Source organism: Mesorhizobium sp. M2E.F.Ca.ET.209.01.1.1, assembly GCF_004010375.2.
Classification (GTDB): Bacteria; Pseudomonadota; Alphaproteobacteria; order Rhizobiales; family Rhizobiaceae; genus Mesorhizobium.
On sequence record NZ_SADP02000017.1, the window covers coordinates 1 to 115,343 of the forward strand.

Genomic DNA, 115,343 nt, shown 5'->3' on the forward strand with positions numbered 1-115,343 from the left:
GACCCAGCACTCGCGTAGCTTTCATTCCCACACAAATAGCTGTCGACAACCGAGCGCTTGAAACGCGGACTGTGCTTGGACATGCAAAACCCCCGAAGGTTGTGTCCAACTTTCGGGGGTCAGTTCAGTCTGCCGGGCCTTTCTCTTTTTGATGCCTTCAATCAGGCTCAGTGATCCATGGCCTTGACGATTTCCTCGGTCATCTTCTTGGCGTCGCCGAGCAGCATCATGGTGCCGTCCTTGTAGAACAGCGTGTTGTCGATGCCGGCATAGCCGGAGCCGAGCGAGCGCTTGACGAAGAGGCAGGTGCGCGCCTTGTCGACGTCGAGGATCGGCATGCCGTAGATCGGCGAGGCCTTGTCGTCGCGCGCAGAGGGGTTGGTGACGTCGTTGGCGCCGATGACATAGGCGACATCGGCCTGTGCGAATTCGGAGTTAATGTCCTCCAGTTCGAACACCTCGTCGTAAGGGACGTTCGCCTCCGCCAAAAGGACGTTCATGTGGCCGGGCATGCGGCCGGCGACCGGATGGATGGCGTATTTCACCTCGACGCCGTTGGCCTTGAGCTTGTCGGCCATCTCGCGCAGCGCATGCTGCGCCTGGGCGACGGCCATGCCGTAGCCCGGCACGATGATGACCTTCTGCGCGTTCATCATCAGATAGGCCGCGTCGTCGGCCGAGCCCTGCTTGACGGTGCGCTCGATGCCGTCGTCGCTTGCTGCGGCCGTCTCGCCGCCGAAGCCGCCGAGGATGACCGAGATGAAGCTCCGGTTCATGCCCTTGCACATGATATAGGACAGGATGGCGCCGGACGAGCCGACCAGCGCGCCGGTGATGATCAACGCAAGGTTGCCGAGGGTGAAGCCAAGCGCTGCCGCCGCCCAACCCGAATAGGAGTTCAGCATCGACACCACGACCGGCATGTCGGCGCCGCCGATCGGAATGATCAGGAGCACGCCGAGTACCAGCGAGGCGGCGACGATCAACCAGAAGACGAGCTTCGATTCGGTGCCGACCAGAAGCACGATCAGCACCACCAGGGCGACGCCGAGCGCGATGTTGATCAAGTGGCGGCCGCCGATCATGATCGGCTTGCCGGACATGCGGCCGTCGAGCTTGAGGAAGGCGATGACCGAGCCGGTGAAGGTGATGGCGCCGATGGCCACGCCGAGGCTCATCTCGACCAGCGCCTGGGCGTGGATGTCGCCGGCCGTGCCGATGCCGAAGCTTTCCGGCGCGTAGATGGCGGCGGCGGCCACCATGACAGCGGCGAAGCCGACGAGTGAGTGGAAGGCGGCGACCAGCTGCGGCATCGAGGTCATGGCGATTCGGCGCGCGGTGACGGCGCCGATGCCGCCGCCGATGGCGAGGCCGAGCACGATCAGGCCGAAGCGGCCGGCCGATGGGGTTGCCAGCGCCAGCGTGGTGGCGATGGCGATGCCCATGCCGATCATGCCGTAGAGATTGCCCTGGCGGCTGGTGGTCGGATGCGAGAGCCCGCGCAGCGCCAGGATGAACAGGATGCCGGAGACGAGATAGAGGAAGGAAGCGAGATTGACGGTCACGTCACTTTTCCTTCTTCTTGTACATGGCGAGCATGCGCTGGGTCACCAGGAAGCCGCCGAAGATGTTGACCGAGACCAGCACCAGGGCGACGAAACCGAAGCCCGCGGCGAGGCCGGAAGCGGCAATGCCGACGGCAAGCAGCGCGCCGACGACGATGACCGAGGAGATGGCGTTGGTGACGGCCATCAGCGGCGTGTGCAGCGCCGGCGTCACCGACCACACGACATAATAGCCGACGAAGATCGCCAGCACGAAGATGGCGAAGCGGAAGACGAAGGGATCGATGGCGCCGCCCGAGAGCGCATGCGCGGCGTTGCCGGCAGCCTCGGCGCCGGCAGGCGCGTTGGCGAGATCCTGCACCGCCAGCCGCACGGCGGCGGTCGCCTGGTCGAGCTGGTCCAGGGCTTTCTGCAGCTGTTCCATCACGCGGTCCCTTTAGTCTTAGAGGTGGGCGACTTGGCTGCGGCGGCCCTCTTCTTCGGCGCCGGCTTCGGGTCGGCGGCTTCGGCAACCATGGTCGTCGCCGGAATGGCTGCCGGCTCGGTGCGCGGCTCCTCCGCCGCCTTGGCGAAGTTCGGATGCACGACCTTGCCGCCGTCGGTCAGCATCGTCGCCTTGACCAGCTCGTCGTCGCGCTTGATGGCGAGCTGCTTCGTCGCCTTGTCGACCATCGTCTCGAGGAAGGCGTAGAGGTTCTTGGCGTAGAGCAGCGAGGCGGATGCGGCGACACGACCAGGCACGTTGAGATGGCCGACGATCTTGACGCCGTTTTCGGTCGTCACGACCTTGCCCGGCACCGCGCCCTCGACATTGCCGCCGCGCTCGACCGCGAGGTCGACGATCACCGAACCCGGCCTCATCGAGGCGACCATGGCGGCTGAGACCAGCTTCGGCGCCGGACGTCCCGGGATCAGCGCCGTGGTGATGACGATGTCCTGCTTGGCGATGTGCTCCGCGGTCAGCGCCGCCTGCTTGGCCTGGTATTCCTTCGACATTTCCTTGGCGTAGCCGCCGGCCGTCTCTGCCGCCTTGAACTCCTCGTCCTCGACCGCCAGGAACTTGGCGCCGAGCGACTGCACCTGCTCTTTCACCGCCGGGCGCACGTCGGTGGCGGTGACGACGGCGCCAAGGCGGCGCGCGGTGGCGATCGCCTGCAGGCCGGCGACGCCGACGCCCATGATGAAGGCCTTGGCCGCAGGCACGGTGCCCGCCGCCGTCATCATCATCGGCAGCGCGCGGTCATATTCGGCAGCGGCGTCGATCACCGCCTGGTAGCCGGCGAGGTTGGCCTGCGAGGACAAAACGTCCATGACCTGCGCACGGGTGATGCGCGGCATGAACTCCATGGAGAAAGCGGTGATGCCGGCCTTGGCCATGGCGGCCACCGCGGCATCGTTGCCATAGGGGTCCATGATGGCGATGACGGCGGCGCCGGACTTGTAGCCCTTCAACTCGGCATCGGTCGGCCGGCGCACTTTCAGCACGACGTCGGCCTTCGACGCGTCGGCAGTCTTGCCGATCGCGGCACCCACCGCGGCAAAATCCTGGTCGGGGATGCGGGAGCCGAGGCCGGCGCCCTTCTCGACGATCACGTCGAAGCCGAGACCAGCCAGACGTTTGACCGTTTCCGGCGAGGCCGCGACGCGCGGCTCGCTCGGGTCAAGCTCACGAGGGATGAACACTATTTGTCCCACCGGGCGATCCTTTCGGCTGGAACCTTGATTACGCAAGGCGTCGGCCGGACGTCCGGCGACGTCGAGGCGATGGGCTTGGGAAGTCTACCGCAGAATGAGCGTGCCGATGGCCGTGATCAGGATGAACACGATGAGGCCCGAGAAGAAGCCGCCGACGAAGAAGCCGAAGGCCATGGCGATGAGGATGGCGGCGCAGACCAGCGAGCCGTATTTGGCAAGGCCGAGGAAGGCCTTGTAGGTGCGGTCGTGCTCGGCATAGTCCATCTGCGCGCCTAGCTCGACAGGACCGGCGGGCGTGTGATCAGCCATGAAAGTACCCCTTCGAAAAAGCCTTTGAGGCACATAGCGAAAAGCCGAACCAAGAGCAATGGCGCTATTGCCGCACAGCCCGCGACAACAGCCTCAAATGAAAGTTGAAACCGGTTTCGCTGCGGACAGCGGCCGGCGCCCGGCGAGCCTGTCGGCCGTTCTCAATATGCTTTGACTATTTCGCGTTTTCCCGCGCGACGGGAGGAGATTATCGTTGCCTGCCCGCAGGACCCGACGAGGAACCGCCATGATTTTGCCGACGCAGAGATTTGACTGGAACGGCACCATGATCGCCTGGGGCTCGGTCGGCTCCGGCCCCGCCATCGTGCTCGTCCATGGAACGCCTTTTTCCTCGCATGTCTGGCACCGCGTTGTCCCTGAACTGGCGCGTGACCATACGCTCTACTTTTACGATCTGCCGGGATATGGCCAGTCCGAGAAACGGGAAGGCCAGGACGTCTCGCTGGCCATCCAGAACAGAGCCCTGGCGGCGATGCTGGGGTTCTGGAAGCTGGACCGGCCGAATGTCATCGCCCACGATTTCGGCGGCGCCACAGCCCTGCGCGCGCATCTGATCGACGGCTGCAACTATGAAAGGCTGTTGTTGATCGATCCCGTGGCGGTTCGGCCCTGGGGCTCACCCTTTGTCCAGCATGTCGGGCGTCATGAATCCGCTTTCGCCGGCGTACCGGATTACATTCAGACGGCGATCCTAAAGGCCTATATTGCCGGCGCGGCCGCCAAGCCTTTGTCGGACGCCGACCTGCAGCCCTATATCACGCCATGGACCGGCCCGGTCGGCCAGCCCGCCTTCTATCGGCAGATCGCGCAAATGGACCAGCGTTTCACCGACGAAGTCGAACCGCTCTATCGTGCGTTCCGCTGCCCGGTGGCCTTGCTGTGGGGAGAAGAAGACCGCTGGATCCCGCCGCAGAGCGGCACGAAGCTAGCGACCATGCTGCCGGATTGCAGCTTGACGCTCATTCCAGGCTCCGGGCACCTCATGCAGGAAGACGCACCCGAAGCCATTGTCGCCGCAGCCCTGCGCTTCTTCGCCGGCTGAGCGGTTCATTCAGCTGGCGAGATGCGGGAACAGGCCAAGCAGGCCGACGACGATCAGATAGAGCGCGACGATGTAGTTGAGGAGCCGCGGCATCACCAGGATCAGCACGCCGGCGATCAGCGAAATCAGCGGCGTCAGCGCGAGCGAGTGGATGGTCATCTGGGGATCCTTTCCTTCGACGGGCGCGAACGCCCGTCAGACAAGGCTGCGGAGATAGCGAGGTTCACCGTTTCACGGAAACGATGAACCTCGGTGTTTGACAGAATTTCCGGACGGACAACCGCTCAGACCTTTCCTGGAACTGCTCGAATAACGGCGCAGCCGGCGAAAGGTTCACAACCTGCGTTCAGGCAGCCGCGCGAAAGAACTTCGCCGTCGGCACGATCGACAGAGGCGTCAGCCGGTTGATGGCCGGATTACCGAACATGAGCCGCTGTTCCATCGGCGTCGATCTGAAGAACGGCAACCGGTCGAGTATCCGGTGAAAATTCGCTTCATTGCCGGAAATTTCGAACAATGCGAGCGGAGGAATAACGCCCGGAAACGCCTTGCCCTCGGTCATCTGCTTTGCGCTGAAGAAGCGGGCATAAAAAGCGGAATGCTCCAGCTTGATCGGGATGAACATCGCGGTCTGGCGGAAATAGCAGTAAGCCACCATGCAAATCCTGAGGGTCAGGAAAGGCAGGACTCCCGGCGCCGGGGCGAGGTCCGGGTCGGTTGCGAACCGGGTTCCGTCGATGAAAGTCTCTCCGCGGGCAAGCCGCTCGGCCAATATTTCCGGATAGGCGTCGACGGAGGGCGAGTAGGGATGCTCGCGGGTGATGTAGTGCAGCCGCAATGTGCTTACCAGGTGGCCGTCGAAATAGACGCCGAACCTGTAGGAATTCGGCAGATTGTCCCAGCGGTCCTCGAACATCCCGCCGGCGATCGGACCACACATACCTGAGCGCCGATAGGAGTTGTAGCGGAGCCGATAGATCGCCTCCAGATCTTCGCCCCCGGTGATGAGACGATACTCGACATGGTCCAGTAATTGCATCATCGATTGGTTAAGCGCGGAGTCCATCCTCGCGCCGGCGCCAGCCGAAGCACTCTTCCTCGCAGCATCCATTGTCATTCCTCGAATTCCGCCTGCAACTAAGGCTATTCGAGTTGAAATGGGACACAAGCTGAAAATTCGATATTGCTGATTTACCGCTTGTTAACCTTAACGGCCGGGCCGATTTTCGCAGATTCTCTAAGCAAAAAAGCAAACTCGACGCCGACGGGCCGTCCAAGACCACCTGCCGGCGATCCGCTGGACCATCCTAAGTTCAAGGTCTGAAGACGCCGAGGCGCAGCAAGCTTAGGCTTGCGTGAAGGCGGCGGTGATCCGCGAAATCGCAGCCCGAACGACACCACTCCGAACCGAGAGCAGTGTTGGAGTTTGCCCGAAATCGGTTCAGCTGGCTGTCCTTTTGCCGGCGATATGCAACTCGGCCGCAAATGGCCAAGTGACGCTCGACATCGTCTCGATGCCCGACGCGCTGAGCGCGGCGCCGAAGAGAAAACCCTGCACGAAGTCCGGTTTGACCAGATGGATCAGCGTCTTCAGCTGCTCGAAGGTCTCGACCCCTTCGATGGTTACGGAAAGGCCCAGTGTCCGGGACAGGCCAACAATGCCCTTGAGAAGATCGAGCGACTGCCGGTTCTGGTTTAGATCGACCAGGAACGAGCGGTCGATCTTGATCTTGTCGAGCGGCAACTTGTGCAGATAGCTCAGGCTGGAATAGCCGGTCCCGAAATCGTCAAGCGCAATGCGCACGCCAAGCGCCTTCAAGTCCTCGATCGACTCACGCGTCAGCGACTTGTCGTCGAGCAATGCGGTCTCGGTGACCTCGATCTCGAGCCGGTGCGCCGCCAGGCCCGACTTGGCCAAGGCTTCCCTGACCTTCTGGACGATATCGCGGCTGCGGAAATCCTTGGCCGACAAGTTCACCGACACACTGGTCTGGGCCGGCCATTTGGCGCATTCGGCGCATGCGGCCTCCAGCACGAAGGTGCTGATGTCGGAAACGATGCCCATCTCTTCCGCCAAGGGGATGAAGACGCTGGGCGAGATTGGGCCGAGGTCGGGATGGTCCCAGCGGCAGAGCGCCTCGCAACTGGCGATGCGCATGGTGCTGACGGAGACGATCGGCTGATAGACAACGCGCAAATCCTTGGCCTGCACGGCATTGCGCAAATCCGCCTTCATCAGCTGGCGATTGCGGAAAGCGGCGTCCATGGCCGCCTCGAACAGACGCCAGCTGTTCTTGCCAAGTTCCTTGGCCTTGTAGAGGGCAAGGTCGGCCTTGACGATCATTGCATCAACCTCGGTGTCCTTGACCTTGGACAGCACCGCGCCGCCGCTGGCCTGGATGCGCAAGCCGTGGCCGGCGACGTCCACCTCGCCCTGCAGGTCCGCGAATATCTGATCGAGGAGGGTGCTGAGGTGGCTCTCATCCTCGACACGGTCGAAGAAGACCATGAACTCATCGCCGCCGAAGCGGCTGACCGTGATGCCCGGCCCGGCAATCGCTGCAAGACGCTCGGCCACGGCGTAAATCAACCCGTCGCCGACAGGATGACCGAGCGTGTCGTTGACGCTCTTGAAGTCGTCGAGATCGAGCACCGCCAGACCGCAGAGCCGCTCCTGCTCGCCGGAGGCCATGGCCTCACGGACAAGTTCGTGGAAGTAGGCGCGGTTCGGCAAACCGGTCAGATTGTCGTAGCGCGCCATGAAGCGTATCTTTTCCTCCGCCTCGACGCGCGCCGTCACGTCCTCGAAGGTGACGACGCCCAGTTCCTGGCTCCCTTCACGAGCGGAGAATTCGTAGTGCTGGCCGTTTGCGAGCGAGACCAGTACCTTGCGGTCGCGGCCTTCGCGCAGGGCGCGCGTCAGTTGCGCCTCGATGTAGCGGCAGTCTTTCGGGGCCAGCATGCCGCCGGCGACGCCGCGCATCAGGAGGCCGTGGATCGACCGCCCCAGCAGCGCGCCCGGCGATTTCAATGACATCAAATGTGCTGCCTCGGCGTTGGCGACGACCACCTTTCCGTTCGAGTCGAGCATGACAAGACCGTGCGACATCGTATTCAGCGCCCGGTCGAACCTTTGCGCCAATTCCTTCGCCTGCCGGTGACCGATGACCGCCGAGAACAGAACGTTGCGGACATGATCGGCGCTGCTGATGGTGACGATTGTCGTCGGGACGATCATCAGCCCGAGGACGAAGTCGGGGACGTCCATGCGCAGGACGAGCGCAAGTGCTGGCGGCCCAATGAGGGTAACGGAAAAAATCTGCACCATGCGCCTGGAACCGTAGCTCCGGCCGACAACCGTGAGCAGGGTGGTCAATGCCAACGACACGGACGACAGTTCGGCGAAGGAATCGGGACGCAGGTAGATCGACACGAAACACAATGACCCCAATGCGAGGCCCTGCGCACTGCCTTTGATAATGTAACCTCGTTCCCACGCCTCTGCCTTTTCGACAGTGGGTAAAGTGCCGCCGCTCTTTTGGAAGCTGCGGATGCTGAAGTAGCGCCAGAGGTTGATCGACAACAGAAGGAAGGCGAAGCCAAGATACAGCGTATCCTGCGTCCGCAGGTAGATCATCAATCCGAGGATCCAGTAGCATACGCCGCCGACCACCAGCATGTAGGCGTTGTCGGACAACGCCCGCACAAACTGGATATAAACATCCGCCGGGATGTCTTCGGTCTTTGCTCTGCCCATATCGTTGGCCCAACGCTAAGCCTTGTCATCCCACACCCGCCTTAAGAAAGGCTTAGAACCGCGCTTCATGCCGGTTGCAGAGCGTTGAGACCCGCGGGACAGATCAGGAAATTCAGGGGGTTCCAGGCGCTATCTACGCGCCGGCGCCATCACTCCGCCGCCCGAAGCGATGGCTCCGCGGGGGCTTGATTCAAACGCTCGATCAGCCGCGAGCGCTCGCCTGCCGCTTTCATGGCGCTGGCCTGCCGGACATGGCCGTAGCCGCGGATGAGAGCGGGCACTGAGGCAAGGGCCGTGGCGGCCTCGATCCGTCCCGGCGCCAGCGCGCCGACGATGAGGTCGAGATCGGCCTCATACTCTCTCAACGCTTGCCGCTCCATGCGCCGCTCGGCCGTGTAGCCGAAAAGGTCCAACGCGGTTCCGCGCAGGCCCTTCATCGCCGCCAGCAGCCGAAAGCCCTTCATCATCCACGGGCCGAAGCTCGATTTCCTTGGGCTACCGTCCTTGCCGCGCCGGCCGAGGATCGGCGGCGCGAGATGGAATTCGAGCTTCTCGTAGCTCTGGAACTGCTTGGCGAGGTCGGCGGCGAAAGTGCCGTCGGTGTAGAGTCGCGCCACCTCATACTCATCCTTGATCGCCATCAGCTTGAAGAGATTCCTGGCGACGGCCTCGGTCACCGCGGTCGAGCCGGGCACAGCCTTGGCTTCGGCGGCGCGCAAGGCCGCCACGCGGTCGGCGTAGCGCCTGGCATAGGCGGCGTTCTGGTAGGCGGTGAGGAAGGCGACGCGGCGGGCGATGACCTCATCCAGCGTCTCGGCCGGTTTCGACGCCGGCTTGCCGGTCTGGGCGACCAGGCCACGCACGAAATCGGGCTGGTGCGCGGCGCGGCGGCCCCAACGAAAGGCTGCGACGTTCATGGCGACCGCTTCGCCGTTCAATTCTATCGCCTTTTCAACGGCTTCGGCCGAAAGCGGCAAGCCGCCATGCTGGAAGGCGAAGCCAAGCATGAACATGTTGGCGCCGAGCGAATTGCCGAACAAAGCGGTCGCCGTGCGGGTGGCGTCGAAGAAATGCGCCTTGTCGTCGCCGGCAGCCGCCCGGATCGCCTTCTTCAGCCGCTCGACCGGCAGCGAGAAGTCGGCGGAGCGGGTGAATTCGCCGGGCATGATCTCGGCGGTGTTGGCGAGGAAGATCGTGTGGCCCTCGCGCACCGCGCCCAGCACCTTCTTGGCGCCGGAGACGACGAGGTCGCAACCGAGCACGAGGTCGGCCTTGCCGGCCGAGACGCGGATGGCGTGGATGTCCTCGGGTGTCGGGGCGATGCGGACATGGGTGAAGACCGAGCCGCCCTTCTGGGCAAGGCCCGCCATGTCGATCATGCCGCAGCCCTTGCCCTCGATATGGGCGGCCATGCCGAGCACTGCGCCGATGGTGACGACGCCGGTGCCGCCGACGCCGTCGATGATCGCCGCCCAGCCCTGGTTGCCCATGCGGAATTCAGCCGGCGCCGGCACGCCGTCCAGCGGATCGGCCCTGCCGGCAATGCCTTCGGCCTTCCTGATCTTGCCGCCATGCACGGTGACGAAAGACGGGCAGAAACCGTTGAGGCAGGAAAAATCCTTGTTGCAGCTCGACTGGTCGATCCGGCGCTTGCGTCCGAATTCGGTCTCGACCGGCTGGATCGAGACGCAGTTCGACTGCACGCCGCAATCGCCACAGCCTTCACAGACCAGCTCGTTGATGAAGACGCGCTTGTCCGGATCGGGGAAGGTGCCGCGCTTGCGGCGGCGGCGCTTTTCGGCGGCGCAGGTCTGATCGTAGAGCAGCACCGAAACGCCTTTCACCTCGCGCAATTCGCGCTGGACGAGATCGAGATCGTCGCGGTGGTGGATGGTTATGCCGGCCGGGAAATCGGCCTTGCCGGCATATTTGCCGGGCTCGTCGGTGACGACGGCGATGCGCTCGACGCCCTCGGCGCGCACTTGCCTGGCGATCATGTCGACGGTCAGGCCGCCCTCATGCGGCTGACCGCCGGTCATGGCGACGGCATCGTTGTAGAGGATCTTGTAGGTGATGTTGGCGTCGGAGGACAGGGCGAAGCGGATCGCCAGCACGCCGGAGTGGTTGTAGGTGCCGTCGCCGAGATTCTGGAAGATGTGGTCGCGCTTGGAGAACGGCGCCTGTCCGACCCATTGCGCGCCCTCGCCTCCCATGGCGGTGAAGCCGACGGTGTTCCTGTCCATCCACAGCGCCATGAAATGGCAGCCGATGCCGGCGGCTGCCAGCGAGCCCTCCGGCACCTTGGTCGAGGAATTATGCGGGCAGCCCGAGCAGAAGAAGGGCGTGCGCGAGCCGATATCGAGCGTGTCGGCGAGCATCGCCTGGAACTGGCGCAGCTTCGCCACCCGCGCGGCAATCTCTTCCGACGGGCCGATGGTGCGCAGGATCCGTTCGCCGAGCGCAATCGCGATCTCGTTCGGATCGAGTGCGCCCTTGGCCGGAAACAGCCAGTCGCCGCGTTCGTCCTTCTTGCCGACGATCACCGGCTGCGTGGCGGTGCCGTAGAGGTTCTCGCGCAGCTGCACCTCGATCAGCGAGCGCTTCTCCTCGACGACGACGATGGTGTCGAGGCCGCGCGCGAAATCGGCGATGTGCTGGAAATCCAACGGCCACGGGCAGCCGACCTTGAACAGGCGGATGCCGATGTGGTTCGCCGCCTGTTCGTCGATACCGATATCCTCCAGCGCCTGGCGGACGTCGAGATAGCTCTTGCCGATGGTGATGACGCCGAGCCTGGGATTGCGGCCGCCGGAATAGATGATGCGGTTCAGCCCGTTGGCGTGGATGAAGGCGGAAGCGGCGGCGCGCTTATGTTCATGCAGCCGCTCTTCCTGGCCGAGCATGTCGATCTCGTGGCGGATGTTCAGGCCGCCCGGCGGCATGTCGAATTCGGGAATGACGATGCCCAGACGCTCGATCGAGGCGTCGACCGAAGCCGTCGATTCGATGTTGTCCTTGACGCATTTGATCGCCGCCCAGGTGCCGGCGAAGCGCGACATGGCAAAGCCGTAAAGGCCGTAGTCGATGATCTCCTGCACGCCGGCCGGATTGAGGATCGGCACCATGGTGTCGACGAACAGGAACTCGGTGGCATGCGCGTTGGTCGAGGATTCGGCCATGTGGTCGTCGCCCATCAGGGCAAGCACGCCGCCATGTTTCGAGGAACCGGCAAGATTGGCGTGGCGGAAGACGTCGCCGGACCGGTCGACCCCCGGCCCTTTGCCGTACCAGACCGAGAAGACGCCGTCATGCGTGCCTTCGCCCAGCAATTCGGTCTGCTGCGAACCCCAGCAGGCGGTGGCTGCGAGCTCCTCGTTGAGGCCCGGCTGGAAGACGATGTCGGCTTGCGCAAGCTGCTTCTTCGCCCGCCACAGTTGCATGTCGAGGCCGCCCAAGGGCGAGCCGCGGTAGCCGGAAACGAATCCCGCGGTGTTGAGGCCGGCGCGGCGGTCGCGCTCGCGCTGCATCAGAAGCATGCGCACGACGGCCTGCGCGCCGGACAGGAAGACGCGCTCCTTACCAAGGTCGAACTTGTCGTCGAGCGCGACGTCGTGCAGCGTCATCGGCTATTTCCTCTGCGGAGGCACCTCAAATCAGGCAGCCAACGTCGGAGTGGGACGCCGCAGTCTTTCGTCCCTTGGCGGTGAGGTCAAACAAAATCGCAGAGGCCAGATAACACGCAACAAACGGTCTGGCGAACGGCAGGTGGCGCACGCAAGATCATGCTAACCGCTTTGTGAGGAACAAAAATTTCGTGACAGGGCGGTTCGCCATTTCACTGAAACGGCGAACCGCCCTATCTTTTGGTTTTTGACGCAATTCCGGACGGAAGGCTACGGCGAAGACGCCGAGCCCAACCGCTCCACACTTTTCCTGGAATTGCTTTAACGCTGCGCGTTTCAGGTCGCTTTCGAGCAATCCGGCTTCTGAGCATCGGGCAGCTTGCCGTCAGGGTGGCCGGCAAGGTCCGGGTTGAGCTCGTATTTCGGTCCGATCACCAGTGGTCGGTCCGGCAGCATCGTCTGGTCCTCGGACGAGGTCATTGTGGTGTCGATGCTCTGCAGCAACGTGCCGTTGGAATCCTCGATGCGGATCGAGACGCTGTAGGGCTTGTCCTTGACCACGCAGGTGAGCGGCGGGCTGGTCAGCGTGATATGCGGCAGCTTCGGCCAGATCTTCTGGTTGACGACGAGCGGGTCGCCGCCGGCCGGGTTCTGGAAGCTCACCACCGCAACCTGGCCGTCGACCATCGGCCGCAGCGGCCTCAGCGTGATGACATAGGTGGCGATGGCCAGCCGATAGTTGAACTCGAACAGTTTTCCCGAGATGGCAAAGAGCTGGTCCTTGCCAGTGTCGCGGCAGGCGCCGAGCGCGATTGTGGCGACCAGGGCGGCGGCGACCAGGGCCGAACGCGAAAATTTTCTAAGCATTGGGAACCTCCCTCGCCGCTGTACGGCGGCGGTAATAGCGGTTTGCCTTCTGGCGATTGCCGCAGACAGCCATGTCGCACCACAAACGGCTGGCGTTGCGGCTGCGGTCGACGAACAGCCAGCTGCAGTTGGGACAGATTCTGAGCCTCGCCACGGTTTCGTCGCGCAGCAGCGACAGCGCCGAAACGGCCAAAGCCGCCTCGAAGGCGATCGGCGTTTGCGGGTCGCCGAAAGGCTGGCCCGGCGTTCCGATCTCGGTCGCGCTGCCTGACAGCCCGCTGGCGCAGGCCATCAGGAAATCCGGCAGGTGGCTGGTCGCCACCGCGCCGTTCGATACGGCATGGCGAAACAGCCGGTCGGTCGCTTCGCGGATTGAGATGACGATTGGCTTGATCTCGCCCGGCTCCGGCGCCCGCAGCCGCCGGCCGCCGAGCTCGACGGCGCGAAAGCCGCTTGCCGCCTCGGCGAAACGGGCGATCTCGGCCGGATCGTCAAAGCGGTCGAAGGACTTTTGCGGATCGTTGCGCAGCACCACGGTGTTCGCCGTGTCGAGCGCAAGGATGCCACCGGTGAAACGGTGCGGGGTCCAGGAAACCGTCATAAGGGAAATCTAACCGATAAAACGCATTTGACAAGTTAGATTCCGAATGTAACGCTCCATGCAGGGTCGCGCCATGCGGCCCCCAAGGACGCCGCATGCTCTATTTCTTCCAGCAGGTGCTGAACGGGCTGCATTCGGGCGCGCTCTATGCGCTGCTCGCCTTCGGCTATGTGCTGACCAACGGCATCCTGCACCGCACCAACCTGGCTTACGGCGCGCTGTTCGCCTTCTGCGGCCAGACGATGATCCTGACCGCCGCCTTCGGCTATCAGGCGCTGTGGCTGACGCTGGCTGCCGCGGTGGCGCTCGGCGTGGCCGCGGCCCTGCTCTACGCCGCGCTGATCAGCCACATTCTGTCGCGCAGCGTGTTCGAGAGGCTCGCCGACCGCTCGCCCAACGCCATCGTGGTGACGACGCTCGGCATCCTGATCTTCCTGTCGGAGGCCAGCCGCATCGCCGCCGACACGCACGACCTGTGGCTGCCGCCGATGCTCGCCACTCCCGTCATTTTCGCCGAGGGCGGCGGCTTCAAGGTCACGCTCACCGTCATCCAGCTGCTGGACTGCGCGGGCGTCGTCGCACTGGTGGCGCTGGCGGCCTGGCTATTTTCCCACTCCAGCTTCGGCCGCGCCTGGCGGGCCGTCTCCGACGATCCGAAGGCGGCGGCGATGTGCGGCGTCGACGTCACCGCCGTGTTCCGCCGCGCCGTGCTGTTCGGCGGCTTCTGCGCGGCCCTGGCCGGCGTGCTTGCCGGTCTCTATTACGGCAATGTCAGCTTCGGCACCGGGCTGATCTACGGCCTCAAGATCCTGTTCGTGACGGCGGTCGGCGGCTATCTGTCGCCGCTCAAGGCGGCCCTTGGCGCCGCGGCCTTCGGCATGGCGGAATCGCTGTGGGCCGGCTACTTCCCGCTCGAATGGCGCGACGCCTGGATATACCTGTTCCTCGTCGTCATGCTGGTGCTGATCGGCGCCGGGCGCGACCAGGCCAAGATCGCCTAAAACGCGTCGCGATCTTTCAGATTCGCTCCATGCGCTTTAGGTTTTGGTTTACGCATGTCTTTATCCTGAAACCGGGTCCCACTTTCAGGAGACATGCTTTAAGCATCCCAGACTTTGGTTGCATGACGTGCCGTCAAGCGGCGGCGTTCCGGCATTGTCCGGTGCGCCGATCTGTTAGCCGCAGCTTTGCCATGTTGACCTGCCGGACCACGCACTGCATACCGTTGGGCCAGGCGACGCGACACCGAAGGGGGAATCGGGCGCGCCGCATTGTCAGGGAGGATATGCATGGCAGGGCTTCTCGCTCTTTCCAGGACGATCGACCGCATCAACGAGTTCATCGGCCGCTGGGTGTCATGGCTGATCCTGTTCGCGATCCTCGTGAGCGCCGGCAATGCCGTCATCCGCAAGGTGTTCGACACCTCCTCCAATGCCTGGCTCGAACTGCAGTGGTATCTGTTCGGCGCCGCCTTCATGCTGGCCGCGGCCTACACGCTGAAGCAGAACGACCATATCCGCATCGACATCGTGTACGGCATGTTCTCGCGGCGCGTGCAGCACTGGATCGACCTGCTCGGCCACCTGTTCTTCCTGATGCCTTTCGTCGTGCTGATGGTGATCTATTTCGTGCCCTATGTGTCGCTGTCCTTCCACAGCGGCGAGATGTCGACCAATGCCGGCGGGCTGATCGTCTGGCCGGCCAAGGCCATCCTGCTTGTTGGCTTCTTCCTGCTGGCCCTGCAGGGCGTTTCCGAGATCATCAAGAAGATCGCCATCATGCGCGGCGACATGGACGATCCCAATCCCTTCATATCGGCGCATGAGCAGGCCAGGCTCGAGGCGGAGGCGCTGGCCGAGGAAGCCAAAGCCATCGCGGGCGAGGTCCGCCCATGATCGAGTTCATCGCGCAGAACATGGCGCCGATCATGTTCGCCTCGCTGATCATTTTCCTTTTGATCGGCTACCCCGTCGCCTTCTCGCTCGCCGCCAACGGACTTCTGTTCTTCTTCATCGGCGTGCTGGTCTCGCCCTATTCCGGCGGGTCGATCAACCTCGCCTGGCCGCTGCTGCATGCGCTGCCGGACAATTTCTACGGCACCAGGGTGATGTCCAACGACACGCTGCTGGCGATACCGTTCTTCACCTTCATGGGTATCGTGCTCGAACGATCCGGCATGGCCGAGGATCTCCTCGACACGATCGGCCAGCTGTTCGGGCCGATCCGTGGCGGCCTTGCCTATGCGGTCATCTTCGTCGGCGCGCTGCTTGCCGCAACGACTGGCGTGGTGGCGGCCTCGGTCATCGCCATGGGGCTGATCTCGCTGCCGATCATGCTGCGCTACGGCTATGACCGAAGGCTCGCCTCCGGCGTCATCGCGGCCTCCGGCACGCTTGCCCAGATCATTCCGCCCTCGCTGGTGCTGATCGTGCTTGCCGACCAGCTCGGACGGTCGGTCGGCGACATGTATGCCGGCGCGTTGATCCCGGGTATCGTGCTGACCGGCATCTACATGCTCTACATCCTGATCGTGTCGATCGTCCGGCCAAACTCGATGCCGGCGCTGCCTCTCGAAGCCCGCACGCTCGGCCGCGGCGTGATCTCGCTGATCGTGGCGCTGCTGGTAACCGGCGCGATCTCCTACGGCGCCTATCGCTATCTTGCGCCGACGCAGGGCGACAATGCCGACATACTCGGCTTCGCCGTCGGCGTCATCGTCATCTATGTCGCCGCCATAGTCGACCAGCGGCTGAGGCTCAACCTGATGTCGAAGCTGGCGCAGCAGGTGGTGATCGTGCTGATCCCGCCGCTGGCGCTGATCTTCCTGGTGCTGGGCACAATCTTCCTCGGCATCGCCACGCCGACCGAGGGCGGGGCCATGGGCTCGGTCGGAGCATTGATCATGGCGGCGGCCAAGGGACGGCTGTCGCTCGACGTCGTCAAACAGGCGCTTGCCTCGACGACCAGGCTTTCCTCCTTCGTGCTGTTCATCCTGATCGGCGCGCGCGTCTTCTCGCTCACCTTCTACGGCGTCAACGGCCACATCTGGGTCGAGCATCTCCTGACCTCGCTGCCCGGCGGCGAGACCGGCTTCCTGATCGGCGTCAATATCCTGGTCTTCCTGCTTGCCTTCTTCCTCGATTTCTTCGAGCTCGCCTTCATCATCGTGCCGCTGCTGGCGCCCGCCGCCGACAAGCTCGGCATCGACCTGATCTGGTTCGGCGTGCTGCTGGGCGTCAACATGCAGACCAGCTTCATGCATCCGCCCTTCGGCTTCGCGCTGTTCTACCTGCGCTCGGTCGCGGCCCGCGTGCCTTACCTGGACAGGATCACCGGCAAGCAGATCGCGCCCGTCACCACCGGGCAGATCTATTGGGGTGCGGTGCCGTTCGTCTGCATCCAGGTGATCATGATCGGGCTCACCATCGCCTTCCCGCAAATGGTCATGCGCTACAAGGGAGCGGCGGTGGAGCCCAGCACCATCGACCTCAAGCTGCCCGACATGCCTTCGCTGTCACCGCTCGGCGCGCCGCCCGCGAACAACGGCGCGGCCCCCGCCAATGGCGGCGCGCCGGCGGCGCTAGGCACGCCCGACCTGTCGCAGCCGCCGAGCTTCGGCGACGCGCCGGCCAAGCCGGCGGCACCGGCACCCGACCTCTCGCAGCCGCCCAAATTCAACTAGGACATTTCACTGTTTCACAGAAACGGTGAAATGTCCTAGCTCTTTGTTTTGACGCAATTTCGGACGGAAAACCGCTTCACACTTTTCCTGAATTGCTCGGAGGTGGACCATGAGAGCCGTGCGGCTCGAGGCGCTAGGCAAAATCGCGCTGCGCGAGGTTCCCAAGCCCGTTCCCGGGCCTGAGGACGTTCTCGTGCGCATCGAGGCCTGCGGCGTCTGCGGCACCGACCGGCATCTGTTCCACGGCGAATTCCCTTGCACGCCGCCGGTGACGCTCGGCCACGAGTTTTCCGGCATCGTCGAGGCCGTCGGCGCGGCAGTGTCAGGCATTGCCGTCGGCGACCGCGTCACCGGCGATCCCAATATCGCCTGCGGACGCTGCGCCCACTGCCATGCCGGCCGCGTCAACCTGTGCAGCAATCTCAGCGCCATCGGCATCCACCGCGACGGCGGCTTTGCCGACTATGTGCTGATGCCGCACAGGCAGGCCTTCCGGCTGCCCGCAAACCTCAAGCCGGCGCATGGCGCCTTCTGCGAGCCGCTGGCCTGCTGTCTGCACGGCGTGGACCTTGCCGCGATACGGCCGGGCGCGTCGGTCGTGGTGCTTGGCGGCGGCGTCATCGGCCTGCTGGTCGTGCAGCTGGCAAAGCTCGCGGGTGCGGCGACCATCATCCTGTCGACAAGGCAGGCCTCACGCCGCGCGCTTGCCGAGGAGCTCGGCGCGACCGCGACGATCGATCCCAGCGCCGGCGACCCGATCGCAGCCATCGCCGGGCCGAATGGTCTGGTTCCCGGCGGGGTCGACGTGGTGCTGGAATGCGCCGGCGTGCGCAATACCGTCGAGCAGTCGATGCGGATGGCTCGGGCCGGCGGCACCGTCGTCATCGTCGGCGTCGTGCCGCAAGGCATGAAGGTGGAGATCGAGCCGTTCGATCTCTTGTTTCGCGAATTGAAGGTGCTGGGCTCCTTCCTCAACCCGTTCACACATGGCAGGGCGGCGCAGCTGATCGCCTCCGGCGCGATCGAGGTCGACCGGCTGATCTCGAGAAAGGTCAGCCTGGAGGAGGCGCCCGATGTAATCGCCAATCCGCCGGCTCCGGGCGAGGTCAAGGTGCTCGTGGTGCCGGGTTGAGGTAGAGACGCGGTTCTGCCTTCTCCCCTTGTGGGAGAAGGTGTCGCCGAATGCGACGGATGAGGGGTGTTCCAGCTTGGCGCGGACGGCGATCCGTCCAACACCCCTCATCCGTCTCGGCGCTGCGCGCCGATCCACCGCCCGGGGGCGAGCCACGCGTCTCACCCGTCCTTCGGACCCCACAAGGGGAGAAGGTAAGCCAGCCTACAGCTTGCCGTTGCGCTGCTGCACCATCATGAAGGTGTCGTAGTTGTATTCGGCGACCTGGGCCCAGAGATAGTGCTCCTTGCGGAAGCCCTTGATCGATTCCCAGATCTTCTTGAATGGCGCGTTCGAGGCTTCCATCTCGGCATAGACCTCGTTCGCCTTGTCGAAGCAGGCCGCCATGATCTCCTGGCTGAAGGGCGCCAGCTTGGCGCCGCCGGCCACCAGCCGCTTCACCGCGGCCGGATTGAGGAAGTCGTATTTCTGCAGCATGTTGGCGTCCGCCGCCTGGGCGGCGGTGTGCACCAGCGACTTGTAAGCCGGCGACAGCTCTTCGTACTTGGCCTTATTGAAAAGCAGGTGCACGGTCGGGCCGCCTTCCCACCAGCCGGGATAGTAGTAATAGGGCGCGACCTTGTAGAAGCCGAGCTTCTCGTCGTCATAGGGGCCGACCCATTCGGCGGCGTCGATCGTGCCCTTTTCCAGCGCCGGGTAGATGTCGCCGCCGGCGATCTGCTGCGGCACGACGCCGAGCTTCTGCACGACTTTGCCGGCAAAACCGCCGATGCGCATCTTCAGGCCGGACAGATCGGCGACCGTGTTGATCTGCTTGCGGAACCAGCCGCCCATCTGCACTCCGGTGTTGCCGCCCGGCAGACCGAAAAGCCCCTGCGTGGCCAGGAACTCGTTGAACAGGTCGATGCCGCCGCCATGGTAGTGCCAGGCATTCATGCCGCGCGCATTGAGCGAGAACGGCACGGCCGCGCCCAGCGCCCAGGTAGGATCCTTGCCCCAGTAATAGTATGCCACCGTATGACAGGCTTCGACGGTGCCGGCCGCGGTGGCGTCCGCCGCCTGCAGACCTGGCACCAGTTCGCCAGAGGCGAAAACCTGGACCTGGAAATTGCCGTCGGTCGCTTCCGACAGCATCTTGGAGAAGACCTCGGCGCCGCCATAGATCGTGTCGAGCGATTTCGGGAAGGACGATGCCAGCCGCCAGGTCACCTTCGGATTGGACTGGGCTATCGCCGGCGTGGCAAGTGCGGCGGCCGCTGCCGCAGCACCGACGCCGGACGCACCGGCCTTGCGGATGAATGAACGACGATCCATGCAGTTTCCTCCCTTGCGGATCAGCTGACCGATGCCAGGACATCCTCAGTTCCGGCTCGGTTGTGGAGAACCATACACGGGCAAGAGGTCGAGTCCAGCGCTGCGGCTCAGCTTGACGCCATTCAGGCGCCATCTGCAACTATAGTCTAACGCTCTCTTTCCTGGCCCATGCGAGGCGGCCAAACTTGCCATGGAAAAGCCGCGACGGATCGCTTATTTTATAGGCAGAACAATTCCTTGGCCTGATGGAAACCAAACCCAAAATGCAGCAGCCGCTCGTCGCCGTCTCAACCGACGTCCGCCAGTTCGACAACTACACCTGGCACGCCGCGCCCCAGCAATATCTGGAAGCGGCGGTGGCCGGCGCCGGCGTGTTCCCGCTGCTGGTGCCGTCCTTCGGCGACCGGCTCGACCTCGACGAATTGCTGTCGTCCGTCGACGGCGTCATGCTGACGGGTTCGAAATCCAACGTGCATCCCTCGCTTTATGACGGCGACCCGAGCGAAGCCAACGGTCCCTACGATCCGGCGCGCGATTCCACCACGCTGCCGCTGATCCGCAAGGCGCTTGAGCGCGGCGTGCCGCTGCTTGCCATCTGCCGCGGCATCCAGGAGCTGAATGTGGCGCTGGGCGGCACGCTGGGCACCGAGATCCAGGAGCGCGAAGGCTCGCTCGACCATCGCGCGCCGGTGAGCGACAATCAGGACGAGCGCTTCGCCATCCACCAGACGATCTCGATCAAGCCGGGCAGTTGCCTTGCAGGCGTGTTCGGCGCCGGCGACCTCAAGGTCAACTCGCTGCACCGGCAGGGGATCGACCGGCTCGGCTCGAAACTGCAAATCGAGGCTTTGGCCACCGACGGAACGATCGAAGCGGTTTCCGTCAAGGACGCCCGCGCCTTCGCGGTCGGCGTGCAGTGGCACCCCGAATACTGGGTGAAGTCGGACAGCAATTCCGCCAAGATTTTTCGTGCTTTCGGCGATGCCGTGCGGCTGCATGCGGCGGCCAAGGCAAGCGTGCGCGCCGCGGCGGAATAATCCGCTGCTCCCTGGAGCGGCTTGAGTTCAGTTGCTGCTGTCGTTGTTCAAAGCCAGAAGCGGCGCGGACGGCGCGTAGGATTCGTAGCCGTCGCCATCGGCAACGCCGAAGGTGACGATCGGATCGATGCCGTTCTCGCTGAAGGCGACCGAGCCGTCCGCCTGCTCGCGCCAGAATTTTGCCCGCTCGATGCCGGGCATCAGCTGGCGGCAATCCGTGGCGATCTTGAGCCGCGACAGGCCGTCCGAGACGGCGGCGCCCCGCTGCACGGCGCAGGCAGCCTCGTCGCCATTGGCCGTCAATCGATAGGTGCTGGAGGAGACGGCCTCGACAGCCGTGCTCGGACCCTGGCCGCCAGACAGGACATGCGCGCCCCCGAACAGCGCAACCGACACAACCAACCCGGCAACCAGCTTCACGCCGCTTCTCCACACTCGATCAAGTATGGAAAATGATTTCAAAGCGTTAAGCGGGAGTTAATGGGCCTGCGAAAGCATTAATAAGTGTGGCGAGCCCGGAACGGTTGAACGTCCTATGCTACCGAAAGCCCTTTCAGACCTCCCCTGAGACTGCTCTAGCCGCGCGCCTTGACGTTGATCGTCTCCGGCACGGGCGTCAGCGGCCGGCGCTCGGTGAACCAGGCAACGAGATTGTCGACGCAGAGATCAGCCATGGCGCGGCGGGTGTGGACCGACGCCGAGCCGACATGCGGCAGAAGCGAGGCATTGGCAGCGTCGAGCAGGGCCCGCGGCACGTTCGGTTCGTCGGCAAACACGTCGAGCCCGGCAGCGGCAATTGTGCCGCTCTCGAGGGCGGCGGCCAGTGCCGTCTCGTCCACCGCCGAGCCGCGGCCGATGTTGACGAAGACGCCGTTCGAACCCAGCGCCGACAGGATTTCGGCGTTGATCGCTTTCTGCGTGGAGGCGCCGCCCGGGGCAATGCAAATCAGCGTGTCGACGGCCTCCGCAAGGCCTTTCAACGTGGCATGATATTGGTAAGGCAGGTCTTCGACCTTGCGGCGATTGTGGTAAGCGATCGGCAGTCCGAAGGCTTCAAGGCGGCGGGCGACGGCGCGGCCGATACGGCCCATGCCGAAAATGCCGACGCTGCGGCCGCGCAAGGTAAGCCGGCTCAGGGGATAATTACCCTTCTTCACCCAGTCGCCGTCGCGCAGCCATTTCTCGGCGGCGTAGAGTTCGCGCACGGTGTTGATCAAAAGGCCGATGGCGGTGTCGGCGACCTCCTCGGTCAAGACGTCGGGCGTGTTGGTGACCATGACGCCGCACCTCGCCGCGTGATTGGCGTCGACCGAATCGTAGCCGACGCCGAAACTGGCGATGATCTCAAGGTTGGGCAGCGCGTCGATCATCGCCGCGTTGATGCCCGCATAGGAGGCGATGCCGCGCACGGTGGCGCGCATCTCTTCCGTGACCAGCCCAGGGTCGGCGCGTTCGATGCGCACAAGCTTGAACGCCTTGTCGATGCGGCCGACGGCATGGTCGTTGAAATCGCCCGGCACCAGAATGGCGACCGGCAATTTTCCTTCTGCACTGGTCATGCACGCTCCACCGGCTTGCCGGTCGACTGCCGCACATGCAGTTCCGGCTTGATCAGCTCCTGCGAGGGCCGCACCGCCTGCCCGTTCAGCTTGTCGAGCAAGGCGCTTGCGGCGCGGCGGCCGACCTCGCGCTGGCCATTCCAGACCGTAGTCAGGGCCGGCGTCGCGATCGCCGCCTCCTCGAGATCGTCATAGCCGGTGACCGAGATATCGACGCCGGGCACGAGGCCCGCCCGCGCGATGCCGTTCATCAGCCCGATCGCGACCAGATCGTTCCAGCAGCAGGCAGCCGTGGGCTTGTCCTTCAGCGCCAGAAACTGCCCCGCGGCTTCGAAACCCGCCTGCTTGGTGCGGGGCCCGGGAATGCGCCAGGACGGCTTCACCTCAAGGCCGGCCGCCTCCATGGCGTTGAGGTAGCCCTGGTAACGGTCGCGGCCGGTCGAGGTCTGGTCGGTGCCGCCGACCATGGCGATGCGCTTATGGCCGAGCGAGATCAGATGATTGGTGGCCAGCGCGGTGCCATAGGCATCGTCGCCGCGGAACACCGGCACGTCGGCACCGGCGACGCTGCGCGCGATCAGCACCGCCGGCAGGCCGTTTTCCTCAGCCATGATGATGTCCTCGGCCGGCGTGCCGATGGCCGGCGACATAATGACACCGTCGGCGCCGAGCTGCAGCAGCGTGTCGATGAAGGTGCGCTGCTTTTCGAGCTGGTCATAGTGGTTGGACAGGATGAAGGTCTGGCGGCTGCGGTCGAGCTCGCTTTCGATCGAGCGCAGGATCTCGGCGAAGAACGGGTTCATGATGTCGTGCACGACGACGCCGACGATGCCGGAGCGCGAGGTGCGCAGCGAGGCGGCGCGGCGGTTGTAGATATAGCCGATGGCGCGCGCGTGCTCCTTGATGCGTTCCCGCGTGGCGCCGGCCACCAGCGGGCTGTCGCGCAGCGCCAGCGATACCGTTGCCGTGGAGACGCCGAGCGCATCCGCGATTGTCGAAAGCTTGATCTTCTGTGCCAGTGCCCTTCGCTCCCCAGGGTCCTAGGATCTACATCTTTAAACTGTTTAAATCCGGCCTTATGCCATCGATCGGGAGCAAATCAAAGTTTTTTCGCCAGCGCCTCGGCCTCGGTGTCGAGCGAGGCGGAGTTGCGCACGCGAAGCCGGTGCTCGCGGTGAATGATGTAGAGGCCGCTGGCAACGATGATGGCGGCACCGAGCAACGTCCAGCGATCGGGGAACTGGTGGAAGATCAGCCAGCCGGAAATGATCATCCACACCATCTGCGAATAGGGGAAGGGCGCCAACTGCGTCGTGGTGGCCAGCCGATAGGCCCTGACCAGCAAATAATGGCCGCCGGCACCGAAGACGCCCAGCATCAGCACGACGAACCATTGAAAGCCGCCATGCGGCAGCGCGGGCGAGAAGGCAAGCATCGGAGCCAGCAGCACCGATGGCGCGAGCGCCGAGAACAATATCAGGCTCTCGGATGTTTCGGACGAAGACATGCGCCGCGTCATGATGACATAGAAGCTGTTAGACAGCATCGAGCCCAGCGCAAAGAGATGGCCGATGCCGAACACGCCGACGCCCGGCCGGGTGATGATCAGGACGCCGACAAAGCCGGTGAGAATCGCCAGCCAGCGCCGCCAGCCGGCCCATTCGCCGAGCAGCGGGCCGGCAAGGGCGGTTATGACCATCGGGCCGAAGAAATAGATCGACGTCGTCTCGGCCAGCTGCAGCGTCTTCAGCGCCAGGATGTTGAACATGGTCGAGCCGAAGAGCAGGCAGCCGCGCAATATATGCGCCGGCAGGTTTTTGGCGCGAAAACGCGCCGGCTCGCGCCAGCCGCGCAGGAAGACGCCGACGAGCAAGACGTGGACGGTGAAACGAGCCCAGGCGACGATCAGCACCGAGACGCCGGCCAGCACCAGGTATTGGCTGGAGGTGTCGAGAAAGGTGAAGCAGACATAGACGCAAAGCATCAAAAGCATCGCCGCGGGCGGCGTTGCGCTGTCGTCGTTGGTTTTGGGAATATTCAAGGTCGGGCCGAAGGAAGGATAGACGTCCCCTTCTGCGGCAATCGCCGCTGGCCGGCAAGCCAAAAGCGACTGGCCTAATAAGCGTCCGGTGCAGGCTTAGTCCGGTGCCGCCGGGAGCCGAGAGGCTCAACCCGGTTCAGCCATGCATGCGGGCGCCCTTGGTGATCTTGTCGACGAGCTTCTTCTCGCCACGCAGAGCGATGCCGACGATCTTGGCGTCGTCCGGCGCGAATTCGGCGAAGACAGCGCGATTGGCGGCATCATGGCCGGTCGAAAACATCTCCTCGACATAGGCGGACGCCGTCACGCCGCGCTCCAGCGCCCGGCGATGGATCGTGCTGAGCGCCGCCGCGTCGGCCGACAGGACGATGACCGGCTGGATGGACATCGGGTTGTAGAGGTTGCCGGCGCGGTCGCGATAGGGCTCGCCGATGATCTCGGGGAACTGCGCGACGATGCCGCTGGTGAGGAAGGCGGTGACGTTGAGCTTCTGCCAAACGGGCAGGGCGTCCCTCAGGACAATTGCAATTTTCGTATCGAACACCAAGATTGAGACTCCGGGATGGCCCGTGACGGGCGGAACAGGGCTATGGCGCAGGCTCTAGGCGCAGAGGCGAAGCAAGGTCTTGAACGTTCGTGCGCGGACGCGGCCAGCGGCGATCGCATCGTTTCGGCGCCCGGCGGGCTGGGCCTCGAACGCATCGAGGCGCGTTTCCATGGCAACGCCTTCGAGCCGCACCGGCACGACACCTATGCGATCGGCGTGACACTGCAGGGCGTGCAACGCTTCCATTATCGCGGCGCGCTGCAACACAGCCTGCCCGGCCAGGCGATCGTGCTGCACCCCGACGAATTGCATGACGGCGGCGCCGGGACGGAAGACGGGTTGCGCTACAGGATCCTTTATCTAGAGCCGTCCCTGCTGCTCGACTGCCTCGACGGCGAGCCGCTGCCTTTCGTGCGTGATGCGGTGGTCGACGATCCTCGCTTGCGCGACACGCTGCTGTCGGCGCTGGCGCCGCTGGACGAAGAGCTCGGCGACCTGTTCGTGGCGGATTTCGTCGCGCAGCTGGCGCAGCAGTTGAAACGTCACGCCGGAAAGCCGGCAAAGTTGACTGGCAAGACCGCATGGCGAGCCGCCGCGCTTGCCCGCGACTATCTTGCGGAGAACGCCGAACGGCCGGTGCGCTCGGGTGAGCTCGAGGCTATTACCGGCCTCGACCGCTATCAGTTGTCACGGCATTTTCGCGCGACCTATTCGACCAGCCCGCACCGCTTCCTGTTGATGCGCCGGCTGCAAAGAGCGCGGCGCATGATCGCCGAGGGCGAGCCGCTGGCGGAGATCGCCGCCGGCGCCGGCTTCAGCGACCAGAGCCATTTCAACCGGCATTTCAAGAAGGCGTTCGGCATGACGCCGGGTCGCTGGGCGGCGCTGGTGAGGCGCGACGCGTAGCGTCGTCGCTTAAGGGCGAGGCGTCCGGTGATGGCCTTCAGGCGCGACGCGCAGCGTCGTCGCCCTTTTCAGCTAAAATCCTTGGTCAGTGCGTGAAGCGACGATGCTGCGCATCGCGCTTTCGGAACAATGCCGACGTGGTGCGCGGAGCGATGACGCTGCGCGTCGCGCTTTAGGTGGATTGCGAACGCCGCGCGGTTGAGCGATGACGCTGCGCGTCACGCCTCATCCATCTCCGCGTCGTCGTCCATCAGGACCAGGTCTTCGTTCGACAAATTCGCCTCGATACGGGCGAGCAGCTTGAACAGCGCCTTCTGGTCCTTCTTGTCAAGACCCTTCAGCGCCTGCTTCTCGGTCTTCTTGACCGACTTCTCGATGGCGCGGATGGTTTCGCGTCCGGATTCGGTGAGGAAGATATGCGCCTGGCGGGCATCGGCGTTGGAGGCGCGCTTTTCCAGAAAACCCTGCGCCTGCAGCCGGTTGATGGTCTTGGTGATCGTCGGCGGGCGCACGCCGAGCTTGCCGGCGAGATTGCCAGGGGTCTGGCCGTCCTCGCGGTCGAGCGCCAGCATGATCTGGTCCTGGCCGGCATAGAAGCCATGCGCCAGAAGCCGTGCCGCGAGCGCCGTGCGCGCCAGCCTCGCCGCCGAATGCAGCCGGCTCATTGTCGCTGTCTTGTCCGCCTTGGCCATGGCCATTCCCTCTTCGGCCCAACCGGCGCGGCCAGCATAGAGGCTGTCTGACGGTTGGCAAATGACGATCTGTTAGAAACCGGCTTGCGGAACGCTTTGCCGGCAAGCATTGCGGTGCCCGCGCAGGTGATGCCAGATGTTTATTTCAGTTAGATGACAAACGACTTTTGAGCAGGCAGGATTCATAGCGGAAGCCGGCCAGGGCTATTTGGCGCTGCCATGGCTCCCTCGTTTGGCCGGCCTCGACCGCCGCCAATCCCTCCTCGCCGCCATCCCGCCCGGAGGGTCCGCCTGGCCCATCGGTTTGGCGCGTGCAAAAGCGCGACACCCATCCTATATGAGGCCGACAATCCAGATTTCGAGACCAAGATTTCGAGGCAAGCCATGAGCGATGCACAGACGCAAATCCCCGTAACCGTTCTCACCGGCTATCTCGGCGCGGGCAAGACGACGCTGCTCAACCGCATCCTGTCGGAGAACCACGGCAAGCGCTACGCCGTCATCGTCAACGAGTTCGGCGAGATCGGCATCGACAACGACCTGATCGTGGAATCCGACGAGGAAATCTACGAGATGAACAATGGCTGCGTGTGCTGCACGGTGCGCGGCGACCTGATCCGGGTCGTCGAAGGCCTGATGAAACGGCCCGGCCGCTTCGACGCCATCGTCGTAGAGACGACCGGCCTCGCCGACCCGGTGCCGGTGGCGCAGACCTTCTTCATGGACGACGACGTGCGCACCAAGACCAAGCTCGACGCGGTGGTGGCGCTGGTCGACGCCAAGCACCTGCCGCTGCGCTTGAAGGATTCCAAGGAAGCCGAGGACCAGATCGCCTTCGCCGATGTCGTGGTGCTGAACAAGACCGATCTCGTCACGCCGGAAGAGCTCGAAAAGGTCGAGGCGACGGTCCGCGCCATCAACCCGGCGGCAAAAATCCATCGCACGCAGCGGTCCGGGGTGGCGCTCGACGAAGTGCTCGACCGCGGCGCCTTCGACCTGTCGCGGGCGCTGGAGAACGATCCGCATTTCCTCGAGGCGCATGACCACGATCACGATCATCACGACCACGACCATCACGATCATGATGGGCACGATCATCATCACCATCATGACCATGCTTCCGACATCCATGACGTGACGGTGAAGTCGGTGTCGCTGCGCGGCGGCGAGATGGACCCGAAGAAATTCTTCCCATGGATCGAGAAGGTGACCCAGATGGAAGGGCCGAACATCCTGCGGCTGAAGGGCATCATCGCGCTCAAGGGCGACGAGGACCGCTACGTGCTGCAGGGCGTGCACATGATCCTCGAGGGTGACCACCAGCGCGCCTGGAAGGACGGCGAGAAGCACGAGAGCCGGCTGGTCTTCATCGGCCGCGACCTCGACGCCGAGCGGTTGCGCAAAAGTTTTGAAGCCTGCCAGGCGGCTTGATTTCCTGACCTTCAGGCGCTAGCGCTGCCCGTTCTTCCCTTCTCCCCTTGTGGGAGAAGGTGGCCTCGCGAAGCGAGGTCGGATGAGGGGTGCTCCAGCTTGGCGATGACGGCGATCCGTCCAACACCCCTCATTCGTCTTGGCGCTGCGCGCCAATCCACCTTCTCCCACAAGGGGAGAAGGCAAGGTCGCACCTAGCCGCACCGGCTTCATGCATAGAAGCCCGAATGGACCATTCGTATGCCCACAGTCGCCCCGCTTGATCTCGAAGGCCATTGCGTTGCCGCCGTCTTCCTCAACGACGTGCCGCATTTCGCTCTGGCTGACGGCGTGATCCATCGGTTGGAGAATGGGCAGAAGACGGTGCAGGCCAATGACGGCCTGCTTGCCGCCTTCCGTGACGCGGCCAACGACCGTCTGATCACGGGCGGCGAGGACGGCAAGGTGTTTGCCGTGAAGGCGGGCGGCGAGGTGAGCGAACTGGCGAGCGCCGGCAAAAAGTGGGTCACCAGCGTTGCCGCCGGACCGCAGGGCGCCATCGCCTACGCCTCCGGCAAGACCGCCTTCGTGCGTTTCGCCGACGGCAAGATCAAGGAATTCGCTCATCCGCGCTCGGTGGAAGGGCTTGCCTTCTCGCCCAAAGGCATGCGTTTTGCCGTCGCCCGTTACAATGGCGCGACCCTGCATTTCCCGGCGGCTGAGGGCAAGCCGGTGGAACTCGAATGGGCCGGCGCCCATACCGGCATCACCTTTTCACCGGACGGGGCTTTCCTGATCACCACCATGCAGGAGAACGCGCTGCATGGCTGGAAGCTTGCCGACGGCAAGCACATGCGCATGAGCGGCTATCCCGGCAAGGTGAAGAGCCTGTCCTGGAGCGTGAAGGGTAAATGGCTGGCGAGTTCCGGCGCGCCGGCTGCGATTGTGTGGCCGTTCGCCAGCAAAGACGGACCCATGGGCAAGGCGCCGCTGGAGCTCGGCACGCGCGGCAACACGATGGTGACCTGCGTCGCCTGCCATCCGAGCCAGGACGTGGTGGCCATCGGCTATGAGGACGGCATGGTGATCGCGGCCCGCTTTGCCGATGCCAAGGAAGTGCTGCTGCGCCGCCCCGGCAAGGGTGCCATCACCGCGATGATGTGGGACAAGGAAGAGCGCCGCATCGTGTTCGGAAGCGCTGCCGGCGATTGCGGCGTGATTGACATCACTGCGTAGGCAGTAGGGGATTAGGCAGTAGGGCTTAAGGACGACGACACCTACCTCCTGCCTATGCCATCGCGGTTTGATCATTCCGCGCCGCAGGACACATCGCCCTTGAACTCGACGGGATCGCTGCTCACGCCGGCCGTGCCGTCATAGATCGCGAGGGTGTAGCGCCCGTTATAGGTGCTTTCGTCGCTGGCCTTAGTCAGGATCGTCAGCTCCACCGAGCGGTAGGTGTCCTCGGCTTCGTGCTCGCGATAGACGAGCAGCCGCAATTCCTCGCCGTCGAGCCAATATTGCGCCAAGTTCTGATCCTCGAACACCATCTTGCGCAGGCTGTCGGCGGCGGGACGGCCCTTGATTTCCAGGTCGCCGCGGAAATTGAAGGTCGGCCCGCCGAGGCCACGAGTCACGCCGGCGTCGAGCTGGAAGGCGACCTTGGCGTCATCGACCGAGCACCAAAGGGCGCCGGAGGCGAAACCGCCATTCACTGACGCAAGAAGCACTGCCCCGCAAAGAACTGTCCGCATTTCCCCCTCCTCCATGCCTGCCCGCAATGAGGCCCCGACAGTCGCGCCGGGTCAAGAGCGCTGAGCCAACGCCCACCCCCACCACGGCCAATTGCAGTTTTGCCAAGCCATGGGCAGAGTGCCGCGCGAAACACAGGGGTTTTCATGCAGGCATCGGATTCACGGACTTCCATCGGCGGCATCGACATCGCCCGCATTGCCGAGTTGCGAGAGGCGGAGGCGGCCGCTTTCCGCAAGGCGCGGCCGAACTCCGAGGCGAAACTCGGCAATGGCATCGCCGGCTTCCTGGGCGGCGTGCCAATGCATTGGATGACCGACTGGCCGACGCCATTCCCGATCCTCGTCGACGGCGCGAAGGGCGCCACGATCACCGACATCGACGGCAACAGGCTCGACGATTTCTGCCTGGGCGACACCGGCTCGATGCTCGGCCATTCGCCGCCGGCGGTCGCGCGCGCGATCCGCCGGCAGGCCGCTCGGGGCCTGACCTACATGCTGCCCAGCGAGGACGCGCTGACGATCGGGACGCTCCTGCAACAGCGCTTTGGCCTCCCCTACTGGCAGATCGCCACCACCGCCAGCGACGCCAACCGCTTCGCGCTGCGCGTCGCCCGCGCGGTGACGGGGCGCGAGAAGATCCTGGTCTTCAACGGCTGCTATCACGGCTCGGTCGACGAGACGATGGTGCGGCTGATCGGCGGCAAGCCGGTGAATCGGCCCGGATTGGCCGGCGAATTCCGTGACCTGACGCGCGCAACGAAGATCGTCGAGTTCAACGACGTCCCTGCCTTGGAAGCAGCGCTTGCGGACCGCGACGTCGCCTGCGTCATCACCGAGCCGGTGCTGACCAATTCCTGCATGGTGCTACCGGATCCAGGCTTCCACGACGCGCTGCGGCGCCTGACGCGGGCAGCCGGCACGCTGCTCCTGATCGACGAGACTCACACGATCTCCACCGGTCCCGGCGGCTATACGAAGAAGCACGGGCTGGAACCGGACCTGTTCGTGCTCGGCAAGCCGGTGGCCGGCGGCGTGCCGGCCAGCATCTGGGGCATGAGCGAGGAGGTCGCCACCCACTACGGCGCCTATAACCGCACCAAGGAGCCCGGCTATTCCGGCATGGGCACGACACTGTCGGCCAACCCGCTGCAATTCGCGGCGATGCGCGCGACGCTGGAAGAGGTCATGACGGAGGAGGCTTACTTGCATATGGACCGGCTGGCGCGCCGGCTCGATGCGGGGCTTACCGCCGTCATCCAGCGCAACAAGCTACCCTGGCATGTCGCGCGAGTCGGCGCGCGCGTCGAGTTCATCTGCGCGCCCGGGCCGCTTCACAATGGCGGCGAGGCCGAGAAGGCGCACGCGCCGGAGCTCGAAGCCGCCATCCATGTCGCGCTGGTCAATCGCGGCGTGCTGATCGCGCCGTTCCACAACATGATGCTGATATCGCCGGTGACAACTTCCGCGCAGGTGAGCCGGCTGATCGCCGCCTTCGCCGCGGTTGCGGCCCGGCTTACGGCGTGAGACAAGCGGCCATGGACAATCCGAACGCCGTTACCACGTCTCCTTCCGGCTCGACGCCCGCCGAGGCGAAGGCCTTTCTCGCCGCGCATCCGGAGATCGAGGCGTTCGACATCGTGCTCACCGACGCCAACGGCATCGGCCGCGGCAAGATCGTACGCCGGCACGAGCTGGTGGGCATTTTCGAGAACGGCCGGCATCTGCCGATCTCGATCCTCGGCCTCGACATCACCGGCGAGGACGTCCACGAGACCGGGCTGGTGTGGGACACCGGCGACGGCGACCTCAGGGCATGGCCGATCCCGGGCACGCTGGCGCCGCTCTACGGCACCAATCCGGCGCGCGGCCAGGTGCTGATGTCGATGTACCATCTCGATGGTCAGCCGATGACCTCCGATCCGCGCCTGGTGCTGGCAAGGCAGGTGGAGCTGCTTGCGGCGCGCGGCCTGCATCCGGCCGGCGCCTTCGAGCTGGAATTTTTCCTGCTGTCCAATGACCGCGACGCAGATGGCAAGGTGCAGCCCGCCCGCGCGGTGCTCGACGGCCGCCGTTCGGCGAAGACCGAAGTCTATTCGGTCGACCATCTGCACGGCATGGAACCGCTGTTTTCCGACATCTACGCCGCTGCCAAGGCGCAAGGCATTCCGGCCGAGACCGTCATTTCCGAATACGCGCCCGGCCAGTACGAGCTGACGCTGAACTACCGCAAGGACGTGATGCGCGCGGCTGACGACCTCGTCATGCTGAAGCGGCTTGTGCGGGCGCAGGCGCGCCGACACGGCGTCACCGCCTGTTTCATGGCCAAGCCTATCGAGGCCTATGCCGGTTCGGGCATGCATTTCCACGTCTCGCTGCAGGACGATGCCGGCAAAAACGTCTTCACCGAGGCTGCCGGGGAGAAATGGTCGCCGAAGCTGCTCAACGCGCTTGGCGGGTTGATCCATACCATGGCGGAATCGATGCTGGTGTTTGCGCCGCACGCCAATTCCTGGCGTCGCTTCGTCTCGCAATCCTACGCGCCCGTGGCCCCAACCTGGGGCGTCAACAACCGCTCGGTGGCGCTGCGCGTGCCGGCGGGCGACGCCAGGAACCGCCGCATCGAGCATAGGCCGTCGGGCGTCGACGCCAATCCCTATCTGGTGGCGGCGACGGTGCTGGCCGGCATCGTCAAAGGGCTCGACGAAGGGCTGGAGCCAGGGCCGGAGACCACTGGGAACGGTTACGAGCAGGCGAGCGAAAGGTCGACCATGCCGGCCGACTGGCGCGCCGCGATCGAGGCGGCCAGGGGATCCGATTTCCTGAAATCGGCGCTCGGTCCCGACCTGCACCGGACCTTTGTGGCGATCAAGCAGGCTGAATATCTGTGCGTCGCGCGCACGGTCAGCGAATTGGACTACCACCTTTATCTGCACGAGGTGTAAGGCGGACCGACAAGCGCGCGGCGATCACGTTTTGCCGCGGACAATCAAAAGTTATAGCCAATTGCATTTCTGGAACATATCATGAACAAATGGCTGTGCTTTCCGTCCGCGAGAAACTGGCGATCCTGTCCGATGCCGCCAAATACGATGCTTCCTGCGCCTCCTCAGGGTCGGCAAAACGCGACTCGCTGACATCGGGCGGCATCGGCTCGACGGAGGGTTCCGGCATCTGCCATTCCTACGCGCCGGATGGGCGCTGCATCTCGCTCTTGAAAATCCTGCTCACCAATTTCTGCATCTATGACTGCAGCTATTGCATCAACCGCTCGTCCTCGAATGTGCGGCGCGCCCGCTTCAGCGTCGATGAGGTGGTGAAGCTCGCCATGGATTTCTATCGCCGCAACTATATCGAGGGACTGTTCCTGTCGTCTGGCGTCATCCGCTCGCCCGACGAGACGATGGGCGAGATGGTCGAGGTGGCGCGCAGGCTCAGGATCGAGGAAAAATTTGGCGGCTATATTCATCTGAAAACCATTCCCGAAGCGTCGGCCGAGCTGATCGAGAAGGCCGGCCTCTATGCCGACCGGCTGTCGATCAATGTCGAGCTGCCGACCGATGAGGGCGTGAAGAAACTGGCGCCGGAAAAGAAGCCGGAAACGATCCGGCTCTCGATGGCCAAGCTGCGCCGTAAGATCGAGGAGAAGGCCGACCCGACAATGCAGAGCCGCAGGCGCGAGCGTTTCGCGCCGGGCGGCCAGTCGACGCAGATGATCGTCGGCGCTGACAAGACGTCCGACGACGGCATCCTGCGCGCCAGCGCCCGGCTCTATGGCAGCTATCACCTGCGCCGCGTCTACTACTCCGCGTTCAGCCCGATCCCGGATTCCTCGTCATCGCTGCCGCTGCAGAAGCCGCCGCTGATGCGCGAGCACCGGCTCTACCAAGCGGACTGGCTGATGCGTTTCTACGGTTTCTCGCAGCCGGAAATCCTGGCTGGCAGCAATGACGGGATGCTCGACCTTGCCATCGATCCCAAGCTGGCCTGGGCGCTGCGCAACCGAGGCCGGTTTCCGGTCGACGTCAACCGCGCCGAGCGTGAAGCGCTGCTGCGCGTTCCCGGGCTCGGCACCAGGGTCATCGACCGGATCATCGAGACACGCCGCCACCGCCGGCTGCGGCTGGAGGATGTCGGACGGCTCTGCCATTCGGTCGCCAAGGTGCGGCCCTTCATCGTCGCGGAAGGCTGGTCGCCGGGCGCGCTGACCGACAAGGCCGGCTTGCGCCAGGCGATCACCCGCTCCTGCGAGCAGCTTTCCTTGTTCTGACTATGACAAGAACCCAGCTCAACCTCGCCGCTCATGTCGTCCGGCTCGAAAGCCAGACCGATTTCGCCGGCTGGCGCGATGCCGCGCGCCGGCTGGCGACGAACGATATTCCGCCGGAAGATGGCAGGTCGAGCCGGATCGCGAAGATCGCGCCAGCGATTTGCCGGCTGCGCAAGCCGATGCGCGGCTGGTGGTGCCGCGCGACTTCATCGAGCGCGCCGAGACCGTGATCTGCCATTGCGACCGCGAGCGCTTCGGCTTTCTCTACCGGCTGCTCTGGCGGTTGCGTTCCGAGCCGAGGCTGCTTTCGATCGCGACCGATCCCGACATCCGGCGGCTGGAGACTATGGAGAAGGCGGTGCACCGCGACATCCATAAGATGCGCGCTTTCGTGCGTTTCCGGAAGATCGGCGAGGGCGCGGAGGAGCGCTATGTCGCGTGGTTCGAGCCCGACCATTACATCGTCGAGCGCAACGCCGATTTCTTCGTGCGGCGCTTCACCGCCATGCGCTGGACGATCCTGACCCCGCATGCCTCGGCCGACTGGGACGGCGAGCGACTGGCGATCGGGCCGGGTGCGGCCAAGCGCGACGCGCCGGCGGAAGACGATGCCGAGACGCTGTGGCGGACCTATTTCGAAAACATCTTCAACCCGGCCCGCCTCAAGGTGAAGGCGATGCAGAAGGAGATGCCGAAGAAATATTGGCGGAACCTTCCCGAGGCCTCGCTCATTCCAGATTTGATAGCAGGAGCGGATAAAGCCGCGTCAGACATGATCGCCCGGATGCCAACCAGCCCAGCACCGCACCATGCCAAGGTGAAGGCCAAGCACTGGCCTACGCCGGAGCCGTCCGATGTTGTGGCGCCCGAGGCCGACGATATTCCGGAGCTGCGCGAGGAGGCGAAAGGCTGCCGCCGCTGCCCGCTCTGGCGCGATGCGACGCAGACCGTCTTCGGCGAGGGACCGGAGAATGCCGATGTGATCTTCGTCGGCGAGCAGCCTGGCGACCAGGAGGATCTGGCCGGCAAGCCGTTCGTCGGGCCGGCGGGCAAGGTGTTCGACAGCATCCTGGACGGCGCCGCAATCGATCGCCACAAGGTCTATGTGACCAATGCGGTGAAACACTTCAAATTCGAGCCGCGCGGCAAAAGGCGCATCCATTCCAAGCCCAATGCCGGCGAGATCCAGGCCTGCCGCTGGTGGCTGGACAAGGAGCTTGACCTGATCAAGCCCAACCTCGTGGTGGCACTCGGCGCGACGGCGGCGCAGTCGCTGCTCGGCAAGGCGGTGCCGATCACCAAGATGCGCGGCGACGTGGTCGAGCGCGAGGATGGCTTGCGCGTGTTCCTGACCATCCATCCGTCCTTCATCCTGCGCATCCGGGAGCAGGAGGACAAGGAGGCCGAGCGGGAGCGGTTCTTGCAGGATATGCGGAAGGTCAAACAGCTGATGGCTGCTTAGGCAGTATTGATGTTCAGGTGAAGCTGGCCTGCAAATGGCGGTTTCCTGCGCTTCCGGTGCTCACGGACCATAAGAGTTAATCAAGGCGTGATCGATTTAGGCCGCTTATGGGAACTCGCACACGCGGATGCTGTCGCACGGTCGTGCGACCTTTGACATTAGCCGAAACCTCCATCACTTCGTCATCCACGGGCGGAGCAAGGAGCGAAGCGACGCGCGCAGACCCGAGGATCCATGCCGTGACTTAAACGCGCCGCAACGGGTGCAGAATTCTGCTCCGCTGCATTCCACGCCCGACGTCACGGAATGGATTCCCAGGGTCTTCGCGACGGAGCTTCGCTCCTGCTTCGCCCTGGAATGACGAAGTTGGAGGCCTCGCCTCTAGCGGACCAGAATCGCCCTTAGATCATTCACATTCGTGCCCGTTGGCCCCGGGACGAACAAGTCCCCGACCGCATTGAAAGCCGTCCAGGCATTGTTGCCGGCCAGCATCGCCTTGGCATCGACACCTGCCGCCCGCATGCGGGCCACGGTCGAGCCATCGGCGAAGGCGCCGGCGTTGTTCTCGGAACCGTCGATGCCGTCCGTGTCGGCGGCCAGTGCGTGGATGCCATCGATGCCATCGATCCCGATGGCGAAGGCGAGCAGGAATTCGGAATTGCGGCCGCCCTTGCCCTTGGCCCGCAGCGTCACGGTCGTCTCGCCTCCGGACAGGATCAGCACGGGCTTCTTGAAGGGACGGTTGCGGGTCGCCACTTCGCGCGCGATCGCGGCGTGGACGCCGCCGACCTCGCGGGCCTCGCCTTCGATCGCATCCGACAGGATGACGGCCTCGATGCCTTGCCGCTTCGCTTCGGCGGCGGCGGCTTCGAGCGATACGCCCGCGGAGGCGGTCAGATGCACTTCATTGCCGGCAAAGCGCGGATCGTCGGAACGCGGCGCGTCGGCGGCAGGCGAATTGATATGCGCCATGACCGAGGCCGGAAGCTTCATGCCATAGGCGGCGATCGAGGCCAGAGCATCCGCGCGGCTGCCGGAGTCGGGAACGGTCGGCCCCGAGGCGACCAACGCCGGATTGTCGCCCGGTATGTCGGAAACGACCAGCGACACCACGCGCGCCGGATGCGCGGCTGCGGCAAGCCGTCCGCCCTTGATGGTCGAGACATGCTTGCGGATGGTGTTCATCGCCGCAATCGGCGCGCCGGAGGCAAGCAACGCCTCGTTGACCGCGATCTCGTCGGCAAGCGTCAGGCCGGGAGCGGGAGACGGCAGCAGGGCCGAGCCGCCGCCGGAAATCAGCGCTACCACCAGATCGTCCGAGGTCAGGCCGCGCACCTTCTCGAGCAGCCGGCGCGAGGCTTCCAGGCCGGCTGCGTCCGGCACCGGATGCGCCGCCTCGATGATCTCGATGCGCTCGCATCTGGCGCCATAGCCGTAGCGCGTGACGACAAGGCCGTCGATGGGACCGTCCCACACCTTCTCGAAGGCCGCCGCCATCTGCGCCGAGCCCTTGCCGGCGCCGATGACGATGGTGCGGCCCTTCGGCTTCGCCGGCAAATGATTGCGGATCGTCTTTTCCGGGTCGGCGGCGGCGACGGCGGCGTTGAAGATCGAGGTGAGGAAGCTTTTCGGGTCGGTCATTTTTCTTCCGGCGGCAGCGCGAGCCCGCTCGCATCGATGCCCAGATGCGCGCAGAGCGCGTCGACGACGACGCCATGATCCTCGCGCTCCGGCAAACCGGAAACGGCGATGACGCCGATGACGCCCGCCCCCTTGACGGTGACCGGGAAACCGCCGCCCGCCAGCACATAGTCGGCGATATCCAGTCCCTCGCCGACCTTGAAGGTGCGGTCGGGCCGCTGCTGCTCCAGCACAAGACGGTAGGTGCTTCCCAAATAGCGCTTCACGACATTGATCTTGCGCCGCGCCCAATCGGGATTGGAGGCGTTGGAGCCCGGCATGGCGGCATAGAAGAGCGGCCGGTCGAAGGTCCTGATGTCGACGATGATCGGCAGATCTTCCTTCAGCGCCCGGTCCCGGATGGCGGAGCCGATCTTGAAGGCGACGGCCTCGTCAAAGGCCGGGAAGACCAGCGTGGCTTCCTGTTTCTTGATCAGAGCGATGTCGTCGGCGGTGGCCATGGCGTTTCCCCTGTCAATGTCGACGCACGCTTTGGCCGATGGCTGATGCGGGGTCAAGCGACCGGCGTATTTAATCTATGCGACAATCGCGCTCTTCGCCGGACGACCCGCCACATAAACCTCGCGCACGGCTCGGTCATCGCCCAGCGTCTGCAGCAGGAAGAGTTCCTCGGCAAGCGTTTCCACCGTCTCCATCCTGAGCCGCATGCCCGGCGTCGAACGGGCGTCGAGCACGACGATATCGGCATCGGTGCCTTCCTCCAGCGTGCCGACCTTGTCGGCCAACGACAGCGCCTCGGCATTGCCGCGCGTCAGTTGCCAGAAGGACTGGAACGGGTTCAGCTTCTCGCCGTTCAGCGCGATCACCTTGTAGCCCTCGTCCATGGTGCGCAGCATGGAATAGTTGGTGCCGCCGCCGACATCGGTGGCGGCCGCGATCCGGAGCGGCTTCTCGCGCCGGCGATAGCGCTGATAGTCGAACAGGCCGGATCCGAGGAAGAGATTTGAAGTCGGGCAGAACACCGCGACCGAGCCCGACTGCGACAGCGCGTCGGCCTCGCGGTGGGACAGATGGATGCAGTGGCCGAACAGGCTCTTTTTGCCGAGCAGGCCGTAATGCTCATAGACGTCGGTGTAGTCGCGCGACCAGGGATAGAGCTCCTGGGTGAAGGCGATCTCGGCATGGTTCTCCGACAGATGCGTCTGCATGTGGAGGTCGGGATATTCGCGGCAGAGCGCGCCTGCCATCTCCATCTGCTCAGGCGTCGACGTGATGGCGAAGCGCGGCGTGATGGCGTAGAGCTGACGGCCCTTGCCGTGCCATTCGGCGATCAGCGCCTTGCTGTCGTCGTAGCCGGTCTGGGGCGTGTCGAGCACGCCGTCCGGCGCGTTGCGGTCCATCATCACCTTGCCGGCGATGTTGAGCATGTTGCGTTCATGCGACTCGGCGAAGAAGGCTTCGGCGGAAGATTTGTGTACCGAGCAATAGGCGGCGACCGTGGTCGTGCCCTGGCGCAGCATCTCGTCGAGGAACAGCCTGGCGATGCGGCGGCCGTGCTGCGCGTTCTGGAATTTCGACTCTTCCGGAAATGTGTATTTGTTCAGCCAGTCGAGCAGCTCGGCGCCGTAGGAGGCGATGATCTGCATCTGCGGCACATGAACATGCGCGTCGAGGAAGCCCGGCAGGATGAGATGCGGGCGATGGTCGATCGTCTCGACGTCCGTCGCGGCTTCCTTCAGGACATCGGTATAGGAGCCGGCGGCGACGATCCTGCCATTGTCGATCAGCAGGGCGCCATCCTCCTCGTAGCGCCAGGCGGAATGGTCGTCGACCGTTTCAGGCCAACGCAGGAAGGACAGCGTGCGGCCGCGCAGAAGTTTTGAGGTCATGCTTACTTTCCGGCGCCTTCGAACCAGGCAACCAGAAGGGCCCTTTCCTGGTCGGTGATCTGAGTGACGTTGGCGGGCGGCATGGCATGCGCCCGGCCGGCCTGGATATAAATCTCGCGCGCATGTTCGGCGATGCGCTCGTCGGTGTCGAGCAGCACGCCCTTCGGCGCATGGTAGATGCCTTCGTAGACCGGCTCTTCCGTGTGGCACATGGAGCAGCGGCCAAGCACGGTGTCGCGCACGGCCGGGAAATGGGCCGAGGCGATATAGACGTGCGCGGCGGTGGAGGCGGCCGAGGTCTTCGGCTCGCCGGTCAGTACCTTCGGCACGGTCGACAGCCAGATGATGATCATGAACAGCACGGCCGCGCCCAGCCAGGTCCAGGTCGGGTTGCCTTTGCGCGCGTGCACCGTGTTGAAATAATGCCGGATCAGCACGCCGATGATGAAGACCAGCGAGGCGATGACCCAGTTGAACTGAGTGCCGAAGGCCAACGGGTAGTGGTTCGACAGCATCAGGAACAGGACCGGCAAGGTCAGGTAGTTGTTGTGCAGCGAGCGCTGCTTGGCGATCTTGCCGTATTTTGGATCCGGCTTGCGGCCGGCAATCAGGTCGGCGACGACGATCTTCTGGTTCGGGATGATGACCATGAAGACATTGGCCGACATGATCGTGGCGGTGATGGCGCCGAGATGCAGGAAGGCGGCGCGGCCGGTGAAGAGGTGCGTGAGCCCCCACGCGATGAACACCAGCACGCAATAGAGCACCAGCATCAGCCCGGTATCGCTTTTGCCGAGCGGCGAGCGGCAGAGCAGGTCGTAGACGATCCAGCCGACGCCGATGGTGGCCATCGACAGAAGGATGCCGACCGGCACCGAGATATTGAGCACGTTGGGGTCGATCAGGAAGAGATCGGCACCGGCATAGTAGACTACGCAGAGCATGGCGAAGCCCGACAGCCAGGTGGCGTAGGACTCCCATTTGAACCAGGTGAGGTGTTCCGGCATCTCGGCGGGCGCCACCAGATATTTCTGGATGTGGTAGAAGCCGCCGCCATGCACCTGCCATTCCTCGCCAAACGCGCCGGCGGGCAGGCCGGGACGCTGGCGCAGGCCGAGGTCCAGCGCGACGAAATAGAAGGACGAGCCGATCCAGGCAATGCCGGTGATGACATGCAGCCAGCGGACCGCAAAACTCAGCCAGTCCCAGAAAATCGCGAAATCCATCATTGAGATCGTCCCTGCCGATGAGAGCGACTTTACGGGCTAGCGCGCAAACGAAAAGAGGCGAGGTGCGCGATGACTTTCAAAAAAAAATAAAAAATACTAGGGTGCCCCACGCAGCCGCATGAGAGCCACGCATGGCCTATCTCGACAACATCGCCGTCTTCGTCCGTGTCGTCGAGCTCGGCAATCTGTCGGCGGCGGGGCGCGACATGCGCATTTCTCCCGCCGTCGCGTCCAACCGCATCAAGGAACTGGAGAAGCACCTCGGCGTCCGGCTGTTCAATCGCACGACAAGGCAGTTGATGCCGACCGAGCACGGCACGGTGTTCTACACCGGCGCCAAGCAGGTGCTGGACGCCATCACCGAAGCGGAAGCGGCGGTCGCAGCGCTTTCCGGCCAGCCGCGCGGGACCATTCGGGTCACGGCGCCGCTCGGCCTCGGACGGCGGCTGATTGCCTCGGGGATCCCGGATTTCCACGACAAATATCCCGATATCGAGGTGCGGCTCAGGCTCTCCGACCACAATGTCGATATCATGAAGGAAGGCATCGACGTTGCCTTCCGGCTCGGCATCATCGAGGATTCGAGCCTCAGGATGCGCGGCATCATGGAATGCGAACGCGTGCTGGTGGCGGCGCCGAAATATCTGGAGGCGCGCGGCGAACCGGCCGAGCCGCAGGAACTGGTCGGCAGGAAGCACGACTGCCTGATGCTGCGCTATGCCGGCGCGCGCGAATATGTCTGGACGCTGCAGACGCCGGGCGGCCCGCAGAAATTCGAGGTGCACGGCCCCTACGACACCGATGACGGCGACGTGCTGACCGGCTGGGCGCTGTCGGGGCGCGGCATCATCAACAAGCCGCGCTTCGAGGTGGAACCCTTCATCCGCGACCGCCGGCTGAAGGTGATCCTGCCCCAGACGCCGCCGACGCCGGTGCAATTCGCCGCCGTCTATCCGCACAAAAAGCTGCAGGACCCGAAGGTGCGGCTGCTGCTCGACTTCATGGCCGAGCGCTGCCAGCGGCTGATCAAGGATATCTTGGCCGGGAAGTAATATGCACGGCTTGGGGACTGGCCGAAGCTTCCGTGACGTCGTCATCCACGGGCGGAGCGACGCGAAGCGGCGCGCAGACCCGAGGATCCATTCCGTGACCTTGATCGTACGGTGCAGCGGAGCAGAATTCTGCACCGTGGCGATGTTCAAGCCACGCAGGCGAAGGCTGGCCGGCATGTGACAGCCTCGTGGCCCACTCGATCCCGTTGCCTTGCGCGAAGACGGGCCTAGGTTGGGGGCCAGACCGCCCGATCCTAGAGGCAGCCGAAGGGCCGCACTATGCATCTTGCCATTTCGCTCAACATCGCAGCCACAGGACAAGACGTCCTGGACTTCGGGCAGATCAGTGCTTTCGTGCGTAACCTGGAAGCGGCAGGCGTCGACATGGTCATCATTTCCGACGCTGCAGACGGACCATCAACCAGCCCGTTCGAAGCGACGACGTTGCTGGCTGCGCTGGCGACGGTGACCAACAGGATCGGGCTCGTCGCCGGTGCCTCGACGCTCGCGCATCAGCCCTACAATCTGGCGCGCCGCTTTGCTTCGCTCGACGTCATCAGCCATGGCCGCGTCGGCTGGAACGCGACACTGCGGCAGAACCCGTGCGAGGCGGCGAATTTCAGCCGGCCCGAAGGTTTCTTCGACGAGGATTTTCGCCGTCGCGCTGAAGAATATATCGGGATCGTCCAGGGGTTATGGCGGGGCTGGGACGCGGATGCCTTGCTGTTCGACAAGGCGAGCGGCCGGTTCCACGATCCCGACAGGATGCATTTCCTCGACCATAAGGGCGAGTTCTTCTCGGTCCGTGGGCCACTCAATGTCGCCCGCTCTCCGCAGGACACGCCTGTGCTGCTCATGTCCGGCCTGAACGAAACCGATCGCGATTTTGCGAGCCGTGTCGCCGATGTCATCCTAATCGAGCAACAATCGGTCGAGGCCGCCAATGCTGCGACCGCCGATTTGAGACGCCGGGCGCTTGCCGCCGATCGCAAACCGGAAGGCGTGAAGGTGCTGCTGACGGTCGCCATTGAATCCAAGCCGCCTATCGACAGGCTTCGAAACCTGCTGGGATCGAGCGGCTGTGACGGCTTCAATTTTGTTCTGCCGGCTCATGTCGCGGCACTTCAGAATTTCACCGACCGTGTCTTGCCGGAACTCCAGCCCCGCGACCTCGCCAGCCGGACCCGGCAAGGTACGACGTTGCGCGCACATCTTGGCCTCGGAACAGGAGGCGCAAAATGACCGCGCGCCAGATGAAGCTCGGCCTGTTCCTGTGGGCGACTGGCCATCACATCGCCGCCTGGCGTCACCCGGATGCGCATGTGACGGCCGGTATCGACATCGACCATTACATCGCGCTCTCCCGCACGGCCGAAGCGGCGAAGTTCGATATGGTGTTCTGCGAGGACGCCGCCGGCCTGCGCGAGGCCAACATCAACATTGCCAGCCAGACGTCGCGCTCGATCGGCTTCGAGCCCATCAGCCTGCTTTCGGCGCTGGCCGCGCAGACCGACCGGATCGGCTTGGTTTCGACGGCATCGACCAGCTACAACGAGCCCTATGGCCTGGCGCGGACTTTTGCTTCGCTCGACAATCTCAGCGGCGGGCGGGCCGGCTGGAACCTCGTGACCTCGGCGAGCCCGATCGAAGCAGCGAATTTCGGCGCGACGGGGCTGCGGCCGCATGCCGACCGCTATGCGCGGGCGCGCGAATTCGCCACGGTAATCACCGGGCTCTGGCATCGTAAGCCAACCGGCCATGACGGCGAAAGCTTCTCGGTGCGCGATCCGCTCGACATACCGCCCTCGCCGCAGGGCGCGCCGGTGATGGTGCAAGCGGGAGCATCGGACGACGGCAAAGATCTGGCCGCGCGCACCGCCGATGTCGTGTTCTCGGCGGCGCAGACTTTCGAGGAAGCCAAAACTTTCTATGACGATCTCAAGGGGCGGCTCGCCGCTTACGGACGCCAGCCGGACGATGTGAAGATCATGCCCGGCGTGGCGCCGATCGTGGCGGCAACGAAAGCCGAGGCGCAAGCGAAATACGATGCGCTGCAGGAGTTGATCCCCGACGATGTCGGCGTGGCGCTGCTCTCCAGCTATCTCAGCATTTCCGATCTTGGGCGCTATCCGATCGACGGGCCGCTGCCCGAGCTGCCGGAGAGCGAAGGCATGAAGAGCCGGCAGGCGCTGGTCATCGAGCAGGCGCGCCGCGACGGTCTCTCCATCCGCGAGTTGGCGCGTTACTTTGCCGGCGCGCGCGGCCACTGGCGGATCGTCGGCACGGCCGAGCAAATTGCCGACGAATTGCAGGCACGCTTCGAAGGCGGCGCGGCCGACGGCTTCAACGTCATGCCATCCTGGTTCCCGGGCGAGCTCGACGCCTTCGCGACGCTGGTGGTGCCGGAATTGCGGCGGCGCGGGCTGTTCCGCAAGGACTATGAAGGCCGGACGCTGCGCGATCATCTCGGCCTGAAGCGGCCGATTTAAGCCGCTTCTGCCCGCGCATCCATCAGGCGGGCTGTTCCAGAAACCCTGATCGAGCTGCCCGGCGTCGGTGGAATGTCGGCATGGAGCCGCGAGCGCATGCCCATGTCCTCGCCCTGGATGATGTCGATGGCGCCGCCATGCGGCCAGCCAAGATCGCGCAGATAGCCGGCAAAGGCCGCGGTCGCCGCCCCCGTCGCCGGGTCCTCATAGACACCGCCGGAAGCGAATGGATTGCGCGTGTGGAAGAGACGCGGCGTCTCGGCATAAGCGAGCAGGATGGTGACCAAGCCTTCGCGCCGCATGAAGGACTGGCCCTGCTTCAGGTCATAAGCCATGGCGGCCAAGGCTTCGCGTGACTTCAGCGCCAGCACGAGGTGGTCGGCGCCGCCGTGGATGAGCGCCGGCGGAATGGCCGGATCGAGATCTCCTGGCTGGTAGCCGAACAGCGCCAATGCCTCGCCGGCCAGTTCCGACGAAGCCGGCCGGCTGTGCGTCGGCGGCGACTGCAGCGCGGCGGCGACGTTGGCGCCGTCGCAAAAGCCTTCGACGGTAATGTTCGCCTGGTTGAGGATCAGCGAGAATACCCCGTTGCCGAACCTCCTGACCAGCGCCGCGCCCAGCGCGATGGTGGCGTGGCCGCAGAAGGGCACTTCCGACTCCGGCGAAAAGTAGCGCACGCGCCAGCCGCCGCCTTCGGGTGCCGCGAAGGCGGTTTCCGAGAAGCCCACCTCGGCTGCGACGCGCTGCATCTCGGCCGCGTCCGGCAAGGTCTCGCCGATCACCACGCCGGCCGGATTGCCGCCTCTGTTACCGTCCGAAAAGGCTGCTATGCGTAAAACGTCCATGGCTTTCGCCTCGTATTGGTCAGGCGCGCAGAAAACACGGTTCAACTCGGTTTGGGAAACGAAGAAAGCGACGAGCAGCTGTGAGCGGCAGTCATAGCTGTCAGCTTGGCACTGCCCCGAGGAGCGCAGTCGGGACGTCAGCCGGCCATCGCCTTTTCGAAGACATTTGCGCCGGACGCATGCGAGACCAGCGCCGTCATGATCTCGGCGGCGGCGAGCGCGGCGATCACCGGCGGACGCTTGTCCTTCACCGCATTGCCGCCGATCGGCGAGATAAGGCGGCTGAACTCGGCCTCGTTGCCCTCGGCAGACTTCAGGAACCAGTTCCTGAAGGTCGCCTTCTTCGTCTTCGAGCCGATCATGCCGACATAGGCGGTGTCGTCGCGCTTCAGCGCCTCGGCGGCAATCAGGAAATCCAAAGCATGATCGTGGGTCAGGACGGCGAAGGCCGATCCGGCCGGCGCCTCGCGCACCATGGCTTCGGGCATCGGCGTCAGCCGGGTCTCCACCGTTTCCGGCATGCCTTCCAATGCCTCGGATCGGGTCTCGACGACGACGACATGGATCGGCAGTAGCGCCAGCGACGCGGCCAGCGCCTGGCCGACATGGCCGCCACCGAAGAGATAGACATGCGGACGATGCGCCTCTTCCGATTGAGCGTTGGCGATAAGCTGCTGCTCCAGCGAGCCGTCGACGAGACGGATCAGAACCTCGACGCGCCCGCCGCAGCATTGGCCGATCTCCGGCCCGAGCGGAACGTCGAGCGTGGCGCAAACTTCATCGACCTCGATCCGGGTTTCATCGGCGGGAGATCGCGTACCTCCGCCAAGCATCTGCCGCGCCTTGTCGATCGCCATATATTCGAGCTGGCCGCCGCCGATCGTGCCGAAAATGGCCGATGCCGAGACAAGCATGAAGGCGCCGGCCTCGCGCGGAGTCGAGCCCTTGGTGGCCGTCACCTCGACAAGCGCTATCCGGTCGGCTCGACCGAGGAACGCCTTCAGGCTTTGCACATTCGAGTTCATCGTCTGCATTTCCATCCCGGAAATATAGCGTTTTGCGCCTCGATTTGCACGTTTAGGCCGATTCAGGCCGGCTGCGCGGCGTCCCGCTTCAGCCTTTCGATCGCCATCAGGACACGCTCCGGTGTCGCCGGCGCGTCGAGGCGCGGACAGATCTTGTGGTCCGCGACGCTCGCGACAGCATCGGAGAGCGCATGCAGAACCGACATGCCGAGCGGGAAAGGCGGCTCTCCGACGGCCTTGGAGCGATGCACTGTCGGCTCATTCGCCTCGGACCAGTCGGCCAGCGTGACGTTGAATATCTTCGGCCGATCGGAGGCGAGCGGTATCTTGTAGGTCGACGGCGCATGGGTGCGCAGTCGGCCCTTGTCGTCCCACCACAATTCCTCGGTGGTCAGCCAGCCCATGCCCTGGATGAAGCCGCCCTCGACCTGGCCAAGATCGATGGCGCGGTTCAGCGAGCGGCCGGTCTCGTGCAATATGTCGGTGCGCTCGACGACATATTCGCCGGTCAGCGTGTCGACCGAAACCTCCGAGCAGGACGCACCATAGGCGAAGTAGTAGAAGGGACGGCCCTCGCCCTTGTCGCGATTCCAGTGGATCTTCGGCGTCTTGTAGAAGCCGGCCGCCGAAAGCTGGATGCGGGCCATATAGGCCTGCTTGACCAGATCGCCGAAGGGTATCTCCTGGTTGCCGATGCGGACGCGGTTGGGCAGGAACAGCACCTGGTCGCGCGGGACCTGGTATTTTTCCGAGGCGAAGTTGGCCAGCCGGTCCTTGATCTGGCGGGCAGCGTTCTGCGCCGCCATGCCGTTGAGGTCGGAACCTGAGGATGCCGCGGTGGCCGAGGTGTTCGGCACCTTGCCGGTGGTGGTCGCGGTGATCTTCACCTGGTCGAGGTCGATCTGGAATTCCTCGGCCACGACCTGGGCCACCTTGAGATAGAGGCCCTGCCCCATCTCGGTGCCGCCGTGGTTCAGGTGAACCGAGCCGTCGGTATAGACATGCACCAGCGCGCCGGCCTGGTTGTAGTGCGTGGCGGTGAAGGAGATGCCGAACTTGACCGGCGTAAGCGCCAGCCCGCGCTTGATGAAGCGGCTGTTGGCGTTGAAAGCGCTGATCTCGCGCCGGCGCCGCGCATAGTTCGAGCTCGCCTCCAGCTCGGCCACGATGCGCTGGATGACATTGTCCTCGACCGTCTGGTGATAAGGCGTGACGTTGCGGTCGCTGGTTCCATAGAAATTCTTCTTGCGGATCTCGAGCGGGTCCTTGCCGAGGGCAAAGGCCACCTCGTCGATGACGCGCTCGGCGCCGATCATGCCTTGCGGGCCGCCGAAGCCGCGAAAGGCGGTGTTCGACACCGTGTTGGTGTAGAGCGGCGCCGACTGGGCGTGCACCGCCGGCCAGAAATAGGTGTTGTCGCAGTGGAACAGCGCGCGGTCGGTGACCGGGCCGGAAAGGTCCGACGAAAAGCCGCAGCGGGCAGCGAACATGAAGTCGACACCGAGGATGTTGCCGTCGTCGTCGAAGCCGACCTCGTAGTCGATCAGGAAATCGTGCCGCTTGCCGGTGGCGGTCATGTCGTCGTCGCGGTCGGGCCGGATCTTGACCGCGCGATGATGGCGCTTGGCGGCGATCGCGGCGAGTGCCGCGAACTGGTTGCCCTGCGTTTCCTTGCCGCCGAAGCCGCCGCCCATGCGGCGGATCTCCACCGTGACGGCGTTGCTCGGGATACCCAGCGCATGGCTCACCATATGCTGGACTTCGCTCGGATGCTGGGTCGAGGAATAGATGGTGACGTCGTGGTCCTCGCCGGGCACGGCCATGGCGATATGGCCTTCCAGATAGAAGTGTTCCTGGCCGCCGAGGCGCATCTTGCCCTTGAGCCTGTGGGGCGCCGCCTTGATCGCCGCTGCCGCATCGCCGCGCCTCAGCGTCAAGGGCGGCGTGACAAGCTTGTCCTTGCGCGGGTCGAGCAGCCCGATATCGGTGACGAAGGGCAGTTGCTCGTATTCGATTTTGGCCAGCCCGGTGGCGCGGCGGGCCTGCTCGCGTGTCTCGGCGATGACGCAGAAGATCGGCTGGCCGTAGAACTCGACCTTGCCGTCGGCGAGCACCGGCTCGTCATGGCGGCCGGTGGGTGAAATGTCGTTTTCTCCCGGCACGTCCTTGGCCGTCAGCACGTCGACGACGCCGGGCGCGGCGCGCACCGCCGAGAGGTCCAACTTCGTGATCGTCGCATGGGTTGCGGTCGACAGGCCAAGACAGCCATGCAGCGTGCCGGCCGGCTCAGGCATGTCGTCGATATAGACCGCCGTGCCGCTGACATGCTTGTGCGCTGAATCATGGCGCTGGTCGCTGGCGACACCGCCCGAGATCTTCTGGGCCTTGAGGTTGGGGACGTGCTTGGTCATCAGGCCGCCTCGCTGCGCGAAACCTGGAGCGGCGCTTTCGTTCCCGTCGTCTCGACATAAAAGCGCAGCAGAAGGTTCTTCGCCGCCAGCGCCCGGTATTCGGCGCTTGCCCGCATGTCGGTCAGCGGCGTGAAATCCTTGGCGTATTCGGCCATCGCGGCCTCCACCGTCGCTTCATTCCAGGCCTTGCCGATCAGTGCCTTCTCGGCCGCCGTGGCGCGCTTCGGCGTCGCCGCCATGCCGCCATAGGCGATGCGGATGTCGGCTACGGTGCCATCCTTGGCCAGGGTCAAGTAGAACGCCCCGAGCGTCGCGGTAATGTCCTCGTCACGCCGCTTGGTGACCTTGTAGACGGCAAATTTTTCGCCACTCGCCGGCACCGGAACATGCACCGCCTCGACGAATTCGCCGGGCTGCCGGTCCTGCTTGCCATAGGCGATGAAGAAGGTTTCGAGCGGGATCGTGCGGCGGGCCGTGCCCTTGCGCAAGGTGAGCTGCGCGCCCAGCGCGATCAGCGGCGGCGGCGTGTCGCCGATCGGCGAGCCATTGGCGATGTTGCCGCCGATCGTTCCCATGTTGCGCACCTGCTCGCCGCCGATGCGGTCGACCAGCGGGCCCAGGGCCGGGATGCGTTTCGACAGCGTCTCGAAAGCCTCGGTATAGGTGACGCCGGCGCCGATGGTGATCACTCCATCCTTCTCCGACATCGTGCGCAGGCCGTCGAGACCGCCGATGAAGATCGCCGGCGAGATGTCGCGCATGTGCTTGGTGACCCAAAGGCCGACATCGGTCGAGCCGGCAACGATGGTGGCGCCCGGCTCCTTTTCGAGCACGGCCGCGAAATCATCGACATCGGCCGGCACGACCAGGCGCGCCTTACCGGAGCCTACTTCGACCCTGGCGCCATCGCGCAATGCTTTCAGCCTGGCGGTGATGTCCTTGCGCTCCAGGGCCAGCGGATCCTTGGCCGCCTTGCCGTAGCTCGAAATGGCGTGCGCGGCGCGGATGATCGCCTCATAACCGGTGCAGCGGCAGAGATTGCCCTGCAGCGCCTTTTCGATCGCCGCGTTGGACGGATCGGGCGTCTTCATCCAGAGCGCGTAGAGCGACATGACGAAACCCGGCGTGCAGAATCCGCATTGCGAGCCGTGGAAATCGACCATCGCCTGCTGCACGGGGTGCAGTTTTTCGCCATTGCCGCGCAGATGTTCCACGGTCACGACATGGGTGCCGTCGAGCGAGCCCATGAAGCGGATGCAGGCGTTGACGCTTTCATAGACCAGGCCGTCGCCGGCAAGCTTGCCGACCAGCACCGTGCAGGCGCCGCAATCGCCTTCGGCGCAGCCCTCCTTGGTGCCGCGCAGCGAGCGGTTGAGCCGCAGCCAGTCGAGCAGGATCGCATCGGGCGCGACGTCTTTCAGGGCCACGTCGGCCCCGTTCAGGATGAAGCGTATCTCGTTACGGGTTCCTGCCATGTCTCAACTTCCCCGATAGGTCGAGTAGCCATAAGGCGAAATCAAGAGCGGTACGTGGTAATGCCGTTCTTCCGCCATGCCAAAGCGGATCGGCACGATGTCGAGGAAAGCAGGCTCAGGCAGTTTGGTGCCCTGGCCGCGCAGATAGTCGCCCGCGGCGAAAACCAGCTCATATTCGCCAATGCGGAACTCGGCGCCGGCGAGCAGCGGCGCGTCGCAGCGGCCGTCATCATTGGTGGCGACCGTCTTGAGATGCGTGCGGCTCTGTCCCTCGATGCGGAAAAGCTCGATCGCCAGGCCCTTCGCCGGCCGGCCGGTCGCGGTGTCCAGCACGTGGGTGGTCAGGCGCCCGCCATCGGCTTTCGACGTTTCTGCCACTGGCGGTCTCCCATCCGGTACAGTTTCAAGTCAATTGTGCGCCAATTAAAGGCGATGCATAAGCCCCGGTCGAGCGGAGCGGGGCAAAAAGCACTTTCAAAAATTTTCGGGGGAATGCATGCGCACTCCTTTCGATATCTTCACCTCAACCATCGGGCAGGAGCGACAATGCGTTACGATAGGGACATGCGCGGTTACGGGGCCAATCCGCCGGACCCTAAATGGCCTGGGGGCGCGCATGTCGCGGTGCAGTTCGTCGTCAACTACGAGGAAGGCGGCGAGAACTGCGTGCTGCATGGCGACAAGGCGTCCGAAGCCTTCCTGTCCGAAATCGTCGGCGCGGCGCCTTGGGTCGGCCAGCGCCACTGGAATATGGAATCGATCTATGAATACGGCGCTCGCGCCGGCTTCTGGCGGCTCTACCGGCTGTTCACCGAAGCGCAGGTGCCGGTGACCTGCTACGGCGTCGCCAACGCGCTCGCACGCTCGCCCGATCAGGTCGTCGCCATGCAGGAGGCCGGCTGGGAGATCGCCTCGCACGGCCTGAAATGGATCGATTACCGCGACCATGCGGCCGAGGATGAGAAGCGCGACTTGGAAGAGGCCATCCGGCTGCATTACGAAGTGACCGGCGCGCGGCCGACCGGCTGGTACACCGGCCGCACCTCGGTCAACACGGTACGGCTGGTCGCCGAGGAAGGCGGTTTCGACTATGTCTCCGACACTTATGACGACGAATTGCCCTACTGGTTCGACCGCGACGGGCTGGAGAAGCCGCAGCTCGTCATCCCCTATACGCTCGACGCCAACGACATGCGCTTCGCGACGCCGCAAGGGTTCAATTCGGGCGACCAGTTCTTCGCCTATCTGAAGGACAGCTTCGACACGCTCTATGCCGAGGGTAAGGCAGGCCGGCCGCGCATGATGAATATCGGCCTGCATTGCCGGCTGGTCGGCCGTCCGGGCCGCGTGGCGGCGCTGAAGCGCTTCGTCGACTATGTAAAGTCGCACGACAAGGTGTGGCTGACGCGGCGCATCGACATCGCAAAACACTGGCGCGAGACGCATCCCTACGAGGCGCCGGCGCTGCGTCCCTCGCGGATGGAATTCGAGGAATTCGTGCATGCTTTTGGGGGCGTGTTCGAGCATTCGCCCTGGATCGCCGAGCGCGCCTACGAATTGGAGCTCGGACCGGCGCATGACAGCGCGGGCGGCCTGCACAACGCGCTCTGCCGGGTCTTCCGCGCGGCGACGGAGGCGGAGCGGCTTTCCGTGCTCAACGCCCATCCGGACCTTGCCGGCAAGCTGGCGGCGGCCAAGCGGCTGACGCCGGAGTCGGCCAAGGAGCAGGCCTCCGCCGGGCTCGACGCGCTGACCGATGAGGAGCGCGAGCTGTTCTCGAAACTCAACGCCGCCTATGTCACCACCTTCGGCTTCCCCTTCATCATCGCGGTCAAGGGCAAGACCAAGGACCAGATCCTGGCGGAGTTCGAGGCGCGCATCGGCAACAGCCGCGGCACCGAGTTCGACACCGCATGCCGTCAGGTCGAACGCATCGCATTGCTTCGGCTGAAAGACATGCTCCCGCTCTGATGTTTGTTTTACGCAATTCCGGACGGAAAGTTACGGCGAAGTCGCCGAACCTAACCGCTTCACACTTTTCCTGGAATTGCTCTGAGGCCAGGACCCCATGGATATGATCAAGACTGCCGAGCGAACCTATTATGCGCCGCAGGGCGGCCATCCCGGCCAGAACGAGCTTTTGACTGGACGGGCCGTCTTCACCGAGGCCTATGCGGTCATCCCCAAGGGCGTGATGCAGGACATTGTCACCAGCCCCCTGCCGTTCTGGGACAAGACCAGGGCTTGGATCATCGCAAGGCCGCTTTCGGGCTTCGCCGAGACGTTCTCGCAATATATCGTCGAGGTCCTGCCGGGCGGCGGCAGCGACCGGCCCGAACTCGATGCCGGCGCCGAGGGCGTGCTGTTCGTCGTGGACGGCGAGATCACCGTATCGCTAGCCGGCAAAAAGCATGTGCTTGCCCCCGGCGGCTTCGCCTTCCTGCCGCCTTCCAGCGGCTGGACGGTGCGCAACGAAAGCAGCGCCGCCGTCCGCTTCCACTGGATCCGCAAGGCCTATGAGGCGGTCGACGGCCTCGACGTGCCGGAAGCTTTCTTCTCGAGCGACCAGGACGTTGCGCCGAGCCCGATGCCGGGCACGGAAGGGCGCTGGGCAACGACCCGCTTCGTCGACCCTGCCGACATGCGCCACGACATGCATGTCACCATCGTCACGCTGAAGCCCGGCGCGGTCATCCCGTTCGCCGAGACCCACGTCATGGAGCACGGACTCTATGTGCTGGAAGGCAAGGCGGTCTACCGGCTGAACCAGGACTGGGTCGAGGTCGAGGCCGGCGACTTCATGTGGCTGCGCGCCTTCTGCCCGCAGGCCTGCTATGCCGGCGGCCCGGGCAATTTCCGCTATTTGCTCTACAAGGACGTCAATCGTCACGCGAGGCTTGGCGGCTACCTTGGGGGCGGCTATCTCGGAGGCAAGGCGCGGTGAGCCGCATCGTCGCCAAGCCGCTGACCCGCGAGAACTTCGCGCCGTTCGGCGACGTCATCGATATGGGCGGCGACAACCGCTATCCGATCAATGGCAGCAAGGCGATGCGTTACCATGACCTCGCCACCGCCGAGGCCGTGGGGCCGAATGCGCGGGTGCTGATCTCGATGGTGCGCGGCACGCCCTACGAAATGCCGCTCAAGCTCACCATGGTCGAGCGCCATCCGCTCGGCAGCCAGGCCTTCATCCCGCTGTCGCCGCGACCCTTCCTCGTGATCGTCTGCCACGACACCAAGGACGGGCCGGGCGAGCCGCATGCCTTTCTCGCCGGTCCCGGACAAGGCATCAACTACCGCCGCAACCTGTGGCACGGCGTGCTGACGCCGATCGGCGAGGAACAGGATTTCGTCATCGTCGACCGCGGCGGCGACGGCTCCAATCTCGAAGAATTCTATTTCTCGCATCCGTACGAGATCCACCTTCCCTGAAAGCTTTCCCATGACCGACGTTTCGCTGATCGACCGCCTGCTCGACGTGATCGAGCACGACATCGTGCCGAAGACCGCTGAAGGCGTTGCCCATGGCAACAAGCTGTTCGGCGCCGCGATCCTGCGGAAAAACGACCGCTCGCTGGTGCTGGCGGAAACCAACAATGAGATGGAAAACCCGCTCTGGCATGGCGAGGTGCACTGCCTGAAGCGTTTTTACGAAATGCCGAAAGCCGAGCGCGTCGACACCAAGGACGCGCTGTTCATCGCCACGCATGAGCCCTGCTCGCTCTGCCTGTCGGCGATCACCTGGACCGGCTTCGACAACTTCTACTATCTCTTCAGCCACGAGGATTCGCGCGACAGTTTTGCCATCCCGCACGACCTGAAAATCCTGAAAGAGGTATTCACCCTCGACCCCGGCGGCTACAATGCCGAGAACGCCTACTGGAAGAGTTTTTCGATCCGCCGACTGGTGCGTGAGCTACCCGAGGCCGAGCGCAAGCGGCTGGAAGCAAGGATCGGGCAAATCTCCGTGCGCTATGACGAGCTCTCGAACGCTTACCAGGCAAGCAAGGCGGAGAACGACATTCCGTTGAACTGACGCGGATTGACCAGCCGATTTCGCCGGCTGGCCCACGACGCAGCGGCGCGGGCTTCATCATGTGCCCTCCATGAAAACCGTCACCGAATTCCCCCGCAAAGTCGTCGAAATTCCGGATATGGGCATCGTCATGCCGGATGGCTGCCGGCTGTCGGCGCGCATCTGGATGCCGGAGGATGCGACTGACAATCCCGTGCCCGCGATCCTCGAGCACCTGCCTTACCGCAAGCGCGACGGCACCATTTTTCGCGATCAGCTCACCCATCCCTATTTCGCCGGCCACGGCTACGCCTCGATCCGCGTCGACATGCGCGGCAATGGCGATTCCGAAGGGCTGATGGACGACGAATATTCCGAGCAGGAATTGCAGGACGCCTGCGACGTCATCGCCTGGGCGGCGGCGCAGCCCTGGTGCAACGGCAATGTCGGCATGATGGGGATTTCGTGGGGCGGCTTCAACTGTCTGCAGGTGGCGGCGAAGCAGCCGCCGGCGCTGAAGGCGGTGATCAGCCTGTGCTCGACCGTCGACCGCTATGCCGACGACATCCATTACAAGGGCGGCTGCCTGCTTCTGGAAAATTTCGGCTGGGCCTCGACGATGCTGTCCTATTCGTCACGGCCGCCGGATCCGGCGATTGCCGGCGGCAACCGCTGGCGCGATTTGTGGCTGAGCCGGCTGGAGAACCAGCCCTTCCTGCTGCCGCTCTGGCTCAGCCACCAGCATCGCGACGCCTATTGGAAGCGCGGCTCGATCTGCGAGGATTTTTCGGCGGTCAAAGCGGCGGTGCTGTCGATCGGCGGCTGGCATGACGGCTACCGCAACACCATCTCCAATCTCGTCACCGGCATCCATTCGCCGGTCAAGGGCATCGTCGGCCCCTGGATCCACAAATACCCGCATTACGCCGGACCCAATCCGGCCATCGGCTTCCTGCAGGAGGCGCTGCGCTGGTGGGACCGCTGGCTAAAGGGTACGGCGACCGGCGTCGAGACCGATCCGGACTACCGCGCCTATGTGATGGACAGCGTGCGGCCGGCTCGCTGGCACCCGGAACGGCCGGGCCGCTGGATCGCGGAACAGGAATGGCCGTCGTCAAACATCAGGGTTGAGGCGATCGAGCTCATTTCGTCAGGCGCTAAGCCTTCGGTCGTCGCTTCGCCGCAGACCTGCGGACTGGCCGGCGGCGAGTATTTCCCCTTCACCTTCGGGCCGGAATTGCCGGGCGACCAGCGGCCCGACGACGCGCTGTCGGTTTGTTTCGACCAGCCGGAACTCACCGAGGCGATCGACATTGTCGGCGCGCCGGAGCTCGCTGTCCGGGTTGCGTCCGACCGGCCCCAGGCCAACATCGCGGTGCGGCTCTGCGACGTGCATCCGGACGGCGCCTCGGAGCTGATCTCCTATGGCGTGCTCAATCTGACCCACCGCGACTCGCATGAGTTCCCGCAGGCGCTAATTCCCGGCGAGACCGTTTCGCCGCGCGTCGTGCTCGACCAATGCGCCTACCGGGTGCCGGCCGGCCACAAATTGCGCATTGCCGTTTCGACCGCCTACTGGCCGATGATCTGGCCATCGCCGGAACCGGTGCGGCTTGATCTGGCGCAGGCCACGTTGAAGCTGCCGCTGCGTCCGCTGGCGAGAGGCGATGAGGTTTCGTTCCCAGAGCCGGAAGGCGCAACGCCCTGGGCGACCGAGACCATCCGGCCGGCGAACTCGGAGCGCCATGTCGACCGCGACGAGAAGACCGGCCTGGTCACACTTTCCATAGCCGACGATTTCGGCGAGGTGCGCGATCTCGACCACGGGCTGGTCAATGGCAGCATCGTGCGCGAGACATGGGCGATCCATCCCGACGATCCGCTGTCGGCCACCGGAGCCACGCATTGGACGCAGACATTGTCGCGCAATGAATGGTCGGTGCGGACCGAAACCTTCGCCGACATGCGCTCGGACGCCCAGAATTTCATCGTCAGCGCCAGAATCGAAGCCTATGAGGGCGAAAAGCTGGTTTTCGAACGCGATTTCGAGCAGGCGATTCCTCGCTCCCTGGTTTGAGCCGGGGCAAGATTGGTCCAAATGCGACGTGCGATTTACGCCACTGCATGTCGCATTCGGTCTTGCCTGCTGCTTTCCCTTACGGTCATTATCTCCTCCAATAGCAAGAAACGACCATAAGGTCGGATACCCAGAGTGAGGAACCATAATGTCCAACGAACTCGACTATCTCAGCCGGCGAGTCGCGGCCGGAAAACTTAGCCGTCGCGACTTTCTCGGTCGCGCCGCTGCGCTCGGCGTCACCGCCACTTTCGCCAACTCGCTGCTCTCCAGCGCCGTGCGCGCGGCCGGCCCGGTCAAGGGCGGCACGCTGAAGGCCGGCCTGCAGGGCGGTGAATCCACCAACAGCCTCGATCCGGCGACCTTCCTCAGCCAGGTTCCGTTCGCCTTCGGCAAGTGCTGGGGTGAAACGCTGGTGGAACTCGCGCCGGGTGGCGGCGTCGAATATCTCATCGCCGAGGAGATCGGCTCCTCGGACGACGCCAAAACCTGGACGATGAAGATCCGCAAGGGCGTCCAGTTCCACAATGGCAAGGAAGTGACGCCGGACGACGTCGTGGCGACGCTGAAGCGCCACAGCGACGAAAAATCCAAGTCGGGCGCGCTGGGCGTCCTGAAGAGCATCGACACCATCAAGGCCGATGGCGGCAATGTCGTGGTCACGCTAAAGGACCCGAACGCCGACCTGCCCTATCTGATGGCGGACTATCACCTGATCATCCAGCCGAATGGCGGCATGGACAAGCCGGATGCCGGCATCGGCACCGGCCCGTACAAGGTCACCGTCAACCAGCCTGGCGTGAAGCATGGCGGCGAACGCTTTGACAATTACTGGCAGGCCGACAAATACGGCCATGCCGACCAGGTCGAGATCATCGTCGTCAACGACCCGACGGCGCGCATGGCCGCGCTCCAGGGCGGCCAGGTCAACATGATCAACCGCGTCGAACCGAAGATCGTCGACCTGGTCAAGCGGCTGCCCGGCGTCACCATCCGCGCCGCCTCGGGCCGGGGCTTCTATCCGTTCAACATGTTCTGCGACACCGCGCCCTTCGACAACAACGACCTCAGGATGGCGCTGAAGCTCGCCATGGATCGCGAGGAGATGCTGACCAAGATCCTGCGCGGCTACGGCGAGGTCGGCAACGACATGCCGGTCAACAAGGCCTATCCGCTGTTCGCAGGCGATTTCGAGCAGCGCAAGTTCGATCCGGAAAAAGCCGCCGCGCTCTACAAGAAGTCCGGCCACAGCGGTTCGATCCTGCTGCGCACCTCCGACGTCGCCTTCCCCGGCGCCGTTGACGCCGCCCAGCTCTATCAGCAGAGCTGCGCCAAGGCCGGCATCAAGATCGAGATCAAGCGCGAGCCGGGCGACGGTTACTGGACGGAAGTCTGGAACAAGCAGCCCTTCTCGCTCTCCTACTGGGGCGGCCGTCCGACCCAGGACCAGATGTATTCGACCGCCTATCTCTCGACCGCCGACTGGAACGACACGCGCTTCAAGCGGCCGGATTTCGACAAGATGGTGCTTGCGGCGCGCGGCGAACTCGACGAAGCCAAGCGCAAGAAGATCTACCGCGACATGGGCGAGATCATGCGCGACGAAGGCGGCCTGATCGTGCCGTTCTTCAACCAGTTCGTCGACGCGACCGGCAAGGGCGTCGAAGGCTGGGTCGACAACCCGGCGCAGGAACTGAGCAACGGCCACGCCCTGATCCAGTGCTGGCTGCAGGCGTGACGAAGGATAAGGAAGGGCCGGCGCCAGCCGGCCCTTCCTGGCATTCATGGCCTGCCTGAAAGGCGGGCACCGTCCCTTCTTCACCATTGCAGGTTGCCGATGTCGTCTCCGATCCTGAGATTGGTCGCTCAGCGTATCTTGCTGGGCATTGTTCTTCTGTTCGCCGTTTCGGTGCTGATCTTCGCCGGCACGCAGATCCTGCCGGGCGACGTCGCCCAGGCGATCCTCGGCCAATCGGCAACGCCGGAGGCGCTGGCGAACCTGCGCGAGCAGCTTGGGCTCAACGACCCGGCATGGCTGCGCTACGTGCACTGGCTCTGGGGCATCCTGCACGGCAACTTCGGCACGGCGCAGTCGAGCGGGCTCGACATTGCAAGCTCGATCGGCACCCGGCTGAAGAACACGCTTTTCCTGGCCGCCTGCGCGGCGATCGTCGCGGTACCGCTGGCGGTCATCCTCGGGCTCATTGCGGTGCGCTATCGCAACGGCTTCGTCGACAAGCTGATCTCCGGCCTGGCGCTGGCCTCGACATCGTTCCCGGAATTCTTCATCGGTTATGTGCTGATCTTCGTGTTTGCCGTGCACTGGCAGATCTTCCCGAGCATCTCGACGGTGGATGACTCCACGCCGTTCCTCGAACGGCTGCAGGCCGTGGTTCTGCCCGCCACCGCGCTCACGCTGGTGGTGCTCGCCCACATGATGCGCATGACGCGCGCGGCGATCCTCAACGTCATGCAGTCGGCCTATATCGAGACGGCCGAGCTCAAGGGGCTGAAACCCTTCGATATCATCCGTAAGCATGCTTTCCCGAACGCGATCGCGCCGGTCGTCAACGTCGTCATGCTCAACCTCGCCTATCTGATCGTCGGTGTCGTGGTGGTGGAGGTGATCTTCGTCTATCCGGGGATGGGACAATATCTGGTCGACCATGTCGCCAAACGCGACGTGCCGGTGGTGCAGGCGGTCGGGCTGATCTTCGCCGCGGTCTACATCTCGCTCAACATCGTCGCCGATATCGCCGCCATCGTGGCCAATCCGCGGCTGAGGCATCCGAAATGACGGGGGCATCCGAAATGACGGGTCGGATGCGGAACGACCAGAGGGGGAACTGAAGCGAATGGCGCTACGACAAATTCCGTTCACCGCCTGGATCGGGCTGATCCTGACCGGCTTCTTTGCGTTCTGCGCCATCTTCGCGCCCTGGGTCGCGCCACATGGCAATGGCGAGATCGTCGGCGACGTGTGGGAGCCGATGTCGGCGGCGCACTGGCTGGGCACTGACAATCTCGGCCGCGATCTCATCTCGCGCATGATCTATGGCGCGCGCATCACCATGGAGATCGCGGTGGCGGCGACGGCGCTGTCCTTCTCGCTGGGCTCGATCCTCGGTTTCTCGGCCGCGGTGTTCGGCGGCTGGTTCGACACGCTGATGTCGCGCTTCGTCGACCTTCTGATGTCGATCCCGACGCTGATCTTCGGCCTCGTCGTGCTCTCGGTGCTGCCGACGAATGCGCTGACGCTGATCCTGGTCATGGGCATCCTCGATTCCACCCGCGTCTACCGCCTGTCGCGCGCGGTCGCCGTCGACATCAACGTCATGGACTTCGTCGAGGCGGCCAAGCTGCGCGGCGAAGGCAAGGCCTGGATCATCTTCCGCGAAATCCTGCCCAATGCGCTGTCGCCGCTGGTGGCAGAGCTTGGCGTGCGCTTCATCTTCGCGGTACTCTTCCTGTCGGCGCTCTCCTTCCTCGGCCTCGGCGTGCAGCCGCCGGATTCGGACTGGGGCGGCATGGTCAAGGAAAACAAGGATGGCATCGTCTTCGGTATTCCCGCGGCGCTGATCCCGGCGGCGGCGATCGCTGTGCTGGCAATCTCGGTCAACCTCGTCGCCGACTGGGTGCTCAACCGCACGACGAGCCTGAAGGGAGGGCGCGGCTGATGGCCGACACCAAGGCAAATTCAGGCAAGCTCCTCGATATCCGCAATCTGCGCATCGAGGCGACCGTCTACCCGCCGGGCGAATCGCCGAAGACGATCACGCTGGTCCACGACGTTTCGCTGACGCTCGAAAAGGGCAAGGTGCTCGGCCTGATCGGCGAATCCGGCGCCGGCAAATCGACCATCGGCCTGTCGTCCATGGCCTATGGCCGCGGCGGCGTGCGCATCACCGGAGGCGAGGTGATCCTCAACGGCCGCGACATCCTGAAAGCCGGCCCCAAGGGCGTGCGGGCGCTGCGCGGGCGCGAGGTGTGCTATGTCGCGCAATCGGCGGCAGCCGCCTTCAACCCGGCGCACAAGCTGATCGACCAGGTGGTCGAAGCCGCCATGCTGCACGGCACCGCGACGCGCGCCGAGGCTGAGAAGCGAGCCGTTGCGCTGTTCAAGAAGCTCAGCCTGCCCAATCCCGAAACGATCGGCGAGCGCTACCCGCACCAGGTCTCCGGCGGCCAGCTGCAGCGCGTGATGACGGCGATGGCGCTATGCTCGGAGCCGGACCTCATCGTCTTCGACGAGCCGACCACGGCGCTCGACGTGACGACGCAGATCGACGTGCTTGCGGCGATCAAGGACGCCATCCGCGACACGCATGTGGCGGCCCTCTACATCACGCATGACCTTGCCGTCGTCGCCCAGGTGTCGGACGAGATCATGGTGCTGCGCCACGGCCGGCTGGTCGAATGGGGCGGCACGCGCCAGATCATCAAGGAGCCGCGCCAGGAATACACCAACGCGCTGGTTTCGGTGCATGAGATCGAGCACCAGGAACAGCAGCCGGGCACGACACCGTTCCTGTCGGTGAAGAATGTGACCGCCGCCTATGCCGGCGGCCATGTGAAGGTTCTGAAGAACGTCTCGGTCGACATTTTTCCCGGCCAGACGCTGGCCGTCGTCGGCGAGAGCGGTTCCGGCAAGTCGACGCTGGCCCGCGCCATCACGGGCCTTCTGCCGCCCGAACAGGGCACCGTCACTTTCGACGGCAGGCCGCTCGCCAACAGGCTGGCCGACCGCCCGAAGGAGGATCTGCGCCAGCTGCAGATGATCTACCAGATGGCCGATGTGGCGATGAACCCGCGCCAGACGGTGGGCACCATCATCGGCCGGCCGCTGGAGTTCTATTTCGGCATGAAGGGGCGCGAGCGCGACAAGCGAGTCGCCGAACTGCTCGACGAGATCGAGATGGGCAAGGGTTTCGTCGACCGCTATCCGGCCGAGCTGTCCGGCGGCCAGAAGCAGCGCGTCTGCATCGCCCGCTCGCTCGCCGCCAAGCCGAAGCTGATCATCTGCGACGAGGTGACCTCGGCGCTCGACCCGCTGGTCGCCAACGGCATTCTCAAGCTCCTGCTCAACCTGCAGCAGGTGGAGAAGGTCGCATATCTCTTCATCACCCATGACCTGGCGACGGTGAAGTCGATCGCCGATTCGATCGCTGTGATGTATCGCGGCGAGGTGGTGCGTTACGGCCCCAAGAGCAAGGTGCTGACGCCGCCTTTCGACGCCTATACAGACCTGCTGCTCTCCTCCGTGCCGGAGATGGAAATCGGCTGGCTGGAGAAGGCGATCAAGGGCCGGCGCATGGAGAGCGCCGGGAATTAAAGCGCGTCACGCTGGACGACATGGGTTGAGCTGGCGTCCTATTCTGCGCTTCTGAGGCTTGGCCTGACCGGCCAGGCCTCGATAAAGATCCCTACCGCAAAATCGCATGGAGCCCGCCCCGTGGCGCTCAAATCCAAACTGCTGCTCATCATCCTCGACGGCGTGCCCTACCGGAACTGGCGCCGGCTGATGGGCAATCTGGAGGGCTGGGCGCAGTCGGGCGAGGCGCAGGTGTGGAAGATGCGTTCGGTGCTGCCGTCGACCTCGGCCTGCTGCTACGCCTCGATCCACACCGGAGTGACGCCGCAGGTGCATGGCATTCTTTCCAACGAGAACCGCTTTCGCGTCACGCAGCCGGATATCTTCTCGGAGGTCAGCAAGGCCGGCGGCAAGACGGGCGCGGTGACCCATTCCTTTTGGTCGGAATTCTTCCGCTCGTATCCGTTCGACCTTGTCGAGGACATGGAGTTCGACGATCCAAGCGGCCCGATCACGCATGGCCGCTTCCACACCATGACCGGCTACAATCTCAAGAACCAGATGACGCCGAGTGACGTCGACCTGTTCGCGACGCTGACCATGCTAGTGAAGCGCCACGGCATCGACTACGGCATCCTGCACACCTGCACGCTGGATTCGATGGGGCATCGCTTCGGCCATGACTGCATCCAGATGGACCATGCCTGCTACGCGATGGACGGCATGTTGGCCGCCTTCCTGCCGCAATGGCGTCAAGCCGGCTATGAAGTGATCGTGACGGCCGACCACGGCCAGACGGATCGCGGCCACCACGGCGGCCATGACGACGAGATGCAGGATTTCGCGCTCTATTATTTCGGGCCTGCGAAAGGCCCCGAGGCCGATACGCTGCTCGACCAGCTGCAGCTCGCGCCGACAGTGCTGAGCCGGCTTGGGGTGGAAATACCCGAGACGATGAAGGCGAAGGTGTTTTTGGTTTAGTTCCCCCTTCCCCCTTGTGGCGAAGGTGTCGCCGAAGGCGACGGATAGGGGATGCTCCAGGGAATGCCAGCGTCTCACTCCCGCTGGAACACCCCTCATCCGTCTCGGCGCTGCGCGCCGATCCACCTTCCCCCACAAGGGGGGAAGGAAAAGCGCCCCTACTGGCAACGCTCCCGTTCTTCAGTTAGCCTCCGAAAATCCTTGGCGGAGGGTGAACCTTTTTGGACCGATCAGCGACAGAGCTTCGAGGAGCCAGGCGGCTCGACCGGCCATGAACGCGGCGACGGAAACCGATCGCGCGCTTGTAGACCGGGTCGCGAAGGGCGACCGGGCCGCCGTTCGGCTCCTGTTCATGCGTCACCACGCGCGGATCTACCGCTTCGTGGCGCGCCAGACGGGATCGGAAATGATGGCCGACGATATCGCAAACGAGGTTTTTCTGGAGCTGTGGAAACAGGCGCCCGGCTTCGAGGGCCGCTCTGAGGTTTCCACCTGGCTGCTCGGCATCGCCCGCTTCAAGGCGTTGTCCATGCTGCGCAAGAAGAAGGAAGACTGGATCGACGACGATGACGCGGCGCAGGTTCCCGACAGTGCCGACACGCCGGAAGTCGTCACCATGAAGGAAGACAAGGCGGCCGCCTTGCGCCGCTTCGTCGATGCCCTGCCGGAAGAACATCGCACGGTGATCGACCTTGCCTATTACCATGGCCAGTCGGTGACCGAGATCGGCGAGGTGCTCGATATTCCGGTGGCGACCGTCAAGACCAGGATGTTCTACGCCCGCAAGAAACTCGGCGAAGCCCTCAAGGCCGCCGGTTACGACAGGGGGTGGCCATGAGCGCCGCTGAAAAGATGTCGCGCCGCGACGAGATGGAAACGCTGCTGCCGTTCTACCTGAACGGCTCGCTGGAAGGCGCCGAGCTGGAGGCCGTCGAGGAATGGCTGGCCACCGATCCGGCGGCGATGGCAGCACTTGGCGAAGCGGAGGCCGAGTTCTCCGGCACCGCCGCCGCCAACGAGGCGATCCGCCCGCCAGCCGATGCGCTCTCCCGCTTCGCCAGGGCGCTCGACGCCGAGGCCGGCCCGGTGCGCGCGCCCGCCGGCCAATCCTGGCTGACGAAAATCTTCGGCCGCGTCACGGCGATGCCCGCCAGCGTCGCCTGGGCGGCCGCCGCTGTTCTGCTGGCGCTTGTCCTGGTGCAGTCCTTCGAACGGCCGGGCGGCAAGGGCAACGACTTCGAGGTGGCCGGCGCTCAGGACGATCTGGCGAAGCTGCCTTTCGCGCTGGTCAAGTTCAAGCCGGATGCCAAGATGGCCGATATCGCCGCCTTCCTCGGCCAGAACGGACTGAAGATCGCCGGCGGCCCGACCGCCGACGGCGTGTTCCACCTGACGATCCCGGCCAGCACGGCGGCCGATTACGACAGGCTCGTCGGCCTTGTTGCCGCCCAGCCTTTCGCGGATACTGTGATCCAGGGAAGGAACCCGGTCGATGGCGGCTAAGGCGGTCATTCTGCATGCGGCGCTCCTTGCGGCGGCGGCTTTTGTCGCCGCGCCTGCGTTTGCGCAGACCAATGATCCCAATCTGACGCAGAAGCAGGTGGACTGCTTGAACCGCACGACAACGGCAGGCAGCGACTGCGATAAGGACGGCGGTGCCAAGAATGGCGAAGGAACGCCAGGCACTGCGGGTGGCGCGGTGTTCCTGCCGGCGCTGATCGTCGATCTGTTCCCGAACCCGCCGGCGAGTGCAGCCCCGCAAGTGCCCGCGCCATCCGGTGGAACATCGTCCTCGAACGGTTCCGCCAACACGCCACCGCCCGCACCGACGCCGAGCGGGCCGGTCACGGTGCCGCAAGGGCTCAACCTGGCTGAACCGCCGCGCGCCATTACCGGCGAATTCGTGCCCGACGAAGTGCTGGTGACGGTCGACGGCGATGCCGGCGTGGTGCAGCAGATCGCCAATTCCTTCGGCTTGCAAGTGCGCTCCCAGCGCCAGTCGCGGCTGCTTGGCTCGACGCTGGTGCGCTTCGGCATCACCGACGGGCGGCCTGTCGGCGTGGTGCTGGCGCAGCTCGCCGCCGATGGCCGCACGCAGCGGCGCGAGCCGAACCATATCTATTCGCTGCAGCAGGCGGCCGGCATCGTGAACTATGCCTTCGACCGGATCGCGCTCGATTCAAAACAGGCGAGCGGCGAGAATGTGCGCGTCGCCGTCATCGACACCGGCATCGACGATACCAATCCCGCGCTGAAGGGCGTCATCGCCGAACAATATGACGCCATGCCCAACGTGCCGATCGAGAAGCGCGACCACGGCACCTCTGTCGACGGGCTGATCGCCGGTGTCGGTCCGCTGGAAGGCATGGCGCCGGGCGCGAAAATCTATCACGCGCGGGCCTTCGAAGGCGGCAAGTCGACCATGGACGTCATCCTGTCGGCGCTGGACTGGGCGGCCGAACAGAATGTGCGCATCATCAATATGAGCTTCGTCGGTCCGAAGAACGACCTGCTCGGCATCGCCTGCCGCAATGCACGCGCCGAGGGCATGGTGCTGGTGGCAGCCGCCGGCAATAACGGCCCGAAGGCGCCCTACGGCTACCCGGCCGCCTTCGACGGCGTGATCGCCGTGACGGCGACCGACGCCAAGGACGGGCTGATGCCGCAGGCCAATCGCGGCGCTTACGTGTTCATCTCGGCGCCTGGCGTAGAGATGGTGGCGCCGAGCGGCGCCGGGTCGGACGTGGTGACCGGCACATCCTTTGCGGCTGCAATCGTGTCCGGCGCCATCGCCAATCTGATCCACGCCACGCCGGAACGCTCGGCCGACGACATCGAGAAAGCGCTGGCGGCAACGGCCAAGGATCTCGGGCCAAAAGGGAGGGACAATGACTTCGGCTATGGATTGATCGACACGAAGGCGGCGGGAGCGGCGAGGGAATGAGCTCGTCAATAAATTGGCTGCCGGGTTACCGACACCTCGCTTATGCTGATGCGGCGGCCTGCTCGACGCCAGTTGCTTGGGCTTTGTGAGCAAGGCCGAGCGTCTCCCGAACGGCCCGAAGCACCTCGTCCGCCAGCGCCGGATCTGTTTTTGCGACGGCGCGAGATGCTGCGATAGCGCCAATCTCGGCAGCTACGGCAGCAACGGCGAGACGGCGTTTCTCAAATGCGGGAATCGCCGGCTCAAGCGAACGCTGAAGCGTCGCTGCCATTTCCTCAAATGCACGCGTAAAGCTGGCGCTGACGGCGCCGTCCTGCCGCCCAACTTCACTTGCGGAAGCGGCCATCGGACAAGCGGTTTCGACTCTGTCGCGCATATTCGTTGAAAGATATCCATCGAGGTATTCCTCGAAGGTGGGACAGCCATCACCGGCCCAAGCCCGGGTATCAGCCATGTTTCCCGCGAAGCCGTGGGAAAACGCAGCCGCCGCCAGCTCATCCTTCGAGGAGAAATGCGCGTAAAGCGCCCCGTGCGTCAGTCCGGCCTCCTTGGCGACTTCCGCCACACCGACGCCGTCTATGCCCCGTTTACGGAACAGCCTGCTCGCCGCCTGCAACAGAGCGTGCCGGTTCTCCGCAGCTTTTTCCTTCGAAACACGCATTTCCAGGTTCCAATCCAACTGTCACGAACTTTTTAGTTGCGATCGCCATCAAAGTCAAATAGATGCCGGACATCGCTTTTTGATTGCGATCGCAACCAATGGAGAAACAGGCATGCGTTACAAACTTTTCGGGAAGCACACGGGACTTCGGGTCTCTGAACTCGTGCTCGGAACCGGTAGCTTCGGGACGGGCTGGGGACATGGCGCTGAGCCCGAGGAGGCCCGTCGCATCTTCGACGCCTATGCGGATGCCGGCGGCAACTTCATCGATACGGCCAACGGCTATCAGTTCGGTCAATCCGAGGAAATCCTGGGCGATCTGCTGGCCCGGCGGCGCGACGATTTCGTGTTGGCGACCAAGTTCACCATGCGGACGGACCCCGCAGCCGGTATTCTCGTCACGGGCAATAGCCGCAAGGCCATGGTCTCATCGGTCGAGGCGAGCCTCAAGCGGCTCAAGACCGATCGCATCGATCTCTATTGGGCTCACATGTCGGACGGAGTCACGCCGGTCGAAGAAGTCGTGCGCGGCTTTGACGATCTCGTCCGGGCCGGCAAGATCCTTTATGCGGGCCTTTCCGACTTTCCCGCCTGGCGGGCGGCGAGGGCCGTCACCATTGCGGAATTGCGCGGAGCCGCCCCTATTGCAGGCCTTCAGGTGGAGCACAGCCTCGTCGAGCGAACGACCGAACTGGAACTCCTGCCTGCCGGGCAAGCGCTCGGCCTCGGCATCGTGGCCTGGTCGCCGCTTGGCGGCGGCATGTTGACCGGGAAGTACCGCAAAGGCGAGAAAGGCCGCGCGGAGGGTTTCGGCGGCAGGGTATTCCAAGCCGAAGATTCCGCGCAGCGCACTGCCATTCTCGACACCCTGATCGCGGTTGCGAAGGACGCCGGAGTCACGCCCAGTGAAATCGCCATCGCCTGGGTTGCGGCCAAGGGCTCGCTCCCGATCATTGGACCACGCACGCTGGCTCAGCTCGAAAACAACCTGGCTGCGGCAAAAGTAACGTTGTCGCCGGAGCAAATTGCACGCCTTGATGAGGTGAGCGCGACGCAACCGATCTTCCCCTATACCGTGCTCGATGATCCCGAGACCAGGCAGGGCTTCACGGGTGGCAAGGCCGACCGCTTCGACGTGCCGGCCGAAGCTGTCGCCTGAGGTATCCGCCTGCCCCTGCGCGCCGGCCTGGAATACCAGGCCGGCGCCCCGGCCACTGACCCTCGCACCACCAGTTGCACGCTGCCAGGCGCCTGGCGACGCGGGGCGCGCCGGGGAGCCGAAGCGCGACGTGGACAGCGGCACCTAGAATTCTCCGGCCTGCTTGATACAAGGCGGCGGAGGTTGCCAAGGATTGATCCTTGGCCACAGCGCTTACAGGGCCGGACCCAACCGGACAGGGCTGCCATCGTAGAAGCGCTGCAGCCGAAAGCGGCTGAGGTCGTGGCCGGTGTTGTTTCCCTGGATCATGTCGGAAACGACGCGGCCCATGCCGGGCCCGATGCCGAAGCCGTGGCCGCTCATTCCGGTCGCGACGAAAAGACCGGCGATCGCCTGGACCCGATCCACGACGGGGACGACGTCGGGCATGGCGTCGATCATGCCGCCCCAGCCGACCTTCAAGCAGGCTTTCTCGAACTGGGGAAACAGCTGTTTGAAATTGCGTTCGATCGCACGCAGCCGGGCCGGTTCGGGGGCTGGGTTGAGCACCCGCATTCTCTCGAAAGGAGTCTCTGAATCCGGCGCCCAATCGCGCGGCGTCGACCAGCCATCCGGGTAGCCTGACGGAGCGTACGGAAAATAACGCGCTCCGAGCGGATCGTTCCTGAGGGCGGGAATGTATTTGGTGGCGTGCCGGAATGCGTCGGGCCCCAGGTAGAGCAAGTGGCTGCCGCCTCCGGCGAGCGTGTATCCGCCATCCTGCCTGCGCCTGAAGGCGATGTGATCGTCGGCGGCCGCGCCCGCATAGATCTCAGGCAGAGGCTCCGTCGCGGCCACGGTGACGCGGACGCTGAGCTGGGGGATGGACACGCCGTGCCGCGCCAGGAACAGGGAGGACCAGGCGCCGCCCGCGACCAGCACCGTGGAGGTCTCGATATATCCCGCCTCGGTCCACACGCCCTTGATCCTGCCGGCCGCGATGTCGAGGGTTCGCGCCGCGCAGTTCTCCACGATCCTGGCGCCTTTTCGCGCGGCGAGCCTGGCCAGCGCAGGAACTGCCAACCAGGGTTCCGCGCGCATGTCGGAGGGCGTCGTCATCGCGCCCTTGAACCTGCGCGACATGCCGGTGATGAGTTTCGCGGTTTCGTCCACATCCAGGAGACGCGTGTCGAGGTCATGAGCCGCGGCGATCTTCATGAACGCTTCGAAGTCGGCCATGTCCTTGTCGGCGTTCGCCAGATAAGTCACGCCAGTTTGGGTGAGTCCGATGTCCTCGCCGCTTTCCTCGGCCAGCTGCCGCCACAGGCGGATAGCCTCGATGACGATCGGCAGTTCGTCCGCGTCCCGTCCCTGCTTTCTGATCCAGCCCCAGTTTCGCGAGGACTGCTCGGCGGCGACGCGGCCTTTTTCCAGCAGCGTCACCGGGATGTTTCGGGAGGCGAGGAACAGGGCCGTCGTTACGCCGATGACACCGCCACCGACGATCACCACCTCCGACGTCTTCGGCGGCGGGCCTGGATGTTGGATCGGATCCGCTTCGGTAAACGGGAATGCGTGCAAAAGGCGCACCTGAAGGACTGGCTGACGACTCTGACTTACCCGTTGCCACCTTCCAAAATCAGGAGCAGACGCAGGCAGACCGTTGTCCCACGGGAGTAAATGCAGCCCATGAAGGAGGCGGCAGGTGAAGCCATTGGATCCTGCCCCCTATACCGGCGCCCTTGCTACCGTTGGAAGCCCAGCTTCACCAGCGGCCGTAGTTGGCTCTATGCACCCTTCACGATCCTCGGCTTGGTCGGCCGGCGGGATTGAACCGCACCCTCGAGAACCAAGGCCAACCGCTTCTCGTCTTCGATGGCGCGATCGACCGCCTCAATTTGCTCTTGAAGCGCCTTCAGTTGCGCGCCGTAGCTGGAGCCATCGCTGTCCCCGATCTGAAAGCCACTTGCCCGCATCGCGTCGCGAGTGTGGTGCACATTTCGGACGCCTTCGCGTCGAGTCGCGACCAGGATTTCCCTGAACTCTTCAAGACGTTCAACGTGAGTGCGGGTCATTGGGTTCTCCTATTCGTCGTCATCGTTGCCGGCGGCGCTTTGAACGGCCAACTTTTGGCGCAGAAGGGCTAGAGACTACAGGAGATACTCTCGACAAAGCATGAGTGCGGAAGCTCAAATTTGAACGTCTTGCAATAAGGTGGGGCCTGGCAGGCGGAAATTGGCTTAGTCTGCGATCGATCCATCGCGCGCTCGTCTTTTCAGCTGAGCGCGCCACGGTCCGGCTGGTGAATCTGACCCTAGACCGGGGCCCCTGCCACCGATCCCCGCACCACCAGATCGACCGGCCAGACCTCGCCGCGCGCTCCCTCCTCCAGCCCGGAAATCCGCGCCGCAAGGCGCTCGGCGACGCGGGCGCCGGCAAGGCGGATCGAGGAGCGCGTGGTCGACAGCGGCACCGGGAAATTCTCCGGCCGCAGCCAGGGGAAGACGTCGTCATGGGCGACCAGCGACAGGTCGCCGGGGATGGTGAGGCCAAGATCGCGCACGGCGCGCACCACGCCCAGCGCCATGATCAGGCTGGAGCAGGCGATCGCCGTCGGCGGGTCGCTGTCCTCGAGCAGGCGGCGGGCGGCTCGATAGCCGTTTTCCTCGGTCATAGTCAGCGAGCAGACATGGCGCTCACCAAGCATCAGCCCGCTCGCGGCAAGCGCCCGGCGCATGCCGCGCTCGCGGTGGATGGCGAAGGTCTCGCGGTCATTGCCGTTGATCAGCGCCAGGCGCTTGTGGCCGAGTTGGACGAGCAGCCGCCCCGCCTCGTGGAAGGCGCCCTCATTGTCAATGTCGAGATAGGGATAATCGAAATCGAAGCCTTCGCTGCGGCCGTGGACGATGAAGGGGATGCCCAATTTGTTGACCAGCGCCAGCCGCTTGTCCGCCGGCCTCGGCGCGGAGAGGTAGACGGCATCCACCTGCCGGTTGGCGACGATGCGGCGGTAGGTGGTCTCCTCATCGTCGGCATCGGCGGGCGACAGCACGAGATCAAGCTCGTGCGAGCGGGCGTAATCGCCGAGGCCGGAGAGGAATTCGACAAAATGCGGATCGATGTCGACGGATGCACCCGTCGGCAGCACATAGCCGATCATGCCCGACTTGCCGGTGGCGAGGCGGCGTGCGGATGGGTTCGGCCGGTAGCCGTGGCGCTTGGCGGCGTCCATCACCCGGCGCCGGGTTTCTTCACTGACCTCGGGGTAGCCGTTCAGCGCCCGGCTGACCGTGGTCTGCGAAAGCGACAGCATGTGCGACAGTTGCTTGAGGTTCATCGGAGGCCTCCGGTCCCAAAGCGCTTTCAATTTCAATCGATCCGATGATGACTGGCGCAATCGCCAGACGACATGACCTTAGAGCTGCATCGACCGTGTTTGAAGCCAAAATTGCTGCTGCAGCGCCAAAAAAGCTTGCTGCACTGCACTTTCTTAGAGCATTCGGTGCTTTTTAAATCGATTAGCAACATGAGCCTCTTGACTTCAAGGTGATTCAATGGCGAGATCAAGTTAGCCAAAGCGCTTTGGAACACTCTTCGAAAGGTTGCGGTTGCCTTCTCGCTGAGTCACAGTTCCGTGGGCGTCGGCGGACGAAATGGAGGTTTCGTCCGAACTGTCTCAACACTGGGAGGACTGCGATGAAGAAAATGCTTCTCTTGGGTGCGGCGTTCGCTGCGCTCACCCTTGGCCTGCCGGCACATGCCGAACTGAAGTTCAAGCCGGGCGAGGATTCGAAATTTCACTGGGCGAATTACGACGACCTCAAGAAGGTCGACCTCAAGGGCGAAACACTGACGATCTTCGGGCCGTGGCGCGGCGAGGATGAGACGCTTGTGCGTTCGGTCCTCGACTATTTCCAGGAAGCCACCGGCGCGGAGGTCAAATATTCCTCGTCCGAGAACTATGAGCAGCAGATCGTCATCGACACCCAGGCCGGCAGCCCGCCCAACATCGCCGTCCTGCCGCAGCCTGGCCTGATCCAGGACCTCGCTTCCAAAGGCGTGCTGACCCCGCTCGGCGACGACGTCGCCGCCTGGATCAAGGAAAACTACGCCGCCGGCGATTCCTGGGCCAAGCTCGGCACCTATACGGGCAAGGACGGCAAGTCCGGCTTCTACGCCTTCCCCTATAAGATCGACGTGAAAGGCCTGGTCTGGTACTCGCCGGATAATTTCGAGGAGGCCGGTTACAAGGTTCCGAAGACGCAGGAGGAACTTGCCGACCTCGAGAAGAAGATCGTCGCCGATGGCGGCAAGCCGTGGTGCATCGGACTGGGTTCGGGCGGCGCTACCGGCTGGCCGGCGACCGACTGGGTCGAGGACATCATGCTGCGCACGCAGCCGCCGGAGGTCTACGACAAGTGGACGAAGAACGAGATCCCGTTCACCGACCCGGCCGTGGTCAACGCCATCGACATCTTCGGCAAGATAGCAACCGACGACAAGATGGTGGACGGCGGCGCCAAGGCGGTCGCGGCGACCGACTTCCGCGACAGTCCGAAGGGCCTCTTCACCGTGCCGCCCAAATGCTACATGCACCATCAGGCGTCGTTCATCCCGTCCTTCTTCCCGGAAAACGTGAAGCTCGGCCAGGATGCGGACTTCTTCCCCTATCCGCCCTACGCCTCCAAGCCGGAACTGGGCACGCCGCTGGAAGTCGCCGGAACGCTGGTGATGATCACCAAGGACTCCAAGGCCTCGCGCGAGTTCATCAAGTTCCTGCAGATGCCGCTCGCGCATGAATTGTGGATGGCGCAGAAGAGCTTCGTTACCCCGTTCAAGGCGGCCAACAAGGACGCCTATGGCAGCGACGCGCTGAAGAAGCAGGGCGAGATCCTGGTCGGGGCCACGACGGTGCGGTTCGACGGCTCCGACCTGATGCCCGGCAAGGTCGGCGCGGGCTCGTTCTGGACCGGCATGATCGACCTGGTCGGCGGCAAGTCCGCCCAGGACGTCGCCGCCGACATCCAGAAAAGCTGGGATGCAATCAAGTAGCCATCCGGCAAACAGGCCGCCGCGCGCGGCGGCCATTTGTTGTTACGCAATTCCGGGCGGAAAGCCGTTACACACTTTTCCTGGAATTGCTCTGACATCCTCCTCATCCTCCACCCGGATCCGGGCTACGGCCCGGATCCGACCGGCAGCGCACGCCGGAAGCCTTCGCATCTCGGTTGTTCCGAATAACTCATGAAGTCGGTGCATGCGGCCGCCAGCATTGCCTGGTCGGTCATGCGCAGGGAGAGGGACCCATGGCGGCTCAGATTTTCTCGGCCATTTTCGTCATCATCATCGGCGTCGGCGGCTGTGTCGCCTATTTCTGGGGCGCCAACAAACTGCTCGATCTGGTCTTCCCGTCACGCGGCGTCTCAGGCAGCGCCGCTGTCGACAATCTGCGCCGTCAGGGCCTGGTGCGGCCCTGGCTGTTCGTTGGCCCGGCGATGATCATCCTCACCATCTATCTGATCTACCCGGTCATCGAGACGCTGCGGCTCTCCTTCCTCGATCGCGGCGGCGAGAATTTCGTCGGCCTCGCCAATTACCAGTGGGCGTTCGGCGACCATGATTTCCGCAACTCGATCTTCAACAACATCCTGTGGCTGGCAGTGGTGCCTGCGGCCTGCACCTTTCTCGGCCTGATCATCGCCGTGCTCACCGACAAGATCTGGTGGGGCACGATCGCCAAGAGCCTGATCTTCCTGCCGCTGGCGATCTCCTTCGTCGGCGCCAGCGTGATCTGGAAATTCATCTACGAGTATCGCGGCGAGGGCCAGGTGCAGATCGGCCTGCTCAACGCCATCATCCAGTATTTCGGCGGCCAGCCGCAGGTGTGGATATCGCTGCCGTTCTGGAACAATTTCTTCCTGATGATCATCCTGATCTGGATCCAGACAGGTTTTGCGATGGTCATCCTGTCGTCGGCGCTGCGCGGCATCCCGGAAGAGACCCTGGAAGCGGCGGTCATCGACGGCGCCAATCCGTTCCAGATCTTCTGGAAGATCATGGTGCCGCAAATCTGGGGCACCATCGCGGTGGTGTGGACCACCATCACCATCCTGGTGCTGAAAGTGTTCGACATCGTGCTGACCATGACCAACGGCCAATGGAACAGCCAGGTGCTGGCCAATCTGATGTTCGACTGGATGTTCCGCGGCGGCGGCGATTTCGGCCGCGGCGCTACGATTGCCATCATCATCATGATCGCGGTCATACCGATCATGATCTGGAACATCCGCCAGGCCAACAAAGAGACGGGAGGGCATTGAGATGGCCGCGTCCACCGGAAAGTCCTTCGCCAGCCGCTTCGGCGTTCATATCGCCGTGCTGGTCTTCGTGGTCATCTGGACCATCCCGACACTCGGCATCCTCGTCTCGTCGCTGCGCGACAAGGACCAGATCATCGCGTCGGGCTGGTGGAATTCCTTCGCCAGTTCCAGCCAGACCGAGGCCGGACGGCTGCCGGCCGCCTCGGCGCAGACGCAGAAGGACGGCAAATATGTCATCGAGGGCAATGTCTTCGGCGACGGCGCCAAGCGCGACATCAGCGCCTTTGGTGTCAAGGCGGCGGCGCCGACGCAGTACAAGGCCGGCACGGCGGCCGATCTCGGCGACGGCGTCACCTTGCAGGTGAATGAGGATGGCAGCTTCGTGCTCGCCTCGCCGAAGCCATTCGAAGGCGACCGCGGCCAGCGCGTCTATTACGCCTCCTCGGCGCCGCCGAAATTCACCACCGAGAACTACGATGCGGTGCTGTTTTCCGAAGGCATCGGCCGCTCCTTCATGAACTCGCTGACGGTGACCATTCCCTCGACGGTGATCCCGATCCTGATCGCAGCCTTCGCGGCCTATGCGCTTGCCTGGATGCGGTTTCCGGGCCGTGCGCTTCTGATCGCCGTGATCATCGGCCTGCTGGTCGTGCCGCTGCAGATGTCGCTGATCCCGCTGCTCAAGCTCTACAACGGCGTCGGCACCTTCTTCGGCGTGCCGTCCAAGACCTATCTCGGCATCTGGCTGGCGCATACCGGCTTCGGCCTGCCCTTCGCCATCTACCTGCTCAGGAGCTACATCGCCGGCCTGCCGCGCGAGATCATGGAATCGGCGCGCATCGACGGCGCCAGCGATTTCGAGATCTTCGTCAAGATCGTGCTGCCGCTGTCGTTCCCGGTGCTTGCCTCCTTCGCCATCTTCCAGTTCCTGTGGGTATGGAACGATCTTCTGGTGGCGATGGTTTTCCTCGGCACGGCGCCCGATCAGATCGTGCTGACGGCCAAGCTCAACGCGCTGCTCGGCTCACGCGGCGGCAATTGGGAGATCCTTACGACTTCGGCATTCATCACCATCATCGTGCCGCTGATCGTGTTCTTCTCGCTGCAGCGCTATTTCGTCCGCGGGCTGCTTGCCGGCTCGGTGAAAGGAGGTTGAAGACATGCAATCGGCTTTGAAGGCGACTTCGAGACCAGACCCCGCCCCAGACCCTGCCATCGACCGCGACTGGTGGCGGGGCGCGGTGATCTACCAGATCTATCCGCGCTCCTACCAGGACTCCAACGACGACGGCATCGGCGACCTGAAAGGCATCGTGCAGCGCTTGCCCTACATCGCTTCGCTCGGCGTCGACGCCATCTGGATCTCGCCCTTCTTCAAATCGCCGATGAAAGATTTCGGCTATGACGTCTCCGATTACTGTGACGTCGACCCGATGTTCGGCACGCTCGCCGATTTCGACGCGCTGGTGACGGAGGCGCACCGGCTGGGGCTCAAGGTGATGATCGACGAGGTGCTGTCGCACACCGCCGACATCCACCCCTGGTTCAAGGAAAGCCGATCCAGCCGCAACAATCCGAAGGCCGACTGGTATGTGTGGGCGGACGCCAAGCCCGACGGCACGCCGCCCAACAACTGGCTGTCGATCTTCGGCGGTTCGGCCTGGCAGTGGGACACCAGCCGCCAGCAATATTACATGCACAATTTCCTGGCCGAGCAGCCCGATCTCAACTTCCACAATGCTGAAGTTCAGGACGCGCTGCTCGACATCACCCGCTTCTGGCTGGAGCGCGGCGTCGACGGCTTCCGGCTGGATACGATCAATTTCTATTTCCACAGCCAGGGGCTGGAGGACAATCCGCCACTGCCGCCGGAACAGCGCAACGACCAGACCGCGCCCGCGGTCAACCCGTACAACTACCAAGACCATATCTACGACAAGAGCCGGCCGGAAAACCTCGGCTTCCTCGAGCGCTTCCGCGCGCTTCTCGACGAATATCCGGCGCAGGCCGCCGTCGGCGAGGTCGGCGACTCCCAGCGCGGCCTTGAAGTGGTCGCCGCCTACACCGCCGACGGCAAGCGCGTGCATATGTGCTATTCCTTCGACTTCCTGGCGCCGGAGAAGATCAGCGCGGCGAAAGTGCGCGCGGTGCTGGAGGCGTTCGGCACGGTGGCCAGCGACGGCTGGTCGTGCTGGGCCTTCTCCAACCACGACGTGATGCGGGTCGCCTCGCGCTGGGCCGCCAACGAGGCGGACCCGACCGCCTATCTCAAGGTGATCTCGGCGCTGCTGATGTCGTTGCGCGGGTCGGTCTGCATCTATCAGGGCGAAGAGCTCGGCCTTGGCGAGGCCGAGCTGAAATTCGAGGACCTGCAGGATCCCTACGGCATCCGCTTCTGGCCGGAGTTCAAGGGCCGTGACGGCTGCCGCACGCCGATGGTGTGGGAAGCGGCCGCCAAGAATGGCGGCTTCTCGGCGGCGAAACCCTGGCTGCCGGTGCCGGGAAGGCACCTGTCGCAGGCCGTCAACGTGCAACAGGGCGACGCCAGCTCGCTGCTCGAGCACTACCGCCGCTTCCTCGCCTTCCGTCGCCAGCACCCGGCGCTGGCCAAGGGCGAGATCGACTTTATCGCAAGCGACGGCGATACCGTCGCCTTCACGCGCCGCGAGGGCAGTGAGCGGATCGTCTGCGCCTTCAACCTCGGCAGCAAATCCGCCGAAATCGATCTCGGCCAAGGCGCGCTGCAGCCCTTGCCCGGACATGGCTTTTCGGGACAGACTGGCAGCGGGCCGGTCCGCCTCGGCGGATACGGCGCCTGGTTCGGGCGCATCGACTGAACTTCTAAGACAGCAATCAACGGGAGGAGACAAACATGGCCGATGTCACGCTGAACCAGGTGAAGAAGTCATACGGCAACCTCAACATTCTCCACGGCATCGACCTCGACATCAAATCGGGAGAGTTCATCGTCTTCGTCGGGCCATCGGGCTGCGGCAAATCCACCTTGCTGCGGTCGATCGCGGGGCTCGAGGAGATCACCGGGGGCGAGTTGAAGATCGATGGCGAGGTGGTGAACGACGTGCCGCCGTCGAAGCGCGGCATCGCCATGGTGTTCCAGTCCTATGCGCTCTATCCGCACATGACGGTCTACGACAACATGGCCTTCTCTATGAAGATCGGCAAGGAAAGCAAGGCGGAGATCGACAAGCGGGTGCGGCAGGCGGCGGAAATCCTGCAGCTGACCAAATATCTCGACCGCCTGCCCAAGGCGATGTCGGGCGGCCAGCGCCAGCGCGTCGCCATCGGCCGCGCCATCGTGCGCAACCCGAAAGTGTTCCTGTTCGACGAGCCGCTTTCGAACCTTGACGCAGCGCTGCGCGTCGCCACCCGCATCGAGATCGCCAAGCTGAAGGAATCGATGCCGAACACCACGATGATCTACGTCACCCACGACCAGGTCGAGGCGATGACGCTGGCGGACCGCATCGTGGTGTTGAAGGAAGGAGTTGTCGAGCAGGTCGGCACGCCGATGGAGCTCTACAAGCGGCCCGGCAATCTGTTCGTCGCCCAGTTCATCGGCTCGCCGGCGATGAACATATTGCCGGCGAAGATCGAGAAAGCCGGCAACCCGACCGTGGTCAGCCATGTCGGCGACCGCAAGGCGACGGTGCCGATCGCGACGCCTGCCTCGGCGAATGGCGCCGCGGTCAGCTTCGGCGTGCGGCCGGAGGATCTCTTGATCGCCACCGGTTCCGATTACCTCTTCGAGGGCAAGGTCGACTATATCGAGCAGCTCGGCGAGGTTCAGCTCGTCTATATCGATATCGGCCGCGCCGACCTGCCGCTGGTCGCCAAGCTGCCGGGCAATGTCGAGGTCAAGCGCGGAGAGACACTGCGGCTCAACGCCAGCGCCGGCGATCTGCATATCTTCGACGCCGACGGCCATTCCTTCACGCTGCATCGCGAAGAAGCGAAGGCGGCCTGAGCGGACAGAGCCGCCACGGCAAAGAAAAAAGCGGCGGGCCTTGGCCCGCCGCTCCTGTTTTAAATCACGGTCGGCTGTTAACGATTGCCGAAGTGATCGCGGTCGCTGCCCTGCGGCGCCGACTTCTGCGCGTCGCCCGAGTTCAGCAGCTTGTAGACCGGCGAACCGGTGCCGATCGACGAGGTGCGGGTCGTATCCACGGCCGGAGCCGGCTGGTTGACGCCGCTGTTGTTGTAGTTGTCGCTGCCCGCAAAAGCGGCCGTGGAAACGGCCACGAGAGCCGCGGTGGCAAGAACGATCTTTTTCATCTTAGGGACTCCTGAATTTCTTGATCCGACCGAGACGACGGGCAAGCCGGTCGCCGGTTCGACGTCGGCTGTTAGTTGTTACCGAAAAGGTTGCGGTCGGCGCCCGTGGTGACAGGCTTCTGTTCAGCCGGTTCGGACTTGCGGACCGAGGCCGTGTAAGAAGAGTCGACGGTGGCCGCCGGCTGATTGGCAGCCTGCGAGTTGTAATTATCGCTACCGGCAAAGGCGCTGCCCGAAATGGCCAGAAGGGCGGCGGCAGTGAGAACAATCTTTTTCATTTTTGCTACTCCAGTATTTTTATTCCGTCCGTCTAGCGGCGTGTCTTGGGAATGAAATCGCGTCGTTCGGACAGCGCTCATTTGGGTAAGCCGATCGCCGGATTCCAATCACGAAGTTTTTTCGTCTGGACCATGAATCCGCATCTTGAAGTTTTTGATAAGCATGCCTATGACCACATTTTTACTCAGTTTTATCAATGGTTTATGCGATCTATGCAGTTGGCTCACCAAGTGTGTCGGAGCGCCAACGTTCACAGCGCTCTGCACGCACCGTCAACAGAAACGAACCGTTCGGTTCGATTTTAGAATCTGCTAATAGTCACTTTTTGATACTGTTAACCATCCAAGGCCTCCCGAACCTCGTCCCCGGAAGCGGGGGCAAGGCGAAAAAGACGGGAACCGGCACCGTGAATACGGCGTCCATTGTCGCGCCGCATGGATGCGATGTCGTTTTCATGCCGACGGGAAACCGGCTGTCGTGGTTAGATCAGGCCATCTCAGGTGCCGCTTCGTCGCGACGACGCGGAGAATTGGGAAGCCGGTCGAAATCCGGCGCTGCCCCCGCAACGGTGGTGGAGTGAAGTCGCAACGGGAGACCACTGGGCCATGGGCCTGGGAAGGTGTTGCGACTGCCCGCGAGGGCAACTCCAAAGCCCGGAAACCAGCCCGAGACATTTGGAACTCGACTGATCGCGGTGGGCGGTCAAGAGGCGGACGGCGCGCGCCCGGCCCTGCCGGTGGCGGTCGTTCTTCTCCATCACCACCAGTTCAGTCCTTGATGCGAGGACAGGACATGGATGCGCGTAACGACATGCTGAGGCTCCTGCAGAGCCGTAAGCCGGGCTACTCGCTTGAGCAGCCCTTCTATACCGATCCCGATTATTTCAAGCTCGACATGGAGCTGATCTGGTATCGTGACTGGTTGTTCATCGGCCATGATTGCGAGCTGCCGAAACCAGGCAGCTACATCACCGTCCAGGTCGGCGACTATCCGGTGGTGCTGGTCCGCGACCAGAAGGGAAGGATCAACGCTTTCCACAACTCCTGCCGGCATCGCGGCAGCCGCGTGTGCAACACGGACAAGGGCACCGCCGCCAAGCTGGTCTGTCCTTACCATCAGTGGACTTACGAGCTCGACGGGCGGTTGCTGTTTGCGCGCCAGATGGCGGAAGGGTTCGACAAAGGCCAGTTCGGCCTGAAGCCCGTGGCCTGCGAAAGCGTCGGCGGCTACATCTTCATCTGCCTGGCAAAGGAGCCTGCCGACTTCGCGCCCATGCGCGCCATGATCGAACCCTATCTCCTGCCGCACCGGCTGAGCGAGGCGAAGGTCGCGTTCGAATCGACGATCGTCGAGAAGGGCAACTGGAAGCTCGTCTGGGAAAACAACCGCGAATGCTATCATTGCGCCGGCAACCATCCGGAACTGTGCAAGACTTTTCCGGAAGCGCCGACGGTGACAGGCGTGCAAGGCGCCGACAGCGATCCGGAAATGCTTGCGCACTGGGCGAAATGCGAGGCGGCGGGTCTGCCGAGCCGGTTCCGGATCGATCCGGCCGGGCAATACCGCGCAACGCGCGCGCCGCTGCTGCGCGACGCCGTCAGCTACACGATGAGCGGCAAGCGCGCCGTGACGAAAAACCTGTCCGCCGGCGTCGCCACCGACCGTATCGGCACGTTGATGCATTACCACTACCCGACCACGTGGAACCATATCCTCATCGACCACGCCGTCACCTTCCGTGTGCTGCCTATCAGCGCCACCGAGACCGCGGTGACGACGAAATGGCTGGTCCACAAGGACGCGGTGGAAGGCGTCGACTACGATCTGGCAGAGCTCACCCATGTCTGGACCGAGACCAACGATCAGGACCGCCGCATCGTCGAGGAAAACGCGCTCGGCATCCTGTCGCCGGCCTACGAGCCTGGTCCCTATTCCGAGCTGCATGAGGGCGGCGTCATCCAGTTCGTCGAGTGGTACGCCTCCTTCATCGGTCCGCGCCTTGCCGAAGGCGGTCGCCCGGCGCTGCGCAGCGTCGCCTGAAGGCCGAGGAGGTGAATGCGATGACGGATCTCGGCCTCTATCGCCATCTCGACGAGATGGCGCCGTGGAACGACAGGCTGCAGGTGCTGGAAGTGATCGGCGTCAGCGACGAGGCGCCGCAGGTGAAGACGTTCACCTTCCGCTCCGACAATCAGACCTGGTTCCGCTACAAGCCGGGGCAGTTCGTGACGCTGGAATTGCCGACGGCCGACGGACCGCTAATGCGCACCTACACGTTGTCGTCCTCGCCGTCGCGGCCGTTCTCGATCGCAGTGACGGTGAAAGCGCAAGCCGGAAGCGTCGGCACGCGCTGGATGTTCGACAATCTGAAGCCCGGCGTCCATGTGAAGGCCTACGGGCCGGCCGGCGATTTCTCGCTGCACAGCCATCCGGCGGCCAAATATCTGTTCATTTCGGCCGGATCCGGCGTCACACCGATGATGTCGATGCTGCGCTGGCTGAACGACTGCGCGCCCTGGACCGATGTCGGGTTCGTCAACTGCGCGCGCCGGCCGGAAGAGATCATCTTCCGCAAGGAGCTCGAACTGCTCGGCAGCCGCATGCCCGGCCTGTCACTCGGCTTCATGATCGAGGAGCGGTCGAGTCGCGAGGGCTGGTTCGGTCATATGGGCCGCATCGACGCGATCCGGCTGCCGCTTCTGGCACCTGATTTCCGCGAACGGGAAATCTTCTGCTGCGGGCCCGACCCTTTCATGCGTGCCGTGCGACAGATGCTGGAGGCCGCCGGCTTCGACATGAGCCGCTACCATCAGGAGAGCTTCGCGGCGCCGGCCGTGGAAGCAGTCCCGGCGCCGTTCGCGATGCCGGCCGGCGAGGACGCCCAGCCGCCCGCCGAAGCGGTGACGCCGGTCCGCTTTTCGCTTTCAAACGTCGATGCGGAATGCGTCGCCGGACAGACCGTGCTGCAGACGGCGCGCTCTTCAGGCGTCAGGATCCCGGCGGCCTGCGAGTTCGGTCTCTGCGGAACCTGCAAGGTGAAAAAGGTCTCGGGCGACGTCTCGATGAGCCACAATGGCGGCATTCTCGATCACGAGATCGATGACGGCTATATCCTGGCCTGCTGTTCGAGGCCGCTGTCGGCACTGGACATCGAGGCCTGAAGGCTTACCGGTCGAGGCGAGGACCGTTGCGGGATCATCCTCGCCGGGATCATGCTTCTAAACGCCGTAGCGCTCGGTGCGGATGATTTCCGCCGGAACGCCGGCGCCGATCAAGGCGTCGGCGGCGGCCGAGACGAACGCGTTCGAGCCGCAGACATAGGCGAGCCTCGGCGCCTTGGGCAGGCGCTCGACGGCCTGCGCCATCATGCGGGCGTCGACGCGCCGGGAATAGTCGGAGGGGCGCCTCGCCGGCTCACGGGTCAGCGTCAGCACCAGGTTGAATCCGTCAAGCCGGTCGTCCAAGCCGATCAGTTCGTCGCGAAAGATGACCTCGTCCCAGATCCGCGCCGAAAACACCAGCGCGACCGGCACCGCCTTGTTGCGCAGTGTGCGATGGCGCACCATCGCCATCAGCGGCACGACACCGGAGCCGCCGCCGACCAGAAGGATCGGCCCGCCGTCGCTCTCCTCCCAGATGAAATGGCCGCCAAGCGGGCCGCGCAGCTCGATCTCGTCGCCGACGGCGGCCACGTCGTGGAAGAAAGGCGAGACCTCGCCATCGTCGAGCCGCTCGATCGCCAACTCGACGCCGCCGCCTGCTTCCGGCGCCGAGGCGATGGAATAGGAGCGGCGCGCCTGATAGCCGTCCGGCGCCGTCAGCCTGATGTCGACATGCTGGCCCGCCAGATGGGCGAAAGGCCGCGACGGCTGGAACCAGAAGCTGGTGACGCGCGGCGTGCGTTTTTCGATGCGGGTGATGGTGGCTGCCTGCCAGGGCGACTGCGGCGACGGCTCGGCACTCATGGATTGCCCCTCACGGGTCGAGCTCATGGATCGCTCGAATAGCGCTGCTCGCGCCACGGGTCGCCATACATGTGATAGCCGCGCAGCTCCCAGAAGCCTGGTTCGTCGCGCTCGGTGAACTGCAGCCCGTTCACCCATTTGGCCGATTTCCAGAAATAGAGATGCGGCACCAATAGCCGCGCCGGCCCGCCATGATCCGGCGTGATCGGCTTGCCTTCATAGAGCAGCGCCACCATCGCCTTGCCGGTGACGAGGTCCTTGGTCGGGACATTGGTGGAATAGCCGTCAAAGGACAGCGCCAGCGTGTAGGCAGTCGGCGGCTCGATACCGGCATCGGCGAGGATGTCGTCGACCATCACGCCTTGCCACGGCGTGTTGAACTTGGTCCAGGCCGTCACGCAGTGGATATCGCGCGTCATCTTGCTTTGCGGCAGGGCGTTGAACTCGGCCCAGTTCCATTTCTTGATTGGCTTGGGTCCCTGCTTGAGGGTGAAGGACCAGTCCTCGGTGCGCACGCGCGGCGTCGGCCCTGCCGAAAGCACGGGAAAGCCCTGCTCCAGATACTGGCCGGGCGGAATGCGCGCGTCAGTGTCGGAAGGAGGACGCCGTCCGGAAAAGAAGCCGCGCGTGACCATCGAGACATTCCTCGTGCCGGATTGATCGACCGCAGCGAGTGTTCTCGAATACGCCTCGGGGGGCAACAGAAATATTGAGGCAGGGCCCGCCGGAGATGCCGGCAGGCCCTGTCGAAGCGCTTCTCAGCCGGCGGCGAAGGGCACGGCGACGAAGATCTGCGCGTCGCCGCGATCCACCAGCAACAGCACCGACTTCTTGCCCGACCTGGCCGCCTCGGCGATCGCCTGGTTCGCCTGTCTGGCGTTCTTTACGGGTGTCTGGTCGACGCCGACGATGACATCCCCCGGCTGGAGGCCCGCTGCCGAAGCCGCCTTATCCGGATTGACGCGCTCGATCACGGCACCGTGCTGGTTCTCGGCAAGGTTGAGTTCTTGCCGGATATCGGGAGTGATATCGGTAAGCCCGAGACCGAGCGACGGCACGCCTTGGCCCGCTGACGGCTTGCCGCTCTCGCCATTCGAGGCGGTCTGCACCTCGTCGGTGTTGCGACCCACGTCTGCGGAGACCTGAACCGCTTTGCCCTTACGCCAGACGTCGACTGTTTCCTTGCTGCCGGGCGGGACATCCGCCACGGCGCGCGACAGGTCCTTCGGATCCTTGATCTCCTGGCCGCCAAAGCCGGTGATCACATCCCCGACTTCAATGCCCGCCTTGGCCGCAGGCGAGCCCGGAGTGACCGACGAGACCAAGGCTCCCGCAGGGTGGTCGAGGCCAATGGCGCCGGCAACATCCGGCGTGACCGGCTGGATCTGAACGCCGAGATAGCCATACTCGATGTCGCCGCCCTTCATCAGCTTGGCGACGACCTTCTGGGCCTGATCCGACGGGATAGCGAAGCCGACGCCGACGCTGCCGCCGTTGGGCGAATAGATGGCGGTGTTGATGCCAACCACGTCGCCGTGGATGTCGACCAACGGCCCGCCCGAATTGCCGTGGTTGATCGGCGCGTCGATCTGAATGAAATCGTCGAACGGCCCGCTGTGCAGGTCGCGGCCGCGCGCCGAGACGATGCCGGCGGTCACGGTAGTGCCGATGCCGAACGGGTTGCCGATCGCCAGCACCTGGTCGCCGGTCATCAGCTTGCTGGAATCGCCCCACTTGACGGTGGGCAACGGCTTGTCTGCCTTGATCTTGAGTACAGCCAGGTCATGCTTCGCGTCGTGGCCAACCAGCTTTGCCGGCAGCTCCGTGCCGTCATCGAGCGTCACCTTGATCGAGGTGGCACCGTCAATGACGTGGTTGTTGGTTACGATTGTCCCATCGGCGCTGACGATGAAGCCGGAGCCCAGAGCTTCGCTGCGTGGTGCTCGCTGCGGCGGCGTCTTGGGCATCGGGATGCCCTGGTCGCCAAAGAATTGCCGGAAATAATCGTCGAAAGGCGAGTTGCCGTCGAAAGGCGAACCCTCGCTCATGGCGTCCGCTTGGCCCTTCATCATTGTCGTGATTGTTACGACTGCCGGCTTCGTGGTGGCGACAACGGGAGCGAAGGAGCCATTAGGCGCGGTGACGCCGGCGACCGGAGTTTGGGTGGTCGCGACGGCGTTACTCAATCCGGCGTTGTTTGCGCTCTCGGCAAAGGAGCCAATAACAGGAGAAATGATCAGCGCAGCGCCCAACAGGGCCGCGACGCGATGTCTGCGAAGAATGCTTGATGGTGACATGGTCGTTTCTGTCCGGGCGAGAGGTTGATCCAGCGCCGCAGGCGCTTCTGGAAGAGCGCCCGTCAACGTGTCGGCGACCGGGAATGCCTGCCTCGCCGCACATGGCAGCCGGCCGGATCGACGATGGACATTTAGGAAGCGGAACGGCCTGAATCAGGGCCTTTGGATGACCTTACAAAGATTTAATTCAGAGACCGCTTACGAACCGCTCGCGCCGGCGCAGGTAGGACGAAGCCATTGCGCGCATGCGGGCGGCATCGAAGCTTGGCCCGTGACCGCCCAGGCCGATGCGGATCGACAGATCGAGCAGGCGCTGCATGGTGCGGCAATAGGCCGTGCGGTCGGAATCCGGCAGGTCGTCGATAAGCATGCCGTCATAGATGGCGTCGCCGGCAAAGAAGAGGCCGTCGGCCTCGTCGAAGAGCCCGATGGAGTCCGGCGAATGCCCCGGCAGATGCAGCACGCGGAATTTCCGGTCGCCGAGATCGACTTCGTCGCCCTCATCGAGCATGCGGGTCAGCGGCGCGGAAGGAATGCGATAGTCAGCCGCCTTCCAATCCGGCGCCGGCAGTTTCGAGACGGCGCCGTCGAGATTGTGGAACATGTAGGCGTAGGTGACGGCATCATCCATGCCGTCGAACTCAGCCGCGCTCATCTTAGGCCCCATGCGCAGCGGGAATTCGTGCAGCGAGCCGACATGGTCGAGATGGATGTGCGTGGCGACGACGATGAGCGGCTTGCCGGCCGGCGTGTCGATCTGAGGCGCCAGCGGGCGGATGCCCATGCCGGTGTCGACCAGAAGGTCCGCGTCGCGGCCCTTCAAATGCCAGATGTTGGCGCGCACGAAATCATGCACGAAGGGCTCGGTCAGCATCGTCGTAGCGGCATCGACTTTCGCCTTGCCGAACCAGTCGCCGACCTCGAGCTCGGGCATCGAGCCGCCGGCCATCAGACGAACGGCTTCCCCACCTTGTATTTTTCCGGCACAAGCCGCTTCAGATAGGCCATGCCGGCTTCCGAAAGCTGGTTGGCGTCCGGCTGCATGAAATCGTCTGGCATATGGCGGGTCTTGCCGGCCACCGCCTTCAGCGGCACTTTCTTCAACACTGTCTTCGACCCGTCATACTGGATCGCCACCGAACCGCCACCTTCGCCGGCGACGGCGACCGCGAAGGCGCCGGCATCGAAGGCCTCCTTGGCGTCGACGGCGCTGATGGCGCCGACATAGCCGCGCGGCATGTAACCCAGTGCGTCGACCCGGGCACGCTTCCCCGGCAGGCCTTCTGCCAATGCACGCTCAAGTGCTGCCGGCAGGTCGCTGCCCGACAGCTTGACGTTGCCGTGCTGGTCGCGCTCGAGCTTCTCCGGCGGCACCAGGCTTTCGACCAGCGCCTTGCCGTCGGCGGTGCTGACGCCCTCCGAGACGGCGACAATGCAGCGCTTGTGGCGATCCAGCTTTTCGCGCACTTCATCGATGAAGCGCTTCGCCGAGAAGGCGCGTTCCGGCACATAGACCAGATGCGGGCCGCTGTCGGGATCGAGCTGCCAGGCGGCGGCTGCGGCGGTGAGGAAGCCGGCATGCCGGCCCATGACGATGCCGACATAGATGCCGGGCAAGGCGCGGAAATCGAGGTCGACGGAGAGGAAGGCGCCGGCGACGAACTCGGCCGCCGAGATGAAGCCCGGCGTATGGTCGTTCTCCTCGAGGTCGTTGTCGATGGTCTTGGGCGCATGGACGAAGGCGATCGAGCCGCCGGCGGCATCGGTCAGGATCTGCTGCGTGCCCGAGGTGTCGTTGCCGCCGATATAGATGAAGGCGTCGGCGCCGGCCTTTTTCAGGCCGTTAAGGATGACTTCGCAATAGGCGGCGTCCGGCTTGTCGCGCGTCGAGCCGAGGGCTGCGCTCGGCGTGCCGGCAATCAGCCGCAGCCGGTCCTCGGGGATGGCGGAGAGATCGACATAATTGCCGTCGCGGATGCCACGCACGCCATGGATCGAGCCCAGCACCTTGGCGCCCGGATGGCGCTTGCGGATTTCCAGCGTGGCGCCGACGACCGTCTGGTTGATGACGGCGGTGGGGCCGCCGCCCTGCGCGATGACGAAGGTTCCAGCCATGCTCGTTCTCTCCCGAAGCGAAGGTTTTCAGGGCACCTTCGCCTGTCTTGCGGCATCGCGCAACGGAAGAGTGGGCTTGACGGAACGATCAGACTACGACGACCGGGTTCTTCTTGGAGACGCGGCTGTAGAGGTCGATGATGTCCTGGTTGATCAGGCGCACGCAGCCCGAGGACATCGCCTGGCCGATGCTCCACCATTCGGGCGAACCGTGGATGCGGTAGCCGGTGTCCTTGCCGTTCTGGTAGATGTAGAGCGCCCGGGCGCCGAGCGGATTGGTGAGGCCGCCGGGCTGGCCGCCCTGCCATTTCACCAGTTCAGGCTTGCGCTGGATCATTTCCGGCGGCGGCGTCCAGACCGGCCATTCGCGGCCATACTGGATGTTGGCGCGGCCCGACCAGCGGAAGCCGTCCTTGCCGATGCCGACGCCATAGCGGATGGCGTCGCCGCCCGGCTGCACCAGATAGAGCATACGTTCCTGCAGGTGGACGACGATGGTCCCGGGCGCCTCGCCGGTCTTGTCGACGACGATCTGGCGGCGGAACTGCGGTTTGACCTTCTGCCACGGCACCGCCGGCACCTCGAAACCGCCATCGGTGAGCGAGGCGTACATCACATCTGGCCCGGTGATGTTCTTGTCGACGCTGATCGCCGGACGCATGGGCGGCACGGAACCGGTGACGGTGTTGTCAAGCTGCATTTGCGGCAGGTCGAGCGTGTCCGTGGTGCTGCAGCCGGCGAGGCCGAGCACCGCCATGGCGCCGGCACCCGAAAGCACGGCGCGGCGGGAAAACTGAATTTCGGTATCGATTGCGGCGCCGTTGGAAGGCGGCGTCAGACTTTGCGGCAACTCGCGCATACACCAAACCCTACGCTGCCGGCGGGAAGCACGGTCCGGCCGGATAAGGGCATTTTCGCCAGTCATGGTTGAAAAAGGGTGAAAGCGCGGACGTCCGGCTTAACCCTAACGGATCGTTGCGGCGGCCAACGAGCCCGGGGCACAGGCGCCGAAGATTTTTCCAACGGCCTCTTTACATTCTCGCGGACCCCAGGATTTATCCTGTTCTTTGCGCTCAAGGAGCAGGGAAATGTCCTTCGAAAACTGGGCTGCCTTCGCCGCCGCCTCTTCCATCCTTCTCGTCATTCCGGGCCCGACGATCCTGCTGGTCGTCTCCTATGCGCTGGGCCAGGGTTGGCGCACCGCGCTGCCGATGGCGGTGGGCGTCGCGCTGGGCGACTTCACCGCCATGACGCTGTCGATGCTCGGCATCGGCGCGCTGCTCGCGGCTTCGGCCACCGTGTTCACCGTGCTCAAGGTGATCGGCGCCGGCTACCTGATCTATCTTGGCATAAAACTGTTCCGCGCCGGCGGCGCGCTGAAGGCGGAGCCGCGTACCGACGCGGTATCGGCGGCACGGATGATGGCTCATGCATGGCTGGTGACGGCGCTGAACCCCAAGAGCATCACCTTCTTCGTCGCCTTCCTGCCGCAGTTCCTCGACCGGCATGCCGACTTCTGGACGCAGATGCTGATCTTCGAGACGACCTTCCTGACCTTGGCCTTCGCCAACGCGTTCGGCTACGCGCTGGTCGCGTCGAGGGCGCGCGCCATCGTGCGCAACCCGAAGGCGATCCGCATCTTCAATCGCACCGGCGGCACGCTGCTGGTCGGCGCCGGCATCGCCACGGTGGCGATGCGCTCGGGGAATTGAGGCGGCGTACAGCCCGGCAGGCCGGAGGCACTATCGACCACGGGTTGGCGGCTTGGATGGCGATGCTTTAGGATCGAGCTCCAAACAGCAAATTCGCGATCGTCGAAGGACACCCTATGGCGCTGAAGGATGCATTCGGCCTGACTTACTCGGGCGCGACCGAAGCCGGGTTTTCATCCTACGCCCGCGCCGTGCATGAGCTGCAATGCTTCATCGGCGATCCGGTCGGATCCGCCGATCGCGCGATCGCCGAGGATCCCGGCTTCGTCATGGCGCATGTGTTCAAGGGCTACCTCTTCGGCCTCGCCACCGAGCGCGAGGCAACGCTCGTGGCCAGGGCATGCCACGAGGCGGCCTTGCCGCTCGCCGCCACGGCGCGCGAGCGGGCGCATGTCGCGGCCCTCGGCCATCTTGCCTGGGGGCGCTGGCATGAGGCCTCCCGCATCCTCGAGGATGTCGCCATCGACCATCCGCTCGATCTCGTGGCGCTGTTGACCGGGCATCAGATTGATTTCTTCACCGGCAATGCCCGCATGCTGCGCGACCGCATCGGCCGCGCCCTACCGACCTGGCGAAGCGACATGCCCGGCTATCATGCGGTCCTCGGCATGCAGGCTTTCGGGCTCGAGGAGATGGGCGATTATGCCCGCGCCGAACGGCTTGGCCGCACGGCTGTCGAGATCGAGCCGCGCGACGGCTGGGCGCAGCACGCCGTCGCCCATGTCATGGAGATGCAGAGCCGGCAAAAAGACGGCATTGCCTGGATGCGCGCCAATCCCGACGCCTGGACCAGGGAAAGCTTCCTCAAGGTGCACAATTGGTGGCATCTGGCGCTGTTCCACTACGACCTCGGCGAGGTCGCCGAGGTGCTGGCGCTCTATGACGGCCCGATCTATGGCGAGGCATCGACGATGGCGCTCAACATGGTCGATGCCTCGGCAATCCTGTGGCGGCTGCGCCTCGGCGGCGTCGATGTCGGCGGCCGCTGGACGGCTCTGGCCGACAACTGGCACAAGGCCGGCGGCGGCAACTATGCCTTCAACGACGCGCATGCGATGATGGCCTTTGTCGGCGCCGGGCTGGAGGCGCCGGCGAAGACGCTGCTCGAAGCGCAGCGTGAGGCGATGCGCGGAAGTGACGACAACGCCGCCTTCACGCGCGATGTCGGCCATCCGCTGACGCTTGCGATCAAGGCCTTCGGCGAGGGCCGCTATGACGAGGCCGTGCGGTTGATCCGGCCGATCCGCTCGATCGCGCACCGCTTCGGCGGCTCCCATGCGCAACGCGACGTGATCGACCTGACGCTGATCGAAGCCTCATTGCGCGCCGGCGATACGGCACTGGCGCGGGCGTTGACCGCCGAACGGCAGCTGGCGCGGCCGGACAGCCCGTTGTCGGCGCTGTTCTCGCGGCGCGCTTCCGATTTGTCTGAGAATTGACCCGCAGCGGATCTTGTCCTAAGAACTGGCCAAGCCAGATTTTTTCGAGATCCGAAAAAATTAATGGCATTGGGAGGAAATCATGTATCTCGGCCTCGACCTGGGCACTTCGGGCGTCAAGGCGCTGCTGATCGATGATGGTCAGAAGGTCATCGGTTCCGGCCATGGTTCGCTAGAGGTCTCGCGGCCGCATCCGGGCTGGTCGGAGCAGGACCCCGCGCATTGGATCGAGGCTTGCGAGACGGCGATTTCCGAGCTCAAGGCCTCACACCCGAAGGAGCTCGCAGCGGTCGAGGGCATCGGCCTTTCCGGCCAGATGCATGGCGCCACCCTGCTCGATGCCTCGGACAATGTGCTGCGTCCCTGCATCCTGTGGAATGACACCCGCAGCCATGTCGAGGCGGCGGCGCTCGATGCCGATCCGCGCTTCCGCAAGCTCACAGGCAACATCGTTTTCCCTGGCTTCACCGCGCCGAAGCTTGCCTGGGTGAAGAACAACGAGCCGGCAATCTTTGCCAGGGTAGCCAAGGTGCTGTTGCCCAAGGATTATCTGCGGCTCTGGCTGACCGGCGAGCATATTTCGGAAATGTCGGATTCGGCCGGTACTTCCTGGCTTGATGTCGGCAAGCGGCGCTGGGCGCCCGAATTGCTCGCGGCGACATCGCTCGACGAGAAGCATATGCCGTCGCTGGTCGAAGGCACGGCCAAGGCCGGCGCCTTGCGCGGCGAGCTCGCCTCGAAATGGGGCGTCGCGGACGGGATTCCGGTTGCCGGCGGCGCCGGCGACAATGCGGCTTCGGCCTGCGGCATGGGCACGGTCGGCGCCGGACATGCTTTCGTGTCGCTCGGCACGTCAGGCGTGCTGTTTGCCGCCAACGCCTCCTATCTGCCGAACCCGGAAAGCGCGGTGCACACCTTCTGCCATGCGCTGCCCAACACCTGGCACCAGATGGGCGTCATCCTGTCGGCCACCGATTCGCTCAACTGGCTTTCGGAGATCACTGGAAAGGGCGCCGGCGACCTCACCCGCGAGCTCGGCGATGCGCTCAAGGCGCCGACGGGCGTCACCTTCCTGCCCTATCTGTCGGGAGAGCGGACGCCGCATAATGATTCCGCAATTCGCGGCTCCTTCACCGGTCTCGGGCACGAATCCAGCCGGGCTGTTCTGACTCAGGCCGTACTCGAAGGCGTCGCCTTCGCCTTCCGCGACAGTCTCGAAGCGTTGAAGACGGCCGGCACGACGCTGACAAGGGTCACCGCGATCGGCGGCGGCTCGCGTTCGCGCTATTGGCTGAAGGCGATCGCCACCGCGCTGCAGGTGCCGGTCGATATTCCCGCCGACGGCGATTTCGGCGCGGCGTTTGGTGCGGCAAGGCTGGGGTTGATCGCCGCGACGGGAGCTGATCCGCTGGCGGTGTGCACGGCGCCGGCGACGGATGCGACGATCGAGCCGGATATCGGCTTGGGCGGCGCCTTCGCAGACGCTTATCAGCGCTATCGCGAACTTTATCCGGCGATAAGGGCTGTAACTGCGTGAGCAGGCGCGAGGCCCCCCTCTCTGCCCTGCCGGGCATCTCCCCCTCAAGGGGGGAGATTGGCAGTTCGGGCGCTGGCTCTTTTCTTTCGGCGTTGGTGGTTAGCGAAGGTCCGCGTGACGATCAGTCTCCCCGCTTGAGGGGGGTGAGGAGTGGTCCGCGCAGCGGACGGAAAGCCAATTGCTTGGCTTTCCGAACGACGAACGCCCGGAGCGATAGCGAAGGGCCGGAGCCGGCAGGCCAGAGAGGGGGGCCTCGCGCCCAACCTAACAGCAGAATCTCACTGCGCCGGCACCTTATCCAGAAATCCCGTAACGCTCTTCAGGCGGCCGTTCTCGATGACGCCGATATCGGTGCCCTCGATGACGGACTCCGCGCCTTCCGGCCCAAGGTTCCACGAGAAGCGGATTTTGTCGGCGAAACCGTCCGGCTCACCCTTCAGCGAGAAGCGGAAGCCGGCGAAGCGCTGCTGCACGCCGCCGATCAATGCCGCGACGCCGTCATGGCCGTCGCCCTGCATGACCGGGTCGCGATAGCTGACGTCCGGGGTGAAGGCCGCTTCGAGCAGCGCCTTGCGGCGGGTCGCATCGCTCTCGTTCCAGGCACTGATGTAGTTGCGGGCGATCGTGTTGAGGTCGGTCATGGTGATGCTCCTTCGTTGGACCGTTTCGACGTGACTTTTTTGGCGCCCCACAGAAGCGAAACCAATTACGCCTGAGGTAATCGGGCGAATGCACCCGGAGAGGAAGGAAACCATGAGCAGCGGATTTTTCGGCGACATCAAGAAGATCAAATATGAGGGACCGGATTCGACCAATCCGCTGGCCTATCGGTTTTACAATCCGGACGAGGTGGTTGCCGGAAAGCGGCTGGAAGACCATCTGCGCTTCGCCGTCGCCTATTGGCATTCCTTCGCCTGGCCGGGCGGCGACCCGTTCGGCGGCCAGACCTTCGACCGGCCCTGGTTCGCCAAGCCGGGCGGCATCGACACGATGGAACTGGCCAAGCTCAAGGCCGATGTCGCCTTCGAGATGTTCTCGCTGCTGGGAGTGCCCTATTTCTGCTTCCACGACGCAGATGTTCGACCCGAAGGCAAGGATTTCTCCGAGAGTGCGGCGCGCCTCGACGAGATCACCGACTATTTCGCCGACAAAATGAAAAAGACAGGGGTCAAGCTGCTCTGGGGCACGGCGAACCTGTTCTCGCATCGCCGCTTCATGTCGGGCGCCGCCACCAATCCGGACCCGGATGTGTTTGCCTATGCGGCGGCGACGGTGAAGAAATGCATTGACGTCACCAAGAAGCTGAAGGGCGAGAACTACGTGCTGTGGGGCGGGCGCGAGGGCTATGAGACCCTGCTCAACACCGACCTCGCCCGCGAGCAGGAGCAGGCCGGCCGCTTCCTCAACCTCGTCGTCGATTACAAGCACAAGATCGGCTTCAAGGGCACGATCCTGATCGAGCCGAAGCCGCAGGAGCCGACCAAGCATCAGTACGATTACGATGTCGCGACCGTCTACGGCTTCCTCAAGCGCTTCGGGCTGGAGAAGGAGGTCAAGCTCAACATCGAGCAGGGCCACGCGATCCTGGCCGGCCATTCCTTCGAGCACGAGCTGGCTCTGGCCAATGCGCTGGGCGTCTTCGGTTCGATCGACATGAACCGCAACGACTACCAGTCCGGCTGGGATACCGACCAGTTCCCCAACAATGTGCCGGAAATGGCGTTGGCCTATTACCAGGTGCTGCAGGGTGGCGGCTTCAAGACCGGCGGAACCAATTTCGACGCCAAGCTCCGGCGCCAGTCGCTCGACCCGGACGACCTTCTGATCGGCCATATCGGCGGCATGGATGCCTGCGCGCGCGGCCTGAAGGCGGCGGCGAAGATGATCGAGGACAAGGCGCTGTCGGCCCCGCTCGCCGAACGCTATGCTGGCTGGAACACAGCCGAAGGCAAGGCGATGCTTTCGGGCAAGCGCACGCTGGAGGAAATCGCCGAACGCGTGGTGAAGAAGAAGATCGAGCCGCAGCCGCGCTCCGGCCGGCAGGAACTGCTCGAAAACATCGTCAACCGCTACGTCTGAAATCCGATCGGTGCACGAAATCTGCCGCGAGCGGCCAACAAGCCGCCGCGGCATTTTCTTATCGAGAGCGCAAAAGCGCGCCGGGAATCGCGTTGCCGCGATTTGCAAGCGGCTGACAAAACTTTGCCCCGCGCTGCCCTTCAATGACCTCGTTCTTGCCTTCAAACAGCCGTCACGGATTTCGTATAAACATGGCTTCAGTGGCGGGAAGGAACGAAGGAGGCGAAACACATGCAGCACGAGCACGAAATCGACGCCCTGCTCTCGCCCAGCGAAGCCGCATCGATCATCGACCGGCTGATGGCGCTGCCGCATTCGAAGGACGGCGGCCGCCAGGCAAATGAATGGGATCGCGCGGTCGCAGCGCGGTTGGAAACGGCGCTGGCCAAGAGCATGCGCTCACGCATTGACGGCGAAGGCCGCGACGCGGCCTGATTCTCTCGTAAATTCTTCCGCAGTTTGACGAACGGAGACTGTTTCTCCATCCTGCATCGATGATACGCGCGGTGCTGCTCGATCTTCTGGGTGTCGTCTACGATGGCGACACCCCGACAACCGGTGCCGCCGACTCCATTCAGCGTCTGCGCAACGCCGGCCTGCCGCTCCGCTTCGTCAGCAACACGACTCGCTCGCCCCGCGACAAGATCATTGCGCAGCTTGCGGCCATGGGCATTAACGTTGCGGACGAAGAGTTGCTGACGCCGGCGCGCGCCGCGGTCGAATGGCTGCGCAATCACGACCGCCAGCCGCATCTGCTCGTCCATCCCGACCTCGAAGCCGAGTTTTCCGGCCTGCAGGGCGGGAACAGGCGTGCTGTCGTCGTCGGCGATGCCGGCGAGGGCTTCAACTATGCGAACCTGAACCGGGCATTCCGCGAACTGCTTGCCGGCGCCGATTTTGTGGCGCTTGCCGTCAATCGTACGTTCAAGGATGCCGACGGCCAGCTCAGTCTCGATACCGGCGCCTTCGTCACGGCGCTCGAATTCGCGAGCGGTCGAAGCCCCGTGGTGGTGGGCAAGCCCTCGCCCGATTTTTTCCTGTCTGCGCTTGCCGGTTTGAACTGCCCTGCAGATGACGCTGTCATGGTCGGCGACGATGCGGAAAGCGACGTCGCAGGCGCGCTTCGCGTCGGGCTCGGCGAGGCGTTGCTCGTGCGGACCGGCAAATACCGTCCGGGCGATGAAACCCGCTTCGACCCGGCACCGACGGCGCTGGTCGACGATCTCGCGGCGGCAGCTGAGTGGATACTCAACCGCGCCGCAGCCTGACCGGCGCTTCGCCGAAAGCCCTGGAAAACGCCCTGGAAAATGCCGCCGCCGAGGAAAAGCCCGTCCGCCCGGCAATGTCGGCCATGGCAATGCGCGTGTCGACCACCAGGCGGCGGGCGGCGCTGAGGCGCAGCCTCAGATAATAAGCGCCCGGCGTCTCGCCGATCGATTTGCGGAAGATGCTTTCCAGCGTCCGCGCCGTGACGCCGGCGCGTTTGGCCACGGCGTCGATGGTGAGCGGCTGGTCGACATGCGCTTCCATCAGCCGGATCGCCTGGGCGAGCCGCGGGTCGTAGCCGTCGAGCCGGCCGAGCGAGACCAACGGCTGCGCGTCGGTCGCGGCGCGCGCCTGATCATAGATGAAGACGCTGGCGACATCGAGCGCCGCGGCCATGCCGAGCCTGGTGCGGACCAGATGCAGCATCAGGTCGAAGGTCGGCGAGGCGCCGCCGGAGGTGAAGACCGGCCCGTCGATGACATAGCGGTCCGGCCGCACGTCGACGCCCGGGAAGGCGGCGGAGAAATCCTCCATATCCTCCCAGTGCGTGGTGGCGCTGCGGCCTTCGAGCAGGCCGGCGCGCGCCACCAGCCAGGTGCCAGCCTCGACGCCGCCGCAGGCGCGGGCCGCGCGCGCGGCGCGGCGCAGACCGGCGAGCAGCGCCGAGGTGGCATAATTCTGCGTGCCGAAGCCGGCGACGACGACCAGCATGTCGGTCGGCTCGGCGGCGTCAAAGCGGCCGCTGACCGCAACCGGCAGGCCGCAGGTGGTGACCGGCGCCTCGCCGGTGACCGAGACCAGCTTGAAATCGAACAAGGTCTCGCCGGAGATGCGGTTGGCGGCGCGCAACGGGTCGACAGCCGAAGCGACGCACATGATCGACGAGCCCGAGAACACGAGGAACGTTACCTTGAGGGTTTCGCGCTCGGGACGAAAGATGGTCGGCTTTTCGCTTTTGATCATGAGTGCTTCGTAAAACGCAAAACAGTTTCCGGCAAGTCGGTCATTCTGTGTCCATCCCGTGCACCGCCCAACAGGCTTCCGCTCTTGGCGGCATGCATGGCCGATCGACCCTGGGAGGATAGACGATGCCGCTTGCGATGAACCGTGAGGTTTTCATTACCTGTGCCGTGACCGGCTCCGGCGGCACGCAGGACCGCTCTCCGCATGTGCCGCGCTCGCCCAAGCAGATCGCCGATTCGGCGATCGACGCGGCCAAGGCGGGCGCCGCGATCGTCCACTGCCATGTGCGCGACCCCGAGACAGGCAAACCCAGGCGCGACGTGCATCTCTACCGCGAAGTGACCGAGCGCATCCGCGAGGCCAATGTCGACGTGGTGCTCAACCTCACCGCCGGCATGGGCGGCGACATGGTGTTCGGCTCGCCGGAAGCGCCGCTGCCGCTCAACGAGAAGGGCACCGACATGGGCGGCGCCACCAACCGCATGGAGCATGTGCGCCAGTGCCTGCCGGAGATCTGCACGCTGGATTGCGGCACGATGAACTTCGCCGAGGCCGACTATGTCATGACCAACACGCCCGGCATGCTGCGCGCCATGGGCGGCATGATGACGGCGCTGGGCGTGAAGCCCGAGATCGAGGCCTTCGACACCGGACATCTGTGGTTCGCCAAGCAGCTGGTCGAGGAAAAGGTCCTCAACGCCGACGCGCTGGTGCAGCTCTGCATGGGCGTGCCGTGGGGCGCGCCGGACGACCTCAACACCTTCATGGCGATGGTCAACAACGTGCCCTCGACCTGGAACTGGTCGGCCTTCTCGATCGGCCGCAATCAGATGGCCTATGCCGCGGCAGCGGTGCTTGCCGGCGGCAATGTCCGCGTCGGCCTGGAAGACAATCTCTGGCTCGACAAGGGCGTGCTGGCCACCAACGCGCAGCTGGTCGAGCGCGCCGCCAGCATCGTCACCAATCTCGGCGCCCGTATCCTCGGGCCTGAGGAAGTGCGCAAGAAGCTCAATCTCACCAAACGGGCACCTTTAGCTGCCGCAGCTTGAGCGGGAGCTGAAAATGGCCACCGTCAAATTCACAGCGATGAAGGACGGCGACAGGGAAGACTACGAATTCCTGACCGCCCACGAGATCGACTATGCCGCCAAGACCGGCGACCGGCTGCTCGATGCGCTGGTGCAGCTCGACGAGGGACTTTCCGGCTACAAGATCACCCGGCTCGGCCATTCGCTGCAGGCGGCGACGCGCGCCTGGCAGGACGGCGCCGATCCGGACTGGATCGTCTCGGCGCTACTGCACGACATCGGCGACATCTACGCGCTCTACAACCACGACGAATATGCGGCTGCGATCCTAAAACCGTTCGTGCGCGAGCAATGCACCTGGGTGGTGGAAAAGCACGGCGATTTCCAGCGCCTCTACTACGCGCATCACCTGGGCGGCAATCGCCACGCACGTGACCGCTTCGCCGGGCATGCCTATTTCGACGATTGCGACCAGTTCTGCGAGCGCTGGGACCAGTCGAGCTTCGACCCCGACTACGAGACGCTGCCGGTCGAGTTCTTCCGGCCCTTCGTGCTCGAAGTGTTTGCCCGCAAGGCCTACGACCCGGCGGTGATCCGCGCCGGCGAGCGCGTCGCCCTCACCAACCCCGATACAGCCAAGACAAGAACCGGAGCCTGACCATGAGCATCATCAACAAGGCAGCCGCCATCGGTGGCGGTGTCATCGGCGCCGGCTGGGTGGCGCGGCTTCTGCTCAACGGCATCGACGTGTCGATCTTCGATCCGGATCCGGAAGCGTCGCGCAAGGTCGGCGAAGTGATGAAGGGCGCGCGCCGCGCCTATAAGCAGATGCTGCCCGGCGGCCTGCCCAAGGAAGGCAAGCTCACCTTCGCCAAGACCATCGCCGAAGCGGTCGCCGATGCCGACTTCATCCAGGAAAGCGTGCCGGAGCGCCTCGACCTCAAGCACAAGGTGCTGGCCGAGATCGACGCGCATGCGCCGGCCAATGCCATCGTCGGCTCCTCAACGTCCGGCATCAAGCCCACCGACATGCAGGTGGCGATGAAGAAGCACCCGGAGCGGCTGGTCGTCGGCCATCCGTTCAACCCGGTCTATCTTCTGCCGCTGGTCGAGATCGTCGGCGGCCAGCAGACTTTCCCGGAAGCCATCGAGGTCGCCAAGGAGATCTATGCCTCGATCGGCATGAAGCCGGTGGTGGTACGCAAGGAGATCGAGGCCTTTGTCGGCGACCGACTGCTCGAGGCCGCCTGGCGCGAGGCGCTGTGGCTGGTCAAGGACGGCATCTGCACCGTCGAGGAACTCGACGACATCATGCGCTATTCCTTCGGCCTGCGCTGGGCGCAGATGGGCATGTTCCAGGTCTACCGCGTCGCCGGCGGTGAGGCGGGCATGCGCCACTTCATGGCCCAGTTCGGACCCTGCCTGAAATGGCCCTGGACCAAGCTGATGGACGTGCCGGAATTCAACGACGAGCTGGTCGACCTGATCGCCACGCAGTCGGACGAGCAGGCGCACGGGCTTTCGATCCGCGAGCTGGAGAAAATCCGCGACGACAATCTGGTCGCGATCATGGAAGCGCTGTCGAGGCAGAACAAGGGCAAGGGCTGGGGCGCCGGCGCGCTGCACAAGGATTATACCAGGCAGCTCGCCAAGCTGGCGGCGAAGAAGGCTTCCGCCAAGGTTACGGCTAAAGCAGAAGCGGCCAAGCCGGTGAAGAAGGCCGCGAAGCCGGCAAAGGCTGCGAAACCGGCCAAGGCGGTGAAGGTCGAGAAGCCGAAGAAGAAGAGCGGCAAGAAGAAGGGCTGAGGCGATGCATTTCGGTCTTTCGGAAGAGCAGAAACTCATCGTCGAGACGACGCGGGCCTTCGTCGAGAATGAGCTTTACCCGCATGAGCGCGAGGTGGAACGCACCGGCGAGCTGCGCCGCGAGCTGATCGACGAGCTTAAAGCCAAGGCAATCGCGGCCGGGCTCTACGCCGCCAACATGCCGGCCGATGTCGGCGGCGCCGGGCTCGATACGGTGAGCTGGCTGCTCTACGAGAAGGAGCTTGGCCGCGCCAATTACGCGCTGCACTGGACCTGCGTGGCGCGTCCGTCCAACATCCTGCTCGCCGGCACGCCGGAGCAGCGCGAGAAATATCTCTTCCCCTGCATCCGCGGCGAGAAGTGGGACTGCCTGGCGATGACCGAGCCGGGCGCCGGCTCTGACCTGCGCGGCATGAAGGCGACCGCCGTTCAGGACGGCTCGGACTGGGTGCTCAATGGCACTAAGCATTTCATCTCACACGCAGACATCGCCGACTTCGCGATCGTGTTCATGGCCTCGGGCCAGGAGGATTCGCCGCGCGGCAAGCGCAAGAAGATCACCGCCTTCTTCGTCGACAAGGGCACCAAGGGTTTCACGGTGCGCGACGGCTACCGCAATGTCTCACATCGCGGCTACACCAATTCGATCCTGGAATTCGACGACTGCCGGCTGCCGGCTTCCCAGGTGCTCGGCGAAGTGCACAAGGGTTTTGACGTCGCGAACTCCTGGCTCGGCGCCACGCGGCTGCAGGTCGGAGCAACCTGTCTCGGCCGTGCCGAGCGGGCCCTCGGCCACGCCATAGAATATGCCGCGCAGCGCCAGCAGTTCGGCCAACAGATCGGCAAGTTCCAGGGCGTTTCCTTCAAGCTCGCCGACATGGCGACGGAGCTGAAGGCCGCCGATTTGATGGTGTTCGAAGCCGGCTGGAAGTACGATCAGGGCACGGTCACCGACCAGGACATGGCGATGGCCAAGCTGAAGGCCACCGAAATGCTCGCCTTCGTCGCCGACGAAGCCATCCAGGTCCATGGCGGCATGGGGCTGATGGACGACCTGCCGCTGGAGCGCATCTGGCGCGACGCGCGCGTCGAGCGCATCTGGGAAGGCACGTCGGAGATTCAGCGACATATTATTTCGCGGGCGCTGCTGCGTCCGTTCGGAGCTTAGAGCATGATGGTCCAAAGCCGGGATCCGGCTTTGGACGGGATCATGCTCAAACGAAAAGATGACCATGCATAAACTTGAACGTCTCCTGCGCCCGAAATCGATCGCCGTGTTCGGCGGGGCGCAGGCCGCCGCCGTCGTGGCGCAATCGATCAAGATGGGCTTTGCCGGCGAAATCTGGCCGGTGCATCCGACCAAGGACGAGGTCGCCGGCCGCAAGGCGTACCGCTCCGTCGCCGACCTGCCTGGAGCGCCGGACGCCGCCTTTGTCGGCGTCAACCGGCATCTCACCATCGAGGTGATCAAGGCGCTGGCCGAGCGCGGCGCCGGCGGCGCCGTCTGCTTCGCGGCGGGCTTCCTCGAGACCGAGGCCTATGACGAGGACGGCGAGCGGCTGCAAGCGGAGCTCGTCGCCGCCGCGGGCCAGATGCCGATCATCGGGCCGAACTGCTACGGCCTGATCAACTATGCCGACGGCGCGCTGTTGTGGCCCGACCAGCATGGCGGCATCCGGCTGCCGGAGGGCGGCAAGGGTGTCGCCATCATCACCCAATCGTCCAACATCGCCATCAACATGACGATGCAAAAGCGCGGCCTGCCGATCGCCTTCCTGATGACAGCGGGCAACCAGGCGCAGACGGGGCTCTCCGAAATGGCGCTCGGCCTGATCGAGGACGAGCGCGTCACCTCGCTCGGCATGCATATCGAAGCCTTCGACTCGGTAGCCGGCTTCGAGAGGCTGGCGGCACGGGCGCGCGAATTGAAGAAGCCGATCATCGCCATGAAGGTCGGCCGCTCCGAACAGGCAAGGCAGGCGACGGTGTCGCACACCGCCTCGCTCGCCGGCTCCGACGCCGCCTCCGGCGCTTTCCTGAAGCGGCTCGGCATTGCACGCGTCGATTCCATCCCCGCCTTCATCGAGGCGCTGAAGCTCTTGCACATCACCGGTCCGCTGCCGGGCTATAAGCTGTCCTCGATGAGCTGCTCGGGCGGCGAAGCCTCCGTGATGGCTGACAGCGCCGAGGGTCGCTGGGTGCATTTTCCGGCCCTGACGGCCGAACACCGCGCCCATGTGAAATCGACACTCGGACCGCTGGTCGCGGTCGCCAACCCGCTCGACTACCACACCTTCATCTGGAACAACGAGCCGGCGATGACGGCCACCTTCACCGCCATGGTGTCGGGCGGTTTCGACCTCAACATGCTGGTGCTCGACTTCCCGCGCCCGGACCGTTGCTCGGACATCGACTGGTGGACGACGCTGCGCGCCTTCGAGGCCGCATTGAAGACCAACAAGGCGCAGGGCGCGATCGTCTCCTCGCTGCCGGAAAACCTGCCGGAGGAATACACCGCCGGCCTGATGGCGCGCGGCATGGTGCCTTTGTTCGGCATCTCGGAAGCCATGGACGCCGCCCAGGCCGCCGCCTTCATCGGCTGGGCCTGGCACGAGCCGCAGGCGCAGCCAGTGGACACCACGGCGGCAGGAGCATCCGAAGCCAAGCGCGTGACGCCGGACGAGGCCGATGCCAAGGAAAGGCTGATCAAGGCCGGACTGCCGGTGCCGAAAGGCGAGCGCGCCTCGAATGCGGTCGAGGCGGTGATCTCCTCCATGACGCTCGGCTTCCCGGTCGCTCTCAAGGCGCTTGGCGTGACGCACAAGTCGGAAGTCGGCGCTGTCAGGCTGAACCTCAAGGATGCCGAATCCGTCAGCGCCGCCGCGCATGATCTTCTGCCGCTCGGCACGGGTCTCTATGCCGAGCGCATGGTGCGCGACGGCGTCGCCGAGCTGATCGTCGGCTTCACCCGCGACCCGATGTTCGGCGTGGTGATGACGCTCGGCACCGGCGGCGTGCTGGTGGAGCTGCTGCGCGACAGCGTGACGCTCATGCTGCCGGCGACGCGCGACGATATCGAGGCGGCGCTGCGTGGGCTGAGGCTCTATCCTCTCCTGGAAGGCTATCGCGGCCGGCCGAAGGCCGACGTCAACGCCGCCATCGACGCCATCGCCGGCATTGCCGACTTCGTCCAAAAGAACGAAGGCGAGATCGAGGAACTCGACATCAACCCGCTGATCGTCTGCGCCGAAGGCAAGGGCGCATGGATCGCGGACGCCCTGCTGGTGCTTGGAGAAAAGAAGAATGGCTGACGTCATCACCACCCGCCGCGAAGGTGCGATCCTCGAAGTCACGCTCGACCGGCCGAAGGCCAACGCCATCGACCTCAAGACATCGCGGCTGATGGGGGAGACCTTCAAGGCGTTCCGCGACGATCCGGAGCTGCGCGTCGCCATCGTCAAAACGGCGGGCGACAAGTTCTTCAGCGCCGGCTGGGACCTGAAGGCCGCCGCCGCAGGCGATGCGGTCGACGGCGACTATGGCGTCGGCGGCTTCGCCGGCCTGCAGGAACTGCGCGACCTCAACAAGCCGGTGATCGCCTGCGTCAACGGCATGGCGGTGGGCGGCGGCTTCGAACTGGCGCTGTCCTGCGACCTCATCTACGCCTCGGACCATTCCTCCTTCGCGCTGCCGGAGATCCGCGCCGGGACGTTGGCCGACGCCGCGACGATCAAGCTGCCAAAGCGCATTCCCTACCATATCGCCATGGACCTCCTGTTCACCGGCCGCTGGATGGATGTCGCCGAAGCGCATCGCTGGGGCCTGGTCAACGAGGTGCTGCCCAAGGAGAGGCTCGAGGAGCGCGTCTGGGAGATCGCAAGGCTTTTGGCCAGCGGTCCGCCGCTGGTCTTCGCCTCGATCAAGGAGACGGCGCGGGTGGCCGAGGCGCTGACCTTCCAGGACGCCATGAACAAGGTGACAAGGAGGCAGCTGCCGACGGTCGATATCCTCTACGGGTCGGAAGACAATATGGAAGGCTTCCGGGCGTTCGCGGAAAAGCGTGATCCGGTGTGGAAGGGCAAGTGATTCTACGGAGATGACGGCGCCAAGCCCCCCTCTCTGCCCTGCCGGGCATCTCCCCCTCAAGGGGGGAGATTGGCAGTTTCGGGCCCAGCGCTCCTCTTGCGACGCAGAAGATTGGCGAAAGCCTTCGCGACATCCGATCTCCCCCCTTGAGGGGGAGATGTCCGGCAGGACAGAGAGGGGGGCCTGGGCGTCATCATCTGAAGTTGGTCGTCTCACATGACCGACTACAAAACCCTCATCGATGCCGAGACCTGGGCCTTCATCGAGAAGACCAACTCCTACTACCCGCCGGATACGATCGACTACACGATCACCCAGCAGCGCGCGATCTACGACCGGATGTGCCGCGAGTTCTTTGCCGGCTATCCGCAAGGCGTGACGGCGGAGACGACTGTCGTTGCCGCACCAACCAACAGTATTTCGATCCGCATCTACCGCAACGCCGTTCCGAACGGAGCCGCGATGGTGCTCTACCTGCATGGCGGCGGCTTCATCCTTGGCGGGCTGGACAGCCATGACGATGTCTGCGCCGAGCTGTGCGCCCGCACCGGCTTCGAGGTGGTGTCGCTCGACTACCGGCTGGCGCCGGAGCATCTGCACCCGGCGGCCTTCGACGACGCCATGGACGCCTTCGAATGGGCCGCCAAAACCTATGACTGCTCGGTCCTGCTCTGCGGCGACAGCGCCGGCGGCAATCTTTGCGCGGCCGTCGCCCACGCCACGCGCGGCCATGACAAGAAGCCGGCCGGCCAAGTGCTGATCTATCCCGGCCTCGGCGGCGACCATTCGAAGGGCTCCTACGTCACGCATGCCGAGGCGCCGATGCTGACCGTGCGCGACCTCGACTTCTACAAGCATGTCCGCACCGGCGGCGTCGACATGACCGGCGACATCACCCTCTACCCGCTCGCCGACGCCGATTTCGCGAACCTGCCTCCGACGGTGCTGATCAGCGCCCAATGCGATCCGCTGTCGTCCGACGGCGAAGCCTATCGCGACCGCATCGTCGCGGCCGGCGGACGCGCCTTCTGGTTCGAGGAGCCCGGCCTTGTGCACGGTTATCTCCGAGCCAGGCACATGGTGGGCCGGGCGCGAACCAGCTTCACTCGCATCGTCGAGGCGGTTTCGGCGCTCGGCCACGGCGACTGGATCTGGTGACACCACAGGGCGTTTTCCGCTCCGCTATCCTCCGATGAACCTTTCCCCGCCGGCCCGCGACTGATGGTCCAGGCGCCGCGATGGCGCGGCCCGGAAAGGAAAGCCGCCATGACCAGAAACCCAGGGACTTCGCGGTCTCCGGGAACAACGGGAGTCCAGCGCGATCACCGCCTTCGGGATGGGGCTGACGCGCTGGGCTTCCGGCTGATTCCGTTGACCCTGCGGAAGAGCCGTCGTATCGTCGCAAGGAGGAAGGCAGACAATTCGATCGGGGAAGAACGTGCTGCAACGCCGCGCCTTGCCCTGGTTGGCGCGGCAAGAATGGACGTTTCTCCCAGCGGCTTCGGGGGGAGTTCAATGTCTGGCGTTCGCGGCTCGTTCCTGCGTTCTCACGGCGGCCGTTTGCGCCGCGCAATCGCGACAAGCAGCGGAATTCTTGGCCTGGCGCTGTCCGCCGGCCTGTGCATCGGCGGCGCGGCGCAGGCACAGGAAACCCAGATCATCTATCCCGGCTCGATGGCGGTCACCGGCTTTCCGGGAACCATCATTCCCGATTTCGATCAGGGTCTGCCGCCCGGCGTCGACCCGGTCGACGAGACCTTCATCGATACGTCCCGCGCATCCTTGCGCATTTTCGACGTTACGCATCTCGGCGGGCCGGCCTCCGGCCAGCTTGTCTTCACGCCGCCGCCCTTCGAAGTGACGGCTGGGCAGATCGGCGAGGTGTTCGGCCTCACCTATGACGACGGCGTGCGCGACGGCGTGCCGTCGGGCGTACCCAACCTCTATGCGGCCGCGACCTCGCTGCATGGCATCGAGATCGTCACGCCAGACGCCGACAATGACGGCAGGCCGGAACGGCAGCGCCGCGGCGCCGCCGGCGCGGTCTTCATGGACGGCCAGTTCGGCACCGAGAATGGCGGCGGCCCGGGCACGATCTGGAAGATCGATGGCATCACGGGTGCTGTCTCGAAATTCGCCGACATCGACACCAACAGCGGGCCGGGCATCGGCAACCTCGCCTTCGATCCGGCCCATCGCGAGTTCTTCGCTTCGGATCTCGACACGGGGCTCATTCACCGCGTCGATATCGAGGGCAATCTGATCGACAGCTTCGACCATGGCGTTGCCGGACGCCCGGCGCATGGGCTCAGCCCCGTCGCCGACGACGGCGCCGTGATGGACATCCAGGCTGCCGCTTTCGATAGCGAAGACCCCGAAACGTGGGGCTACACGCAGGATGCGCGCCGCGTCTGGGCAGTCGCCTATCATGGCGGCCGGCTCTACTATTCCGTCGGCGAGAAGGCCGAAATCTGGTCGGTCGGCATTGCGAGCGACGGCAGCTTTGCCGGCGATCCGCGTTGGGAGCTCACGGTCAAGGCGGAGCAGGACTATGCCGTCACCGACATCGCCTTCGACAACAAGGGCTTCATGTATCTCGCCCAGCGCGGTCCGGTCGAGAACCGCTACGATTACAGCCGCTTCGCCTCCTCCGGCAAAGGCGAGCTGATCCGCTACTGGCGCGAGGACCCGGACGATCCGGCGACGGAATCGGCCTGGGTCGAGGTTCCACAGGAATATGCGGTCGGCTTCCCAGAAGGTAACCGCCAGTCGGCGGGCGGCGTCGACCTGCAATATCGCTACGATGCCGAGGGCAATCTCGACACGTCCGTCTGCACCGACACCGTCGTCAACACCGGCGACAAATTGCGCGACAATCCGGAGCTCGCCGAGCGGCTTGCCGCCGGCGGACCGCTTGCCGTGCATGGCGTGCAGTTGACGCCGAGCGCGCTGGTCAAGCCGGCCAACGTGCCGCCTTTCGGCTCCTGGTTCGTCGACTTCGACGGCTATTTCGAGGACCCGGACGTGCAAGGCCATGTCGGCGACGTCAGGGTCTGGCGCCCCTGCGAGGGCCGCGCCGGTTACTACGAGGAAATCCCCGGCGGCTATCTGCCTCCGTTCTATCCGCCCGACTTCCCGCCGCCCGGCAACCTGCCGCCCTGCGTCGATGTCGAGGACGTGCACTACTACTGCACGCCGCGCGGGCTGCGGGCCGAACTCACTCTCCATGACCATGCCGGCTTTGGCGGCGATTCGATCAAGGCGCAGTCCAGGACGCCCGGCGTCGGGGTGACCACCCCCATGTCGCATGTCCCGGGCAAGCCCTACACAATCGACATCACCGGCCATGATCCGGGCGACACCGTCAATGTCGGGCTCTGCTTCTACCGCAAGTCCGACCAGGACAAGGGTGGCTACTACCCTTGCTGCAAGATGACGCTGCCGCTCAGAACGCCAGCCGTCGACTGCGAAGCGCCGAGGAGGGAAAGATGAGCGATCTCGTCCATTCCCGCTTCGCCCCACGCAAAACCGTCATGGAGACGATCATGAAACCCCTGTCATATGCCAGGCGCGGCGCGCGCTGGCTGATGGCGGCCGGTATCGCGGTCGCCATGACGCCGGCTCTGCCGGCGCTCGCCCAGGACCAGGCTCCGGCCGCGACCAGCCAGGCCGCCAATCCAGCGTCACGCGGCATCAACGCGGAACTCGCGCGGATCGTGCCCTTCTTCACCAAGAAAGGCGGCCAGAGAAGCTGCGATACGGTCGAATATGTCCTGAGCTTCGGCATCCACGGCGACCCGCAGGACTTCGACCGGCCGAGCGTGGCGGCCTTGCTCAAAGCGACAAGGCTCGATTTCAGGGACCAGCTGCCGCACGGCCTGCAGATCGTCAGCGTCGATGTCGCGGGCGACGGCACCAGCGCCTCCGGCGGACCGCTGCCGACTGCTTCAATCAGCACGTCGGCCGGCCCGAACGACACGGCGAGCGTTTCCAACTTCCGCATCAGCGCTGCCAACCTCGATGGCGCGGGTGCTGCGAACGAGCGCGTCATCACCTTCCGCATCACCGCCAAGATAGACCATGCGACCTTTCCCGTGCCGGTGACGGTCGACAACCAGGGAGAGATCAAGGTCTCGTTGCGGGGCGGGCCGGCAACGACCATCCCCTCGCAGGATCCGGACAAGCCCGACGACGGCGATTTCCTCACCGGCGTGAAAACCTCGATCAGGATCGACCTGACCAAATGCAACCCGCCGCCTCCGCCTCCAAGCAAGGAATGCTTCAAGGTCGAGCACGGCACTGTCGATTGCGTGCCCGGCGGCGGCGCCTTCATCTACCATATGCCGGTCGGACCCGAGATGGGCGGCAAATGGGTGCAGGTGTCGACGACCACTGCCGGCATCACCATCGTTCCCGACATGCAGAAGGTGCCGGTCGGCGGTGGCGTGCTGAACTGGAAGATCATCGGCGCCTCGCCCGGCGAGGCCATCCACCTCATCGTCACCGGCATCGAGACCTATGCCGGGCCGAAGGAGGGTTGGGGGCTCTGCTGCACGCAGGTCATCGACATCGTCATCCCGCGTGATCTGAGATGCCCGCCGAAGGACAAGGAGCCGGACCTCAAGGTCGAGAAACATGCCGACGTGCCGCGTTGCACGATGGCCGGCGGCTGCGACTTCACCATCACCGTCACCAATGTCGGCGACGCGCCCTATAACGGCAAGATCGTGCTCGACGAGGTGACGTTGCCGGCAGGCTCCGTGCTGACCTCCGGGCCGAATGCGCCGTGGGTCTGCGTGCCCGGCACGACGCCGATGACCTGCACCCATCCGGCAACGACGCTCAACCCCGGCGCCTCGGTCAACCTCAAGCTCGGCTTCAAGCCGGCGGGCGCCTGGCAGGGCGGCGCCCTGCGCAACTGCGCCACCTACGACTACCAGGCCAGCGGCAAGCCGCTGTTCGGCAGCCAGCAGAACGACCGCGGCTGCGCCTCGATCCCGATCTGCCGCCGTGGCGATCGCGATCCGCAGTGCAATCCGCCGGTCGAGAAGAAGGTCGATCTTATCCTGAAGAAGCGCGCCCGCGCCCCGGTCTGCACGTCGGACGGCGTCTGCTACTTCGTCATCGACATCCTCAACAACGGCACAGGCACCTATAACGGGCCGCTGACGGTGATCGATACCTATCCGGGCGGCGCGCCGACCTCATCGACCTTCGGGCCGAGCCCGCCATGGGCTTGCGGACCGAATGGGCCTGGACAGTTCCGCTGCGACCATGCCGGCATCTCGCTGCCTCCGGGCGCCTCGACGCCGATCGTCGTCAAGGCCGTGATGCCGGCAAACCACCGGCCGGACACGGTCGAGAACTGTGCCGAGGTGAAAGGCATTCCCGGCGAGGTCGACCTTGCCAACAACAAGGCCTGCGCGACCGAGCGCATCCGTCATCCGAATGGCGGCCAGCCCGGCCTGCGCATCAGCAAGACCTGCGACGGTTCGCTGGCCGGTGCCGCGGCTGTTTCCTGCCGCATCACCGTCACCAATGCCGGCACTGCCGCCCCGACTGGCCCGGTTCGGGTCAGCGATGCCGCCATGCTGGCGTCGGGCGGAGCGCCCGTCCAGATCCAGACCGTCGCCCCTGACGGCGCGGAGTGGAGCTGCGGTCCGGTGCCCGCAAACTCGCTGTCGTGCCAGATTCCCGGCGCCGTCATGGCGCCCGGAACCAGCCGGCACTTCGACGTGACGGTGAGCGGCAATGGCGCGTTCGAGAACTGCGCGCGCGGCAGCTTCGGGCCGGCGCCGGGCGACGACATCGTCTATCCGATCGGCCAGGCTTGCGCGAAGGGCGGCGGCGCCTCCACCATCCGTGTCGAGAAGACCGGCGATGCCGAGTGTCAGCCGGGGCAACCCTGCGCGTTCGAGATCACCATCACGAATGACGGGCCGAACCCCTTCTCCGGTCCGGTCCGCATCGGCGATGCGATCGGCGTGGAAGGTCTCGGCCGGCTGGAAGGCGTTCAGATCACCTCGATCGACCCGCCTTTCGGCTGCGCGCCGGAACCGACGTCGCTGCCGGCGTCCTGCATCGCTGACCTGACGCTGGGCGCTGGCGAAAGCCACAGCCACCACGTCACCGTGATCCTTCCCGAGGATGGGCGTCTTGCCGCTCTGCAGGGCACGGTCAGCGGGCAGAACTGCGTCGGCGTGCTTCCTCCGAACACGCCCGTGCAGGGCGGTGGCGACGTGCTGTCTCGCGACCTGACTAACGTCCAGGGCGATCGCGCCAAGGCTTATGCGTGCCATCCCTTCACCATCCGGCACGAGGTGAGGAACCAGTGCTCGTTCGGGCTGGTCATGAACGCGGCCGGCCGTTGCGTCTGCCCGGGGGGCACCACCTTCCGCAACGGGCAATGTTCGGCTGGTGGGGGCACGTCCGGCGGCGGCACCAAGCTCCTGCCGCTGCCGCCACCGCCGCGCTGCATCCTGCTGCAGGGCCAGATCCGAACCGAGGATGGACGCTGTGTCTGCCCGCGCGGCACGGAGCTGAAAAACGGCAAGTGCGTTCAGGCCGAAGAGCCCCAGGAGCCGCAATGCGCGCTGCGTCCCGGCCAGTACCGCGACCAGGACGGCAATTGCGTGTGCCGCCGCGGCGAGCTGGTGAACGGCGTGTGCCAGGTCGCCCCGCCGAAATGCACGATCCCTGGCGCGGTGCCGACATCGAACGGCTGCGCCTGCCCGGACGGCACGCATCTCGACCGCATTGCCAAGGCTTGCGTGCCTGACAGGCAGCCGCCTGCCCAGTGCCGTATCCGCGGCCAGTCCCGCAACGCCGATGGCGATTGTGTCTGCCCGAGCGGCACCGAGGTGCGTGACGGCGCCTGCCGGCCGATCGTGTCGAAGCAGTGCCCGATCCGCGGCCAGGTACGCGACGCCAACGGCAATTGCGCCTGCCCGGACGGCCTGGAAGTGCGCGGCAAGGCCTGCCAGCGGCCGAAGCCGAGCCAGGAGCAGTGCACCATCCGCGGCCAGGTCCACAACAAGCGGGGTGACTGCGTCTGCCCGCGCGGGACCGAAATCCGCAATGGCGCCTGCCGCAAGCCGCAGGTGGAATGCGCGCCGGGCGCGGAGTTCATCGACGGACAGTGCCAGCCGGTCTTCACCCGGCGGCGCTGCCCGGTCGGCACGACCGGGCGGTACCCGGACTGCACGCCGATCCGCAGGCGGCCGGATATCGAGATCAACCCCGGCATCCTGCTCAATCCGAACGTGCTGCAGCAACTGGTGCCGCAGCGCCAGCCGCGGCGGATCATTCAGGACCCGAGCGGCGCCAACATCCAGAACTTCAAGCCGTGATTCTTGTCGGCTGAAGACGAAAACCCGCCGGAGCGATCCGGCGGGTTTTTCTTGTCCACTTGGCCGCAAAATGCTCTAAAGCGCGTCGCGTTGAACCGGATTCATGCGACGCGCTTTAGGTCTTTGTTTTTATGCATGTCGTCTTCCCAAAACCGAGGTCACTTTTGGGCGACATGCATTAGGCAGTCCTGACATTCGCGTCTGCAACAAAAGCGAGCCCGACCCATGAGCAAAAAAACCCTGATCGCGCCTTCGGTGCTGGCATCGGATTTTTCGAAGCTGGGCGATGAGGTCGAGGCTGTCGTGGCGGCCGGCGCCGACTGGATCCATCTCGACGTTATGGACGGCCATTTCGTGCCCAACATCACCTTCGGCCCGCCGGTGATCAAGGCGATCCGCAACCGCACCAAGGCCTTCTTCGACTGCCATCTGATGATCGCGCCGGCCGATCCATATCTGGCAGCCTTCGCCGAGGCCGGCTGCGACGGCATGACGGTGCACGCCGAGGCAGGGCCGCATCTCGACCGCTCGCTGCAGACCATCAAGAGCCTCGGCAAGAAAGCCGGCGTTTCGCTGAACCCGGCGACGCCGGAGACGGCGATCGAATATGTGCTCGACCGGCTCGACCTGATCCTGATCATGACCGTCAATCCGGGTTTCGGCGGGCAGGCCTTCATCCCGTCGATCGTCGACAAGGTGAAGCGGGTGAAGGCGTTGATCGGAAGCCGTCCGATCCACATCGAGATCGACGGCGGCGTCTCGGCCGAGACGGCGCCACTGGTGACCGCGGCCGGCGCCAATGTGCTGGTGGCGGGCGCCGCTGTCTTCAAGGGCGGCAGCGTCGAAGCCTATAGGGCAAATATCGAAGCCATTCGCGCGGCTGCCGACAAGGCCACTAGCTAAATATATACAACCGTCCCGCCTCCCGCGAGAGTTGCAAGGCCGCAGCGCTCATTGAACGACTGTTCAGTATATGTTGCGGCGCAGCAATAGCGGTTTCTTTGCCGAGATTCTACTTCATACAATCAATAGACCAACCGCCTTGTCTTAAAGTCGAATATCATCATCTTCCGCTTGAGCCCCCCTTGCCCGGCTGTATGATACATGTACGGGAAATTGCTTGACCGAGGGGCCCTGACAAAAACTGGGCAAGCAATAGGAGTTCATTTGACATACGGGACTGCCGATCCGGGCGACGGCAAGGGCGCCAAGAGCACGCTGGCCAGTTCAGTGTACCACCAACTCCGCGATGATCTTTTGCGCGGCGCGCTGGAGGCCGAGAGCAAGCTGCGTGTCGAGTGGGTCGTTTCGCGCTACGGCGCGGGCGCGTCACCGGTGCGCGAGGCCCTCAACCGCCTTGCCGCCGAAGGCCTGCTCGGGCGGCATGACCAGCGCGGCTTCTTCCTCATGCCCGTCAGCGCCGCGGAACTGGAGGAACTGACGCGCACGCGGTGCTGGCTGGAGGAACGGGCGCTGCGCGAATCCATTGCTCACCGCACGGCCGAATGGGAAGAACAGCTGGTGCTGGCCCTTCACCGCCTGGCCCGCGCCGAGCGTCGCCTGCCCGACGACCCGGCAACCAACAACCCGGAATGGGAGAAGCTGCATCGCGCCTTTCATCGCGCGCTGATCGCGGCATGCAGGTCGCATTGGCTGATCGGCTTTTGCGACCAGCTTTCCGACCAGGCCTCGCGCTACCGGCTGATCTCGCAGGAAGGGCCGGGGATGGGGCGCGACGATCTTGGCGAGCATCGCATCATCGCCGAGCGCACGCTGGATGGCGACGCCGACGGCGCGGTCGAGGCGCTTCTCAACCACTACCGCCTCACTGCCGCGATGTGCATGGAACGCTTCGCCCAGGGCTATGACCCGAGGGCTGGCGTCCGGAAGGCACGCCGCAGATAGCGGGTGAAAGGCACCCCGCAGTTTTTGCTCCGGGCGCCAAATCTGATATTCGCTCAGGCGAGCGCAACGCATGTGCCATGCGGCGTCCGCGCCTGAGGAACATTGCATGACCAACCATCTTTTCGACGCCTTCCGTTCCCGCATGCCGGCGCCCGGCCGGTTGCTGATGGAGACGGATGACGGCCGTTTGATCACCTATGGCGACATGCTGGCGAAGTCGGCACAGCTGGCGCAGGCGCTGGCGCAGGCGGGCGTCGAGCCCGGCGATCGCGTCGCGGTCCAGGTCGAGAAGAGCCCGGAGGCGGCGCTGCTCTATCTCGCCTCGTTGCGCGCCGGCGCGGTCTTCCTGCCGCTCAACACGGCCTACACGCTGCCCGAGCTCGACTATTTCTTCCGCGACGCCGAGCCGAAGCTGATCGTGTGCGATCCGGACCGGCTTGCCGGCGTCGAGCCGCTTGCCGCGTCGATCGGCGCTACGGTGCTCACGCTCGGCCGCGACGGACAGGGAACGCTGGCCAGCCAGGCTTCGCGGCAGGCGACGGAGTTTAGCGACGTCGCGCGCGGGCCGGACGATCTTGCCGCCATCCTCTACACATCCGGCACGACCGGCCGCTCCAAGGGCGCGATGCTCAGCCACGAGAACCTTGCATCCAATGCCAGCGTGCTGGTCGAGCAGTGGCGCTTCGGCGCCGACGATGTGCTGATCCACGCGCTGCCGATCTTCCACACGCATGGCCTGTTCGTCGCCACCAACGTCATCCTGATGGCCGGGGCCAAGATGTTCTTCGAGCAGAAATTCGATCCCGCGCGCATCCTGTCGCTGATGCCGCGCGCGACGGCCTTGATGGGCGTGCCGACCTTCTATGTGCGGCTGCTGCAGCAGGAGGGCCTGACGCGCGAGGCGACGAAGACGATCCGGGTGTTCATCTCCGGCTCCGCGCCGCTCTTGGCCGAGACGCACAAGGCCTGGCGCGAGCGGACCGGCCACGCCATCCTCGAGCGCTACGGCATGACCGAGACCAACATGAACACGTCCAACCCCTATGACGGCGAGCGGCGCGCCGGAACGGTCGGATTTCCCTTACCCGGCGTCTCGCTGCGCATCACCAACCCCGAGGATGGCAGGCCACTCGCCCAGGGCGAGATCGGCATGATCGAGGTCAAGGGACCGAATGTGTTTGCCGGCTATTGGCGCATGCCTGAGAAGACCAGGGCCGAGTTCCGGGACGACGGCTTCTTCATCACCGGCGACCTCGGGCTGATCGACGCCGACGGCTATGTCCACATCGTCGGGCGCGGCAAGGACCTGATCATCTCGGGCGGCTACAATGTCTATCCGAAGGAGATCGAGAGCGAGATCGACGCGCTCGACGGCGTGGCCGAAAGTGCGGTGATCGGCATAGCGCATCCCGATTTCGGCGAGGGCGTGACGGCGGTGGTGGTGCGCAAACCGGGATCGGCGATCAGCGCCGCCGACATTGCCGGCGCCATTGCTGGGCGGCTGGCGAAATACAAGCATCCGAAGCAGGTGATCTTCGTCGACGAACTGCCGCGCAACACGATGGGCAAGGTGCAGAAGAACGTGCTGCGTGAGGCGTATAAGAATATCTACGCGGCGCATTGAGCCGGCTAACGGTACAGTGGCAGGGTCGGCGCAGATCGCATACGGTGACCCCGTTGAAGAACGCGGCTGCGTAAAGCAACATCGGTCGCGATCCTTCGCGCCCCCCTCTGTCCTGCCGGACATCTCCCCCACTTGGGGGGAGATTGGACGTCACCGCGGCGTTCGCCAATCGCCAACGTTGCAGCAGCGAGCGGGGCGCCAAAGCTGCCAATCTCCCCCCTTGTGGGGGAGATGTCCGGCAGGACAGAGGGGGCGCTGTCCCGCCAGCGTTTCAAAGAGAGGCTCAGGCGCTAAAAACCTTCTCGCCACCAATCCAGACATTCTTCACATCCAGCCCCTCCGACAGGCCGACGATGTCGGCCGCCGTGCCGTTGGCGAACCGCCCGAGCCGGTGCGCCTGGCCGATGGCCTCGGCGGGATAGAGCGAGGCCATGCGCAGGGCCTCGTCGAGATCGAGCCCGATGACGCGATGGACGAAGCGGATGGCGGAGATCATGTCGAGGTCGGCGCCGGCCAGCGTGCCGTCGGCGAGCCGCAGACTCCCGTCCTTGCGGTAGATGATGCGGCCGTTCAGCGTGAATGACGTCATGTCGGTGCCGATCGTCGCCATGGCGTCGGTGACGAGCACGATCTTGCCAGGCCCCTGCTTGCCGCGCAGCGCAAGGATCATCGTCGCTGGATGAACATGGATGCCGTCGGCGATGATGCCGGCATACAGGCCGCCCGTGTCGATCGCCGCGCCCGCCAGGCCCGGCTCGCGGTTGCCGATTTGGCTCATGGCGTTGAACAGATGCGTGACCACCGTGGCGCCGGCGGCGGCGTAAGCGCTGGCCGTTGCATAATCGGTATCGCTGTGGCCGAGGCTGACGACGACGCCGGCCTTGGCCAGCGCCGTGACGCGATCCGGCTGAACGGATTCCGGCGCGATGGTGGTGAGCAGAACGGGAAGCTCCCTGCGCGCCGCGATCAGCGCCGCCTGGTCGGCATCGGTCATCGGCCGGATCAGCGCCGGATCATGCGCGCCCTTGCGGGCGATGGAAAGATGCGGCCCCTCCAGATGCAGGCCGAGGAAGCCCGGCACCTTTTCCTGGGCCGCATCACCGCCGGCAGCGATGGCGGCGGCGGTGATCGCCGGCGTGTCGGTGATCAGCGTGACCAGCAGCGCCGTGGTGCCGAAGGGCGCATGCGCCCGGCAGATGGTTTCGATCGAGGCGACATCGGGATGGTCGTTGAGCATGACGCCGCCGCCGCCATTGACCTGGATGTCGACGAAGCCAGGCACCAGCAGGCCGCCGCCGGTTTCGACCGCCGGAACGCCGGACGGAATGGCGCCGGCGGGCAGGATGGCCTCGACCACGTCGCCCTTGACGACAAGGGCGGCGTTGTCATGCCAGTCGGCGCCGTCGAAGATGCGGGCGCCGGTGAGTGCGAAACGGTCGCTCATACGGTTTCTGTCACCTTGCGCAAATTGCGCGGCGTGTCGGGGTCGAGACCGCGATGGCGCGCGAAGGCCTCGACGAAGCCGTAGAAGGACACGATCAGCGGCAGCGGATCGGTCAGCGGGTGGCCGGTGGCGACATGGGGAAGAAGCCTCGCGGCCTTGGCCTTGTCGGAGGTGATGAAGGCGGCGGCGCCCTTGGCCGTCAGACCGTCAGCCGCCTCGGCGACCGAGGGTTCGGATGCATCGCGAGCGGCAAGCGCCAGCACTGGAAAGCCCGGTCCGACCAGCGCCAGCGGGCCATGCATCACTTCGGCGGCACTGTAGGCCTCGGCGTGCATGGCGCAGGTTTCCTTGAATTTCAGCGCCGCCTCGCTGGCGATCGCGAAGGAGGGGCCACGGCCGAGGATGAAGAGCGACTGCGGGTCCTCCAGGGCACCCGCGAGCGCCATCCAGTCGCAGGCGATCGCCTTCTCGAAATGGGCCGGCAGGCCGGCGAGCGCCTTGAGCAGTGGCTGGTCATCGGTGGCATGCGCCATCAGCGCCAGGCCCGCGACCGCCGAGTTGACGAAGGTCTTGGTGGCCGCGACGGAGCGTTCTGGCCCGGCGAGGATATCGATGGCGTAATCGGAGGCGCGCGCGAGCGGCGAGTCGGCGGTGTTGGTGATGGCGACGGTGAGCGCGCCGCCCGCCCGCGCGGTTTCGGCCATGGCGACGATGTCCGGGCTCTTGCCGGACTGCGAGACCGCCAGGCAGGCCGAGCCGCGCAGCCTGAGCTTCGCGCCGTAGATGGAAGCTATCGACGGCCCGACGGAAGCGACCGCAAGGCCGGCCGTCAGCTCGACGGCATATTTCATGAAGGTTGCGGCATGGTCGGATGAGCCGCGCGCCACGGTGACGACGAATTGCGGGTCACGCTCGCGCAGGCCGCGACCGGCCTCGGCCAAAGCCGAAGCCGAGCCGTCGAGAAGGCGGGCGGCGGCTTCCGGGATCTCGTCGATCTCGCGCCGCATATGCGTGGTGTTGGCGCTCATGGCCGGATCTCCTCTCCCGGCCCGGTCAGCCGGAGTTCCGCGACGAAATCATAGGCGTCGCCCCTGTAGACCGAGCGGGTGAACTCGATCACCTTGCCGCTCGCCAGATAGGAAATGCGCTCGATCTGCAGTCCGGCAACCCCCGGCGGCACTTCCAGCAGGCGGGCGTCGGCGTCACCGAGATTGGTGGCCGAGATGCGCTGCACGGCGCGGACCGGGCGATTGCCGGTCATGCCCAGCGCGGCATAGAGCGAGGAGCCGATCGCTTCGGGATCGGGCAGGACGCTGGCCGAGAGCGCCGCGCGCTCGATCGCCAGTGGCGTGTCGTTGGCAATGCGCAGG

At 64.5% G+C, this 115,343-nt stretch carries 99 protein-coding genes and 1 riboswitch (1 of these 100 running past the window's edge); of the genes, 55 read left to right on the plus strand and 44 right to left on the minus strand.

Annotated features, from left to right (window positions below):
* Positions 1-167: 167 nt before the first annotated feature.
* From EN852_RS26165 to EN852_RS26180, 4 genes are all read right to left on the minus strand, one after another.
* Positions 168-1,565 (minus strand): NAD(P)(+) transhydrogenase (Re/Si-specific) subunit beta, encoded by a 1,398-nt coding sequence (locus EN852_RS26165; RefSeq protein ID WP_127878454.1) that lies wholly within the window; start codon positions 1,563-1,565, stop codon positions 168-170.
* A gap of 1 nt (position 1,566) precedes the next feature.
* On the minus strand, positions 1,567-1,989 hold the full coding sequence (locus tag EN852_RS26170; RefSeq protein WP_040974911.1) for an NAD(P) transhydrogenase subunit alpha: 423 nt from the start codon (positions 1,987-1,989) through the stop codon (positions 1,567-1,569).
* Positions 1,989-3,260, minus strand: coding sequence for a Re/Si-specific NAD(P)(+) transhydrogenase subunit alpha (locus tag EN852_RS26175; protein WP_127878456.1), 1,272 nt, complete (start codon positions 3,258-3,260; stop codon positions 1,989-1,991). The genes EN852_RS26170 and EN852_RS26175 overlap by 1 nt, the downstream gene beginning before the upstream one ends.
* A gap of 84 nt (positions 3,261-3,344) precedes the next feature.
* Positions 3,345-3,569 (minus strand): aa3-type cytochrome c oxidase subunit IV, encoded by a 225-nt coding sequence (locus EN852_RS26180; RefSeq protein WP_042645175.1) that lies wholly within the window; start codon positions 3,567-3,569, stop codon positions 3,345-3,347.
* 247 nt (positions 3,570-3,816) lie between these two features.
* Between EN852_RS26180 and EN852_RS26185 the strand changes: the two genes are divergently transcribed.
* A complete protein-coding gene (locus tag EN852_RS26185; protein ID WP_127878458.1) occupies positions 3,817-4,632 on the plus strand; it encodes an alpha/beta hydrolase in 816 nt (271 codons plus the stop codon).
* A 9-nt stretch (positions 4,633-4,641) separates the two neighbouring features.
* Here the strand turns inward: EN852_RS26185 and EN852_RS26190 are convergent, their stop codons facing one another.
* The 6 genes from EN852_RS26190 to EN852_RS26215 form a co-directional block, all read right to left on the minus strand.
* Positions 4,642-4,791 (minus strand): DUF3096 domain-containing protein, encoded by a 150-nt coding sequence (locus EN852_RS26190; RefSeq protein ID WP_127866594.1) that lies wholly within the window; start codon positions 4,789-4,791, stop codon positions 4,642-4,644.
* A gap of 187 nt (positions 4,792-4,978) precedes the next feature.
* A complete protein-coding gene (locus EN852_RS26195; RefSeq protein WP_245519705.1) occupies positions 4,979-5,698 on the minus strand; it encodes an acyl-homoserine-lactone synthase in 720 nt (239 codons plus the stop codon).
* A 375-nt stretch (positions 5,699-6,073) separates the two neighbouring features.
* A complete protein-coding gene (locus EN852_RS26200) occupies positions 6,074-8,389 on the minus strand; it encodes an EAL domain-containing protein (protein ID WP_127878460.1) in 2,316 nt (771 codons plus the stop codon).
* Positions 8,390-8,538: 149 nt separating this feature from the next.
* Positions 8,539-12,012 carry an indolepyruvate ferredoxin oxidoreductase family protein gene (locus EN852_RS26205; protein WP_127878462.1) on the minus strand — a complete coding sequence of 1,158 codons (3,474 nt, stop codon included), beginning with the start codon at positions 12,010-12,012 and terminating at the stop codon, positions 8,539-8,541.
* A 336-nt stretch (positions 12,013-12,348) separates the two neighbouring features.
* A complete protein-coding gene (locus EN852_RS26210; protein WP_127878464.1) occupies positions 12,349-12,879 on the minus strand; it encodes a hypothetical protein in 531 nt (176 codons plus the stop codon).
* Positions 12,872-13,480, minus strand: a complete 609-nt coding sequence (locus EN852_RS26215; protein WP_127878466.1) for a CGNR zinc finger domain-containing protein — start codon at positions 13,478-13,480, stop codon at positions 12,872-12,874. The genes EN852_RS26210 and EN852_RS26215 overlap by 8 nt, the downstream gene beginning before the upstream one ends.
* 95 nt (positions 13,481-13,575) lie before the next feature.
* Here EN852_RS26215 and EN852_RS26220 point away from each other — a divergent pair, with 95 nt between their 5' ends.
* The 4 genes from EN852_RS26220 (at position 13,576) to EN852_RS26235 (ending at position 18,294) form a co-directional block, all read left to right on the plus strand.
* Positions 13,576-14,481: a branched-chain amino acid ABC transporter permease gene (locus tag EN852_RS26220; RefSeq protein WP_127866832.1), complete on the plus strand. Its 906-nt coding sequence runs from the start codon at positions 13,576-13,578 to the stop codon at positions 14,479-14,481.
* Positions 14,482-14,769: 288 nt separating this feature from the next.
* Positions 14,770-15,375, plus strand: coding sequence for a TRAP transporter small permease subunit (locus tag EN852_RS26225; RefSeq protein ID WP_127878468.1), 606 nt, complete (start codon positions 14,770-14,772; stop codon positions 15,373-15,375).
* On the plus strand, positions 15,372-17,162 hold the full coding sequence (locus EN852_RS26230) for a TRAP transporter large permease subunit (RefSeq protein ID WP_189546182.1): 1,791 nt from the start codon (positions 15,372-15,374) through the stop codon (positions 17,160-17,162). The genes EN852_RS26225 and EN852_RS26230 overlap by 4 nt, the downstream gene beginning before the upstream one ends.
* Before the next feature lie 109 nt (positions 17,163-17,271).
* The gene (locus EN852_RS26235) at positions 17,272-18,294 is read left to right on the plus strand and encodes a zinc-dependent alcohol dehydrogenase family protein (RefSeq protein WP_127878470.1); all 1,023 of its coding nucleotides are present in this window, start codon (positions 17,272-17,274) and stop codon (positions 18,292-18,294) included.
* 204 nt (positions 18,295-18,498) lie between these two features.
* On the opposite strand, the gene EN852_RS26245 is transcribed toward EN852_RS26235, so the two are convergent.
* Positions 18,499-19,608 (minus strand): TRAP transporter substrate-binding protein, encoded by a 1,110-nt coding sequence (locus EN852_RS26245; protein WP_127866602.1) that lies wholly within the window; start codon positions 19,606-19,608, stop codon positions 18,499-18,501.
* A 263-nt stretch (positions 19,609-19,871) separates the two neighbouring features.
* Here EN852_RS26245 and EN852_RS26250 point away from each other — a divergent pair, with 263 nt between their 5' ends.
* A complete protein-coding gene (locus tag EN852_RS26250; protein ID WP_127878474.1) occupies positions 19,872-20,645 on the plus strand; it encodes a gamma-glutamyl-gamma-aminobutyrate hydrolase family protein in 774 nt (257 codons plus the stop codon).
* Between the two features lie 27 nt (positions 20,646-20,672).
* Here the strand turns inward: EN852_RS26250 and EN852_RS26255 are convergent, their stop codons facing one another.
* The 5 genes from EN852_RS26255 to EN852_RS26275 all read right to left on the minus strand — a co-directional run bounded on the left by EN852_RS26255 (position 20,673) and on the right by EN852_RS26275 (position 24,789).
* Positions 20,673-21,065, minus strand: coding sequence for a hypothetical protein (locus EN852_RS26255; RefSeq protein ID WP_127878476.1), 393 nt, complete (start codon positions 21,063-21,065; stop codon positions 20,673-20,675).
* 155 nt (positions 21,066-21,220) lie between these two features.
* Positions 21,221-22,204, minus strand: coding sequence for a 2-hydroxyacid dehydrogenase (locus tag EN852_RS26260; protein ID WP_127878478.1), 984 nt, complete (start codon positions 22,202-22,204; stop codon positions 21,221-21,223).
* Positions 22,201-23,223: a LacI family DNA-binding transcriptional regulator gene (locus tag EN852_RS26265; RefSeq protein WP_042645188.1), complete on the minus strand. Its 1,023-nt coding sequence runs from the start codon at positions 23,221-23,223 to the stop codon at positions 22,201-22,203. The genes EN852_RS26260 and EN852_RS26265 overlap by 4 nt, the downstream gene beginning before the upstream one ends.
* An 80-nt stretch (positions 23,224-23,303) precedes the next feature.
* Positions 23,304-24,188 (minus strand): DMT family transporter, encoded by an 885-nt coding sequence (locus EN852_RS26270; RefSeq protein WP_189546188.1) that lies wholly within the window; start codon positions 24,186-24,188, stop codon positions 23,304-23,306.
* 193 nt (positions 24,189-24,381) lie between these two features.
* Positions 24,382-24,789, minus strand: coding sequence for a DUF2000 family protein (locus EN852_RS26275; protein ID WP_127878482.1), 408 nt, complete (start codon positions 24,787-24,789; stop codon positions 24,382-24,384).
* Between the two features lie 45 nt (positions 24,790-24,834).
* On the opposite strand from EN852_RS26275, the gene EN852_RS26280 reads away from it, so the two are divergent.
* Positions 24,835-25,698 carry an AraC family transcriptional regulator gene (locus tag EN852_RS26280; RefSeq protein ID WP_127878484.1) on the plus strand — a complete coding sequence of 288 codons (864 nt, stop codon included), beginning with the start codon at positions 24,835-24,837 and terminating at the stop codon, positions 25,696-25,698.
* A gap of 218 nt (positions 25,699-25,916) precedes the next feature.
* On the opposite strand, the gene EN852_RS26285 is transcribed toward EN852_RS26280, so the two are convergent.
* Positions 25,917-26,390, minus strand: coding sequence for a MarR family transcriptional regulator (locus EN852_RS26285; RefSeq protein WP_112128317.1), 474 nt, complete (start codon positions 26,388-26,390; stop codon positions 25,917-25,919).
* Positions 26,391-26,774: 384 nt separating this feature from the next.
* On the opposite strand from EN852_RS26285, the gene EN852_RS26290 reads away from it, so the two are divergent.
* Positions 26,775-27,821, plus strand: coding sequence for a GTP-binding protein (locus EN852_RS26290; protein WP_127878486.1), 1,047 nt, complete (start codon positions 26,775-26,777; stop codon positions 27,819-27,821).
* Between the two features lie 240 nt (positions 27,822-28,061).
* Positions 28,062-29,036, plus strand: coding sequence for a WD40 repeat domain-containing protein (locus EN852_RS26295; RefSeq protein ID WP_127878488.1), 975 nt, complete (start codon positions 28,062-28,064; stop codon positions 29,034-29,036).
* 71 nt (positions 29,037-29,107) lie between these two features.
* On the opposite strand, the gene EN852_RS26300 is transcribed toward EN852_RS26295, so the two are convergent.
* Positions 29,108-29,554, minus strand: a complete 447-nt coding sequence (locus EN852_RS26300) for a hypothetical protein (RefSeq protein ID WP_127878490.1) — start codon at positions 29,552-29,554, stop codon at positions 29,108-29,110.
* A 144-nt stretch (positions 29,555-29,698) separates the two neighbouring features.
* Between EN852_RS26300 and EN852_RS26305 the strand changes: the two genes are divergently transcribed.
* The 4 genes from EN852_RS26305 (at position 29,699) to EN852_RS26320 (ending at position 35,283) form a co-directional block, all read left to right on the plus strand.
* On the plus strand, positions 29,699-31,078 hold the full coding sequence (locus EN852_RS26305) for an aspartate aminotransferase family protein (RefSeq protein ID WP_127878492.1): 1,380 nt from the start codon (positions 29,699-29,701) through the stop codon (positions 31,076-31,078).
* Between the two features lie 11 nt (positions 31,079-31,089).
* Complete coding sequence (locus tag EN852_RS26310) at positions 31,090-32,496, plus strand: glutamine synthetase family protein (protein ID WP_127878494.1); 1,407 nt, start codon at positions 31,090-31,092, stop codon at positions 32,494-32,496.
* Positions 32,497-32,585: 89 nt separating this feature from the next.
* Complete coding sequence (locus EN852_RS26315; protein WP_127878496.1) at positions 32,586-33,821, plus strand: putative DNA modification/repair radical SAM protein; 1,236 nt, start codon at positions 32,586-32,588, stop codon at positions 33,819-33,821.
* A gap of 160 nt (positions 33,822-33,981) precedes the next feature.
* Entirely contained in the window at positions 33,982-35,283 is a 1,302-nt protein-coding gene (locus tag EN852_RS26320; RefSeq protein WP_348643473.1) for a UdgX family uracil-DNA binding protein, read from the plus strand.
* Between the two features lie 381 nt (positions 35,284-35,664).
* Here the strand turns inward: EN852_RS26320 and EN852_RS26325 are convergent, their stop codons facing one another.
* The 4 genes from EN852_RS26325 to EN852_RS26340 all read right to left on the minus strand — a co-directional run bounded on the left by EN852_RS26325 (position 35,665) and on the right by EN852_RS26340 (position 40,042).
* Entirely contained in the window at positions 35,665-36,924 is a 1,260-nt protein-coding gene (locus EN852_RS26325; RefSeq protein WP_127878498.1) for a glycerate kinase, read from the minus strand.
* Positions 36,921-37,424, minus strand: a complete 504-nt coding sequence (locus tag EN852_RS26330; protein ID WP_127866618.1) for a heme-degrading domain-containing protein — start codon at positions 37,422-37,424, stop codon at positions 36,921-36,923. The genes EN852_RS26325 and EN852_RS26330 overlap by 4 nt, the downstream gene beginning before the upstream one ends.
* Positions 37,425-37,499: 75 nt before the next feature.
* Complete coding sequence (gene guaD, locus EN852_RS26335; RefSeq protein ID WP_127878500.1) at positions 37,500-38,813, minus strand: guanine deaminase; 1,314 nt, start codon at positions 38,811-38,813, stop codon at positions 37,500-37,502.
* 2 nt (positions 38,814-38,815) lie between these two features.
* Positions 38,816-40,042 carry a urate hydroxylase PuuD gene (locus tag EN852_RS26340; protein WP_127878502.1) on the minus strand — a complete coding sequence of 409 codons (1,227 nt, stop codon included), beginning with the start codon at positions 40,040-40,042 and terminating at the stop codon, positions 38,816-38,818.
* Positions 40,043-40,173: 131 nt separating this feature from the next.
* On the opposite strand from EN852_RS26340, the gene EN852_RS26345 reads away from it, so the two are divergent.
* From EN852_RS26345 to EN852_RS26355, 3 genes are all read left to right on the plus strand, one after another.
* Positions 40,174-41,094, plus strand: a complete 921-nt coding sequence (locus EN852_RS26345; RefSeq protein ID WP_127878504.1) for a LysR family transcriptional regulator — start codon at positions 40,174-40,176, stop codon at positions 41,092-41,094.
* 279 nt (positions 41,095-41,373) lie between these two features.
* Positions 41,374-42,336 (plus strand): LLM class flavin-dependent oxidoreductase, encoded by a 963-nt coding sequence (locus EN852_RS26350; protein WP_127878506.1) that lies wholly within the window; start codon positions 41,374-41,376, stop codon positions 42,334-42,336.
* The gene (locus EN852_RS26355; protein ID WP_127878508.1) at positions 42,333-43,583 is read left to right on the plus strand and encodes an LLM class flavin-dependent oxidoreductase; all 1,251 of its coding nucleotides are present in this window, start codon (positions 42,333-42,335) and stop codon (positions 43,581-43,583) included. Before EN852_RS26350 ends, EN852_RS26355 begins: the two co-directional genes overlap by 4 nt.
* Here EN852_RS26355 and EN852_RS26360 read toward each other — a convergent pair.
* The 5 genes from EN852_RS26360 to uraH all read right to left on the minus strand — a co-directional run bounded on the left by EN852_RS26360 (position 43,580) and on the right by uraH (position 49,717).
* A complete protein-coding gene (locus EN852_RS26360; RefSeq protein WP_127878510.1) occupies positions 43,580-44,428 on the minus strand; it encodes a PhzF family phenazine biosynthesis protein in 849 nt (282 codons plus the stop codon). The two genes, EN852_RS26355 and EN852_RS26360, sit on opposite strands and share 4 nt — an antisense overlap.
* A 137-nt stretch (positions 44,429-44,565) precedes the next feature.
* A complete protein-coding gene (gene xdhC, locus EN852_RS26365) occupies positions 44,566-45,453 on the minus strand; it encodes a xanthine dehydrogenase accessory protein XdhC (protein WP_127878512.1) in 888 nt (295 codons plus the stop codon).
* A 62-nt stretch (positions 45,454-45,515) separates the two neighbouring features.
* Positions 45,516-47,864, minus strand: coding sequence for a xanthine dehydrogenase molybdopterin binding subunit (gene xdhB / locus EN852_RS26370; RefSeq protein WP_127878514.1), 2,349 nt, complete (start codon positions 47,862-47,864; stop codon positions 45,516-45,518).
* Positions 47,864-49,339 carry a xanthine dehydrogenase small subunit gene (gene xdhA / locus EN852_RS26375; protein ID WP_127878516.1) on the minus strand — a complete coding sequence of 492 codons (1,476 nt, stop codon included), beginning with the start codon at positions 49,337-49,339 and terminating at the stop codon, positions 47,864-47,866. The genes xdhB and xdhA overlap by 1 nt, the downstream gene beginning before the upstream one ends.
* 3 nt (positions 49,340-49,342) lie before the next feature.
* Positions 49,343-49,717: a hydroxyisourate hydrolase gene (gene uraH / locus EN852_RS26380; RefSeq protein WP_127878518.1), complete on the minus strand. Its 375-nt coding sequence runs from the start codon at positions 49,715-49,717 to the stop codon at positions 49,343-49,345.
* Positions 49,718-49,885: 168 nt separating this feature from the next.
* Between uraH and puuE the strand changes: the two genes are divergently transcribed.
* The 13 genes from puuE (at position 49,886) to EN852_RS26445 (ending at position 64,667) form a co-directional block, all read left to right on the plus strand.
* Complete coding sequence (gene puuE / locus EN852_RS26385) at positions 49,886-51,310, plus strand: allantoinase PuuE (RefSeq protein WP_127878520.1); 1,425 nt, start codon at positions 49,886-49,888, stop codon at positions 51,308-51,310.
* Between the two features lie 97 nt (positions 51,311-51,407).
* On the plus strand, positions 51,408-52,283 hold the full coding sequence (locus EN852_RS26390; protein WP_127878522.1) for a bifunctional allantoicase/(S)-ureidoglycine aminohydrolase: 876 nt from the start codon (positions 51,408-51,410) through the stop codon (positions 52,281-52,283).
* Positions 52,280-52,771, plus strand: coding sequence for an ureidoglycolate lyase (locus EN852_RS26395; RefSeq protein ID WP_127878524.1), 492 nt, complete (start codon positions 52,280-52,282; stop codon positions 52,769-52,771). Before EN852_RS26390 ends, EN852_RS26395 begins: the two co-directional genes overlap by 4 nt.
* A 10-nt stretch (positions 52,772-52,781) precedes the next feature.
* Complete coding sequence (locus tag EN852_RS26400; RefSeq protein ID WP_127878526.1) at positions 52,782-53,375, plus strand: nucleoside deaminase; 594 nt, start codon at positions 52,782-52,784, stop codon at positions 53,373-53,375.
* 70 nt (positions 53,376-53,445) lie between these two features.
* Entirely contained in the window at positions 53,446-55,431 is a 1,986-nt protein-coding gene (locus EN852_RS26405; RefSeq protein ID WP_127878528.1) for a CocE/NonD family hydrolase, read from the plus strand.
* A gap of 148 nt (positions 55,432-55,579) precedes the next feature.
* Positions 55,580-57,169, plus strand: coding sequence for an ABC transporter substrate-binding protein (locus EN852_RS26410; RefSeq protein ID WP_127878530.1), 1,590 nt, complete (start codon positions 55,580-55,582; stop codon positions 57,167-57,169).
* 99 nt (positions 57,170-57,268) lie between these two features.
* Positions 57,269-58,228 (plus strand): ABC transporter permease, encoded by a 960-nt coding sequence (locus EN852_RS26415; protein ID WP_127878532.1) that lies wholly within the window; start codon positions 57,269-57,271, stop codon positions 58,226-58,228.
* Between the two features lie 58 nt (positions 58,229-58,286).
* Entirely contained in the window at positions 58,287-59,108 is an 822-nt protein-coding gene (locus tag EN852_RS26420; protein ID WP_127878534.1) for an ABC transporter permease, read from the plus strand.
* Complete coding sequence (locus EN852_RS26425; protein ID WP_127878536.1) at positions 59,108-60,763, plus strand: ABC transporter ATP-binding protein; 1,656 nt, start codon at positions 59,108-59,110, stop codon at positions 60,761-60,763. Before EN852_RS26420 ends, EN852_RS26425 begins: the two co-directional genes overlap by 1 nt.
* A gap of 120 nt (positions 60,764-60,883) precedes the next feature.
* Positions 60,884-61,723 carry an alkaline phosphatase family protein gene (locus EN852_RS26430; protein WP_127878538.1) on the plus strand — a complete coding sequence of 280 codons (840 nt, stop codon included), beginning with the start codon at positions 60,884-60,886 and terminating at the stop codon, positions 61,721-61,723.
* 271 nt (positions 61,724-61,994) lie between these two features.
* Entirely contained in the window at positions 61,995-62,561 is a 567-nt protein-coding gene (locus tag EN852_RS26435; RefSeq protein WP_127878539.1) for a sigma-70 family RNA polymerase sigma factor, read from the plus strand.
* Positions 62,558-63,226: an anti-sigma factor gene (locus tag EN852_RS26440; RefSeq protein ID WP_127878540.1), complete on the plus strand. Its 669-nt coding sequence runs from the start codon at positions 62,558-62,560 to the stop codon at positions 63,224-63,226. The genes EN852_RS26435 and EN852_RS26440 overlap by 4 nt, the downstream gene beginning before the upstream one ends.
* Positions 63,216-64,667 (plus strand): S8 family serine peptidase, encoded by a 1,452-nt coding sequence (locus tag EN852_RS26445; protein WP_127878541.1) that lies wholly within the window; start codon positions 63,216-63,218, stop codon positions 64,665-64,667. Before EN852_RS26440 ends, EN852_RS26445 begins: the two co-directional genes overlap by 11 nt.
* Positions 64,668-64,707: 40 nt before the next feature.
* On the opposite strand, the gene EN852_RS26450 is transcribed toward EN852_RS26445, so the two are convergent.
* A complete protein-coding gene (locus tag EN852_RS26450; RefSeq protein ID WP_127878543.1) occupies positions 64,708-65,328 on the minus strand; it encodes a TetR/AcrR family transcriptional regulator in 621 nt (206 codons plus the stop codon).
* A 112-nt stretch (positions 65,329-65,440) separates the two neighbouring features.
* Here EN852_RS26450 and EN852_RS26455 point away from each other — a divergent pair, with 112 nt between their 5' ends.
* The gene (locus EN852_RS26455) at positions 65,441-66,487 is read left to right on the plus strand and encodes an aldo/keto reductase (RefSeq protein WP_127878545.1); all 1,047 of its coding nucleotides are present in this window, start codon (positions 65,441-65,443) and stop codon (positions 66,485-66,487) included.
* 213 nt (positions 66,488-66,700) lie between these two features.
* Here EN852_RS26455 and EN852_RS26460 read toward each other — a convergent pair whose 3' ends face one another.
* From EN852_RS26460 to EN852_RS26470, 3 genes are all read right to left on the minus strand, one after another.
* A complete protein-coding gene (locus EN852_RS26460) occupies positions 66,701-68,047 on the minus strand; it encodes an FAD-dependent oxidoreductase (RefSeq protein ID WP_127878547.1) in 1,347 nt (448 codons plus the stop codon).
* 206 nt (positions 68,048-68,253) lie between these two features.
* Entirely contained in the window at positions 68,254-68,541 is a 288-nt protein-coding gene (locus EN852_RS26465) for a hypothetical protein (RefSeq protein ID WP_112128348.1), read from the minus strand.
* A 239-nt stretch (positions 68,542-68,780) separates the two neighbouring features.
* A complete protein-coding gene (locus tag EN852_RS26470) occupies positions 68,781-69,803 on the minus strand; it encodes a substrate-binding domain-containing protein (protein ID WP_127878549.1) in 1,023 nt (340 codons plus the stop codon).
* A 359-nt stretch (positions 69,804-70,162) separates the two neighbouring features.
* Between EN852_RS26470 and EN852_RS26475 the strand changes: the two genes are divergently transcribed.
* The 5 genes from EN852_RS26475 to ugpC all read left to right on the plus strand — a co-directional run bounded on the left by EN852_RS26475 (position 70,163) and on the right by ugpC (position 76,771).
* Positions 70,163-71,518 carry an ABC transporter substrate-binding protein gene (locus tag EN852_RS26475; protein ID WP_127878551.1) on the plus strand — a complete coding sequence of 452 codons (1,356 nt, stop codon included), beginning with the start codon at positions 70,163-70,165 and terminating at the stop codon, positions 71,516-71,518.
* A 254-nt stretch (positions 71,519-71,772) separates the two neighbouring features.
* Positions 71,773-72,786: a sugar ABC transporter permease gene (locus tag EN852_RS26480; RefSeq protein WP_127878553.1), complete on the plus strand. Its 1,014-nt coding sequence runs from the start codon at positions 71,773-71,775 to the stop codon at positions 72,784-72,786.
* Position 72,787: 1 nt separating this feature from the next.
* Positions 72,788-73,942 carry a carbohydrate ABC transporter permease gene (locus tag EN852_RS26485; RefSeq protein WP_127878555.1) on the plus strand — a complete coding sequence of 385 codons (1,155 nt, stop codon included), beginning with the start codon at positions 72,788-72,790 and terminating at the stop codon, positions 73,940-73,942.
* 4 nt (positions 73,943-73,946) lie between these two features.
* Positions 73,947-75,623 (plus strand): alpha-glucosidase, encoded by a 1,677-nt coding sequence (locus EN852_RS26490; protein WP_127878557.1) that lies wholly within the window; start codon positions 73,947-73,949, stop codon positions 75,621-75,623.
* 35 nt (positions 75,624-75,658) lie between these two features.
* The gene (gene ugpC, locus EN852_RS26495; RefSeq protein ID WP_127878559.1) at positions 75,659-76,771 is read left to right on the plus strand and encodes a sn-glycerol-3-phosphate ABC transporter ATP-binding protein UgpC; all 1,113 of its coding nucleotides are present in this window, start codon (positions 75,659-75,661) and stop codon (positions 76,769-76,771) included.
* Positions 76,772-76,848: 77 nt separating this feature from the next.
* Here the strand turns inward: ugpC and EN852_RS26500 are convergent, their stop codons facing one another.
* Together EN852_RS26500 and EN852_RS26505 are read right to left on the minus strand one after the other, a co-directional pair.
* Positions 76,849-77,079 (minus strand): DUF680 domain-containing protein, encoded by a 231-nt coding sequence (locus EN852_RS26500; protein WP_127878561.1) that lies wholly within the window; start codon positions 77,077-77,079, stop codon positions 76,849-76,851.
* A 71-nt stretch (positions 77,080-77,150) separates the two neighbouring features.
* Positions 77,151-77,357 (minus strand): DUF680 domain-containing protein, encoded by a 207-nt coding sequence (locus tag EN852_RS26505; protein ID WP_127878563.1) that lies wholly within the window; start codon positions 77,355-77,357, stop codon positions 77,151-77,153.
* 482 nt (positions 77,358-77,839) lie between these two features.
* Positions 77,840-78,042: riboswitch (cobalamin riboswitch) on the plus strand.
* Between the two features lie 108 nt (positions 78,043-78,150).
* Between EN852_RS26505 and EN852_RS26510 the strand changes: the two genes are divergently transcribed.
* Together EN852_RS26510 and EN852_RS26515 are read left to right on the plus strand one after the other, a co-directional pair.
* On the plus strand, positions 78,151-79,398 hold the full coding sequence (locus tag EN852_RS26510) for an aromatic ring-hydroxylating dioxygenase subunit alpha (protein WP_127878565.1): 1,248 nt from the start codon (positions 78,151-78,153) through the stop codon (positions 79,396-79,398).
* 20 nt (positions 79,399-79,418) lie between these two features.
* Entirely contained in the window at positions 79,419-80,519 is a 1,101-nt protein-coding gene (locus EN852_RS26515; RefSeq protein WP_127878567.1) for a hybrid-cluster NAD(P)-dependent oxidoreductase, read from the plus strand.
* 57 nt (positions 80,520-80,576) lie between these two features.
* Here EN852_RS26515 and EN852_RS26520 read toward each other — a convergent pair whose 3' ends face one another.
* The 6 genes from EN852_RS26520 to EN852_RS26545 form a co-directional block, all read right to left on the minus strand.
* On the minus strand, positions 80,577-81,350 hold the full coding sequence (locus tag EN852_RS26520; protein WP_246694406.1) for a ferredoxin reductase: 774 nt from the start codon (positions 81,348-81,350) through the stop codon (positions 80,577-80,579).
* The gene (locus tag EN852_RS26525) at positions 81,347-81,958 is read right to left on the minus strand and encodes a sulfite oxidase-like oxidoreductase (protein WP_127878568.1); all 612 of its coding nucleotides are present in this window, start codon (positions 81,956-81,958) and stop codon (positions 81,347-81,349) included. The genes EN852_RS26520 and EN852_RS26525 overlap by 4 nt, the downstream gene beginning before the upstream one ends.
* 123 nt (positions 81,959-82,081) lie before the next feature.
* Complete coding sequence (locus EN852_RS26530; RefSeq protein WP_127878569.1) at positions 82,082-83,620, minus strand: DegQ family serine endoprotease; 1,539 nt, start codon at positions 83,618-83,620, stop codon at positions 82,082-82,084.
* Positions 83,621-83,807: 187 nt separating this feature from the next.
* On the minus strand, positions 83,808-84,569 hold the full coding sequence (locus tag EN852_RS26535) for an MBL fold metallo-hydrolase (RefSeq protein ID WP_246694407.1): 762 nt from the start codon (positions 84,567-84,569) through the stop codon (positions 83,808-83,810).
* Positions 84,569-85,735 (minus strand): diphosphate--fructose-6-phosphate 1-phosphotransferase, encoded by a 1,167-nt coding sequence (locus EN852_RS26540; protein ID WP_127866656.1) that lies wholly within the window; start codon positions 85,733-85,735, stop codon positions 84,569-84,571. Before EN852_RS26540 ends, EN852_RS26535 begins: the two co-directional genes overlap by 1 nt.
* Positions 85,736-85,823: 88 nt before the next feature.
* On the minus strand, positions 85,824-86,492 hold the full coding sequence (locus tag EN852_RS26545) for a L,D-transpeptidase (RefSeq protein WP_246694408.1): 669 nt from the start codon (positions 86,490-86,492) through the stop codon (positions 85,824-85,826).
* A gap of 331 nt (positions 86,493-86,823) precedes the next feature.
* On the opposite strand from EN852_RS26545, the gene EN852_RS26550 reads away from it, so the two are divergent.
* The 3 genes from EN852_RS26550 to xylB all read left to right on the plus strand — a co-directional run bounded on the left by EN852_RS26550 (position 86,824) and on the right by xylB (position 90,423).
* Positions 86,824-87,447 (plus strand): LysE family translocator, encoded by a 624-nt coding sequence (locus EN852_RS26550; protein ID WP_127878573.1) that lies wholly within the window; start codon positions 86,824-86,826, stop codon positions 87,445-87,447.
* A gap of 116 nt (positions 87,448-87,563) precedes the next feature.
* Positions 87,564-88,886 carry a tetratricopeptide repeat protein gene (locus EN852_RS26555; protein ID WP_127878575.1) on the plus strand — a complete coding sequence of 441 codons (1,323 nt, stop codon included), beginning with the start codon at positions 87,564-87,566 and terminating at the stop codon, positions 88,884-88,886.
* Positions 88,887-88,968: 82 nt separating this feature from the next.
* Positions 88,969-90,423, plus strand: a complete 1,455-nt coding sequence (gene xylB / locus EN852_RS26560; RefSeq protein ID WP_127878577.1) for a xylulokinase — start codon at positions 88,969-88,971, stop codon at positions 90,421-90,423.
* 278 nt (positions 90,424-90,701) lie between these two features.
* On the opposite strand, the gene EN852_RS26565 is transcribed toward xylB, so the two are convergent.
* On the minus strand, positions 90,702-91,064 hold the full coding sequence (locus EN852_RS26565; RefSeq protein ID WP_127878579.1) for a nuclear transport factor 2 family protein: 363 nt from the start codon (positions 91,062-91,064) through the stop codon (positions 90,702-90,704).
* A 112-nt stretch (positions 91,065-91,176) separates the two neighbouring features.
* On the opposite strand from EN852_RS26565, the gene xylA reads away from it, so the two are divergent.
* From xylA to EN852_RS26580, 3 genes are all read left to right on the plus strand, one after another.
* Complete coding sequence (gene xylA, locus EN852_RS26570; protein ID WP_127878581.1) at positions 91,177-92,502, plus strand: xylose isomerase; 1,326 nt, start codon at positions 91,177-91,179, stop codon at positions 92,500-92,502.
* Positions 92,503-92,733: 231 nt separating this feature from the next.
* Positions 92,734-92,937: a hypothetical protein gene (locus tag EN852_RS26575; protein ID WP_127866663.1), complete on the plus strand. Its 204-nt coding sequence runs from the start codon at positions 92,734-92,736 to the stop codon at positions 92,935-92,937.
* Between the two features lie 71 nt (positions 92,938-93,008).
* Positions 93,009-93,770: a TIGR01458 family HAD-type hydrolase gene (locus EN852_RS26580; RefSeq protein ID WP_348643474.1), complete on the plus strand. Its 762-nt coding sequence runs from the start codon at positions 93,009-93,011 to the stop codon at positions 93,768-93,770.
* Here the strand turns inward: EN852_RS26580 and EN852_RS26585 are convergent.
* Positions 93,751-94,731 carry a GlxA family transcriptional regulator gene (locus EN852_RS26585; RefSeq protein WP_112128372.1) on the minus strand — a complete coding sequence of 327 codons (981 nt, stop codon included), beginning with the start codon at positions 94,729-94,731 and terminating at the stop codon, positions 93,751-93,753. The genes EN852_RS26580 and EN852_RS26585 overlap by 20 nt on opposite strands.
* A 125-nt stretch (positions 94,732-94,856) precedes the next feature.
* On the opposite strand from EN852_RS26585, the gene EN852_RS26590 reads away from it, so the two are divergent.
* The 12 genes from EN852_RS26590 to EN852_RS26650 all read left to right on the plus strand — a co-directional run bounded on the left by EN852_RS26590 (position 94,857) and on the right by EN852_RS26650 (position 112,529).
* Complete coding sequence (locus tag EN852_RS26590; RefSeq protein ID WP_126079941.1) at positions 94,857-95,780, plus strand: 3-keto-5-aminohexanoate cleavage protein; 924 nt, start codon at positions 94,857-94,859, stop codon at positions 95,778-95,780.
* Between the two features lie 13 nt (positions 95,781-95,793).
* Entirely contained in the window at positions 95,794-96,417 is a 624-nt protein-coding gene (locus tag EN852_RS26595) for an inositol oxygenase family protein (RefSeq protein WP_127878585.1), read from the plus strand.
* 2 nt (positions 96,418-96,419) lie between these two features.
* Entirely contained in the window at positions 96,420-97,565 is a 1,146-nt protein-coding gene (locus EN852_RS26600) for a carnitine 3-dehydrogenase (RefSeq protein ID WP_127878587.1), read from the plus strand.
* A 4-nt stretch (positions 97,566-97,569) separates the two neighbouring features.
* The gene (locus EN852_RS26605) at positions 97,570-98,733 is read left to right on the plus strand and encodes an acyl-CoA dehydrogenase (RefSeq protein WP_127878589.1); all 1,164 of its coding nucleotides are present in this window, start codon (positions 97,570-97,572) and stop codon (positions 98,731-98,733) included.
* 64 nt (positions 98,734-98,797) lie between these two features.
* Positions 98,798-100,876: an acetate--CoA ligase family protein gene (locus EN852_RS26610; protein ID WP_127866836.1), complete on the plus strand. Its 2,079-nt coding sequence runs from the start codon at positions 98,798-98,800 to the stop codon at positions 100,874-100,876.
* Positions 100,869-101,651: a carnitinyl-CoA dehydratase gene (locus tag EN852_RS26615; RefSeq protein WP_127878591.1), complete on the plus strand. Its 783-nt coding sequence runs from the start codon at positions 100,869-100,871 to the stop codon at positions 101,649-101,651. The genes EN852_RS26610 and EN852_RS26615 overlap by 8 nt, the downstream gene beginning before the upstream one ends.
* A 216-nt stretch (positions 101,652-101,867) precedes the next feature.
* Positions 101,868-102,809, plus strand: coding sequence for an alpha/beta hydrolase (locus EN852_RS26625; RefSeq protein ID WP_127878593.1), 942 nt, complete (start codon positions 101,868-101,870; stop codon positions 102,807-102,809).
* Positions 102,810-103,166: 357 nt separating this feature from the next.
* Positions 103,167-105,143, plus strand: coding sequence for a hypothetical protein (locus tag EN852_RS26630; RefSeq protein ID WP_127878595.1), 1,977 nt, complete (start codon positions 103,167-103,169; stop codon positions 105,141-105,143).
* On the plus strand, positions 105,140-109,000 hold the full coding sequence (locus tag EN852_RS26635) for a DUF11 domain-containing protein (protein WP_127878597.1): 3,861 nt from the start codon (positions 105,140-105,142) through the stop codon (positions 108,998-109,000). The genes EN852_RS26630 and EN852_RS26635 overlap by 4 nt, the downstream gene beginning before the upstream one ends.
* 225 nt (positions 109,001-109,225) lie before the next feature.
* Positions 109,226-109,903: a ribulose-phosphate 3-epimerase gene (gene rpe / locus EN852_RS26640; RefSeq protein ID WP_127878511.1), complete on the plus strand. Its 678-nt coding sequence runs from the start codon at positions 109,226-109,228 to the stop codon at positions 109,901-109,903.
* Between the two features lie 264 nt (positions 109,904-110,167).
* Positions 110,168-110,905, plus strand: a complete 738-nt coding sequence (locus EN852_RS26645) for a GntR family transcriptional regulator (protein WP_189546186.1) — start codon at positions 110,168-110,170, stop codon at positions 110,903-110,905.
* A gap of 106 nt (positions 110,906-111,011) precedes the next feature.
* Positions 111,012-112,529, plus strand: coding sequence for a malonyl-CoA synthase (locus EN852_RS26650; RefSeq protein ID WP_127878601.1), 1,518 nt, complete (start codon positions 111,012-111,014; stop codon positions 112,527-112,529).
* 283 nt (positions 112,530-112,812) lie between these two features.
* Here the strand turns inward: EN852_RS26650 and nagA are convergent, their stop codons facing one another.
* The 3 genes in view from nagA to EN852_RS26670 are tightly spaced (each overlapping or abutting the next) and all read right to left on the minus strand, a layout consistent with a single transcriptional unit that may run on beyond the window.
* Positions 112,813-113,973 carry an N-acetylglucosamine-6-phosphate deacetylase gene (gene nagA / locus EN852_RS26660; RefSeq protein ID WP_127878603.1) on the minus strand — a complete coding sequence of 387 codons (1,161 nt, stop codon included), beginning with the start codon at positions 113,971-113,973 and terminating at the stop codon, positions 112,813-112,815.
* Positions 113,970-115,001, minus strand: coding sequence for an SIS domain-containing protein (locus tag EN852_RS26665; RefSeq protein WP_127878605.1), 1,032 nt, complete (start codon positions 114,999-115,001; stop codon positions 113,970-113,972). Before EN852_RS26665 ends, nagA begins: the two co-directional genes overlap by 4 nt.
* Positions 114,998-115,343, minus strand: partial view of a GntR family transcriptional regulator gene (locus EN852_RS26670; RefSeq protein WP_127878607.1) — the final stretch only. The gene runs 434 nt beyond the window's last position; the window shows 346 of its 780 coding nt (coding positions 435-780); its start codon lies off the right edge, out of view; its stop codon occupies positions 114,998-115,000. The genes EN852_RS26665 and EN852_RS26670 overlap by 4 nt, the downstream gene beginning before the upstream one ends.

Coding starts and splice junctions, on each gene's coding strand:
- EN852_RS26340 (WP_127878502.1), bottom strand. CDS start 40,042: ATGATGGATTTCGCGATTTTCTGGGACTGGCTGAGTTTTGCGGTCCGC.
- EN852_RS26235 (WP_127878470.1), top strand. CDS start 17,272: ATGAGAGCCGTGCGGCTCGAGGCGCTAGGCAAAATCGCGCTGCGCGAG.
- EN852_RS26490 (WP_127878557.1), top strand. CDS start 73,947: ATGCAATCGGCTTTGAAGGCGACTTCGAGACCAGACCCCGCCCCAGAC.
- EN852_RS26530 (WP_127878569.1), bottom strand. CDS start 83,620: ATGTCACCATCAAGCATTCTTCGCAGACATCGCGTCGCGGCCCTGTTG.
- EN852_RS26595 (WP_127878585.1), top strand. CDS start 95,794: ATGGCCACCGTCAAATTCACAGCGATGAAGGACGGCGACAGGGAAGAC.
- EN852_RS26510 (WP_127878565.1), top strand. CDS start 78,151: ATGGATGCGCGTAACGACATGCTGAGGCTCCTGCAGAGCCGTAAGCCG.
- EN852_RS26650 (WP_127878601.1), top strand. CDS start 111,012: ATGACCAACCATCTTTTCGACGCCTTCCGTTCCCGCATGCCGGCGCCC.
- EN852_RS26610 (WP_127866836.1), top strand. CDS start 98,798: ATGCATAAACTTGAACGTCTCCTGCGCCCGAAATCGATCGCCGTGTTC.
- EN852_RS26200 (WP_127878460.1), bottom strand. CDS start 8,389: ATGGGCAGAGCAAAGACCGAAGACATCCCGGCGGATGTTTATATCCAG.
- EN852_RS26215 (WP_127878466.1), bottom strand. CDS start 13,480: ATGACGGTTTCCTGGACCCCGCACCGTTTCACCGGTGGCATCCTTGCG.
- EN852_RS26590 (WP_126079941.1), top strand. CDS start 94,857: ATGCCGCTTGCGATGAACCGTGAGGTTTTCATTACCTGTGCCGTGACC.
- EN852_RS26605 (WP_127878589.1), top strand. CDS start 97,570: ATGCATTTCGGTCTTTCGGAAGAGCAGAAACTCATCGTCGAGACGACG.
- EN852_RS26295 (WP_127878488.1), top strand. CDS start 28,062: ATGCCCACAGTCGCCCCGCTTGATCTCGAAGGCCATTGCGTTGCCGCC.
- EN852_RS26615 (WP_127878591.1), top strand. CDS start 100,869: ATGGCTGACGTCATCACCACCCGCCGCGAAGGTGCGATCCTCGAAGTC.
- rpe (WP_127878511.1), top strand. CDS start 109,226: ATGAGCAAAAAAACCCTGATCGCGCCTTCGGTGCTGGCATCGGATTTT.
- EN852_RS26555 (WP_127878575.1), top strand. CDS start 87,564: ATGGCGCTGAAGGATGCATTCGGCCTGACTTACTCGGGCGCGACCGAA.
- EN852_RS26585 (WP_112128372.1), bottom strand. CDS start 94,731: ATGATCAAAAGCGAAAAGCCGACCATCTTTCGTCCCGAGCGCGAAACC.
- EN852_RS26230 (WP_189546182.1), top strand. CDS start 15,372: ATGATCGAGTTCATCGCGCAGAACATGGCGCCGATCATGTTCGCCTCG.
- EN852_RS26435 (WP_127878539.1), top strand. CDS start 61,995: ATGAACGCGGCGACGGAAACCGATCGCGCGCTTGTAGACCGGGTCGCG.
- EN852_RS26290 (WP_127878486.1), top strand. CDS start 26,775: ATGAGCGATGCACAGACGCAAATCCCCGTAACCGTTCTCACCGGCTAT.
- EN852_RS26625 (WP_127878593.1), top strand. CDS start 101,868: ATGACCGACTACAAAACCCTCATCGATGCCGAGACCTGGGCCTTCATC.
- EN852_RS26400 (WP_127878526.1), top strand. CDS start 52,782: ATGACCGACGTTTCGCTGATCGACCGCCTGCTCGACGTGATCGAGCAC.
- EN852_RS26315 (WP_127878496.1), top strand. CDS start 32,586: ATGGCTGTGCTTTCCGTCCGCGAGAAACTGGCGATCCTGTCCGATGCC.
- EN852_RS26575 (WP_127866663.1), top strand. CDS start 92,734: ATGCAGCACGAGCACGAAATCGACGCCCTGCTCTCGCCCAGCGAAGCC.
- EN852_RS26525 (WP_127878568.1), bottom strand. CDS start 81,958: ATGGTCACGCGCGGCTTCTTTTCCGGACGGCGTCCTCCTTCCGACACT.
- nagA (WP_127878603.1), bottom strand. CDS start 113,973: ATGAGCGACCGTTTCGCACTCACCGGCGCCCGCATCTTCGACGGCGCC.
- EN852_RS26415 (WP_127878532.1), top strand. CDS start 57,269: ATGTCGTCTCCGATCCTGAGATTGGTCGCTCAGCGTATCTTGCTGGGC.
- EN852_RS26465 (WP_112128348.1), bottom strand. CDS start 68,541: ATGACCCGCACTCACGTTGAACGTCTTGAAGAGTTCAGGGAAATCCTG.
- EN852_RS26205 (WP_127878462.1), bottom strand. CDS start 12,012: ATGACGCTGCACGACGTCGCGCTCGACGACAAGTTCGACCTTGGTAAG.
- EN852_RS26565 (WP_127878579.1), bottom strand. CDS start 91,064: ATGACCGACCTCAACACGATCGCCCGCAACTACATCAGTGCCTGGAAC.
- EN852_RS26420 (WP_127878534.1), top strand. CDS start 58,287: ATGGCGCTACGACAAATTCCGTTCACCGCCTGGATCGGGCTGATCCTG.
- EN852_RS26545 (WP_246694408.1), bottom strand. CDS start 86,492: ATGGCGGTGCTCGGCCTCGCCGGCTGCAGCACCACGGACACGCTCGAC.
- EN852_RS26445 (WP_127878541.1), top strand. CDS start 63,216: ATGGCGGCTAAGGCGGTCATTCTGCATGCGGCGCTCCTTGCGGCGGCG.
- EN852_RS26170 (WP_040974911.1), bottom strand. CDS start 1,989: ATGGAACAGCTGCAGAAAGCCCTGGACCAGCTCGACCAGGCGACCGCC.
- EN852_RS26285 (WP_112128317.1), bottom strand. CDS start 26,390: ATGGCCAAGGCGGACAAGACAGCGACAATGAGCCGGCTGCATTCGGCG.
- EN852_RS26520 (WP_246694406.1), bottom strand. CDS start 81,350: ATGAGCTCGACCCGTGAGGGGCAATCCATGAGTGCCGAGCCGTCGCCG.
- EN852_RS26600 (WP_127878587.1), top strand. CDS start 96,420: ATGAGCATCATCAACAAGGCAGCCGCCATCGGTGGCGGTGTCATCGGC.
- EN852_RS26540 (WP_127866656.1), bottom strand. CDS start 85,735: ATGGCTGGAACCTTCGTCATCGCGCAGGGCGGCGGCCCCACCGCCGTC.
- EN852_RS26195 (WP_245519705.1), bottom strand. CDS start 5,698: ATGGACTCCGCGCTTAACCAATCGATGATGCAATTACTGGACCATGTC.
- xylA (WP_127878581.1), top strand. CDS start 91,177: ATGAGCAGCGGATTTTTCGGCGACATCAAGAAGATCAAATATGAGGGA.
- EN852_RS26635 (WP_127878597.1), top strand. CDS start 105,140: ATGAGCGATCTCGTCCATTCCCGCTTCGCCCCACGCAAAACCGTCATG.
- EN852_RS26300 (WP_127878490.1), bottom strand. CDS start 29,554: ATGCGGACAGTTCTTTGCGGGGCAGTGCTTCTTGCGTCAGTGAATGGC.
- EN852_RS26535 (WP_246694407.1), bottom strand. CDS start 84,569: ATGGCCGGCGGCTCGATGCCCGAGCTCGAGGTCGGCGACTGGTTCGGC.
- EN852_RS26245 (WP_127866602.1), bottom strand. CDS start 19,608: ATGGATCGTCGTTCATTCATCCGCAAGGCCGGTGCGTCCGGCGTCGGT.
- EN852_RS26485 (WP_127878555.1), top strand. CDS start 72,788: ATGGCCGCGTCCACCGGAAAGTCCTTCGCCAGCCGCTTCGGCGTTCAT.
- EN852_RS26305 (WP_127878492.1), top strand. CDS start 29,699: ATGCAGGCATCGGATTCACGGACTTCCATCGGCGGCATCGACATCGCC.
- EN852_RS26450 (WP_127878543.1), bottom strand. CDS start 65,328: ATGCGTGTTTCGAAGGAAAAAGCTGCGGAGAACCGGCACGCTCTGTTG.
- EN852_RS26630 (WP_127878595.1), top strand. CDS start 103,167: ATGTCTGGCGTTCGCGGCTCGTTCCTGCGTTCTCACGGCGGCCGTTTG.
- EN852_RS26180 (WP_042645175.1), bottom strand. CDS start 3,569: ATGGCTGATCACACGCCCGCCGGTCCTGTCGAGCTAGGCGCGCAGATG.
- EN852_RS26260 (WP_127878478.1), bottom strand. CDS start 22,204: ATGACCAGTGCAGAAGGAAAATTGCCGGTCGCCATTCTGGTGCCGGGC.
- EN852_RS26410 (WP_127878530.1), top strand. CDS start 55,580: ATGTCCAACGAACTCGACTATCTCAGCCGGCGAGTCGCGGCCGGAAAA.
- EN852_RS26220 (WP_127866832.1), top strand. CDS start 13,576: ATGCTCTATTTCTTCCAGCAGGTGCTGAACGGGCTGCATTCGGGCGCG.
- xdhB (WP_127878514.1), bottom strand. CDS start 47,864: ATGACCAAGCACGTCCCCAACCTCAAGGCCCAGAAGATCTCGGGCGGT.
- puuE (WP_127878520.1), top strand. CDS start 49,886: ATGCGTTACGATAGGGACATGCGCGGTTACGGGGCCAATCCGCCGGAC.
- EN852_RS26480 (WP_127878553.1), top strand. CDS start 71,773: ATGGCGGCTCAGATTTTCTCGGCCATTTTCGTCATCATCATCGGCGTC.
- xdhA (WP_127878516.1), bottom strand. CDS start 49,339: ATGGCAGGAACCCGTAACGAGATACGCTTCATCCTGAACGGGGCCGAC.
- EN852_RS26470 (WP_127878549.1), bottom strand. CDS start 69,803: ATGAACCTCAAGCAACTGTCGCACATGCTGTCGCTTTCGCAGACCACG.
- EN852_RS26350 (WP_127878506.1), top strand. CDS start 41,374: ATGCATCTTGCCATTTCGCTCAACATCGCAGCCACAGGACAAGACGTC.
- EN852_RS26360 (WP_127878510.1), bottom strand. CDS start 44,428: ATGGACGTTTTACGCATAGCAGCCTTTTCGGACGGTAACAGAGGCGGC.
- EN852_RS26355 (WP_127878508.1), top strand. CDS start 42,333: ATGACCGCGCGCCAGATGAAGCTCGGCCTGTTCCTGTGGGCGACTGGC.
- EN852_RS26405 (WP_127878528.1), top strand. CDS start 53,446: ATGAAAACCGTCACCGAATTCCCCCGCAAAGTCGTCGAAATTCCGGAT.
- guaD (WP_127878500.1), bottom strand. CDS start 38,813: ATGACCTCAAAACTTCTGCGCGGCCGCACGCTGTCCTTCCTGCGTTGG.
- xylB (WP_127878577.1), top strand. CDS start 88,969: ATGTATCTCGGCCTCGACCTGGGCACTTCGGGCGTCAAGGCGCTGCTG.
- xdhC (WP_127878512.1), bottom strand. CDS start 45,453: ATGAACTCGAATGTGCAAAGCCTGAAGGCGTTCCTCGGTCGAGCCGAC.
- EN852_RS26505 (WP_127878563.1), bottom strand. CDS start 77,357: ATGAAAAAGATTGTTCTCACTGCCGCCGCCCTTCTGGCCATTTCGGGC.
- EN852_RS26440 (WP_127878540.1), top strand. CDS start 62,558: ATGAGCGCCGCTGAAAAGATGTCGCGCCGCGACGAGATGGAAACGCTG.
- EN852_RS26425 (WP_127878536.1), top strand. CDS start 59,108: ATGGCCGACACCAAGGCAAATTCAGGCAAGCTCCTCGATATCCGCAAT.
- EN852_RS26270 (WP_189546188.1), bottom strand. CDS start 24,188: ATGCTTTGCGTCTATGTCTGCTTCACCTTTCTCGACACCTCCAGCCAA.
- EN852_RS26475 (WP_127878551.1), top strand. CDS start 70,163: ATGAAGAAAATGCTTCTCTTGGGTGCGGCGTTCGCTGCGCTCACCCTT.
- EN852_RS26225 (WP_127878468.1), top strand. CDS start 14,770: ATGGCAGGGCTTCTCGCTCTTTCCAGGACGATCGACCGCATCAACGAG.
- EN852_RS26185 (WP_127878458.1), top strand. CDS start 3,817: ATGATTTTGCCGACGCAGAGATTTGACTGGAACGGCACCATGATCGCC.
- EN852_RS26310 (WP_127878494.1), top strand. CDS start 31,090: ATGGACAATCCGAACGCCGTTACCACGTCTCCTTCCGGCTCGACGCCC.
- EN852_RS26390 (WP_127878522.1), top strand. CDS start 51,408: ATGGATATGATCAAGACTGCCGAGCGAACCTATTATGCGCCGCAGGGC.
- EN852_RS26210 (WP_127878464.1), bottom strand. CDS start 12,879: ATGCTTAGAAAATTTTCGCGTTCGGCCCTGGTCGCCGCCGCCCTGGTC.
- EN852_RS26345 (WP_127878504.1), top strand. CDS start 40,174: ATGGCCTATCTCGACAACATCGCCGTCTTCGTCCGTGTCGTCGAGCTC.
- EN852_RS26455 (WP_127878545.1), top strand. CDS start 65,441: ATGCGTTACAAACTTTTCGGGAAGCACACGGGACTTCGGGTCTCTGAA.
- ugpC (WP_127878559.1), top strand. CDS start 75,659: ATGGCCGATGTCACGCTGAACCAGGTGAAGAAGTCATACGGCAACCTC.
- EN852_RS26280 (WP_127878484.1), top strand. CDS start 24,835: ATGGCGCAGGCTCTAGGCGCAGAGGCGAAGCAAGGTCTTGAACGTTCG.
- EN852_RS26665 (WP_127878605.1), bottom strand. CDS start 115,001: ATGAGCGCCAACACCACGCATATGCGGCGCGAGATCGACGAGATCCCG.
- EN852_RS26250 (WP_127878474.1), top strand. CDS start 19,872: ATGCAGCAGCCGCTCGTCGCCGTCTCAACCGACGTCCGCCAGTTCGAC.
- EN852_RS26325 (WP_127878498.1), bottom strand. CDS start 36,924: ATGACCGACCCGAAAAGCTTCCTCACCTCGATCTTCAACGCCGCCGTC.
- EN852_RS26190 (WP_127866594.1), bottom strand. CDS start 4,791: ATGACCATCCACTCGCTCGCGCTGACGCCGCTGATTTCGCTGATCGCC.
- EN852_RS26330 (WP_127866618.1), bottom strand. CDS start 37,424: ATGGCCACCGCCGACGACATCGCTCTGATCAAGAAACAGGAAGCCACG.
- EN852_RS26515 (WP_127878567.1), top strand. CDS start 79,419: ATGACGGATCTCGGCCTCTATCGCCATCTCGACGAGATGGCGCCGTGG.
- EN852_RS26500 (WP_127878561.1), bottom strand. CDS start 77,079: ATGAAAAAGATCGTTCTTGCCACCGCGGCTCTCGTGGCCGTTTCCACG.
- EN852_RS26550 (WP_127878573.1), top strand. CDS start 86,824: ATGTCCTTCGAAAACTGGGCTGCCTTCGCCGCCGCCTCTTCCATCCTT.